The following is a 111,704-nucleotide window of genomic DNA, read 5'->3' on the forward strand; positions in this document are numbered from 1 at the left end:
CCGCCATCGCCTGGGCAAGGGTCGGTCCTGCGCCGCGGGACCGGGCGGCAAGGTCCTTGCCATCGATCATGCCGAAGAGGGCGCGCGAGCCGATATTGGCGCGCCCATAGAAGGCGCTTTCCTCGCCGCGCAGCATGATCACGCGCACGGGGGTCGTCAGCACCCGGCCGGAGCCGCGGAGACGGATCATGCAGAGGAGGCCGGCCACGATACCCGCGGCGCCGTCGTAATTGCCGCCCTGGGGGACGGAGTCGGCATGCGAGCCGATATAGTGGGCCGGGCCGGAGCCGTCGTCTTCCGGAGCGCGAACCACGAGGTTGCCGACCGGGTCGACGTCGATCAGGAAGCCGTGCGCCTCGGCGACAGCCGAAAAGACACCGAGGGCGGCATCTTCCTTGGGCGAATAGCACTCCCGCGTGATGCCGACACCGTCACCCGTCAGCCGCGTCAGTTCCGCAAACATGGCGTCGGTCAGGTCATGCTCGCTGGGGAAGGCCGTCCAGTCGATCGCGGTTTCGCTCGCGGCATTCATTGGGCCGCCTCCATCACGTCGTGGGTCAGGAGATCGGCGTTGAGCGCGCCATTCACTTCGGCGACGCTGTTGAAGCCCTTGCGGCGGCAGTATTCCATGAGGCCGGCGATGACCTCGTTCATGGCGCCGGGGCGGGTGAAGGTGGCGGTGCCGACCTGCACGGCGCGGGCGCCCGCCAGCAGATACTCCGCCGCGTCGCTCGCCGTCGCGATGCCGCCACACCCGATGACCGGGATGTCCACGGCGCGGGCGCACTGATAGGTCATGCGCAAGGTGATGGGCTTGACGGCCGGGCCCGAGAGCCCGCCCATGATGTTCCCCAGCGTGGGACGCATGGTCTCGATGTCGATCGTCATCGCGAGGATGGTGTTGGCGACGACCACGGCATCGGCTCCTGCCGCCTCGGCGGCCCGCGCCACCGCGGCGATGTCCCCGGTATTGGGGGTCAGCTTGGCCCAAAGCGGCAGGTGGGTGACCTTGCGCATGGCCGCAACGGCCTGCTCGGTCGTTCCGGGCCGCATGGCGAAGGCCTTGCCGTCCTCCTCGATGTTGGGACAGGAGATGTTGGCTTCGATGGCCGCAATGCCAGGCACATTGAGGCGCGCGGCGGCACGGGCGAAATCATCCACCGTGGGCGCCGAGATGGAGACGATCAAGGGGGCCGTGAAACCGCGATAGAAGGGCAGCGTCTCGTCCAGGAAATGGTCGATGCCCTTGGAGGGAATGCCAATGGAGTTGAGCATGCCGTTGCTCACTTCGGCGACGCGGGGCGTGGGATTGCCGCCGCGCAACTCGGCCGTAATGGTCTTGGTCACGAGGGCGCCCAGCCCATTGAGGTCGATGACCTTTGCCAGGCCCTCGGCGAAGGTCCCCGAGGCCGGCATGACCGGATTGGCAAGGCAAAGGCCCCGTCCGAGATCGACGCGGAGATCTACCATGAGGTCGCCTCCGCCAAGGGAAAGACCGGGCCGTCCCAGCAGACCCGCTTGGACACCGTCTCGCCATCGATGGTGAAGTTGCGAACGCAGCAATAGCACATGCCCAGGCCGCAGGCCATTTGCTGCTCCATGGCGACTTCGCCGAAGATGCCGAGCTCGGCCGAGAGCCGCTGCATCAGCAGCATCAGCCGGTTCGAACCGCAGGTGTAGAAGCCGTCTGCCCGTCCTTGCGCGTGAAGGTGGCGGAGAATGGCTTCCACATTGCCGAGATCGCTGGTGCCGTCGCTGTCGAGCACGGTTTCCACCTCGGCCCCGGCCGCGCGGAAGCGCTCGACGGACAGCACCTGTTCGGACGCACGCGCGCTGATCAAGGCCGTCACCGCCACGCCGCGTTGCTGCGCCAGTTCTGCCAGCGGCGCCAGGGTGGCAAGGCCGACGCCGCGGCCAAGCACCACGATGGATTTCGCGGTTTCAGGGAGACTGAACCCCATGCCGAGCGGCCCCAGGATGCGCGTCGTCTGCCCGGGGATGAGCGTGGCCAGTCCCCGCGTGCCAGCGCCCGCTACCTTATAGAGGAACTGGACGCGGCCCGCGGAGGGGTCTGCGGCGTAGGTGCTCATCGGTCGCCGGAAAAACGGCTTGTCCTCGCCGGTGGCCGGGCACTCGATGTTGAAGAACTGGCCCGCCGCGGCGTCAGCTGCGACTCCGGGAGCGTCGAGCTCGATGAGTTTGTATTCGGCGTTGACCCAGTCGTTCACGATGACCCGGGCGACGGTGTCAGCAACCTGGGCGGAAAATGGGTCGGCGGGCGGCGCAACGCCAAGCGTGTCGGCTTGTCTCATTTTTGAGACAATGACTCTGACCAATGCCGATGTCAACGCCCGTGGTTATCGGCCCGACGCCGCAGCGGTTCGCTGCAGGATGGCGCGGAGCACGTCGGCGCCCTCGGCGCCTTTCTTGGCGCGCGACCATTGAGAGTCCAGCGTTTCCTTGAAGTGCCGAACGGCTTCCGGGGCCGTGGTGACGATGGCGATGCCGGAGGAGATGTTGGGCTGATCGCCGAGGCGATAGGGCGACAGCGTCACCGCGGATTCCCTGTCACGCTCGTAAATCTGGAAGGTCTGGCTGGGCGGTTGCCCGTCGACAATGCCGATCTGGGTGCCGATGGGCTGGCGCTGCATAGTCTCGCACAGGCGCTCGATTTCAGCCCGAGCGGCGGCGCGGCGTTCCGCTTGCACCGCGGGCGGCAAGTCGAGGCGACCGACCATGCCGAGCAGGAGAAAGCGTTCGATGTCCTGGCTGCCGACGATCGAGACAACGGGAACACGGCGCTTTATGGCACTGCTGCGACGCTCTGTCAGGAGTTCGAGCACCGTGTCGATCGACGCCAAGGCCGTGCCGCGATCCTGTTCGGTTTCCGAAATCGCCTCCACGAGCATGAGCCGCAGGTAGCGCAGGTAGTCTTCGGACAAGAGCAAGGACGAAACGGGAGAAAAATTGCCCAGCAGGTGGTGCGAGCGCTCTTCAAGCTGGCGCATGCGCTCGAAAAACGAAAGGGCGTTGCTGTAGTACTCCACCCCCACCCCCAGCAGGGAGGGCAGGGAAACATCGAGAAACCGGGAAATCGACTCCAGAATCTGGATCTTGACGATTTCGCCCTTTTCCAGCCGGTAAACGGCGGCGCGGGAAATGCCCAGATGCGCGGCGATATCATCCGCGCTCAAGTTCCTGCCGATGCGATGAGCCCGCAGGCGCCGACCGATTTCCTCGAATTGGGCCGACATACTCTCCCTTTCCCCGTCGTCTCACTTTTGATATACACGCCGGTTTCCGGCGTCCAGTGCGCCTGACCAGGGGAGACTTCGGTGAACGATCTTAGTGAATGGCTGGAACAGCAGAACGGAGGCATCCGCACGTATACCGAGTTCCAGCGAAAAGCCTACGTGCTCGCTCGGGAGAACTCAGCCGATGCCGCCCTGCTTGCTCTTCTAGGCGGCGTAGCAGCACGTTTTGCAGCACGTTTCGAAGGAGAACCGCTTTCCGTAGATGACGCTGCCGAAGCCATCACGCAGTTCAAGCGCATACTGCACAAAGCCATCGCCGTTGCCGCTGGCAACGTGACCGAAAAGATGGACTTCGCGAACGACATCGCCACTTACGACTTGCTGGACGCCCGGTCGCAATAGTTGCGACTGCAAATCCATGGCGCTTACGACAGGGGTAGGCGCCGATAGTGACGGTGCCTCCTTCCACCTTGCCCCATTGCGGACAAGTGCAGTTATGGCGCGCCCCACCAGCCGATCATCACGCCACGGAAAGCGATGCGACGGCGGGAAGATCGGCGGTATCTGCGCCGTTCGCCTCGATCACCAGAGACGAACCGCTGATGGAATGCGGAGCAAGTCGTGGCGGCCGTGTGCATCTTCACCAGCAAACGATCTCCACGATTTTGGTCGCGCCCGACCAGACGGCACGTGCAGCCATTTCTCTGGGCAGATCGTCGCGCCGCTCACCGTGTTGGACGGACCATTGGCGTGTTGCTAAGGCGGCAGATGAGGCTGAAGCCCGGTCTGCCGCCCACCTGCTCTATGAGCGAACTGCCCAGCCCCCTGTTTCCTCTGCCGTGGGCACCCTGCCCTCCGGAGTCAGTTGATCAACCGTCTGGGGCAGGTTCGTGCTGAGACGTTGCAGCAGTTCGGTCCGCGATAGGCCGGTCTGTTCCTGGAGGTGCTCGATGACATCCTCGCCCAGTGCCGTCTCGAGCTGTGACGCGTCCACTGTGCGGTTGGGCCCGGACTCAACCCAGGACTGCGCCGCCTCGCCCTGGCCACTCTGCTTGAAGCGATCAACGAGGCCACCAAGGCCTTCGCTCAGCACATTGCCGTTGAACCCGCCACCGGCATTTGACGCCGCTGGCGATCCGCCAAACATGTCCCCCAAGCCTCCGAGGAGGCCACCCAGCCCTGACGAGCTGCCGCCCGCGCCGTTCGGGGCAGAGAGATCGCCGAGCATCTTGCCGATCTCGTCCCGGTGCTGAAAGCCCTTGACCGCCAAAAGTCCGAGCAGGGCTATGCCCGCCGAGCCCATATTCAATCCACGTGCCATTTCGTCGTCTCCTCTTGCGTTGGAGAACGTAAGCGAGGCTCGCCCGATTGGTTCCGACTGACCAGCCTGCGACCGGGCAGACTACCAGACGACGGGATGCGTCTGGCCGGTCTGGACGTTAACAAGACCCTCCGGTGCCAGCGGGCTGGGGGCGACCAGCACCCAGCGCCAGGGTGAGCAGGTGAGCGTCGCGAAGGCCAGCCGCTCGGGGAATCCCGGCGACCAGCGCGGCGAAAAGGTCGGCTCATACATCCACTCGATCTCGGCCGCCCTGGCATAGAGCGCCTGCATATCGGCATCGAGGTCCTCGGCCGACCGGCAGGACATGAGGCCGGCCACCTCATAGTGGACCGTGGCCACCACCTTCTTGTCCTGAACCAGCGCCCATCCACCACCGATCTCGCCCAAAGCATTGACCGCAATGGCCATGGCCTCGTCGGACGACCCCACGCACCAGATGTTGTGCTTGTCATGGCCCAGCGAGCAGGCGACCGCACAATCGGGCGTGCCGGGACCGGTGCCGACCCAGAACATCCGCGACACCGCTTTGCGGTTCGAGAATCGGTCGACAATGGCGAATTTGGTGATGTTCCGGCTCGTGTCGCGCTGCACCTGACCGTCCCGCACCGGCAGTTCGTAGGTCAGGAAATCGTCGGCCCAATGGAACGGCCGCAGGACGGCTGCGGTCATGGTTTCGCGCCCGGGTGCGGCGGGGATGGCAAAATCTTCGGCCGCGAGAGAGCCGCCAACATGCACGGTATCGGTGGCCCATTTGGGCCATGCGATGGCGGGCACCGGCCCGATATAGCGCGTGCCGTCCGAAACCTGCCGCCCATCGGCCCAGACTTCGGCGATTCGGAAGGCCTCGAGATCGGAGAGCAGCACCACATCGGCGAACCGGCCCGGTGCAATCGACCCGACCCACGGCGTCAGCCGCATGTGCCGCGCGGGATTGATGGTCACGCACTGAATGGCGATTTCAGGCTTGAGCCCCGCCTCGATGGCGGTGCGCACATTGTGGTCGGTCGCTCCCTTCTGCAGCGTTTCGCTGGCGCTGCGATCGTCGGTGGCAAAGGCGATCTGCGACCAGTCGTCCAGCCCGCGCTCCAGCAGACCCTTGAGCACGTCCGGCATGGAGTGGACGCGCAGCTCCATGAACAGCCCGTGGCGCAGCTTGTCCCAAAATTCTTCGGCGGTCCAAGCCTCGTGATCGGAAGCCATGCCGGCGGCGGCGAAAGCGTTGATCGTTGGCAGGTCGCGTATGCCGGCCGCATGGCCTTCAACGACGCCGCGTGCCGCAAAGGTCGCCTCGATCATGCCCCACAGGCGCTGATGCGACCCATTGCCGGCGTCCCAGACCGCCGGCCAGTCCATGACCTCGTCGAGGCCCGCCACCATGAGGCTGTCACCCATGAAGCGCTTCTGTTCATCATGGCCCAGCCAGCCGCCCCCGTGCTCATAGGCGGTGGGCGGAACAGCCGAGCCGGGCAGCGGAAATATCTTGAGCGGCGAACCGTTCTGGCGGGCCGTCATCCAGAAGTCGACCGTGCGGGCGCCGTTCACGTTGGAAAATTCGTGGCTGGCCTCGCAGGTCCAGGTATTGCCGCGCGGCAGCACCAGGGCCGCCTCCCACTCCGGCGTCAGGTGCGAGCTTTCAATGTGCTTGTGAACTTCGCCCAGGCCCGGCACTGCCCACAGATCTGGGCGATGCTCGCGCCTTGCGACCGTTCCGGGATAGCTTCCGGCCGGACCGACATAGGCGATCCGGTCGCCCTTGATGATGATCTCCTGATCGTCGAGCCAGGTCCGCGTCGCGACATCCAGCAGATGCCCGACCCGCAGCGCGGTGTCGGCAGCGGCCTTACCCATGGCGACCAATGTCAGGTGCTGGCGGAGGCGGACTTCGGACTGAGCATCGATCATGGCGGCTCCGGAAACAGCAGGTGGACGGTGCGGGAACTACGAGGCTTTACCCCTCCGGTGCAATACTATCTGCGGATAACCGAAGGTGGCATCCTCACGCCTAACGTTTCACCTTGCCCGGCAAGCGGCGAAAAAATAGGCTTGGCGCGAAGGCATTCCACCCACCGGTGTCGAGTGCCCGCATCGTGGAGGAAATTCGGCATGCAAAAAACTGTACTGCGCGGCGCGGCACTGGCCATCGCCGCCGGGCTCATGGCAAGCGCGTCGCCAGCCATGGCCCAGGGCAAGACCCTGACCATTTCCTGGTGGGGCTTCAATGGTGAGAAGCTGGAATCGATCCTGCTCGCTCCGTTCCGCGAACAATGCGGCTGCGAGATCGTGTTCGAGACCGGCAATAACGGCGAGCGCCTGAACAAGCTGCAGATCCGCAATGGCGGCGGCGTCGACGTGGCCTATTTCTCGGACAGCTACTCGCAGCAGGGGATCGAGCTGGGCCTGTTCCAGAAGTTCGATCGCTCCAAGGTGCCGAACATCGAAGGCATCTACGACCTCGCCCAGGACCCGCAGGGGGGCTACGGCCCGGCCTACACGATCGGCCGCGTCGGCATCGTCTATGATGAAAGCAAGGTGACGACTCCCATCACCTCCTGGAACGACCTGTGGCGCGAAGACCTGGCCTCGTCGCTGTCCTTGCCGGGCATCACCACCACGGCCGGACCGATGGTCGTGCTGAAGGCCGGCGAACACGCGGGCGTCGATGCCTATGCCGATCCTGATGCTGCGTTCGCCGCTCTCGAAGAGCTGCGTCCCAACGTCGTGAAGAACTACAACACCGGCTCGGAGATGATCAATCTGTTCTCCACCGGCGAAGTCAGCGCTGCCATTGCGCAGGACTTCACCCTGGCCCAGATCCAGGCGGCTGTGCCCACTGTCAAGTGGGCCGACCTCAAGGAAGGCTCGATCGCGACGCTCAACACGGTCAACATTCCCAAGGGTGCCGCGGAACCTGAACTGGCCTACCAGTTCATCAACTTCCTGCTCTCCCCCGAGATGCAGCAGAAGCTGGCCGAAGAGGGCGTGGATGCTCCGGTCAATACCTCGGTGGAATTGACGCCCGAACAGGCTTCCCTGTGGACCTATGGCGCCGATGTCATTGCCGGCCTGCAGCGCCTCGACTATGCCAAGCTCAATGCCGCCAAGACCGCCTGGGTCGATCGCTGGAACGAAATCTTCGGCATGTAATCGCCGTGCCGCGCGGAGGTCATCCTTCGCGCGGCTTTCCTTGACTGAAAGAAAGCCCAGGCGCCCATGAAACGCTTTGCCGGCTGGACCCTGGCTTCCCCCGCGACCCTGCTGATCCTGCTCGGCCTCGTCGCCCCGGTGGCCGCGACCATCTATGCCACCTTCGGGACCCCCGGCGGTCCGTTCGATACCTACCAGACATTCTTCGCCAGCAGCTTCCGCCGTACCGTGCTGATGCGCACCATCACCATCTCGCTGGCCGTCACGGCCATAGCGTTGGTGATTGGCTTCATCACCGCCTATGTGGTGTCGCGCGCCCCGGGTTGGCTCAAGTCCATCCTGATCATTGCCGCTGTGTTTCCGCTGCTGACCGGCGTGGTCGTGCGGTCCTTCGCCTGGCTCATCATCCTTGGCAAGAATGGCATTCTCAACAGCACACTGACACAGCTCGGCCTGATCGCCGAACCGCTGCAAATGCTCTATACGCCCGGCTCCGTGATCGTGGCCATGGTCTATCTCTTCGTGCCGTTGATGATCCTGACGCTGGTGGGCGTGCTCGAAGCGATCCCCGACGACCTGATTCAGGCTTCGGCGTCCCTCGGCGCGAGACCGAGCGCCACCTTCACCCAGGTCGTTCTCCCGCTTGCCGTACCCGGCCTCATTGTCGGCGCGGTTCTCGTCTTCACCGGCAGCTTCACCTCCTATGCCACGCCGCAACTGCTCGGCGGTGAACAGGTGATGATGATGGGAACGCTGATGTATCAGCAGGCCATGGTCACCTTCGACTGGGTCAGCGCCTCCACCATCGCCGCCGTCATGGTGGTGATCACCATCGCCATCGTGCTGGCCATGACCCGCGTCGCCCGCCGCCTCAACCCTATGGCCGTCTGATGCCCACCAAGCTCCATCCGGCCCTGATCGGCTTCACCGTCCTCGTCTTCATCTTTCTTGTGGGCCCGCTGATCATCGTGGTCGGCGCCGCAGTGAGCGACACCAGCTATCTCACTTTTCCGCCGCATGGCCTGTCGCTGCGCTGGTTCGAGAACATCTTCGCCATCGACGCCTTCCGCCGCACCATTCTCACCAGCCTGCAGGTGGCGGTTCTCGCCACCTTTGTGGCACTGCTGATCGGCATTCCGGCGTCCTACGCACTCAACCGCTATCGGATTCAATTGCCCGGCTGGCTCTCGACGCTGTTCGTGCTGCCGGTGCTGGTACCCGAGCTGGTGCTGGGCTTTTCCCTGCTCAAGAACGTCGCCTACCAGTTCAACGCGCCGATCTTTTTGTCTCTGGTCGTCGGACACACCATCCTCATCCTGCCCTATGTGATCCGCGTCATTTCGGCCTCGCTCGCCTCCTTCGATTTTTCGGTCGAAGAAGCGGCCATCAGCCTGGGGTCGCCACCGCTCAAGACGTTCTTCACGATCCTGTTGCCCAATGTCCGGTCTGGGGTGATCGCAGCGTTCATCCTGGCGTTCATCACCTCGATCAACGATGTTTCCATCTCGATCTTCCTCACCGGACCGGGGCTTTCAACCCTGCCCATCCAGCTGCTCGCGCATATGGAGCAGTTCTTCGATCCCACCGTGGCCTCGGTGTCGGTGCTGCTCATGGTGCTCACGGTTGCCGTGATGGCCATCGTCGAGCGCACGCTGGGCCTTACCTTCCTTGCCAAATAGAGGTCAGCCGTGACCAAGCCGCTTTCCATTCGCAACATCACCGCCCATTACGGCAGGACCCTTGTGCTCGAAGACCTGTCGCTTGAGGTCGCTGAGGGTGAACTGGTCTCGCTGCTCGGCGCCTCTGGCTGTGGCAAGACGACGACGCTTCGTCTTGTCGCCGGCTTCCTGCAGCCGACGTCCGGCGCCATCACGCTGGGTGGGCGCGACCTGACGCGCCTTCCCGCCCACCAGCGCGATATTGGCCTGGTGTTCCAGAACTATGCGCTATTTCCACACCTGTCGGTGGCCGACAATGTCGGCTTTGGCCTCAAGCAGCGCAATGTTACCGGCGATGCACGCACCAAACGTGTCAATGCCATGCTCGAGCGCGTGGGCCTCGATCATCTGGCCGACCGGTTGCCGGCTGCCCTTTCCGGTGGGCAGAAGCAGCGCGTGGCGCTGGCCCGGGCGCTCGTGATCGAGCCCCCCCTGCTGATGTTCGATGAGCCGCTGAGCAATCTCGACGCCAAATTGCGCGTCGACATGCGGGTGGAAATCCGCCAGCTCCAGCGCGCCAACGGGACAACCTCTGTTTATGTGACACATGACCAGGAGGAGGCGTTCTCCATCTCGGATCGTGTGGCCATCATGCACGCCGGGCGCATCATGCAGCTCGACACCCCGGAAAACCTCTACCAACGCCCGGCCAATGCCTTCGTGGCCCGCTTTGTCGGTTTCGAGAACCTGATCCCCATGAAAGTGGTGGCGCGCGACGGCGCCCTCGTGACGGCCGAAGCGGCTGGTGGAGTGCGGCTGAGCTTTGGGCTCGAGCAGTTCGGCGAGATACCCGACGACTTCGTGCTCGCCTGCCGGGCTGACGGTCTCACCGTCACGGACAATTTGGCGGTCGAAGGCATTCCGGCGACCTTGGGTCTGCGCACCTATCTTGGGCGCGCCTACCAGTACCAGTGTGACACCGCTGCAGGAGCGCTGGTTGCAAACGGTCCGCTCAGCCGCGTGCTGCAGCCGGGCAGCGCGGCGAAGCTGGTGCCGGTGCCCGAGCAATGCACCATTCTCAAGCCGGAATGACCACCCTCCTCACCAACGCGTTCGTCGTCACCATGGACGGCGACCTCACAGTACATGAACGCGGCTGGGTTCAGGTCGATGGCACGACACTCACCGCACTGGGCCCCGGCCCTGCCCCCGTCATTGCCGGTGCCGGTGCCGGTGCCGAGGTTATCGATTGCGGCGGCGATATCGTCATGCCGGGCATGGTCAATGCCCATTGTCACATGGCGATGTCGGTGTTCCGGGGGCTCGGTGAGGATGTGGACGACCGGCTTTACCGTTACATCCTGCCGCTCGAGCGAAAATTCGTATCGCCGGCGATGGTGCGGGCCGGGTCGGCGCTCTCGGCGCTGGAGATGATCGCCGGTGGCGTGACCACCGTGGCCGACATGTATTACTTCGAGACCGAAGTGGGCGACGTCTGCACAGAAGCAGGCCTTCGCGCGATCGTCGGTCAAACGCTGGCCGATTTCGATCCGCCCGACCACAAGGACTTCGACGAAGGCTTCGCCCGGGTCGAGGAACTGGTTGACCGTTATGCCGGTCATCCGCTCGTGACGCCCTCGATTGCGCCACACGCCCCCTATTCCACTGGTTTTGAAACCATGTCGCGGGTGGCCGAATGGTCCGCCGAGCATCCGGACGTGCCGGTGCAGATGCATCTGGCCGAATCCACCCTCGAGGTGAACTGGGCGCGCGATACGCACGGCAAGTCCACAATAGCGGTGACAGCCGAGGCGGGCTTGCTCAAACCGAACCTCATCTGCGCCCACTGCCTGCAACTGGACGACGCCGATATCCGCATGATGTCCGAGCATCAGGTTTGCGTCGTGACCAATCCGCGATCCAACGGCAAGGCGGGAAGAGGCATTTCGCCGGTCGAGAAGCTGCGCAACGCCGGTCTGCCCGTCGGGATCGGCAGCGACGGCGCCATGAGCGGCAATACGCTCGATCTCTTCAGCCAGCTTGCGCCCGTCTCGATGTTCGCCAAGCTATTGGGAGGATCGCGCAAGCCGTTGCCGGCGGTGGATGTGGTGCGGATGGCTAGCATCGAAGGGGCGCGGGCGCTCAGCCTCAATCTCAAAACGGGCTCGCTGGAAGCAGGCAAGCAGGCGGACCTGATCCGCGTCAGCCTCGCGGCACCGCGCATGCACCCGATGTACGACCCCTACTCCGCACTGGTGTTTGCCGCCCTGCCCTCGGATGTCACCGACACCATGGTGGCTGGTCGTTGGCTGATGCGGGACCGGAAGGTCCTGACGCTCGACGCGACCAAAACCATTGCCGACGCCAACCAGATCGCCCGCCAGTTCAAAACCGAAATGGCGCGGCTGGACACCATTGCCCCATGACCCAGCTTGATGCCGTGCTTGCCCACGCCGATGCCCAGCTCGACCAGAGCCTCGCGCGGCTGTTCGAATTGATCCGCATTCCCTCCATTTCGACCGAGCCGGAATACGCAGCCGACTGCCGGCGCGCGGCCGTATGGCTGCGCGATCAGTTGGCGGAGCTGGATTTTGATGCCAGCGTACGCGACACAGCCGGGCACCCTATGGTGGTGGGGCACGGACCGGCACAACCGGGTCCGCATGTGCTGTTCTATGGTCATTACGACGTGCAGCCCGTCGATCCGATCGCACTCTGGAAAACCCCACCGTTCGAGCCGTCGCTGGCGCCGCAACCCGATGGCGAGACCTATATTCTCGGGCGCGGGGCCTCGGACGACAAGGGCCAGCTCCTCACCTTCATCGAGGCCTGTCGCGCCTGGAAGGCAGTGACCGGATCGCTGCCGATCCGCGTTTCCATGTTGTTCGAGGGCGAGGAAGAAGCCGGATCCCCCTCGCTCGGGCCGTTCCTCGAGGCCAACGCCGAGGACCTCAAGGCCGATACCATTCTCGTTTGCGACACCGACATGTGGGATCGCGAAACCCCGGCCATCACCACCATGTGGCGCGGGTTCGTCTCGGAGGAGTTCGAGATCACCACGGCCGACCGGGATCTGCATTCGGGCATGTTCGGCAGCGCGGCCCGCAACGCAACCCAACTGCTCGGCACCATTATCGGCAAGCTGCGGGCGGAAGACGGGAGCGTCGCCATTCCCGGTTTCTACGACGGCGTCGAAGAGCTGTCGGAGGCCAATCGGCGCGAGTGGGAGCGGCTGCCATTCGACCCGGTCAAGTTCCTGGGCGATGTCGGCCTTTCCATTCCGGCCGGTGAGGCGGGGCGCAGCGTGCTTGAACAGGTGTGGGCGCGCCCGACGGCTGAGGTGCATGGCGTGTGGGGCGGGTATGCCGGCGATGGGTTCAAGACAGTCATTCCCGCCAAGGCCGGCGCCAAGATTTCCTTCCGCCTCGTGGCCGGACAGGATCCGCATCGCATCCGCCAGCTGTTCCGGTCCTTCGTCGAAAGCCTGATCCCCGGCGATTGCAGCGTCACTTTCAAGAGCTACGCCGCAGCGGCAGCGCGTAGCATGCCGCTCGACGGCGCTCTCCTCACCAAGGCGCGAGAGGCGCTCACCGCCGAGTGGAACCGTGAGACGGCACTGGCCGGCACCGGCGGCTCAATCCCGATCCTTGGAGAATTCAAGCAGCGGCTCGGCATGGATTCGCTGCTGATCGGCTTTGCCCGTTTCGACAACCGCATCCACAGCCCCAACGAGAAATACGACCTCTCCAGTTTTTCCAAGGGCATTCGCTCCTGGATTCGCATCCTCGACGCTTTTTCGGAGACTTGAGCCATGGCCATCATCCGCTTTTCCGTCGCGCCGCTCTGTCAGCAGATCACCCAACTGGCTGCAGTGGCCGGTGGCCGCGCCCCCGCCGACCTCGTGATCACCGGCGCCCGCGTGCTCTCCACCTACTCGGAGCGCATCAGCCCGGACAAGGAAATCTGGATTTCCGGCGGACGCATTGCTGCGGTCAAGCCAGCGGGCAGCCATAAGGCCGCACCGGCACCCAAGGCGGTCTATGATGCCAGGGGTGGCATTGTCGCGCCGGGCCTTGTCGATCCGCATATCCACATTGAAAGCTCGATGGTGACCGCCTGCGCCTATGCCGAGGCGGCGCTCCTCAACGGCACCACGACGATCTTCTGCGACAGCCACGAGATTGGCAACGTGATGGACGTGGCCGGGGTCGAGGCCATGCTGGAGGATGCGCGGCTGGCGCCACTCTCGATATTTCTCACCGTGCCCTCCACAGTGCCAGCCACCTCGCCCGAGCTCGAAACAGCGGGCGGCAACCTGACACCGGAGAAGATCGGCGCGCTGTTCGACAAATGGCCCGAAGCGGTAGCGCTGGGCGAGAAAATGGATTTCGTGCCCGTCGCCATGGGGGATCCGCGCAGCCACGCCATTATCGCCGAGGCGTTGAAGCGCGGTAGGCCGGTTTCGGGCCACATCTACGGGCGCGAATTCGTGGCGCCTTATGCGGCAGCAGGCGTCACCGACACGCACGAAGCGATCGACCGTGACATCAGCGACGATTTCGTCGACGCCGGCATCTGGGTGTTCCTGCGCGGTGGTAATCCGGCGACGCCCTGGAACTCGATCGTCGAGGCGATCAAGCCGATCACCGAGTTGGGCGCCAGCCACAAGCGCTTCTGCGTCTGCACCGACGACCGAGACGCCGACGACCTGCTGCAATTCGGTCTCGACTGGGTGGTGCGCGAGGCGATCCGCTGCGGCGTCAGCCCCGAGCAGGCCTGGTCGATGGGATCGCTGCATGGCGCAACGCGCTTCGGCATGGGGGACGAAATCGGTGGGCTCGGCGGCGGCCGGCGGGCCGACCTGGTGCTGCTCGATGATGCCCTCAAGCCGGTCAACACCTGGTATGGCGGCGAGCTAATGGTTGAGGGCGGCAAAATAACCGCGCTCCTCGATAAGACGCTGTCGGCACGCTACCGCTATCCCGACGCCGCCTATCACACCGTGCACCTGCCCAAGGGCCTGAAACTCACCCCCGAGCTTCCGACCGAAAAAGTCACCGCCAATGCCATCGGCATCGAGATGCCCGGTATCGTGTTGCCGCACCGCAAGATAGAGATCGCGCCGGCCAACGATTGGGCAACGGTGCTCGAGCGGGACAATCTCAGCTTCGTCACCGTTATCGAGCGTCACGGCAAATCCGAGGGCGGCATCGCCCACGGCTTGCTGCACGATTTCCGCATCCGCAACGGCGCTGTGGCGTCGAGCGTGGGCCATGACAGCCACAACATTATCATTGCCGGCACCAGCGAAGCAGACATGCAGTTGGCGCTCGACACCATAGAGGCGGCCAATGGCGGCGTCGCAGTGGTCGAGAATGGCAAAGTCCTTGCCTTCGTGGCACTGCCCATTGCCGGGCTGCTGTCGGACAAGCGCGTGCACGAGGTGGCGGCGGAGAACCAGGCGCTCAAGACGGCATGGGAGCAGGTGGGTTGTTCGATCCCCTATATGGGCTTCAACCTCATTCCCCTCTCGGTGATCCCGGAAATTCGCATCACTGACAAAGGATTGGTGAAGGTGCCCGAAATGGTGCTGGCGCCGCTTTATGAGTGACGCGGTCATCATCGATACCGATCCGGGGCTGGACGACGCCATCGCCATCCTTTTTGCCCTGGGGTGCGGGCGGTTCGACGTGCTGGGGCTGACCAGCGTTGCGGGCAATATCGGCATCGAGCAGACGACGGCCAATGCGGGGAGTCTGTTGCGGCTGATGGGCAGTTCTGTGCCGGTGGCGATCGGTGCGGCGCGGCCGTTGCGTCGCGAGAGCATCGATGAAGCGGCGATCCATGGCGACGACGGGCTGGGCGGGGTCGTTCTAAAGCCGAGCGATGCGCCGCCCCTACCCGATGCCGTGGCGTGGATGACCGAACAACTGACGTCGCGGCCGGCACACACCGTCGATGTGCTGGCACTGGGGCCACTCACCAACCTGGCGCGGCTCATCGAGACCCATCCCGAGGCAGCAGCCCGCATCGGGCGGGTGATCGCCATGGGTGGCGCCATCGATGAAAAGGGCAATGTCGGTCCGAATTCGGAATTCAACTTCGCCTCGGACCCCGAGGCCTTGCAGGTGGTGCTGGTGGCCCGGCTCGACCTGACGCTGATCCCGCTCGACGTGACCCGCAGGGTGCGCGCGGACGCGGCATATCTCGAAAGCCTTCGCGGCACGGCGCATGGCGAGGTGGCGGCAGCGTTGCTGCGGGCCTATTTCCACGATGGCCGCGAAAGCCGGCCGCTGCACGATCCGTGCGTCATGCTCTTTGCGCTGGCGCCCGATATTTTTGCTATCGAGCGCATGCGGCTGGCGGTGGACCTGGTGGACGACCCGGGTGCGATCCGCGTCACCCCTGACGGATGGCCAGCACAGGTGGCGATGGCGGTCGATACGGAACGCGCGCTGTCGCTGCTGCGCGGCGGTTTTATCTAAGCCAGTTCCTGCTCCACCAGCGTGGTCCAGAAACGGGCGCCGGTCAGGATGGCGGCGTCGTTGAAGTCGTAGCGCGAATTGTGGTGCAGGGCGCCGTCCACGGCCGGGCCGTTGCCAAGCCAGACATAGGCGCCCGGCACCTCCGCGCCGAAGAAGGCGAAGTCATCGCCGGCTGTCGAGGGCGGGAAATCGGTCACGACGGGCCGGCCGGTTACCGCTGCGGCGGCAGCCAGGGCGCGACGGGTAGCGTCGGGGTGGTTGACCACCGGCGGGATGCGGCGCTTGAACGTGTACGCGACGTCGATGCCGAAGCTCGCGGCGACGCCCCGCGCCAGCACCCCGATCTCGGTTTCGAGTTGGTTGCGCACTTCCGGGGTATAGGCCCGGGCGGTGCCGCCGACGCGGACGGTGTCGGGAATGACGTTGAGGGCTTCGAAATCACCACCGGCAAGGGCGCAGGCGCTGACCACCACCGGCTGCAGCGGGTCGACGCGGCGGGCCACGATGGTGTGGAGCATGGTGAGGAAATGCGCCGCGGCCGTCACGGCGTCGCGCCCCAGATGCGGCTTGGCGCCATGCGTGCCGATGCCGGTGAAGTTGACCGTCCAGCTGTCGGACGATGCCAGCTGCGGTCCGGCGACGACCGCCATCTCGTCGGTAGCAAGGCCCGGCATGTTGTGGAGGCCATAGACCGCGTCCACCGGGAAGCGGGCGAAGAAGCCGTCGTCGATGATCGCCTTGGCGCCACCCCTGCCCTCTTCGGCCGGCTGGAAGATAAAGTGCACGGTGCCGGAAAAATTGCGGGTGCGCGCCAAGTGACGGGCGGCAGCGAGCAGCATCACCGTGTGTCCGTCATGGCCGCAGGCATGCATGGCGCCGGCGACGGTCGATTTGTAGTCGCGGTCGGCCAACTCGGGCATGGCGAGCGCGTCCATATCGGCGCGCAGGGCAATGCGCCGCGTGCCATCGCCCACCTGCAGCGTGCCGACCACCCCTGTTTTCCCGAGCCCGCGATGCACGGCGATACCGGCCTCGTCGAGCAGTCGCGCAACAATCGCACTGGTGCGCACTTCTTCAAAGCCCAGCTCGGGATGGCGGTGCAGGTCATGCCGCAGCTCGATCATCGCATCGAGTTCGAGAGGGGTGTTGTCACCATGCAGCATCGGTCGCTAGGGTCTCCACGTTACCGTCAGGCCCTCTAGTAGCCGGGCCAGAGGAAGAGTCAAAGCTTGAGCCATCTCCCCCACGAATATTGGCAGGTGGTCGCACCGGCAGGAACGTATGGCGGTGGCGAGCGGTGGTCGCGCGGTTACCCGGCCACCTTGCCAGATGGTCGGGAAATCCTTTTGCCCATCCGGGTTCTGCCGGGCAGAGGCGACGAGGCTGTAGCGTCGCTGATCATCAACCAGGCAAGCTTCGCCGTCGAGGACGCGATCGCGTCCGCGATGGCCGACCATTGCCGGTCCTTTGCGCCCGACGTCATCGTCGGCGTGCCCACGCTGGGGCTTCCACTGGCCAATAATGTCGCTCGCCGGCTTGGCCACTCCCGCATGGTGCCCCTCGGCACCTCGCGCAAATTCTGGTACGAGGAAGAGCTCTCCGTTCCGCTGTCCTCGATCACCAGTCCGCAACACCAGAAGACGTTGTATCTCGATCCGCGCATGCTCCCCCTGCTCCGGGGGAAGCGCATTGTCGTAATCGACGATGTCATCAGCTCGGGCGCGTCGACGTCTGCCGTGCTGAAGCTGCTCGACCTTGCGGGCCTCGCTCCGGCGGCAATCGTGGTTGGCATGCTGCAGGGAGAACGGTGGCGCATGGTGCTGGCGTCCTGGGAAAGCCGCATCAGGTCGGCGCTCACGTCCCCAAGGCTCAGGATGACCGGTCGGGGGGAATGGACGCGCGACCCTTCGGGAAAAGGGCCGATTTCTCCGCCACCAAGCCAGGGTTCGGCAAGAAAAGCGACATCCTAGGTCCAGAGAGGCGGCTGGTGCGTGGCGCTCGGCCAGCGACAATGTCCCTCCGCGTCCTCGGAGCCCTGCACTCGGCGCGGCCAAGCGAGGCGGCGGCGACCAGCCCCGCAACGTCGTCGGAACGTCTGCTGGCAGACATCGTTACCTTTCCACAACGAACCGAGGAGACAGACGATGGACTGGAATCGCGTTGAAGGTAACTGGAAACAGATGACGGGGAAGGTCAAGGAACAGTGGGGCAAGCTCACCGACGACGACATCACCCAGATCAATGGCAACCGTGAGCAACTCGAAGGCAAGATCCAGGAGCGCTACGGGCGGGCCAAGGACGAGGTCCGGAAGGACGTCGACGATTGGTATGGTCGCCAGACCTGGTGATCCGCGACTGAACCCATGAAAGGGCCTGCCCGCAGCCGGTCCTTCTTTCGCCGGGTTACTTTGGATAGCTTGCCCAGCCGCTTTTAGGCGGCATAGCAATGGCGCCAGTCGTCGCCGACATCATGGGTGTAGGTGAAGCCGGCCTCGCAGCGGGCAAAGCGGGCGCCGCGCATTTTGTCGCCCCAGTCGGGATCGGGATAGCCATAGCGGCGGTCGCCGATCTCGGACTCGATGAGATGATAGTCCTCAATTGGGCGTTTGTACTTGGCATTCACAGCAACGCCTGCTCGTTCCTCCCCATGAAGCGGAAAGCGATATAGACGGCGCAGCCGCTGATCAGCAGCAAGATGGTGGACAGGGCCGCTGCCGTGCCGAAGTCCCCATCGAGGATCAGCAGGTAGATGCGCACCGGCATGGTCATGGTGCTGCCGACATAGAGCACCAGCGAGGACGACAGCTCGTTGATGGCGGTGACGAAGCTCAGCATGCCGCCGGCGATGATGCCCGGCACGATGAGCGGCACGGTGATGCGCAGGAACGCCTGGAAGGGGCTGTAGCCGAGCGAGACCGCGGCCTCTTCCATGCTGGGCGAAATCTGGCGCAGCGAGGAGGCGGTGGTGCGCACCGTGTAGGGCAGGCGGCGGATGAAGATGGAGAGAATGATGATCAGCGCCGTTCCCGTCAGCACAATCGGGCCGGTGTTGAAGGCGGCGATGAAGGCGATGCCGATGACGATGCCGGGCATAACGTAGGGCACCATGAAAGCGCCGTCGAGCAGGGCGGTATTGAAGTTGGTGCGCCGCGCCACGAGCACGCCGACCACCGTCCCGACCATCACGATCAGCACCACGGCCGCCACCGAGAAGGTGAGGGAATTGCGCACCACGTCGCCGAGGTTGAACAAGATCCGTTCGTAGCTCTGCAGCGCAAAGCCGTCCTGGAACACGGGGCCGCTGGTCTTGCGGAACGAATAGATCACCGAAATGATCACCGGCATCGCCCCGCACAGGCCGATGAAATAGACCGCCACATGCGCCAGCACATTGCGCCAGCCGCTGAGCTGCATCCGCACCGGCTTGTTGATCATGTTGCCGTGGTAGACGTTACGGCGCGACATGTAGCGCTGCAGCAGCACGAACACCATCGACACCAGGATCAGCACCACGCTGATCGTCGTGGCCATCGACAGGTTGGAGCCAATCTCGGCCGAGTAGAGAGTGAAGGCCTCCGTGGCCAGCACGTTGTACCCGCGGCCAAGCAGGCGCGGCGTGCCAAAATCGGCGATGGCGTGGATCAGCGCCAGGAGCCCCCCGGCGGTGAGCGCCGGAAAGACCATGGGGAAGGAAATCTTGAAGGTGCGCTGCCAGGGGGTCAGGCCCAACCCCTCGGCCGCCTCTTCAAGGGAGCGGTTGACGTTGCTGAGGGCCCCGGAGACCATAAGGTACACATAGGGGTAGAATTTGAGCGAGAAGACGATGAGGATGCCGCCCACGCCGTAGATCGGCGGCATGCTGATGCCGAGGTCGCGCAGGAAGCCGCGTACCACCCCGCCCGCGCCGAACAGCACGATCCATGAATAGGCGCCGATGAAGGGCGGCGACACCAGCGCCAGGATCGCCAGCAGCGAGACGAACTTGCCGCCGCGGATCACGAAGCGCGACACGCAGAAGGCCATGATCGAGCCGAGCAGCAACGCCCCCGCCAGGCCGCCGAAGCCCACCACCAGCGTGTTGACGAAGGCCTGGTGGAAGCGCGGCTCGCTGAGGAACTTGAGATAGTTGCCGAAGGTCAGGTTGCCGCTCTGGTCATAGAAGCTTGAAACCAGCACCGATCCGACCGGGATGAACAGCAGCACGAACAGCAGGACCCAGGTGAGGATCATCACCACGGTCCAGAAATTGAAGCGGGGCATGGCCGTCACCCTCCGATGCGGGCGCCATCGGCGCCGAAGGCCATGGGCGCGTCGCGCGGCACCAGCACGGAGACCGCCTCGCCGGCCTGGCGGGTCGCCGCCATGCCGGGATTGGCCACCTGCACCACGAGGCTGCCCACCGGCGTTTCCACCTGCACATGCGCTTCGCGCCCGAGATAGGTATACTTGGTGACCGTTCCGTTGAGCGCCGCGGCGCCTTCGTTCGGGCTCCCGGCGGCGGCGAGGACGAGTCGCTCGGGCCGGACGGCCCAACTTGCATCGGGCGGCGCGGAGAGCCCCAGCTGCCCCAGCAAGGCATCAAGCGCCGGCCCCGGCTGGAACGTGTTCAGCGTGCCCACGAACTCGGCCACGAACCGGGTCTGCGGATCGCCATAGATCTGCTGCGGCGTTCCCACCTGCTCGATGCGTCCGGAATTCATCACGCAGATGCGGTCCGAGATCGCCAGCGCCTCTTCCTGGTCGTGCGTCACGTAGATCGTGGCGATATCGATCTGCTGCTGCATGTCGCGGATCTCCTCGCGCAACTCGATGCGCAGCTTGGCATCGAGGTTGGAGAGGGGCTCGTCCATGAGCAGGAGGCGCGGATTGATGACCATGGCGCGCGCCAGGCCGATGCGCTGCTGCTGGCCACCCGACATGGCAGCGGGCAGGCGCTGCGCCATGTCGCCGAGGCGTACGGAGTCGAGGGCGGGAATGACGCGCGCCTTGATGTCGGCGGCAGAAACCTTGCGCGGCTTGAGGCCGAAGGCGACGTTGTCGAAGACGCTAAGATGGGGGAAGACGGCATAGTCCTGGAACACCATGCCGATATCGCGCTGGTGCGGCGGCACGGCGCGAAGGTTGGAGCCAGCGAGCGTGATCTCGCCCGAAGTCAGGTCATTGAAGCCGGCAATGGCGCGCAGCAGGGTGGTCTTGCCGCAACCGCTGGGGCCAAGCAGCGTGAAGAACTCGCCGCGCTCCACTGCGATGGACACGCCATTGAGGGCCATAAAGCTCTCGCCGAACTGCTTGGTGGCATTGTTGACCGTCAAGTAGCTCATTGGTGTCCTTCTCCCCTCGCCGTGTCGCCATAAGACACTGAGCAACTTTCGCATTGCAACAAATTTCCACCCGGTTCAGGATAAAATCGATCTACCAATGATCAAAAACGAACGGGAGGATTCCGATGAACATTCGCAAACGTACATTCCTGGGACTGACAGCGGCCGCGCTGATCGCTTCGACCAGCCTGGGCACCCTAGCGATCGCCCAGGAAGGCTCGGTGGTGATCTACACGGCGCACAAGTCGTCGATCGTGGATACGCTTCTGCCCATCTTCGAACAGGAGACGGGCCTCAAGGCGGAAGTGGTAAAGCTCGGTTCGGGCGATATCGCCAAGCGCGTGCAGGCCGAGGCGGGCGCTCCGGCCGCCGACGTCATCTGGTCGATCTCGGGCAGCCAACTGACCGAGCTCAAGGACCTTTTGGAACCCTACACGCCGCCCGAGTTCGATAAGATCGATCCGCAGTTCATCAAGGATCCCTCGTGGACGCCCTATACCGCGGTGGTCTACGTGCTGGCCGTCAACACCGACCTGCAGCCGCTCGACACCGCTCCCAAGACCTGGGCAGAACTCGCCGATCCGAAATGGTCCGGGCAGATCGCCAGTGCCCGTGCGGATGGCTCGGGCTCGGCGATGCAGCAGCTACAGACGGTCCTCACCGTGTTCGGTGACGAAGGCTGGGACAAATATGCCGAGATCGCCAAGAACTTCGTCTTCACCGATTCCTCGGGGGCCGTGCCGCGCTTCGTGGCCGATGGCGAGACGTCGATGGGCCTGACGCTGGAAGACAACGCCCTTGAATATGTCCAGGGCGGCGCACCGATTTCCATCGTTCACCTGACAGACGGTACGGCGGCCACGCCCGATGGCGTCGCCCTGGTCAAGGGTGGGCCGAACCCCGAAGGTGGCAAGGCCTTCATCGATTGGGCCATGTCCAAGTCCACGCAGGAAAAGCTGGCTATGGACATCGGCCGCCGTTCGGTGCGTGTCGACGTGGAAGGCCCGGCCGGAACGCCGAACCTGGCCGACCTGACCCTGGTCAACGTGAAGCCGCTCAGCGACTTCGGCGGTGCCGAAGAAGTGCTGGCCAAGTGGCGGACCGCCATCGGCGAATAATCCGCTTCTTCTGACTGAAAACGACCAAAGCAGGACCTCATGAGGCAGCTCGAAGCTTTCACGCTGGGTAAGAAATTTGGCCATCCGGAAGCCAATGAAGACAGCCTCGTGATCATGCCAAACCTCGGTTACGCCGTTATCGACGGCGTAACCGACCGCAACGGCACCCGCTATGGCGGCATGCTGTCGGGGCAGTTTGCCTCGCGCACCGTCAAGCGCGCGGTGGAAGAATTCCTCCTCGCCCAGGGCCAGCCGGACAGGCCGGAGCTGCAGTTCCAGGGCGGCGAGCACTTCGTCGACTACCTCGGCAAGGCCATCTACCAGGGCTATGTGCAGAACGATGCCGTGGCCGCAGTCGAAGCCGACTGGAAGCTGCGCGGCGGCTGCACGGTCATGGCCGCACTCTTGATCAACGATCGCCTCGAAGTGGTGGCCGTCGGCGACAGCGGCATTCGCATCAATGGCGCCGACACCCTGCAGGTGCTCAAGCCCCTCGATGACGTCACCGCTATCCTGCGGCGAGAGGCCTGGCATTATTTTTGCGCCCAGGGCCTGACGCCCGAAGAGTGCGATGCCCAGGCCATGGCCATGACATGGCAGGGGACCCGGAACCAGGTCGAGGGCACACCCACCGCCGATGGCGCCGTGATCGAAACGATCGAGGCGCGCGCCCTTAAGGCGTGCCGGGAGCATCTGCCGGACGTGCCGGAAGATGAAATCCTGCTGCTGGTCCAGCACGGCATCGCGCACGGACAGGGCAATTTCCAGAACGTCACCGACCCGGTACTCGGCTATGGCGGCATCGATGGCTTTGCCGTTCCCGCGCGCTATGTCGAAACGCGCAGCTACGCGCTGGGGGATATCGAGACGATCGAGCTATTCTCGGACGGTTACTTCAAGCTAGGCGACGGGTTCGGCGTCGCCGCCTGGGAGCGCGCCTTCGCCGAGGTGGAGGCGGAAGACATTCACAAGATCGGGCGCTACATGAGCACCAAGGGCACGACCGAGACACAGCTCACTGATGATCGCAGCTATCTCGGTGTGCGCCTGAAATGAGCGGCGGGGCCGCGCCGCACCTGCCGGTCGAGGCCGGCGCGCCGGAAAGCGGCCGGGTCAAGCACCGGCGGCGGGCGATACTGGAGGCGGTGCGGACCAACGGCGCGGCCTCCGTGGCCGAATTGGCGGCCCGCTTCGACGTCACCTACCAGACCATCCGGCGCGACCTGAGGACGCTCGAGACGCAGGGCCTGCTGCAGAAGGGATTTGGCGGCGCGTTCGCTTCCCCGGGCGTGGCGCATCACACCCACGGCGAACGCCACGGCGTCCAGTCTGGGGTCAAGCGGCAACTCGTAGCGGCGCTGGCCGAATTCCTGACGCCGGGCGCCACCGTCTTCGTCGGGCTGGGAACGACCTTCGACTCACTGCACGAAGTCCTGGCCGATCACCCCGGCGTATTGGTGGCAACGCCCAATCTCGAAGTTGCTCATTCCTGCGCGCTCAAGACGGAGGCGACCGTCTATGTCTACGGCGGCTATGTGCGCAACAAGGACTCTTCGATCCTGACGCTGGCCGACGAGAGCCGTCAGCGCTTCAAGTTCGACGTCGCCATCATCGGAGCCAGCGCGATCGACCGCCACGGCACGGTACAGGAATTCGATCCCATGGAAGTCGACCTGGTGCGCTCGATCCTGCCCCATACACGCCAGGTGATCCTGGTGGCGCATGACGAGAAGTTCGACCGGCGCGCTCCGCACGTCGTAGTGCAGATGTCCCACGTCGACGTTCTGATCACCAATGGCGACCCGGCCGAGCGCTTCGAAAACGCTTCGATCCTTGCCTCGACCCGGATAATCGCGCTCGACTAAGTGCTGATCGCAGTCTTGGCGTTGGTTTGAGATCTGAACTCCACCGTGCATAACGGTATCGACCAGGCGCGGCGGCAGCACCGAGCACGGCGTCTGTTACCAGTGCGCATCAGGGTAATCTCCAAGCGTGCAGGCTCCATCGTCCGCCGTCCGGGAGAGAGTGCACGGAGCTTCACGGCCACCTGCAGGCAACTTTACGGATTTGAACCTCTATGAGCGCGCGGGGAAGCTATGGGCTTCCCCGACCACCGCGATGGCAACCACCGTGCCGGCCGGGAGGGATGCCGGGCCGGGCACCGAAATGGTGAAAAGGCTCGCCGTTTCAAGGACCATCTCGTCCGTGGCGTCGGGCAGGTGCTCCACCACGGTGCGCCAGGTTGGCCCCTCGTAGCTGCGCGCCACGATCCGGCCGCGGCTGCCCTGCCCTTCGCCCGTGGCCGGGGTGATCCGCACCTGTTCGGGCCGCAGCATGATCGTGCGCGGACCCGACGGTCCCGTGGCACGAACGGGTCCCAAGAGCGTATGCGCGGTCCCGTCCTGGACCATGGCATTGAGGATGATCGCGTCGCCCAGGAACCGGGCGGTCTGGGCATTGACGGGCTTGAGATAGACTTCCTCGGGCGTACCGGCCTGAACCAGGCGGCCGTCCTGCATCACGGCGACGCGGTCGGCAAAGGACAGCGCTTCTTTCTGGTCATGCGTCACCAGCACCGTGGTGATGCCCGCTTCCCCCAGCACCGAGCTCACCATGTCGCGAATGGCATCGCGCAATCCGGTATCGAGGGCCGAAAACGGCTCATCGAGCAGCATGACCTTGGGCGAGCGGGCCATGGCGCGCGCCAGCGCCACCCGCTGCTGCTGTCCGCCCGAAAGCTCATGCGGACGCCTCATGCCGACATCGGGGGGCAGGCCCACGCGCTGCAGCAGTTCGGCCGCCTTGCCGCCCCTTGCCGATGGTGGGTCGATCATGCCGAAGCGCACATTGTCGGCCACCGACATATGCGGAAACAGCGCCCCTTCCTGCACCACATAGCCGATTTGGCGGCGGTGCGACGGCACTGGACCCTTGTCGTCTTCGAGCGCGATTTCGCCCAGCCGGATCGAGCCGGCATCGAGCGTCTCGAAGCCGGCAATGGCGCGCAGCAACGTGGTCTTGCCCGAGCCCGACGGCCCGACGATCGCGACGCGGCTGCCCGCGGCGATGGTGAGCGAGACGGCATCGAGCGCGATGGTCTTGCCATAGCGTTTGTGGGCAGCGGTGATGACGAGGTCGCTCATATCTGACCGATCTTGCGCGATTCAAAGCGCAGCAGCACGACGAGCGGCAGGGAGAGGACAATCATCAGTAAGGCGTACGGCGCCGCGGACGAGAAGTCGAGTTCGGCCGTATAGGCCCAAAAGCGCATGGCGAGCGTTCGCGTGCCATTGGGCGCCAGCATCAGCGTCGCCGTCAATTCGTTGGCGATGCCGAGCGCGACCATGGCCGTGCTGGCGGTGGCGCCGGGCATGGCTAGCCGCAGCGTGGTGCGCGCGATGGCAACCATGGGCCGCTTGCCCAGGCTCGAGGCTGCGCGTTCCAGTTCGGGCGGCGCCTGGGCGATGCTGGAGCGCAGGCCGACCACGGCGCGCGGCAGGAACATGAGCATATAGGCGATCACCAGCGTCGCCATGGTCTGGTAGAGCGAGGGTGCCAGACGTACCGTGATGGTGACCAGCGCCAGCGCCACGATCACCCCGGGCAAAGCGCCCACATAATAATGGGCCGCCTCGAGCAGGCGCTGCGAGCGGCTCGGCGCGCGCACGCTGAGCCAGGCGATGGGAAAAGCGGCTATGGTCGTGAGCAGCGCCGCGCCAAGGGCGAGGGCCGCTGTCTGCCCCAGCGCCGGCAATACGGCGTCGAGCCGCCAGATCGCAGCGCCGCCCAGCCACAGCCAGCGCGACAGCGTCCACAGCGGCACGCCCAGCGAAAAGAGGGTAAAGATGAGCACCAGGCCCATGGCACCCCATCGCAGAGGCCCAAGCGATTGTCTTTCGGCTCGTCGAATAGACCCTGAACCGATGCGGGCATAGCGCTCGTCGCCCCGCAACGCAGATTCGGCCCGGAGCAGGACAAGGCAGGCCACAACGAGAACGCCGCCGAGCAGGTTGGCCGCCGGGCCGTTATAGACGGACTGGAACTGATCGACGATCGCTGTCGCGAACGTGTCGAAACGGGTCAGCACGAAGAGCCCGTATTCGGCCAGGAGGTGCAGCGCCACCAGCAGCGCGCCCCCCCAGATCGCAATTCGCAACTGCGGCAGCACGATGCGAAAGAACACCACCATTGGCGGCTTGCCCAAAGCCGCTGCGGTTTCCTCGAGCGCCGGATCGAGCCGCCGCAAGCTCGCGGCCACCGGCAGGTACAAGAACGGCAGGTAGGCGAGAATGGACACCGCGACCGCGGCCCACAGGCCATGAAAACCTGGCGCGAAGGCACTCCAGGCATAGGAGTGGACGAAGGCGGGAACCGCCAGCGGGGCAACCATCAGCCACGACCAAAGGCCGCGCCCTGGCAGGTCGGTCCGCTCCACCAACCAGGCAAAGCTAACCGCAAGGCTTATGGCGAGGGGCAGCGTAATGGCCAGGAGCAGCACCGTATTGACGAGCAACTCGCCCACCTTGGGGCGGAACACGAGAGTCGCAACCTCAGCCCAGCCGCTGTCGAAGGCCACCCACGTGACAAACAGCAGCGGCACCGAACACAGGATCGCCACAGCAACAGCCAGCGCCGCAAGAGTTGCAAAACCCACCGGCGTGCGGCGCCTGCGCACGATCATCTCAGTTGCTGCCAATGCCAAGTAATCCAAGAAACGCCGCCCGAACCAGTCCGGGCGGCATCAGTGCCTCTTTAGAGCAAGCCGGCGGCAGTCATCAACTCCGCCGCCTTGCTATTGTCGAGTTGGGTCGGATCGATCGCGGGCGCTTCCAGGTCCTCCAGCGGCACCAGCGCCGCATTGGCCGCCTGGTCGACGCCGATGGCATACTCAAAGGAATCGTCGCGCAGCACGGTCTGGCCGCCCGCACCGGTCACGAACTTGAGGAACTGCAGCGCCTGTTCCTTGTGCTGGCTGGTCGCCAGCACGCCGCCGCCCGAAATGGAAATGAAAGCGCCAGGATCCTGGTTCTTGAAGTAATGGAGGGCAATCTTGTCACTGCTTTCCTTGGTGCCAGCTTGGTCGCCGAACCAGTAGTAGTGATAGATCAGCGCACCATCGACCTCGCCATTGTTGGCGGCTGCCATGGCGGCGCGGTTGCCGCGGAGCGAAACCACGTTCGCCTTCATGCCGTCGAGCCAAGTCTTGGTGGCCTCTTCCCCGTTAAGGGCGAGATAGGCTGCAACGATCGCCTGGAAGTCGGCGCCGCCCGGGGAAGCGGCCCAGCGGCCTTGCCATGCCGGATCGGCCAGCTCGGCCATGGTCTTGGGCAGCATGTCTTCGCTGAGCTTATCGGTATTGTAGGCAAAAACCGTCGCGCGGGCGGCGATACCGGTCCAGTGCCCGTTCTCCGGGCGAAACTGGGCCGGAACCTGCTCGAGGAGGTCTGCCGGCAGCGGTTCGAACAGTCCGGCATTGTCCACAAGCACCATGGCAGGCGAATTTTCGGTCAGGAACACGTCGGCGGGCGACATGGTCCCTTCCTGCACGATCTGGTTGCCCAGCTCGAGATCGCTTCCCTGGCGAACCACGACATCGATGCCGGTCTCGGCCTTGAACGCGTCGACCCAGGCCTGTGTCAGGGTTTCGTGCTGGGCGTTGTAGACGACAAGCTCGCCATCCTGGGCGAAGGCGGCCGACGACAGGGCTACGAAGGCCGCGCCGAGGGCAAGCATGCGCGCGAAGGGGGAGACGATGGACTTCATGGACGATCCTTCCGGGGGAGCTGATGTAGCAATCACGACACCGGGGACTTATTCAAATATGATTGTCCTTGTCAACTTAAGTTTGCCCGGCGGCCTGCTGCCGCAGCGCCTCCAGTTGCCCAAGCGGTGTGTAGGTCTCAGACCTCGGCAGACACGGTGGGGTTAGACGGCGCGGAAGCAGCCTGTCGCGCGAAAGCCGAGATACAGCACGGTGGTGAGCAGGGCGACGGCGACAGAAGCTGGAGTCTAGTTTGCGTGGAAGCTCTTCTTGATGTCGAGCGGGAAGCTCGAATGCTTCGCAGGAGGTAGTCCCACCTGAACTGCCGGCAGGCAAGTTGGCGCCAAACGTGCCTTCTCCCGCACGCTCAAGGAGAAGCTGCGGCACGCCGATCCCATCCTCTGGCGCAATTACCTCAGAAGCGTTGTGGGCAGGCTTATCGTGGGAGCAAGGCGGGTCGTTATCGTGGGCAGCAGCCACAGCCTCCACCGCTCAATCGCAGAGGACACTTTTTCAGCCAACAGTGTTCGCAGTTTACATAATGATACAGGAATGGCGCGCCCGAAGAGATTCGAACTCCTGACCCCCAGATTCGTAGTCTGGTGCTCTATCCAGCTGAGCTACGGGCGCGCAGGCCGACGAGACGGCCGCTTCGATTGACGACAGGACGATGTCTCTGTCTGAAGCGGGGCAACCCATACATGGCTGCTTTGGCCATTGCAAGCGGCACCGGAGGATTTTTCGGGGCCAGAAGGTCACGCCGTGGGTCGGTGCGGTAGCGCGACCTCGAACTGCGTCCCCTCCTCCGTCTCGACAAACCGCAGCATCCCCCCGTGGGCCTCCGTGATTTCCCGGGCAATGGCGAGCCCCAGTCCCGTGCCCCCCGCGCGCGCCGAGCCTTCAAACGCCTCAAACAGATGCGCCCTGGCCCGTGGCGGAAGCCCGGGGCCATTGTCGCTGACGGCCAGGATAAACGCATCATCGTCCTGCCGGGCGGTGGCCGTCACCTCCGCGCCGGGCCTGTTCGGCCGCGGGTCGCTTTCGAGTGCCTCGCGCGCATTCTTGAAGAGATTGACGAACACGCGGGCCATCTGGCCCGCGTCGACGTCGAGCACGATACCGTCCGGAACCTCATTGACGAAAACAACGGCCGGATGCCCGACGAGGCGGGCCTCGAAGGCCGCATCGTCCAACAGAGGCCTGATCTCCGTCGGGACGAACTGCGGCGGCGCCGCCGCCTCCCGGCCATAGTCGAGCACCGATTGGGCAAAGCCGATCGCCTTGTCGAGCGTCGTCACCAGCCGCGGCGCCAACCGTTGCACCTTCGGGTCGTCCAGCGTGGCCACCTGGTCGGAAAGAAGCTGCGCCGCCGTCAGGGTGTTGCGCAGGTCGTGGTTGATCTTGGCGACCGCCAGGCCCAGATCCGCCAGGTGCCGGCGCTGCCGCAACATCGAGGCGAGGTCGCGCTCCATGTCGGCGAGTTCGCGTTCCACGATGCCGATTTCGTCGCGGCGCTGCGAGGGTTGCAGGATCAGCGTGGCATTTTCCGGCGCCTTGCGAAACGCCAGCATGTTGTCCGCCAACCGTAACACCGGATCGATGAAGAGCCGGCTCGCCAGCATGTAGAGCGCAAAAGCGGTAATGGCCGCGATGCCCAGAGACACAAGGCCGATATTGCGCGAATATTCCAGCATCTCCTGGCGCAACGGCGCTTCGGGCATCAGGATTTCGATGAGGCTTTCGTCGAGATCCCCCTCCCCCACGATGCGCAGCGTTCGGCCGCGACCGGCGAACAGGGTGTCGATGGCGCCGGCGATCTGCGTCGCCAGATCCCGCTGCCGCATGTCGGCCGTTGTCACCCGTTCCGGCGTCACAGGCTCCGCCAGCTCGATCAGTTGGCTCTGCCCCTCCCGCCGGTAGACGATGGCGTCTGCGCCGGCCGAGGTGAGCAAGCGATCGGTCAGGCTCCGCGGTAGGGACATGACGTCCGGCACAGCATCGAGCACGCGCGCGGCGACCACCCCAACGCGAAGCCTGTCCTCAAGCCAGGTAGCGCGGAAATTGGCGAGCGATGGCAAATAGACCACGATTTCGACAAGGAAGATCACGCCGATAATGGTCGCGATCAGCTTGTTCGAAAGGCCGGAGAATCGACCGGGAATCGGGCTGCCAGGGTTGCTCATGGTGCTCCGATCATAAGGGAGGGCTCGTCCGGCCGTCAGCCCCTCGAGATCAGCGGGGCAGAAGACGACGCAAGGCCTGGCGACGCTGCGTCCAAGGAGATACGCGCTGACCGGCCGGATGGTTCTCCGCCATCTGTGAAATCAGTGCCGCGAGGCTGGGATAGGGCAAGCTTATCGCCGCCAACTGCTCGGTGGTCATCCTCGCCTGCATGGCGAGGCTCACAAGGGCGCCGAGTTCGGCTGCCATCGGCGCGACAATGCTGCCGCCCGTGATGCGATCGTGCGCATCGAGCATCAGCTTGGCGCTGCCCACAGTCTTGCCCATGGCCCGCGCCGCCTCGTTCTCCGCCAGGGTGGCGCGTAGCACTTTCGCATCGGCCCGCCCCCGACGCGCCAGCGGTTCGGCATGGCCGATCTGCACCAGCCCCGGTTCGGTCGGGACGATCATCGGAAGCGCGCCCGACGGCCGCCCGCGACCGGTGAGAACAGCCTCCACCACCTCGCGCCCATGCGCCAGCGCCAGGTTCCACTGCCTTTGCCCGGCCGCATACCCCACCGCACGCACCGCCCGGTTGGCAGTGCGTCCCAAAGGGCCCGTACTCAACAACCCATCTGCAGAAAGGCTAAGCTTGAGATGCTCGATCCCCAAACCTGCAACGTCCGGACGCCGCTCCGTCGCCAGCAGGACATGCGAGACATCCAGCGGCCGCGTCTGCCCTCCCTGTGTCGACAGGCGCACCCCGATGCCCTGGCTGCGCGGCTGGATTTCCTCGATCTGTCCCTCGCGCACGAGATCCAGCCCTTCGGCGGCCAGTGCATCGGCCAAAACGGAGACCGCTTCGGGATCGAACCCGGCCAGCAGCGCCCCCTGCGGCACCAGCGTCACCGCGCACCCCAGCCGCCGGTGGATTTGCGCCAGAGCCACCGCTTCAGCGCCGCCGCCAATGACCAGCAGATGGCTGAGCTTGCGACCATTCTCGACGATGGTGTCGGGCGTCAGAAAGTCGATCTCGGACAGACCCGGAATGGAGGGCGTCATGGGCTCGCCGCCCAGGGCAAGGATGATGCTGCGCGGCCGCAGCACGGCGTCCCCCACGGCTAGGGTCCGGCCTTCGGTGAACCGCGGTTCGCCGCGCATCACCTCGACGCCCTGCGCTCGCAGGTGCTCGACGCTCTCGAGAACGGCGCCCCCTTCGGCGACGGCAATGGCCCGCGCCGCGACCGACTTGTAGACGAGTTTTGGCTGTATGCTGGCCAGCCCCAGCGTCTCTCCCTCGCGCATGGCTTGGGCAAGGCCGGCGCTCGCCGCCAGTGCAGCAAGGCGACGATAGACTTCTGGCTGGTCGCCCGGCTCAGGCCGGCCCCGGTCGACGAGCGTGACGGAGACGTCGAAGCGGCGGGCGTGGCGTGCAAGCGCAACACCAAGTGCACCAGCACCGATGATACAGAGGTCGGGTCGTAGGGGATCTGCCATGGGTATCGAGGCCGGAGGAAAGGAGGTCTGTTATGAAGCGATCCCCCGGCATTGACAACCGCACAGCCCCCCGCAATCCCTGCTCCGCCGCGCGTTGACTTGGAGGGCACTTTTCCCTATAGACCCCACCAACCGACGCTGGTGCGGACCACCCGCCAGCTTAGCCATTCTTCTGCGAAAGCAGCAGCCAACAGAGGAACCGCGCGCCGCGCGGTTTAATGCCATGAAGCGTACCTATCAGCCGTCCAAGCTCGTGCGTGCCCGTCGCCACGGTTTCCGTGCCCGTATGGCCACCAAGGACGGTCGCGCGATTCTCAATCGCCGCCGCGCCCTTGGCCGCAAGAAGCTGTCGGCCTAAGGACCTTTGGCCGCATGACGGCCAGGGAGCATGGCAACAAGGGTGTGCGCCGTCTCAAGCGGCGCGCTCAGTTTTTGAGAGCCGCCCGGGGCAATCGCGCCGGGCGCTCTGCGTTTGGGTTGCAGGTCGTGCCGGCGGACGAGCCGGCACCGGGCGTCGGCTTCACGGTGACCAAGAAGATCGGCAATTCCCCCGAGCGCAACCGTATCAAGCGGCGCCTGCGGGCCGCTGCGGCAGCATGTGCGGATGACTTTCACGCCGGGCATGACTATGTCCTTCTGGCGCGGCGTGAGGCGCTGACCATGCCTTACGTCAAGCTCGTCGCCGACCTTGGCGGCCTCATCGAGCGTGTGCACAGGGATGGCACCGGCTCCAGACCCAATCGACCCGGCCTCGGCCCACGGAATGCCCGACCATGAAATCTGACAATCGCAATGTGATCATCGCCGTTGTGCTCAGCATGCTGGTGCTGTTCGGCTGGCAGTTCTTTGTTGCCGGTCCGCAGTTGCAGCGCGCGCAGCAGCAGGCCGAGATCGCGGCGCAACAGCAGGCCGAGCAGGACGCCAATCTCGCGACCCCGACCACGCCTGCGACAACGCCTGGGGCCGCTGCAACGCCTCCCGGCGCGCCCGGCCCGCAGACCTTCGAATCGCGCGACCAGGCCCTGGCGGCAACGCAGCGTGTCGCCATCAACACTGATGACCTCGAGGGCTCGATCAACCTCACCGGCGCGCGCATCGACGATCTGCGGCTCAAGCAGTATCGCGAGACCGTCGACCCATCCTCGCCGATCATCACCCTGCTCTCGCCGGCCGGCGCCCCCGATGCCTATTACGCAGAGGAGGGCTGGGTCCCCGTCGCCGGCAGTTCGATTGCCGTGCCCAACGCGCAGAGCCAGTGGACCGTCATCAGCGACAACGCCACGCTCAGCGTCGGCAACCCGGTCACCCTGAGCTGGGACAATGGCGCGGGCCTCGTCTTCAACCGCACCGTCTCGGTGGATGAGCACTACCTGTTCACCGTCAAGCAGATGATCCAGAACAACACCGGCGGCGACGTCGCGCTTTACCCCTATTCCCGCGTTGTCCGCCACGGTACGCCGCATGTGCAGAACTTCTTCATCCAGCATGAAGGCCCGCACGGCGTCCTGGGCTCGAACAACCTGATCTCCAAGAAGTACAGCGACCTCCAGAAGGAGCAGCAGCTGACCTTCGAGAATACCAGCGGCTGGCTCGGCTTTTCGGACAAGTACTGGGCGACGGCCGTCATGCCGCCGGCCGGCACGGGGATCAACGCCCGCTACAGCTGGAGCAACAATTCCGGCTACGACGAGTACCAGACGAGCTATGTGGAAACCGCGCCGGTGACCATTGCCGCTGGTGGCACGGCAGAACGCGAAAGCTACCTCTTTGCCGGTGCCAAGGAAGAGAACGTCATCGCCGCCTATGAGCAGCAATACGGCTTTGATCGGCTCGAACTGCTGATCGACTGGGGCTGGTTCCAGTTCCTGACCAAGCCCATGTATTACCTGCTGACCTTCCTCTACAGCATTCTGGGCAATTTCGGCCTCGCCGTGATGGCGGTGACCATCATTGTCAAGGCTATCTTCTTCCCGCTCGCCAGCCGCTCCTACGCCTCAATGGCCGCGATGCGCCGCGTGCAGCCGGAGATGAAGGCCATCCAGGAGCGCCTCAAGGACGACCGCGCCGCCCAGCAGCAGGCGATGATGGAGCTCTACAAGAAAGAGAAGATCAACCCGCTCTCGGGCTGCTGGCCGATCCTGATCCAGATCCCGGTTTTCTTCTCGCTCTACACCGTCATCTTCATCAGCCTCGACATGCGCCACGCGCCCTTCTTTGGCTGGATTCAGGATCTGGCGGCGCCCGATCCGACCAACATCTTCACCCTCTTCGGCCTAATTCCCTGGGATCCGACTCTCGTGCCGATCATCGGCGGCTACCTGCACCTGGGCGTCTGGCCAGTCATCATGGGCATCACCATGTGGGTGCAGATGAAACTCAACCCGCCGCCACCCGATCCGACCCAGGCGATGATCTTCAACTGGATGCCGATCATCTTCACCTTCATGCTGGGCACCTTCCCGGCGGGCCTCGTGATCTACTGGGCCTGGAACAACACCCTCTCGGTCACTCAGCAATGGGTCATCATGAAGCGCCACGGCGCCGAGGTGAACCTGCTCGGCAACATCCTCGACACCTTCCGGCGCAAGCCCAAGGCCGCCGACGGCAAGAACTGATCTTTTACGACCACACGTCAACGGGCCCGTCGCATCGCCGGCGGGCCCTCTTGTTAGGGGCCTTCGCATGACCACGCCCGACTATTCTCCCGACACCGTCGAACGCGGGCGCCTGTTGTTCGCGCGCCCCATCGTCTTCGTCAAAGGCTGCGTGCGCCTGGCCGACCTGCCCCCGATGGACCGGGTGGAGATCGCCTTTGCCGGACGCTCCAATGTGGGCAAGTCGAGCCTCATCAACGCGCTATGCGGGACTTCCGGCCTCGCCCGGACCTCGAACACTCCGGGCCGGACGCAGGAGCTCAATATCTTCCAGAGCCAGAGTGAAAACCTGCGTATCGTCGACATGCCCGGCTATGGCTACGCCAAGGCGCCCGAGCCCAAGGTGCGGGCGTGGACACAACTGATCCATCAGTACCTCACCGGCCGCGCCACGCTGCGCCGCGTCTATGTGCTGGTCGACAGCCGCCACGGCCCCAAGGACAACGACGTCTCGGTGATGAACGAGCTCGACCGCGCCGCCGTCAGCTACCAGATCGTGCTCACCAAGATCGATAAGCCCTCCGCCAAGGACCTCGAAAAGGCCGTCGCAGCGACCCGCTCGGCCATTGCCAAGCGTCCCGCCGCGCACCCCGACATCGTGCTCACCTCGAGCGAAAAGGGCGACGGTATCGGCCAGTTGCGCAGCGAGATTGCCCTGCTGCTTGAAAGCTAGGCCGTGTCCGCGAAAAACCGCACTATCGCCCGGCGCAGCGCCATGCTGTCGGACGGCGTCGCGAACGAGGCAATTGCCTCCTCGATCACCGTCTCCGGCGCATTGCCGCGCCGGAGATCGACGAGCGCCTTTGCGTAGGCGTCGTCGAATTCCGGATGCGGCTGGAAGCTCAGCGCCTTGCCTGTCTTGTAGAGCAGGCCCGCATAGGGCGCGAACGCGGAGGCCAGCACGACCTCTGCTTCCGGCGGCGGCAGCACGACCTGATCTTGGTGCGAACAGGCCACCGCGATCGTGTCGGGAAGCTCGGCCAGAAAATGCGGACGCGCCTCGACCCGGTAAAGATGCCGGCCCAGCCCCCAGCCGCGCCCTGATTTCTCCACCGTGCCGCCAAGCGCATCGGCCATGATCTGGTGCCCGAAGCAGATGCCCAACATCGGCGTCTCTGCCTCGTATGCTGCGCGAATGAACGTTCGCAGAGGATCGAGCCAGGCGTGGTCCTCGTAAACGCCGGCGGGGGAACCCGTGATGACGAGACCCTCGAGTGCCGCTGCATCGGGAAGTGCTACGCTCCTGACGTCGATTTCGGAGAACGAGAAGTCACCGCCTCCCGAGGCGAACATGTGCCGGAACATCTGCGGGTAGTTGGCGAACCGGGGCTGCAGGTGCTGCGGCACGTCGCCGGTCTGGAGGATGGTCAAATGCATGAAGGGCGGCTCGCTTGAATCCGCCCTTCAGATATCGCGGCCAAGGCCGCTGATCAACGCTGCAGCAATCAGTCCTTCTTGGACGGCTGCCCATGTTTCGCGTCGCCCGGAGCTTGGCCGAAATGCGTACCGCCGACCTGTCCGCCTGGGCTCATCTTGTCGATCTGGCGTTCTTCGGCGCTTTTCTTGTCGCTATTGGTCTTTGGGTCCTGTGCCATGTCGGCCTCCTTGGTTGTCAGGAGGCCAATGACCATGGAGCCGATCCGTTCCTGGCTTTCGCCTACGCGGTCTTGGGGGTGAATGTCAGCGAGACGCCGTTGATGCAGTAGCGCAGGCCGGTGGGCGGCGGGCCGTCCTCGAACACATGTCCCTGATGTCCGCCGCAGTTCGAGCAGTGGACCTCGGTTCGCGTCATGAACAGGGACGTATCGGTCTTGCTGCCGATGGCGCCGGGGATGAAATCATAAAAGCTCGGCCAGCCCGTGCCGCTTTCGAACTTGGTCGCCGCATCGAACAGCTTCTGTCCGCACCCCGCGCAGTCGAACGTGCCAGGCCGATGCTCGTCGAGCAGCGGCGAAGTGAATGCGCGCTCGGTTCCTTCATGGCGCAACACGTCATAACTTTGTGCGCTAAGCCTGGCCTTCCATTCGGCGTCGCTCAGCGTGAATGGAAAGCTTTCGGTGGCCGCAGAGGCTTCACCAGCCGGCCGCCACAGCGAGACAGCGGAAATTCCTGCCAGGGCCGATCCAGCAAGGAGGAAGTGACGACGCGAAATCTGCATGTTCGGTCTCCTGAAAGCCGGTGTCGCCCGAGCCGTGAGCATAGGCGACACCGCAGTTCCACCTGAGTATGGACCGGAGGGAGACGCCCCATAACTCAAGTCTTGGTGAGGCCCCGCTGGGCGGAGCGGGGCCTCTCTTTCCTGCGCTATTCGAGACAGCGCGGGAAAAGGTTACATCTTGGGGGTGAGAACCGCGTCGATGACGTGGATCACGCCATTGGACTGGATGACGTCGGCGATGGTGACGTTGGCAGTCGTGCCGTTTTCGTCGGTCACGGTCACCTTGCCATCCGCGGCCTTGAGCGTCAGCTTGCAGCCGCCGACGGTATCCACGACGTGCTCGCCGCCATCTGCCTCGACCATCGACACGATGTCGGTGGAGAGCGCCTTGGCCGGAATGACGTGGCAGGTCAGGATCTTGGTCAGCTGATCCTTGTTTTCGGGCATCAGCAGCGTGTCGACGGTGCCGGCCGGCAGGGCGTCAAAGGCGGCGTTGGTCGGCGCCAGGACCGTGAAGGGGCCCTCGCCCGAAAGCGTCTCCACAAGGCCGGCGGCCTTCACCGCGGCAACCAGGGTGGTGTGGTCGGCCGAGTTCACCGCGTTTTCGACGATGTTCTTGTCGGCATACATGGCAGCGCCGCCGACTTCCGGGTTCTCCTGGGCATAGACGGCAGCACCGGAGAGAGAACCGAACGCAAGAACGGTGGCGACGGAGAGGGCGCGAAGCGAGAGAGTCATGACAAGTTCCTTCCTGTTGAAATCTTCATCCCGCTATCGGGGACGTAGGCAGATACGCAGGGCTGGATTTTTTAGTTTCGCCAGTTTCAGCGAAAACCGCAGGACACACTCCACTTTCATGAGATTTGAAATTTGTTTTTCAAATCAATATGTTACCAAAAATATCGACGCGAGAACCGAAGTTCCCGCGTCAAAAATTTTGGGCTGATCCAATGATTGCAGGTTTGCGTAAGGCCGCGCCGCTTTAGCCGCGCAAGGCCGACCAGGAGGGGTCGGAAGCATAGGTTTCCGTCGAAATGGTCAGCACGTTGCGGCCCCAGATGTCGACGCTCATCAGTCGCGGTCCGTCATTGCCGCCCGGATCCTGGAAGAACATGATCACCCGGCCATTGGGCGCCCAGGTCGGCCCCTCTGCATGGAAGCTCGAATAGAGCAACCGCTCGCCCGAACCGTCCGGGTTCATGACCCCGATATGGAACTGCCCGCCCGACTGCCGCGTGAAGGCAACGAGATCCCCCTTGGGCGACCAGACCGGGGTCGAATAGCTTCCCTGCCCGAAGCTGATGCGTTGGGCGTTCCCGCCGGATGCCCCCATCATGTAGATTTGCGGCGACCCGCCGCGGTCGCTTTCGAACAGGATCCGGCTGCCATCCGGAGAATAGGATGGCGCGGTATCGATGGCCGCGCCCGACGTCAGTTGCACCGGTTGGCCGCCGCCTGTTCCGACGGCATAAAGATTGGTGGCGCCGGCCTGCTCCACCGAGAAGGCGACCGTGTTGCCATCGGGCGAAAAGCGTGGCGCGAAGGTCATGGAGCCCACATTGGCCAGACGCTGCTGCTGCCCTGTCGAGAGCTGCAACAGGTAAACCTGCGGATTGCCATCGGCAAAGTTCATGTAGGTGACGAGGTCGTTATTCGGCCCGAAGCGCGGCGTCAGCGCCATGTTGGAGCCATCCGTCAGGTACTGCACATTGGCGCCGTCCTGATCCATGATGGCCAGGCGGCGAGTGCGGTTGGCCTTCGGCCCGCTTTCCGCGACATAAATGACCCGGGTGTCGAAATAGCCCGTGCCGCCGGTCAGTTGTTCATAGATGGCGTCGGATACGATATGGGCGATGCGGCGCGCCGAATTGGGATCGGTGTTGTAGCTCTTGCCCACCACCTGCGCCGCCTGCTGCGTGTCCCACACGCGAACGGACGACGAGATTTGCCCGCCACGCTCCACGGCACCCATCACCAGGGCATCGACATTGGCGGTGCGCCAGATGTTGAAATCGGGCGTCGCATTGACGTCGCCCACCTGCACCGGCAGCGATGCCGGGTCGAGCGGCAGGAACAGGCCCGAGCGCTTGAGATTGTTGCGCACGATATCGGCAATCTCGCGCCCGAAGGTCGGATCGGACGATGCGAAATCGGGGATCGCGATCGGCAGCGGCTGGAAGTTGGCGCCTTCCACCACGATGCGCAGCTGCGCCATCGCCCAGGGAGAAGTTGCCAGAAGCGCGCTCCCGGCCAGGCCGAGCTTGAGCGCCGAACGCCGCGAAAGAAGTGTCATGGTCAATAGTCTCCGGTCTCGCCGTTTTGGCCGCTTCTTGGCCACCAAACAGGCAAATTCAAGGTCAGGGTCTCAGTTCCACTTCGATCTGCCGCCACTGATCGTAGCTGTCGGCAGATAACATCGTGTAGGGGCCGCACTGGACAACGGCCCGTTGTGCCGCGCGGGCAATGGCGCCGCCGGCCGGCGACGGGTCGGCCGCCACGATCTGCGGGGTGCCGCTCACCGTGCCGTCCGGATTCATGCTCATCGACAGCGTCACCGTCATGCCGCTGTTGTAGTCGCTCGGCAGCAGGTTCCAGCACGTCTTGATCTTGGCAACCAGGCCATCGATCGCGTTCTGGCTGAGCCGCGCTGACGTGCCGGTCGTGTCGCCCAGCGTCGGTGAGCCGCCCTGCCCCGTGGTCCCTCCGGTGCTCGGCGCGTTGTTGATGATCGAGGAGATCTCGTCGGCCAGATCGGTGTCGAGTTGCGTCGTCGCCTGCTGCTGGCGCTGCTGCTCCTGCTTCTTGGCGTCGGCGGCGCGCTGACGCTCCTCCTCCTGGCGCTTGCGTTCCTCTTCTTCGCGCTTTTTGCGCTCGGCTTCGGCCGTCGCATATTGTTCGCGCAATTGATTGAGATTGCTCGGGCGCGCAGCCGGCGTGGGCGCTGCCACCTGTGGCATTTCGGGCTCCGGTTCCGGCGTCGGCTCTGGCTCGGGCACGGGTTCAGGCTCCGGCGCGGGTTCAGGCTCCGGCTCGGGCTCAGGAGTCGGCTCGGGTGCCGGCGCAGGCTCGGGCACAACCTCCGGGGTAGGTGCCGGCTCCGGGCGCGATTGCGGCGAAGGAGCTTCGACCGGCTCGGGCTCGGGTTCAGGCTCCGGCGCGGATTCAGGCTCCGGGGTCGGTTCTGGGGCCGGCTCGGGTTCGGGTTCCGGCGTCGGCTCGGGCGTCACTTCAGGGGCCGGAGCCTGCTCGGTCACGGGCGCCGGCGTTGGCGTATCGGCCGCCGTGGGCGTCGGCTGGTCCTCTTGCGTATTTCCGGTCGGCTGCGCCAGTTCGGCCGGCTGGTCATCCTCGACGATGGACGGCGTTTCCGTCTCCACGACCTGGCTGTCTAGCGTGCCGCGCCTGATGTTGGAATATTCCTCGACCGGCACCAGGTCCACCGCGATGGACTGCACCGTAGGCTGCAACGGTTCGGTCGAGCCGAGCTTGAGCAGGCCGAGCGCGATCAGCACCACGTGGGCAGTAACGGAAACGGCAAGCCCGGTGCGCATGGCGCGGCCCTATTGTTCGCGCTCGGTGACGAGCCCGATCTTGGTGAAACCGGCGGCAGAGAGCATGCCCATGACGCGCATCACGGTGCCATAATTGGCCGTCGTGTCGCCGCGCAGATAGATGCGGTCTTCCGTGCCATTGGTCGCCCGGGCCGTGACGGTTTCGACCAGCGCGGCCTCCGTCACCTGGTCCTCGTCCACGAATATTTGCCCGTCGGGCGTCACCCCCACCGTGATCGGCTGGGTCTGGCTGGGCATGTCGGCTGCGGCAGATTTGGGTAGGTCGACCGGGACACCGGCCGTCATCATCGGCGCGGCGACCATGAAGATGATGAGCAACACCAGCATCACGTCCACCATGGGCGTAATGTTGATTTCGCTCATCACGGCGCGGCTCTTGCGGCGCTTTCGCCGCCCGCCACCGCCTCCGCCCGATGCCACGCCCATCCCCATGTCAGCGGCTCCGCGCTTCGAGCTGGCGGCTGAGAATGGTAGAGAACTCGTCGGCAAAGCCTTCCAGCCGCCCGATCATCTTGGCGGAATCGGTGGAGAGCTTGTTGTAGGCGATAACCGCTGGAATGGCGGCTACAAGGCCGATGGCCGTGGCGAAGAGCGCCTCGGCGATCGGGCCGGCCACGACGGCGAGGTTGGTCGACGAGGAAGCTGCAATATTGGTGAAGGCGTTCATGATGCCCCACACCGTGCCGAAAAGGCCGATGAACGGCGCCGCCGACCCCACGGTGGCAAGAAAGCTCAGGCGCTTTTCGAGATAGTCGCTCTCGCGCGAGATGGCGACGTCGAGCACCTTTTCTAGGCGCTGCTGCATGCCCATGAAGCTGGCCGCATTCTGCTCGTGGCTTCGCTTCCATTCCTTCATGGCCGCAACGAAGACGGCGCCCAGGCCCCCCGTCGCCTGCTGCGACTGCTGCTGGTAAAGCTCCTCAAGCGACTGCCCGGACCAGAAGACGCGCTCGAACCGGTTCATCTCCGCCTGTGTGCGGCGGTAGGCGATGGTCTTGTCGATGATGATCGCCCAGCACCAGACCGAGGCGGCCATCAGCCCGAGCATCACCGCCTTGACGACGATGTCGGCGGCCCAGAACAAGCCCCAGATGGACAGGTCGGCATGCGGAGCAGCAGCTCCCACAGCATCCATGGCTTCCATGAAAAAGATCCTTTCGGCCCGGCCCATATGGCTGGCCCCAGTCGCTGTGCGATGGGGGCCAAATCTGTCAAAATTAAGAGAAATGCCCGCATTTCCGGGCGTTCGGGTCCCGGATGCGGATCAAGACTCGCTTTGCTCTCCTTATGGTCACCAAAGGGTTAATAAAGAGACTCCGCCCACCCCTGCCGGCCCGGTCGCCCCAGCCTCAGGCTCGCTCCAGCAGGGCCCGCAGATGCGGCGGCAAGCGGGCCGCACCGCCCGCTGTCTTGATGGCGGCGACCGTCACGCTGGCACTGGTCAGCAGCGTCTCATCACGGTGAATTGTCTGGGCCAGAACCAGCCGCGCGCCGCCGGCCCGGTCCACCGTGGTGGAGACGGTCAGCAGGTCGTCGATATGAGCGGCAGCGATATAATCGATGCTCATCGAGCGAACGGCAAAGGCTAGACCGTCCTTGGCGAGCTCCGAATGATGCACGCCAAGATCACGCAGGAACTCGGTCCGGCCGCGCTCGAAGAACTTCAAATAGGCGGCATGATAGACATTGCCGGAAAAATCGGTGTCTTCGTAATAGATGCGGACAGCGATCTGGTGCGCGCTCATGCCGTTGGCCGCTCATCGTGAACCACGTGGCTGTGGCCGTCCGGAAGGGCGCGCAGGAAACCCGGCAGCCAGCGCGGCAGGAGGTTGATCTGCTCGAGCCCCTCCCCCTCGAGCGCGATCCAGTAGAACTGCAGATCATGTCCCTCGTCGCGCCGCTCGAGCCAGGGCGCGCGCCCGTTTGGCCCCTGGCCCGGCAGTTCGGCGTGATAGAAGAACCCGAGCTCGTGAAAGCTCTCGCCTTCGCGCTCGTAAAAGCTTTCCGATGTGCCGACCATGCCCCCCACCACGGCCGGCATCGCCAGTTCTTCCTCCAGCTCTCGCTCAAGGCTGAGCCGGCTCGGCTCCCCCAGTTCCACCCGGCCACCGGGCAGCATGACGTATTGGTCGTCGTCCTCGCGGCACACGAGCACATGGCCCTGCGCGATGATCACCGCGGCCACCCGGTAGTTGAAGCGGTTGCCGGAAATGGGAAAGCTCAGGACGTGGCGCTCAGGCATGGTGGCCTCCCAATTCCACAAGGACGATCTCGGACGGCGCGAAGACCCGCACCGGTAATCCCGAATACCCCACACCGCCGCCCACGATCAAATGCCGTCCCTCTTCGATGAAATGTCCATGCAGGTACCGCTGCCCGAACCGCGAGGGAACGATGGGGGCGTGTCCGAAGAGCTTTACCTGCCCGGCATGCAGATGGCCCGATAGGGTCAGCGCGACCGAGGCAGGAACGTCGGGGAAGATGTCGGGCTCATGCGCCAGGAGAAGCGTGGGTGCGCCGGGGGGAACGGCGGACAGCGTTGCAGCCAGATCGGCCATGGAGCGGCCATCGGGCCAATAGGCGGCCTGGTCGCCCAGCCCGGCCAGCCAGAAGCGGCCGTGCTCGGTCTCGACGGGCGCCGCGCGATTGATGTAGGTGGCAATGCCGGCTTCTTCCAAGGCGACCAGTGCTGGTGGTCGCGCCTGGGCCGTGCGCCGATGCCCCTCGAGCCGCGGATAGTCGTGATTGCCCAGAATGGCGTGCACGCCCAGTGGCGCCCGCAGTGCCCCCAGCACCGGTCCCCAGTCTTCTGCCCCCACGCTTCTGGAAAACCGCGGCCCCTCCTCATAATCACCGCCGAGGAGAATGATGTCGGGATTGAGCGCATTGGCCGCTGCAACCACCTCGCGCAGGACGTCGAGCCCGAAAAACGGCGTCGAGACATGAAGATCGCTAAGGAAGGCGATGCGCAGCGGCAGCTCGCGCGGCCAAGTCGGCAGCCGCGGCGCGTGCCGCGTGATGCGGACGTGCTCGGGATGGATATGAACCTGCAGGCCCAGCCGGTCGAGGCCGCGGGCCAGCCAGGACGGCCGCCGCGCCGGGGTGCGGTCAGTCGCCCCCATCGTCGCCGTCGAAGAGGTTGGCCTGCAACCCGACAAACCCTTGTGGCACGGACTTTCCGAGGTGCTGGAATGCGATTGCGGTGAGCAGCCGGCCGCGCGGCGTGCGCTGGATGAAGCCCTGTTGCAGCAGATAGGGTTCCACGATTTCCTCGATCGCATCGCGCGGTTCGCTCAGCGCGGCCGCGATGGTCTCGATGCCGACCGGGCCTCCGCCGTAGAAATCGGCGATGGTGGTGAGGTAGCGCCGGTCCAGCTGGTCAAGCCCGCGCGCGTCCACATCGAGCCGCAACAGCGCCTTGTCGGCCAACACGCTGTTGACCTCCTGCGCCCCGTCGACGGTGGCAAAATCGATGACGCGACGCAACAGGCGTCCGGCGATGCGTGGCGTGCCCCGCGAGCGCCGCGCGACTTCAAGCGCCCCATCGGGCGACATGGGCATGCCCAGGAGCCGCGCCCCCCGCGTCACGATCTGCACCAGCTCTTCGGGCGTATAGAAATTGAGCCGCACCGGTATGCCGAACCGGTCGCGTAGCGGCGTCGTGAGGAGCCCGGCCCGGGTCGTGGCGCCGACAAGCGTGAACTTGGCGAGGTCAATCCGCACCGACCGTGCGGCCGGTCCTTCGCCAATGATGAGATCGAGCTGGAAATCCTCCATCGCCGGATAAAGCACTTCCTCGATGGCCGGGTTGAGACGGTGGATTTCGTCGATGAAGAGCACATCGCGCTCTTCGAGATTGGTCAGCAGCGCCGCTAGGTCCCCCGCCTTGGCAATCACCGGACCGGACGTGGCGCGAAATCCCACGCCCAGTTCCTTGGCGATGATCTGCGCCAGCGTCGTCTTGCCCAGCCCCGGCGGCCCCACGAAGAGAACATGGTCTAGCGCGCTGCCTCGCTTCCTGGCTGCCTCGATGAAGACCTCGAGGTTGGCGCGCGCGGCTGCCTGGCCCACGAAATCGGTAAAGCCCGACGGGCGCAGCGAAACGTCGAGCGGATCGTCGCGCCCTTCATTGGCAGAGGTGAGAGAAGTCACGCGAGCAATTCCATTCCCGGGATGCGTTCAGCGGCCAGCTTGTCGAACGTCACGGTCTTGGCCGCCCCCGCCCCTTCGGCAACCGCAACGATGATACAGTCTGAGATATCGGCGCTCTTCCTGGCCGCCAGGGCGACTGCAGCGCGGATCAGGTCACCAGTCTCGACATAAACATTTGTGCTCTCGAACAGCCATTCGAGTGCGTCACGAACATCCGTGTTGGAAAGACCATATGTGCGCGTCAGCACCCAGACCAGCTCTGTGAGGACCACGGCGCTGACAAAGGCGGGGTCTGCATCCGATCTCGCCCGCATGAAGTCCACCGCGATCGCCCGCTGATCGGGATCATCGTCAACAAAGATTCGCGCCAGGATATTGGTGTCGATGCCAATCATTTATCGGCCGAAAGACCGCTGCACGCGCTCCACGATAGCGTCACCAATAGCCTCTTCCATTTCTTCCACCGTCGCGTGCCGGCCGTTGGGCGGAACCAAGGGGACGAAATCTTCAAGCCTCCGGGTCTTGGCTCGCACCGTCAGTTCCCCGTCCTCATAAGTCCAAGTCAGAGGGGTACCATCCTTTATGCCCATGACCTCACGGACCTGCTTGGGGATGGTCGTCTGCCCTTTGCTCGTTGCCTTAGAGCCTCCCACAACCTTTGCGCGCGTATTCATCGCCCAGCTCCCGTTCCTTACAGGGCAAAAATAGTAAGGAGCCACCCCCAGCACAAGGATTATTGGCTCAATTCCCGCAGCCCCAGCCGGATCAGTTTTTCCGTGGGCGTCGCATCGCCCTCACGCGCAACGACACGCGCGACGGCGGCGGAGGCCTGGGCGCTGGAATATCCCAGATTGGTTAATGCGGAAACCGCGTCGGCCACGTTGCCCGATGCCACGCCTTCACCCAGCGCCGATTGAAGGCCGAGCGTGCCGGCATCGACCGCGCCGATCGCCGGTACCTTGCCCTTGAGCTCGGTGACCACGCGGGTGGCGAGCTTGGGTCCGACCCCGTTGGCCCGGCCGATCATCGCTTTGTCCTGCAGGGCAACGGCGCTGGAGAGTTCGGCCAGCGACATGATCGAGAGAATCGCCAAAGCCACGCGCGATCCCACGCCCTGGACAGTGGTGAGCAGGTTGAACCAGCTTTTTTCGGCCTCGCTGGAAAAGCCGTAAAGACGGATCATATCTTCGCGCACGATGGTTTCGATGAACACGACCGTCGCTTCGCCCACCCGCGGGAGGGCCTGCAGCGTCCGGCCCGAACAGAACACTTCGTAGCAGACGCCACCGCAGTCGATCAGCACCCAATCGTCGCCAAAGCTGTCCACAATGCCTTTGAGCTTGCCGATCATGCCAGCGCCTTCGCCCGCATGGCGGCACCGCGATGATGGGCGTGACAGATGGCGATGGCCAGGGCGTCCGCGGCGTCGGCCCCCTTGATCGTGGCCGTGGGCAGCAGCGTCTTCACCATGAGCTGGATCTGGTTCTTGTCGGCATGACCGGTTCCGACGACGGACTTCTTGACCAGGTTGGCTGCATATTCGGAGACCGGCAAGCCGCGCAAGGCCGGCGTCACCAGGACCACGCCGCGCGCCTGCCCCAGGATCAGCGCCGAGCGCGGTCCGGCATTGACGAACGTTTCCTCCACCGCCACCTCATCGGGCGCCTGGTCGTCCAGGACCCCGGTAATGCCTTCCGACAGCGCTGCAAGCCGCTCGGCCAGGGAGCCCTCGAGCGGCGGTTTCACCGTCCCTCCGGCAACGAAGCGCAGGCGATTGTCCACAGCTTCGATGACGCCCCAGCCGCAGCGCCGCAGCCCGGGGTCGATGCCAATGATTCGTACAGGCTTTGTCATGCGCACCCTTGTATCAGCTTGCGCAAGACTACCAAGCCAGAAGTGAACAAAAAGGCAACACTGAAATCGTGATCGCCAAGCATCCAATTTTATCCAGCCCGCGAACTTCTCATTGAGGACCGTGGTTTAGGCTGAAGTCGGGAATGCGGGAGTGGACGGATGGGTTGGACCGATGATGCGAGGAACTGCGGAAGAGCAACCCGTCCCCGTCAGCATCCATGGCCACAGGGATTGATCTGCCCCGCGTCAGGTCGGCGCCAATGAGCGCCACCCGGAAAGCCAAACGGCTCCCGCGCCTCACCAGCGTCGGGCGTGTCACCGTGTTCGGCACCCTGGGCTGCGTGCTGATCGCAGTGCTGTTCAACCTTATCACGTTTAGCGACATGCCCGCCGAAGTCCGCTTCCGCGGCGTGATCTCCGGCATCGCGCTGCCGATCCTCTTATGCGTCCCGATGTTCTTTCACGTCAGCGTGCGGCTGCGGCAACTGGCGCAGACCAATCGCCGCCTCGATCTGCTGGCACGGACGGACAGCCTCACGGCCTGCCTCAACCGCGGCGCCTTCATCACCAGGGTGGAGGGGGTTCTCACCGGCGAGACCCGCCCCGAGCGCGGCGCACTGCTCATGGTGGACGCGGACAATTTCAAGTCCATCAACGACATCTATGGGCACAGCGTCGGCGACGACGCCCTCACGATCATCGCCCGCTCGATCAGGGCGGTGCTGCGCGCGGGAGACATGGTAGGGCGCATGGGCGGCGAGGAATTCGCCGTGTTCCTGCCCGGGCTCAACGAGACGCAGGCCGCACTGGTGGCCGAACGGGTCCGGCGCGCGGTCAACCTCGCCGTGTTCCAGCCCGACGGCAAGCAGCGGCCGCTCTCGGTCAGTGTCGGCGGCGTCTCCTACGAGCGCACCGCGAGCTTCCACGAGCTGTTCCGCATCGCCGATCAGCGGCTCTACAGCGCCAAGCAGGCGGGCCGAAATCGTTCGATACTGGTGAGCCTTGAAGACCACCCCTTCATCGACATGCCCATGGCGCCGGCCAATGCCGACACTGGTACCTACCCGATGACTGCAGTTGCGCCGAGCGCTCGCGCCGCTGCGGCCGGCGCCTGAGCAAGACCTGAAAAATCTGGCAGACGGGAGCCCGCTCCAGGGGCTCCTCCGCGATCAGTCCTCCAGCTTGGCGGCTTCCTCGTCACTCATGTCGAAATTGGAATAGACGTTCTGCACGTCGTCGTCTTCTTCCAGGATCGAAATGAGCTTGAGCAGGGTGGCGCCCTTTTCGGCATCGATCGGCGTCTCGTTCTGGGGGCGCCAGATCGCCTTCACCGATTCAGCCTCGCCCAGCACCTTTTCGAGCTCAGCCGAAACCTCTGCCATCGCCTCGAACGAGGTGTAGATGTAGTGCCCCTCATCGTCGCTCTCGACATCGTCGGCGCCGGCCTCGATGGCCGCTTCCATCACCTTGTCTTCCGACCCGGCCGAGGCCGGATAGGTGATCTCGCCCACGCGATCGAACATGAAGCCGACCGAGCCGGTTTCACCCAGGGCGCCACCGTTCTTTGAAAAGTAGGAGCGCACGTTCGACGCGGTGCGGTTGCGGTTGTCGGTCAGCGCTTCGACGATAATGGCGACGCCGCCCGGACCATAGCCCTCATAGCGGATCTCGTCGTAGTTCTCGCCATCATTGCCCGACGCCTTCTTGATGGCGCGGTCGATATTGTCCTTGGGCATGGACTGGGCGCGCGCATTGGCGACGGCAAGGCGCAGGCGCGCGTTGAAGGCCGGATCGGGCTGACCCATCTTCGCGGCCACGGTGATTTCGCGGGCCAGCTTGGAGAAGACCTTGGAGCGCGCCGCATCGGACTTGCCCTTGCGATGCATGATATTCTTGGCGTGTGAATGGCCGGCCATTCGGTACCTCGGCTGAAGAAGTCTGGATTTCGGCGCCGCTTATAGGGGCAGGATCGGCAAAAAGAAAGCTCCCGCCCGTAAGCGCCAATGCCGCCCCAAGCCGAAAGATCAGGCGAAGGCGGGAAGTGCCTGCGCCAGCACGCCTCCGATGCGCACCGGGGAGACGGTGCGCGCCAGCCCGCTGGCCGGGTCGGTTTCGACCGCAACGCCACACAGCGTCGCTTCGCCCTCGGCGGGGGTGAAGCGGCCATTGGGGATCCCGGTGAGGAAGCGGTTGAGCGGCTCCTCGGTGTCGGTGCCGATGATGCTGTCGAAATCGCCGCACATGCCGGCGTCGGCCATGAAGCCGGTGCCACCCTTGAGCACCCGGTGGTCGGCTGTCGGCAGGTGCGTGTGCGTTCCTACCACCAGCGTCGCCCGGCCATCGAGGAAATGTCCCATGGCCTGGATTTCCGACGTCGCCTCGGTGTGGAAATCGACGATCACCGCGTCCGCCTGTTCCCCGAGAGGGCAGGCCTCCACCGCCTTTTCCACCGGCCGGAACGGATCGTCGGCCGGTCCCATGAACACGCGGCCCAGCGCGTTGACCACGAGCACGCGGTGGCCGTTACGCCCCTCCACCATCATCGCGCCACGACCCGGCGTGCCGCCCGGCATGTTGATAGGCCGCAGCAGGGTGTTCTCGCGCTCGATATAGCTCAGCGCCTCGCGCTGGTCGAAGGCATGGTCGCCAAGCGTCACGATATCCGCCCCCGCGTCGCGGAGGCCCTTGAAATGGCTCTCGGTCAGGCCTCGCCCGTGGCTCGCATTTTCGCCGTTGATCACGACAAAGTCGAAGCCATGCTGGGCGATCAGCCCCGGCAGCCGTTCGCTCACGGCATCGCGGCCGGCGCGGCCCATCACGTCACCCAGAAAAAGCAGCCTCATGCGCGGGCCCTGAAGAAACGGACGCCACTTTCCGTGACGACGGCATCGAGCGGCATGTCGTGGTCCTCGCGCGGGATGTCGGGCAGTTCCTGTGCGTCGAACGCCAGCCCCACGAGCAGCGGCTTTCTGCTCAAGGCGGCCAAGGTCCTGTCATAGTAACCCCCACCATAGCCCAGCCGCGTTCCTTGGCCATCGAACCCCAGGAGCGGCACGAGGATGATGTCCGGCTCAGCGCGCGGCGCGGAGTCGGCGGGCGCCAGCGTGCCGAAACCGGCTTCATAGAGCGGCTGGTCCGCCTCCCAGACCCGCATGTCGAGTGGTGTCTCGTCGCCGGTGACAACCGGAAGAACGACCCTTTGTCCGCTGTCCATCAGCCGCACCAGGATCGGCTGACAATCGAGTTCATCGCGGATGCGCCAATAGGCGGCCACCACGTCGTCTGCGCCGAAGGCAATGGCATCGAAGAAATGGCGGGCGACCTGCTCGGCCGCATCGGCACGATACTGGGTCGAGAGCGCCCCACGCCGTGCATGGGCCTCGCGCCGCAGTTGCGCCTTGCTCTCCTCGAATGCAGTTTCGGCCATGCCACCTCGGCTGAAAATCTGTGCCGCCCTGGCCGTGGGAGCGTTCGATCCCGGGAACCTACTCACGTAGGTGGGCGCCGTATGTCCGAGCCCACGGGCCCGGTCAGGGACAGCTCCCTTAGGATCGATTAAGGCCCCGGGGATGTGAATGTCCACACGCGCCGGGCAGCCCGCCTGATATAGGCGCTTTGCCCCAGGCTGCAAAGCCTTCAACGCGCGTTCAACACATTGTTCCGCGCTGCACCAATTCGCGCAGATCGGCTATGTTGGCGCCGATGATGCTGCGCCTGCTTTTGATCCTGCTTCTGGCCACCGGCCCCCTGCCTGCGGCTCTGGCTGCCGACGGCAAGCCCGAGGCGCGGTATTGCCACGCCTTTTCGGGCAAGCAGGTGTGTATCGGCCAGGAGCGCTTTGTGGAGGATGTTTGCGGCGCCATAGACACCTATGCCGACCATTATGGCCTGCCCCCGGCCTACTTCGCGCGCCTGATCTGGCAAGAAAGCCGCTTCCAGCCCTTCGCCATCAGCCCTGCCGGCGCGCAGGGCATCGCCCAGTTTATGCCCGGAACGGCGCGGCTGCGGGCGCTGGACAATCCCTTCGATCCCGCCGAGGCGCTCGAACGCTCCGCCGATTATCTCAAGGCGCTCGAAACCCGCTTCGGCAATCTGGGCCTGGCCGCTGCGGCCTACAATGGCGGCGAGCAGCGCGTCAGCAACTACCTCGCCGGCAAGGGGGGGCTCGCCGGAGAAACCCGGGCCTATGTCTCCATCGTCACCGGCCGCTCGGTGGAAGGGTGGGTAGGCGAAGCAGTGGAAGAGGCCGATTTCTCGCTCGACCCAAAAAAGCCCTTCGCCCAGGCCTGCACCGACATGGCCAACGCCATCGCTGTGCCCCCGCTCGACCAGGAGGTCGCGCCCTGGCAGCCCTGGGGCGTCCTGATTGCGCAGAACTTTTCTCCCGAGATTGCCCGGACCAAGTTCGATCGGGCGAAGGCCGCACACGCCGATGTCTTTGCCGGCCACGCCATGCTGATGGTGACGGTGCTCGACCGGTCGATGGGCACGCGCCGCCGCCATTCGGCGCAGGTGGGGTTTCCTACACGCGCGGAGGCCAATCGCTTCTGCAATGCCCTGCTCGCCGATGGCGGCAACTGCATCGTGCAGCGCAATCGCAATTAACCGTTCCGGCTAGCGCAGCGGCGCAGCCTCATCGAGTGCACCCGCCACCCCCTCGATGGCCTTGGCTGCATCATCCAGTTTCCTGGCGAAGGACTGTTCGGTATGCTCGAGCTCGGCGGCAATTTCCTGCCCGGCCGACGTCAATTCCGATACCTGCTGCTCGAGCGCCTGGATGCGGCGCTCTGCCTCAGCCAGTTCATCGAGCACCGCGATGCCGGCCATCACGGTTAGGCGGTTGTCGCCGATTTCGCCGACAGCCCCCTTGAGGCCTTCCACCTGCGCATCAAACCGTTCGGCCAAACCAATCAGGTGCTTCTGCTGGCCCTCCTCGCAGGCCATGCGGTATTTCCGGCCGTTGATCTCGACATTGACTTCGGGCATCGGGGCTACTCCGCTTTCGAAAGAACCGCGCGGACGGTCTCCATGGCCTCGACCAGCCGGCGCGACACCTCGTGCGCGCTGTCGTCGAGCCGCTTGGCCCGCGCGGCGGTCTTGTCCAGTTCCGTGGCCAGACGCGCCCGCTCGTGGACGAGACGCTGCGTATCCACCTCGATCCGCTGTTGGCGCTGAACGCGGGCGTTCAACTCGCGCAGGCTCTGGTCGAGACGCGCCATGGCCCTGTCGAAACGCGCACTTGCCTGGGCGAGCTGGTCCTGGACTTCGGTATCACTCATGGCCGCTACTGCCCTCGACGCGCATTTACTCCGGCCCCGCCAACCTGCCCCACCAATCGTTACAATGCAACCGAAGACACCCGCTAACCCCCGGATTTCCGGCGCCCAACCGCACGGCTCGGCGCCGCCTCGACATTGACAGGGGGGACGAACCTGTTATGCCTCAACCGCCTTTGGGAGGAGGCCGTCGCGCCCCCGCCCCTGATTTTTCACGGTCCTTGAAATGGAGCGGTCAGCCCGATGACGAACACAGCCCAGCAGAACGATTTGGCCAACGCGATCCGGTCGCTCTCGATGGACGCCGTCGAGAAGGCCAACTCCGGCCATCCGGGCCTGCCGATGGGCTGCGCCGACATCGCCACCGTGCTCTTTACCAAGGTCATGAAGTTCGATCCGGCCAACCCGCACTGGCCCGACCGCGACCGCTTCATCCTCTCGGCCGGCCACGGCTCGATGCTGCTCTATTCCTCGCTCTACCTGCTCGGCTACGAGGACATGACCATCGACCAGGTCAAGAACTTCCGCCAGATCGGCTCGAAGACCGCGGGCCATCCCGAGTTCGGCCACGCCACCGGCATCGAGACCACAACCGGCCCGCTGGGCCAGGGCCTGGGCAATTCGGTCGGCTTTGCCGTCGCCGAAGCCAAGCTGGCAGCCGAGTTCGGCGCCGACCTCGTCGATCACCACACCTGGGTCCTGGCCGGTGACGGGTGCCTCATGGAAGGCATCTCGCAGGAAGCCATTGCGCTCGCCGGTCACCTGAAGCTCAACAAGCTCACCGTGATCTGGGACAACAACTCGATCACCATCGACGGCAAGGTCTCCAACGCCGATAGCACCGACCAGATCGCCCGCTTCAAGGCGGTGGGCTGGAACACCATCGAGATCGACGGCCACGACCAGGGCGAGATCGAAAAGGCGCTGCTGGCCTCCAAGTCGTCTGACCGGCCGACCCTGATCGCTGCCAAGACCACCATCGGCTTTGGCGCACCCAAGAAGGCCGGCACCGAGAAGGTGCACGGCGCCCCTCTCGGCGCCGAGGAACTCGCGGGCGCCAAGCAGGCGCTCGGCATCACCTACCCGGCCTTTGAAATCCCGGGGGAAATCCTCGAGAGCTGGCGAGCCGCCGGCAAGCGCTCGCAGAACCTGCGCGGCGAGTGGGAAGCCCGCCTCAACGCGTCCCCGAACAAGGACGAGTTCCTGCGCCGCACTTCCGGCGAGCTCCCGGCCGAGTTCGCCAAGGCAATGGCCGACTACAAGAAGAAGCTCGCCGAGGACAAGCCCAAGGTTGCGAGCCGCAAGGCCTCCCAGATGGCCCTTGAGGTCATCAACAAGGCGCTGCCCGAAACCCTCGCCGGTTCCGCTGACCTGACGCATTCCAACCTCACCAACACGCCCGAGACCCTGCCCTTCCAGGCCGACAACCGGCTGGGCCGCTACATGATGTACGGCATCCGCGAGCACGAGATGGCTGCGGCCATGAATGGCGTGGCGCTCCATGGCGGGCTCATCCCCTATGGCGGCACCTTCATGGTCTTTACCGACTATGCCCGTCCCTCGATCCGTCTGTCGGCCCTCATGGAACAGCGCGTCATCTACGTGATGACCCACGATTCCATTGGCCTGGGCGAAGACGGACCGACCCACCAGCCGGTCGAACATCTCTCGGCCCTGCGCGCCATTCCCAACCTCCTGGTCTTCCGCCCCGCCGACGCCATGGAAACAGCCGAGTGCTGGGAGCTGGCGCTGCAGTCGGAAAAGGCGCCCTCGATCCTCGCCCTTTCGCGCCAGAACCTGCCGGCCCTGCGCACCGAGTATTCTTCCGAGAACAAGTCGGCCAAGGGTGCCTACACCCTCGTCGGTCCGGCCGATGCGGATGCGGTGATTTTTGCCACCGGCTCGGAAGTCGCCATCGCCGTCGAGGCGCAGAAGCAGCTCACCGAACAGGGCATCAAGGCCCGCGTCGTGTCCGTGCCGTCCATGGAGCTCTTCGCCAAGCAGTCCGATGACTATCGCGCGCAAGTGCTGGGCTCGGCCAAGGCCCGCGTCGCGGTCGAAGCCGGCATCGAGATGAGCTGGAACAAGCTCCTGGGCGACAAGGGCCGCTTTGTCGGCATGCACTCCTTCGGCGCTTCCGGCCCGATCGACGCGCTCTATGCCCACTTCGGTATTACGGCTAAAGCCGTTGTTGAAGCCGTCACCGCCCAGTTGTAAGAGAGCCGCGCCTCCCTTCCCTTTCTCCCCCTCTAGGAGCGTTTAAACATGGCAGTTCGCGTCGCCATCAATGGTTTTGGCCGTATCGGTCGCAACATCCTGCGCGCCATCGTCGAATCCGGTCGCACCGACATCGAAGTGGTGGCGGTCAACGATCTCGGCCCGGTCGAAACCAACGCCCACCTGCTCCGCTATGACAGCGTGCACGGCAAGTTCCCGCACGAGGTCACCGTCGAGGGCGAGGTGATCAGGACCGCCGGCCAGACCTTCAAGGTCACCGCCGTCAAGAACCCGGCCGAGCTGCCGCACGGCGAAATGGGCGTCGATATCGTCCTCGAATGCACCGGCATCTTCACCTCCAAGGAAAAGGCCTCGGCCCATATCCAGGCCGGCGCCAAAAAGGTGATCGTCTCCGCTCCCGCCGAAGGCGCCGACAAGACCATCGTCTACGGCATCAACAACGCGCTCCTGGGCAAGGACGACGTCGTCATCTCCAATGGTTCGTGCACCACCAATTGCCTGGCCCCCATGGCCATGGTGATGAACGAGCTGGTCGGCATCGAAAAGGGAATGATGACCACCATCCATTCCTATACCGGTGACCAGCCCACGCTTGACACCATGCACAAGGACCTCTACCGCGCCCGCGCCGCGGCCCTGTCGCAGATTCCGACCTCGACCGGCGCGGCCAAGGCCATCGGCCTCGTCCTCCCCGAGCTCAAGGGCAAGCTCGACGGCGTCTCGATCCGCGTGCCGACCCCGAACGTGTCGCTGGTGGACCTAAAATTCCTCGCCAAGCGCAACACCACGGCCCAGGAAGTCAACGACGCACTGGTCGCTGCCGCCAACGGCAAGCTCAAGGGCGTCATGACCTTCACGAATGCCCCGCTCGTCTCCTCCGACCTCAACCACGATCCGCATTCGTGCACGATCCTGCTCGACCAGACCAAGGTCATGGACGGTAACTTCGTGAACATCATGGGTTGGTACGACAACGAGTGGGGTTTTTCCAACCGCATGGTCGACGTCACCGCCGCCTTCGCCAAGACCCTCTGAGCGGTCTGGCACGTCTCCTCTCAAGGGCGCCCTCCGGCGCCCTTTTGTTTTCGGCCCTCTTATTCCTCTCCCCGAGGGGATAGAAGGGTGAGGGGGAAGAGGGACGACCTTCTCATCTCGTTGAACCACCGCGACGTCTTTGGTCACCGTCACCACCGGGCTTGTCCCGGTGATCCATGGCTCGGCAAGATGGATTGCCGGAACAAGTCCGGCAATGACGGCAAACGTCGAATGGGAGGGATGAGGCCCTATTGGCGCGATCCCACGCCGCCTCCACCCACCCCGACGCCCCTCGTCCCCCCACGTCATTCCCGCCCGCACCACGTCATTCCCGCGCAAGCGGGAACCCCTGTTTCACGCTCCAGAACCACGGTAAAAAGGACCTCCGCTTTCGCGTCAAAACATCGCGTGCACGAGCCCAATGATCCTCAACCGATCCATCCGCTGGCGTGGCCTCGAGCCCGCCACCATCGAGCACTGCCACGTGGTCGCCAATGGCCGCGACACCCGTATCCGGGGCACCATCATCGGCCCGGACTTTGGCCTCTTCTACCGTCTCAAGCTCGACGAAAACGGCCACACCCGCACGGTCAAGCTCGAGCGCACCGACGGCCGGAGCCTAGAGCTCTTTTCCGATGGCGCCGGCAACTGGTCCGATGATCGTGCCGAGCCGCTCGCCGCCCTGCGCGGCGCCATCGACATCGACATCTGGCCCACCCCCCTGACCAATTCCCTGCCCCTCTGGCGCACGGCGTGGACCGACGGCCTGTCGCAACGCATTGCCGTGGCGTGGGTTGACGCCACCACGCTCGCCGTCAAGCGCGCCGAACAGGTCTATACGTGCCTTGATCCGGGTCACTTCCGCTTTCAGTCCGCCGATTTCGAACGGGTAATCGAGGTCGACGCGGACCGGCTGGTTGTGGACTACCCCGAGCTTTTCCAGCGCGAATGACGCACTCGGGCTCAGCTATCAGATCGTCGGGACATCCCCCACGATGCGCAGCGACTGCCCCTCATAGCCGCCGAGGCGGATGAACAATTCCCCGCTGTCCGGCAGGTCGCCATAGATGCGGCCATTGAGCATGTCGACCACCGGCCCCGTCTCGGCATGGTCGAGCACGACCGTTTCCTCCAGCGGATCGGGACCGAAGTTGAGAGCGGTCACCTGCAGCCCGCGGCCATCGGGCAGTTCGTGCACCATTACCATGAGCGCCGGGTTCTGCACGTCCGGCACCGCAACTTGCCGCGCCGCGAACAGCCCATAGGATTGGCGCACGGCCAAGAGATGCTTGAGCTGGCTCGCAAAAGAGTTGGGATCCTCCAGCTGCTGGTTGAGCGGCCCATAGAGCATCCTGGCCTTGGGCAGCGCGGCACTGGAATGGCTGGCGCCTGGATTGACGTCGACGAGGTCATAGGCGCCGCGCTCGATCCAGCGGGTGTCTCCCTCCGCCACCAGTTCCGCCACCTCGTCCATCTCGAGCGGCAGCGCACCCACCATATCCCACCCGGACAGCGCGAAGACCCCCGGCTGATAGGCATTATACATCACCAGCAGCAGATGAATGCGCTGGATCAGCTGCCTCTGCTCCGGACCGATCTCCCCGAGATTGCGAATGCCCAGCGCCGCCGTGATGACGCTGATGGTGGTGCAGGCCACGCCGTTGGCCACGAAGCGCTGGTTGTAGGGCGCGCTGTCTCCGGTCAGGCGTTGATACAGGATGTCGCGCAGGTGCTCGCGCAGCAGTGCGCCCGGCCAGGCCTGTCCCTCGAAGGTGAAGGTGTCGTTGGCGTGCTTGGTCCAGAAATGGACGAGTTCCAGCGTCAGCTCGTCATGGTTCTGCAGCGCGTGGATCAGTGACGCCGGGTCGATCTCGAACTCATGCATGATGTGGTGCATGAGCCGGAGGAATTCGGTCGTCCCGGTCAGCAGCGCATGGTGATAGCCGGGCCGGGTGATGAAGTCATAGCTGAGGTCGGCCCCGCCCTTGGACATGTCGGCAATGTCGTCGACCGTCAGGTTGAGTTCCTGGAAGGAAAAGCCACCCGCCTTGCGCACCATGCCGGCGATGAGCTGATTGCCCACCAGCGACAGCGGATGGCCCTCCGACCACGCCGTCTCGTCGTGCCGTACCTCGACGCCGAGAAAACCGTTGGCATCGAGCCGCAGCCCGCGCGCTCCGAGCACGTCGAGCGAATGAAGCGCATCGCCCACGATCATTTGCGGCGCCGCAAAGGAGGGGTCGAGCCAGTTGAGCGAGGGCTGCCCTTCCTTGAAGTAGTGCAGGTACACCCAGCGCCGGGCCACGCCGTCGACGCCTACGATCACGTCCGTGGCGCTCCAGTCGGTCTCCTTTACCCCCGGCTCGAAGAAGATCACGCGCCGCAACTGCCCGACGATGTGGCCCTTGCTCTTGAGCGCATCGACAGCGGCCGGGGATAGGTTGGCGGCCCGCCGTCCTTCCGGAATTTCGGGCAGCAGCTCCCAATCTTCCTCAGGGATTTCCACCATGTGGTAGAGCCCCGGATAATCGTCGTGGAACATCTCGGCGAGGCGGAAGTCGGCACCCTTGCCGGTATGGGCGGGGATGATGTCGTCGATGACGATGGCGTTGTATGCCGCCGCCATGCGGCTCATCGCCACGAATTCTTCCTGCGTCCCGAAGCTGGGGTCGATATCGAAACTGATGCGGTCAAAATTGCCGTCCACCGTCGGTGTCTTGACGCCGTCGCGGATGCCGCCCGCCTCCTTCATCGGCCCGGTGTGGACGCCCTGGACGCCGATGATGGAAAGGCACCGCCACAGCTCTGGATCGCCCAGCGTCGCCAGAACGCTCTCGCCCTCGCGCGTGACGATGGCCGCCGGGTAGGCAGTGAACCACACCGAGGCCAGCGCGGACGCCGCCCGCGGCCGGGCCTCGGCATAGGGATTGCGCCAGAAGCGCCCCTGCCCCGCATAGCGGCTGGCCAGTTTTCGCGCATTGGCAAGCATGGATTGGTTGAGGAGCCACTCGATGTACTGGGGATCGGGTCTATCCATGAGGTGCCTTGCGGGTTTCCTTGACGATGCGTGGACCATCAAAACGCGCGGCCCTGGTGTCCGAACGACTCAAGTGCGGCTCGCGTTGCGGCCAAGCGGCTGAACCAGCGCCCAGGCCTCTTTGTCGTTCTCCAACTCCTCAAGGGTGACGCGATATTTGCGTCGCCAGTTGGCATGCTCGGTGGAGGTGCCGGGAATATTCACCGGTTCGACATCCCGCGTCATGTCATCCAGTTGCGTCGCGACGAGCAGCGAGGGCGTGCGGGCAAGGTAACGGTGCGCCAATACGGCGAACCGTTCCGCAGACACGACTGCCGCCTCGGTCGGCGCCTCAAGGAGACCGGCGTGCACGAACGCCTCGAGAATGGACTGCCGCTCCCGTTCCCGCCGATCCTCCTGGCTCCTGGCTTCGTCCGCCGTTGCGTAAAGGCCGAGGCCTTCCTTGAGCGTCACATCCTCGCTCCTCCACCAGGCCATCAATGTCGGCAAGTCGTGGCTTCCCGTGTTGGCGAAGGCCAGCCTCGGATACGCCTCAGGCGGCTTGAAGCTGCCGCTCGAAAAATCCTGTTCGAAAAAGAGGACCCGATAGGACAGGATGTTGGCCGCCTCGAGCCGCTCGCGGAACCCGGCAGGCACGGTGCCGAGGTCTTCTCCGACCACGAGGCACCGTTGGCGCTGCGATTCCAGTGCGAGAACGCCGATCAGGTCGTCCAGCGGGAAACCGACATAGGCGCCTTCGGACGGGCTCAGCCCCTCCGGAATGAAGAACAGGCGTTTGAGGCCCATCACGTGGTCGATCCGCAGCCCTCCGGCGTGCTGCATGTTGGCCCGGATCAACTGCGCAAAGCTGCGGTACCCGTCCTGGGCAATGGCGACCGGGTCGAGGGGCGGCAGGCCCCAGTTCTGGCCGGCCGGATTGAAGATGTCGGGCGGCGCCCCCACCAGCGTTGCTTCCACGAAGGCATTCGGATCGGCCCAGGTTTCGGCGCCCGATGCATCGCACCCCACCGCAAGATCGCGATAAAGCCCGATAGCCATGCCGGCCCGCTGCGCCACCTTTGCAGCATGGCGCAACTGTTCGTCCGCAACGAACTGCAGCCAGTCCTGAAAGTCGATTTCGGGCTGATGCTCCTGCGCGAACGCGGCAAGCTCGGGAGACCCGATTGCCTGCAACGCCTCCGGCCAGTGGCGCCAATCCCCTCGCGAGGGGTCACCCTGACCCACCTCCTGCCGCACCACCTGGAACAGCGAAGCGCGCTTAAGGCTCTGCCCTTTCGTCGCGCGAAACGCCGCGAAGGCCTCCCGCCGCTCCGGCGCTGCATCATGGTGAAACGTGCGATGAAGAAGCCTCAGGGCGTCGAGCTTGAGCCCGGCCACCGCGGCATAGTCGACAAGGCGCGCCGCCCGGCACCCTTCAAGGCGGCTCTTGAACGCCGGCGCCTCCACCAGGGCCTGCGCCCTTGGGCAGTGGTTCCACTCCGGAACGGCGCGGACATCGATATAGAGCGGATTGAGAAAAAGCCGCGTCGCCGGAGAGTAGGGACTTGCCGCTTCCGGGCTGTCGAGGAACATCTGGTGCAGCGGATTGAGGCCGATAAAGCTGCAGCCCCGTCTCGCAGCCATTTCGACAAGGACGCGCAGGTCCGAGAAGTCACCGATCCCCCAGTTGGTGGCCGACCGAACGAGGTAAAGCTGTACCGCAATCCCCCAGTGCCCTTGCGCCGTATCGTGCGGCAGCCAGCACTGCCCCGGACTGACGATGAGATGCGCCTCCGCGCCCAGTTCCGGCAGCCGCAGGTGATGGTAGCCCAAAGGGAGGTCTCGCAGCGGCAGAACGAGGGTCCCCGCATGTGCTCCGTCCCCCGCCTCGGCCGAACATCGACCAGTTCGCGTCTCGCCGGTTTCGAGCGTCACCGCCCACTCGAGCGGCCTTGCCGGGGGAACGTTGCGCAGCGCAATACTGCAGACCCCATCCCTGGGAACGGCGACGATCGTTGGCGGCAGGACGCGCTCGGCATCCTCCTGGTCCAGCCGCTGCAGGACAACCGCGGCATCGGCTTCAGTCGCAACCGGAATATTCATGCTGCCCAGAAGGCGGGTGATCGTCTCGGGAGGAACGGCGAGCATCTCGCCATAGGCATTTTCGTAGCGTGTGGAGATGCCTGATCGCTGCGCGAGTTTCTCGAGCGCCGATCCCGCTCGATCTGGTTGAGTTGGCATCCCCGCTCCCGGCTGACCTGCGACACTCCATGCCCATTGGCAGGTCACGAAGGCTTTCCCGCAATCCTCCGGCGCCATGATCGGTTCCGCACCGTAACGCGCCATGCACTCTCGGCTGCTCCAGACCGTCTGCATTGACCCGCTGGCCGGAAAATGGAACCCAAAGCCCCACCTCAGGCATTGGAACCTTGAAGATCGGACAATCGGGGGACCGTATGCCACTGCAAGACACCAGCAGTAGAGCGGGACAGGAGCGCCTCGGAGCGGGCAGCGAGGCTGCTCCGGCGGGCCGCCGCAGGGACCAGGAAAGCGAACACACTCTGCGCCTTCTCGCGGCAAATCGCATCGCCATCGAAGGCATCATGCCCGAGATCGACGGCGGGCGTTTTCCGGCCAAGGCGGTGGTGGGCGATCCGGTCACCATCGAGGCCGATGTCTTCGGAGACGGGCACGAAACCATTGATGCGGCCGTTCTCCACCGCCCTGCCGGCAGCGAGGCGTGGCAGGAGACGCCGCTTGAATTCCTCGAGAACGACCGCTGGCGGGCGCGCGTCGTCTTCCCGGAAAACCGAATGTACCAGTTCACCATCATCGGATGGCGCGATCTGTTCGGGACCTGGCGGAAAGACACTGCCAAGAAGCACGCCGCTGGGGTCGATATTGCACTCGAACTGGAAGAAGGCCGGCGCATGCTGGTGGCGGCACAATCGTCCGATCGCGCCAGCGCCGCCGACAAGGCAGAACTAGCCGATGTACTCAGCGCCCTTGCCAGCCTGGAGAGCGGTCCCGAGCGGCTCGGTCTTTTGAGCTCCAATGCCGTCAAGGCGTTGATGGAGCGCGCGGCGGTCCGGACCAATCTCAGCCGCTATGAACGCACGCTGCAGATTTTCGTCGATCGCAAGATCGCGGCGGTCGGCGCCTGGTACTCGATGTTCCCGCGCTCCCAATCGGGCGATCCGGCGCGCCACGGCACGTTCAGCGACGTCATCGACCGCTTGCCTTACGTGCGCGACCTTGGCTTCGACGTGCTCTACTTCACGCCCATCCATCCGGTCGGCAGCACCAACAAGAAGGGCAGGAACAACTCGCTCATCTCCGAGCCCGGCGATCCTGGAAGTCCCTACGCCATCGGCTCAAGTGCCGGTGGTCACGAGGCGATCGAGCCCAAGCTGGGGACATTTGAGGATTTTGACAGGCTGGTGCGGGCAGCCGCCGACCACGGCCTGGAAATCGCCCTCGACTTTGCAATCCAATGCTCGCCCGACCATCCCTGGATCAAGCAGCATCCGGAGTGGTTCGACTGGCGGCCAGACGGCACCATCAAGTACGCGGAGAACCCGCCCAAGAAGTACGAGGACATCGTCAACGTCCACTTCTACCGCGATGCCCTGCCCAGCATCTGGTACGAACTGAGAGCCATCGTCTTTCTCTGGATCAGCCACGGCGTGAAGATTTTTCGCGTCGACAACCCGCATACCAAACCCTTTCCCTTTTGGGAGTGGTTGATCGGCGAGGTGCGCGCAGAGCATCCCGACGTTGTCTTCCTGTCCGAGGCCTTCACGCGCCCCAAGGTCATGAAGCGGCTGGCCAAGGTCGGCTTTGCCCAGAGCTATTCCTACTTCACCTGGCGCAATGCCAAGTGGGAGCTCGAGAAATACCTGACCGAGCTCACGCAGGAAGAATGCCGCCACTACATGCGGCCCAATTTCTTCACCACCACGCACGACATCAACCCGCGCTATCTGCAGAGCAGCGGCCGCGCCGGCTTCCAGACACGGCTCATTCTCGCCGCCACGCTGGCCGGCAGCTATGGCATCTACAACGGCTTTGAGATTTGCGAAGCCGTCCCCGTGCCCGGAAAGGAAGAATTCCTCAACTCGGAAAAGTACGAGATCCGGGCCTGGGACATGGACAAGCCCGACAATATCAAGTGGGACATCCAGTTCCTCAACCGCCTGCGGCACGAGCACAAGGCCCTGCAGCAGTTCACCAATCTCGATTTCTATAATGCCTGGAACGAAGACATCATGTGCTACGGCAAGTACTCGGACGACATGTCCGACTTCCTGCTGTTCCACGTCTGCCTCGATCCGCACAACCAGCACGGCGCTGACTTCGAGGTGCCACTCTGGCGGTTCGGCCTGCCCGACAACGCGTCCATCGAGGTGGAGGACATGGTCACGGGCCATCATTTCACCTGGCACGGCAAGTACCAGCACATCCATCTCGACCCCTACTACAAGCCTTATGCCATCTGGCGGCTGATCCCCCCGGGAGCGGCACGATGAGCCTCGCTGGCTCCACGAGGCGCGGGTCATGACCGATCCTCTTGCAGTGCTCAGCACCTCGGACGGCACCATTACCTCGGCCCTCAATGGGGATGGGGTGGATCAGCTCCAGGCCAGCACCCTGCCGCAGTTTCTGCCGCGCCAGCGCTGGTTCGGCGCCAAGGATCGCGCCATCACCTCGGTTCGCCTGCACCCGCTGGGCGAGCTTGAGGATGGCGTGCATGCCCTGATTGCCGCCGATGTGCGCCTGGGCGAGGAAACGCAACGCTATCTGCTCCCCCTTGCCGTGCAATGGAGCTCCGACGACAGCGAACCGGCCCCACCAACCTCTTTGCCCGCCCTCGCCAGGATCAAAGCAGGCGCGCGGAGCGGCACTCTGGTCGATAGTGCGCTCCACCCCGATCTTGCCAGGGCCTTGCTGGAGGGCATGCGCAACAACCGGCAGCTTCAAGCCCCAGACGGCAGCGTTGTCTTTGCGGGAACGGACCGGCTCCGCCAGCACGCCGACTTTCCAGCAGCCCGCCCCCTGGGCGCCGAGCAGAGCAACGTTTCCATCGCCTTTGGCAATGAGATCATCCTCAAGCTCTATCGGCGCCTGCGTCCGGGCGAGCAGCCGGATGTGGAAGTGGCGCGCTTTCTCACCGGCGCCGGCCAGTTCCGAAACGCCCCGGCCTTCCTGGGCGAGATCATGCTTCGCCCCGATCGAGGCGAGGCGACCACGCTGGCCGCCGCCTTCGCCTTCGTCCCCAATCAGGGCGACGCTTGGGCCTTTGTGACGACGGCTTTGACGCAAAGTCTTCTGGGCAGCAGCGACGACGATGGCGCCTGGATCGGCACTATCCTCGGCCAGCGCACTGCCGAGATGCACCAGTCCCTTGCCGTGAAGACCAGCGACCCTGATTTCCACGTGGAGGCCCTTGAGCGTGATGATGTCGCCGCCTGGGTCAAGGAAGCGGTGGAGGAGACTCACGACCTGCTCGATCGGCTGCAAGCGGGGCTTTCCGTCCTGTCCGCCTCCGCCCGCATTGTCGCCGAAGAGGTCCTGCGCGCGCGCGACCTCCTGGTGCAGCGCATTGAAGCAACGGCGGCCATGTCGCCATCCGGCGGCCGCTCTCGAATTCACGGCGACTACCACCTGGGCCAGGTGCTCATCACCAACCGCGACGTGATGATCATCGATTTTGAAGGCGAGCCCAAGCGCAGCCTCGCCGAGCGACGGGCAAAATCGTCTCCGCTCCGCGACGTCGCCGGCATGCTGCGCTCGTTCCACTATGCCGCCTGGACTGCGCTTGACCGCTACCGGCACGAACATGGGACAGTACCCGACGCGGTGAGGGCGCGGGTCATGGCTTGGCAGCAACGCGTGGCGGAGGAGTTCCTCGCCGCCTATCAAGTCCACGTCGCCGGGGCCTCCAGCTATCCCACCGATGCGGATTTCGCCAGGGCGCTCACCGATCTCTTCGTTCTGCAGAAGGCCATCTACGAAGTCGGTTATGAGCTGGCGAACCGGCCCGACTGGGTCGAAATTCCCCTAAGCGGCATCCGAGACCTATTGAACGAGGGCTAACGGCCCGAGAGCAGCAGTTAGGGGGAAATCTTCAATTCGGACGCCGGAATCTATGGCGGCTCGAATGTGGTCAATGGCGGCCATATCAACGCCGGGGATGTCGGCTGGCATAGCCGGCCGGCCTCGCTGCGCCTCACCCTGGCGCCTCTGCCGTCGTCATGCTCACCCCCAACCGCGTAGGCGACTAGGCAACAAGGGTGGACCGCCTCGTGCATCGCCGCCCGATCACACACAGGCACCGCTTCGAAACCCGAGTTTTTTCGTCGCCCCGCTTTCGCCCGTGGGGACACTCTGCTACCCACGCCGATACGGAAGAGCGGAGGCAGCGATGAGCACCACTTTCAAGACCCTTGATGAACTCGACCTGAAGGGCAAGCGGGTCCTGCTGCGCGCCGATCTCAACGTGCCGGTCGCGGAAGGCAAGGTGACCGACGCCACGCGCATCGAGCGGCTCGTGCCCACGATCCGCGAGGTCGTCAAGAAGGACGGCAAGGCCATCCTCCTCTCTCATTTCGGCCGCCCCAAGGGGAAGGTCGATCCAACCTTCTCCCTGGAACAAGTCTGCGAGGCGGTTGCCAACCTCACCCACCATCCCGTCGGGTTCGTCGCCACCGACTGGACAGATGTCAGCGATGCTGCAAAGGCCATCGAGGAAGCGCCTGCCGGCTCTGTCCTGGTGCTGGAAAACACACGCTTCCACCCGGGCGAAGAAGCCAACGACCAGGACCTTGCCCAGCGCATGGCTTCGCTCGGCGACGTTTACGTCAACGATGCCTTCTCGGCGGCTCACCGCGCTCACGCCTCCACCGAGGCGCTGGCCCATCTGCTGCCGGCCGCCGCGGGCCTTGCCATGCAGGCCGAACTCGAGGCGCTCGAGGCGGGCCTGGGCAAGCCCAAGAAGCCGGTGATCGCCATCGTCGGCGGCGCCAAGGTGTCGTCCAAGATCGACCTTCTCGAAAACCTCGTGAGCAAGGTCGACGCGCTCGTCATCGGCGGGGGCATGGCCAACACTTTCCTTTTTGCGCAGGGCTTTGGCGTCGGCAAATCGCTATGCGAGAAGGATCTTGCCGACACCGCGCGCCGCATAATGGACAAGGCCAGCAAGGCCAACTGCGCCATTCTCCTGCCGGTCGATGCGGTCGTGTCCTGGCACTTCAAGGCCAACTCTCCCAATCGGCTCTACGGCGTCGACAGCATCGACCCGGATGGCATGATCCTCGACGTTGGCCCCTCCTCGCTCGAGCGCATCCAGGGCGCCATCGACGATGCCAATACCGTCGTGTGGAACGGACCGCTCGGCGCATTCGAGATGGAGCCGTTCGACAAGGGCACCGTCGCCCTCGCCCAATACGTCGCCAAGCGCACCCATGACGGAAAGCTCACCTCGGTGGCCGGTGGCGGCGACACGGTGTCGGCGCTGGCCCATGCCGGGGTCAAGGACAAGTTCACCTACGTCTCCACCGCCGGCGGCGCGTTTCTCGAATGGATGGAAGGCAAGCCACTCCCCGGCGTCGAGGCGCTGAAGAAATAGGCTGCTCCGTTCCGGCCGAGCGCGGCTGATGTCTTCTGATTTGTGGCCACGACACGCTTGTGGCCACAATGAATGTTATGCTTGGGCTGGGTTGGAACTCATTCATCCGGTTCCTTCACAATCTACCATACAAGATCATCCTTTCGTCTCATAACCGGACGTCTAATCGAAAGGCCGGCAACGAAAGTCTAATGTCTCGGGCGACGTTCAACCGAGGTTCCGCCCCATGACCAAGTCGCTCAATGCCATTGCCCAGAAGCTGATGGAGCCCGGCAAGGGAATTCTGGCCGCCGATGAATCCGAAGGCACGATCGGCAAGCGCTTTGCCAAGATCAACCTACCCAACACGCTCGATCTGCGCCGGGATTATCGGGAGATGCTGTTCGGCGCCTCCGAAGCCATGCGCAACTACATCTCCGGTGTCATCCTCACCGAGGAGACACTGAAGCAGGAAGCCGCCGACGGCACCCCCTTCCGCGCCATTCTCGCCGATACCGATTGCGTTCCCGGCATCAAGGTCGACCGCGGCGCCTTCCCCATGCCGGGCGAAGGCGGCGAGAAGATCACCGAGGGCCTCGACGGCCTGCGCCAGCGCCTCGCGCATTACGCCGAGCTCGGCGCCGGTTTCGCCAAATGGCGGGCCGTCATCACCATCAACGACATCGCCCCCACCCGCAACAACATCCGCGCCAACGCCCATGCTCTGGCGCGCTACGCCATGCTCTGCCAGGAGGCCGGCATCGTCCCCATCGTGGAGCCCGAGGTGGTGGGCGATGGCGAGCCGGGCAACCACTCCATGGAGCGCTGCGCGCAGGTCACTGGCGACGTGCTCGAAAACGTCTTCAAGGAGCTTCGCCTTGCTGGCGTCGATCTGGCGGGCATGCTGCTCAAGCCCAACATGATCCTGCCCGGCATCAATTCGCGCGAACGCCCCGGCTTTGAAGACGTCGCCAGGCGAACCGTTGACGTGCTGCGCGAGCATGTCCCCGCCGCTGTTCCGGGCATCGCCTTCCTCTCGGGCGGGCAGACCGATGAGGAAGCGACGGCTCATCTCTCTGCCATGAACCGGATCCCCAACAAGCCCTGGCCCCTGACCTTTTCCTATGGCCGCGCCCTACAGAACGTCGCGCTGCGCACTTGGGCTGGCCGGCGCGAAAACTTCGCGGCAGCCCGCCAGGCGTTCGCGCACCGGGCGCACATGAACTCCCTTGCCGCGCTGGGCGAGTGGAGCAACGAACGCGACCGCGCTGCTGCCTGAGAACCTGACGTCCCAACGTCACGACTGGCGCGCCTCCGGGCGCGCCTTTTTCTGTTTGCCCGCCGTGATGGACACTTGCGGGAGTATTGCCTAATGGTGCCTCTCCGTCCCTTTATCGCCAAAATGCGCGCCTAGGGACGGTCCGCTCAGACCCTTGGGAACGTCATGGCCGCCCAGCTTTACCTCATCACTCCGCCTGATGCCGATCCGGCGCGCTTCGATCGCTTGCTGATGGCAGTGCTGACGGGGCCCGAGGTAGCCGCCATCCTCGTGCGCCGGGGCGAACGCGACGAGGAGGCCTATGCGAGGCTTGTTGACCGCGTCGTTCAGGTCGGTCAGGCAGCGGGGGCTGCGGTTCTGGTGGAAGACGACGTGGCCCTGGCGCGCCGCAGCCGTGCCGACGGGGTCCACATCACGGCTGGTGGCGTCACGGCGATCCGCGCGGCAACCGAAGCGCTCAAGCCCGACGGGATCGTCGGTGTCGGCAACATCCGCAGCCGGCACGACGCGATGAGCTTTGGCGAGCTTGACGTGGATTATCTGCTCTTCGGCGCCCTGGATGGTGCGACCCAGCCCGATGCAGAAGAGCTCTGCCGGTGGTGGGTGGAGACGTTCGAGGTTCCGGCCGTGCTATCCGTGCCGGGTGCCGATCCGGCGCGGCTGGCGTCAAGCGGCGCCGAGTTTGTCGCCTGCTCGGACACCGTCTGGAAATCCGCCGATCCAAGTGCGGCCCTCGCCGGTATCGAGCGTGCGCTCGGGGAGCCTGCATGATCGGCCGCCTTCGCGTCGCACTCCTCCTGGCGCCTCTGGTTGCTGCGCCGGCACTGGCGCAGGATGATACTGCCAAGGCGATCAGCTCCGAAATCTTCGACGCCGGCAAGCCCGTCGACTATGCCTTTGGAGCCTTCCAGCGCGGCTACTTTCTGACGGCGCTCGACCTGGCGCTGCCGCGCGCCGAGAAAGGCGATGCCGCAGCCCAGACGCTGATCGCCGAACTCTACGCCAAGGGGCTCGGCGTCGCGCAGAACGCGGAGCGCGCCGCCGGTTGGTATGAGTTGGCCGCCAAGAATGGTGACCGGCTCGCCATCTTCGAGTTGGGCATGCTCTACCAAGAGGGTGTCGGCGTCACCAAGGACCGCGAGCGGGCTGCAGAATTGTTCAAGCAGGCAGCGGAGAAGGGCTACATTCCGGCGAAATACAATCTCGCCTTGCTGCATGTGGAAGGCATCTACGCCGAGCCCAGTCTCACCGAGGCAGCGGCGCTGATGAAGGAGGCCGCCGAGGCCGAACTGCCCGAAGCGCAGTACGATTACGGCTCAATGCTGCTCGAGGGGGCAGGTGTGCCGCCCGACGAGAAGGAAGGCGCCCGCTACATTGGTCTCGCCGCCGAACAGGGTCTGGTTTCCGCTCAGATCGACTATGCCACACTGCTCTATCTCGGTCAGGGCACGGAGCGCGACCTCGAAGGCGCCGTCGCCTGGTATCGGCGAGCCGCCGAGGCAGGCAACCCGGTGGCGCAGAACCGCTACGCCAAGCTCCTTGCCGTCGGTGAAGGGGTCAAGCGCGACCTCGAAGAGGCGGCGATGTGGCGGGCGCTGGCGCGCCGGCAGGGGCTAACGGACCAGGCCCTCGACGAGCTTCTGGCCTCCATTCCTGCGGAAACACTGGCGCGCGCCGAAGAGCGCGCTCGCTTCTGGCCCTCTCCTCCGCCCGACAACGGCGTATCGGCTGCCGCACCCGAGACACAGGGGCCGGTGCTGCCCAAGCCAACCGATCCCCAAAATGCCCCAAGCAAGGTCGTCGATCCGGCAGCCGGAAACGATGACGCTGCGGCGCCGCCAGACCAACCCGTCGCAGCGGCGCCCGGCGAACAACCGGACCAACCAAAGACCCCGGCGCAAAGCCCTTGAACCCATGCCGGTTCTGAGGCAAAAAGCGCCCCACACATAAATCCTGCGGCAGGGCCCTGCCCCCTGGATCGGACCTGCGCCCGCTGCGCATGCGCCGGCCCGCCGTCGCCCATCAAACTAAGCGAGCACCCAATGGCGCGTTCCGCCCTCCTCAACGTCATGGTCAGCGCCGCTGTCAAAGCCGGCAAGTCGCTGGTGCGGGATTTCAACGAGGTCGAGAACCTGCAGGTCTCGCGCAAAGGCCCTGCCGACTTCGTCTCGAAGGCCGACCTGCGGGCCGAGCAGATTGTTTTCGACGAGTTGCGCAAGGCCCGTCCGACTTATGCCTTCCTGATGGAGGAAGGCGGCCAGGTCGCCGGCACCGACGGCCAGCACACCTGGATCGTCGACCCGCTCGATGGCACCACCAATTTCCTCCATTCCATCCCGCTCTTCGCCGTGGCCATCGCCCTGCAGCGCGGCGACGAGATCGTGGCGTCGGTCATCTACAACCCGGTGATGGACGAGATGTTCACGGCCGAAAAGGGCGGCGGCGCCTGGCTGGCTGACCGCAAGCGGCTGCGCGTTGCCGGCCGGCGGCACCTCTCGGATGCTGTTGTGTCCACGGGTATCAAGACGCAAGGCACGTCCAACGATGCCCTGCAGCTGCGCCAGCTGGCGTCCATCAATCCGGCCGTCGCCGGCATCCGTCGCGGTGGTTCGATCTCGATCGACATGGCCTGGCTCGCCGCCGGCCGCTTCGACGCGCTCTGGGAAGCAGGGCTGCAACCCTGGGACGTGGCGCCAGGGTTTCTCATGATCCGCGAAGCCGGTGGCCTCGTTACCGATTTCGCCGGTCAGCCGGGCTCGGTCTGGAATGGCCAGGTCGTTGCGGGCAACGAGACCTTGCAGGGCGCCCTGCTCAAGGAAATCAAGTCAATCAAGTAGGTCGGCGGCCGTTTTCGCTTGCCGCGCGGCCGCGCGTTAACCTTTTCCGTTGTCACGCCTTTCGCCCACCACTAGTCTCGGAGCGGTTGATTTGCGTATGAGGGCTAGGTCCGGCGACATGACTCAAGGTTACGATCCCTACCACCTCGGCAGTCCAGCCGTTTACCTGGTCAAGATCGTCATCTTCCTGGTGCTCGTGGCGCTGGTCGCGGCCATTCTGTTCTCCACCATCGTCACCTTCTTCTGGGCCAACCCCTTCATAAATTCGCTGATCTTCTTCACCCTCGCGATCGGCATCTTCCTCAGTTTCCGCCAGGTTGCGCGGCTCTTTCCCGAGGTGAAGTGGGTCAATTCCCTGCAGGACGGCAATATGACCACGGCGCGCCAGCCGGTTCTCCTGGCCCCCGTCGCCGGCATCCTGCGCGAGCGGATCGGGGAAGCGGTGATCACGCCCTCCTCCATGCGCTCCATCCTCGACAGCGTGGGCAACCGCCTCGACGAAGCGAAGGATACGTCCCGCTATCTCACCGGCCTTTTGGTGTTCCTGGGCCTCATGGGCACTTTTTACGGTTTGCTGCAAACGGTGACCTCGGTCGGCAGCGTCATCAACGCGCTGGACGTGACCTCCGGTGACAGCGCCACGCTCTTTACCAATCTCAAGGAAGGCCTTGTCGCGCCGCTGAGCGGCATGGGCACGGCGTTTTCGTCCTCCCTGTTCGGCCTTTCCGGCTCCCTGGTGCTGGGCTTTCTCGATCTCCAGACCAGCCAGGCGCAGAATGCCTTTTACACCGATCTCGAAGACTGGATGACTTCGATGACGGAACTCGACCACCCCGTCACCGCGATGCAGGCCAATTCCATGGGCGTGCCGAATGCGGAGATTCAGGCCGCCATCGAGCGCATGGGCGCCAGCATGCAGAACCAGAACTCTTCGCAAAACGCCATCAGGGCGATGGCGGAGCTGGCCCGCGGCATCGATGGCCTCGTCAAGCACATCCGCACCGAGCAGGACGATCTGCGGCGCTACATCACCGAGCAGGGTGAAACCAACAAGAAGCTGCGCGACCTGATCGAGGCGATGCTGCGCGAAGCCGACAACGAGCGGCGGGAATAACTGATGCCGGGGGCCCGTTCCCGCAGGCGCCAGGAGGCCAACTACTGGCCCGGCTTCGTCGATGCCCTGTCGAGCCTCCTGCTCGTCATCATCTTCATGCTCAGCCTCTTTATGCTGACCCAGTTTTTCCTTGGGCAGGAAATTCAGGGACGGGACACGGCGCTGGCGCGCCTCAACAGCCAGATCGCCGAACTGACAGAGATGCTCCAGCTCGAGCGCTCCAACTCCGATGACCTCACCTCACAACTGGCGTCGCTGACCGCTACCCTGGCCGGCGCGCAATCGGAGAACGATCGCCTCAGCGCCCAGCTCTCCGGCCTCGGCGGCAATATTGGCGAGCGCGACGCAGCACTTGCCGGGCTGCAGTCGGAATTGACCGACGCCCAAAAACTCTCCGATGAGGCCAACGCACAGGTCGCCCTGCTCAACCAGCAGTTGGCCGCGCTGCGCTCACAGATCGGCGCACTCGAGGCTGCACTGGAAGCGTCCGAGGCGCGTGACACCGAAAGCCGCAGCCAGATCGCCGATCTCGGCCGGCGCCTCAATGTCGCTCTTGCCCAGCGTGTGCAGGATCTCTCGCGCTATCGCTCCGACTTCTTCGGCCGGCTTCGGCAAATTCTCGAAGGCCGTGCCGACGTGCGCATCGTCGGCGATCGCTTCGTGTTCCAGTCCGAAGTTCTGTTCGATCCGGGATCGGCCGAAATCGACCCGGCGGGTACGCCCGAACTCGACGCATTGGCCGACGCCATCCTGCAACTGGAAGAAGAAATTCCGCCCGACATCAACTGGGTGCTGCGCATCGATGGTCATACCGATAAGCGCCCGATCTCCAACGCCCGTTTCCCCTCCAACTGGGAGTTGTCCGCCGCGCGCGCGATTTCCGTCGCGCAGTATCTGGTCTCCAAAGGGGTCGCGCCCGCACGCCTCGTGGCCGCCGGCTTCGGCGAATTTTCGCCACTCGATCCGGGCGAAAGCGACGAGGCCTATCGGCGCAACCGCCGCATCGAGTTCAAGCTCACCGAGGGCTGACCCCGGCGCAGCTTAACCTTAATGCCACCGGCAGGCCCAGTGTTGCGCCGTTACAACGGCGCGAAAAAGGCCGGATTCGCGCCACATTCGCGCCCGAATAGGCAAAGATTAACCACGTTGAGACACCCGCTTTTAAGATTAAGCGCGGTAAATGCGGTACCTAAGATTATCGCCTTTCTAGGAGCCTGTCGTGGTCATCCCCGCCCCAATTAATACTGCACTGCGTGCCGCGGCGATGCTGCTGTTCGTCGTGGTCATCGCAGCCTGTTCGCGTTCCCCCAATGACAATGTCGGCCTGACCGGCGTCGGCAATGTCGGCCCCGGTGGCGGCGCACCCGGCAGCCAGCAGGAGTTCCTGGTCACCGTAGGCGACCGCGTCTTCTTCGAGACCGACTCGTCGTCGCTGACCAACACTGCAATGGCCACGCTGGACAAGCAGGCCGCCTGGCTCAACCAGTACCAGAACTACCGCATCATGATCGAAGGCCATGCTGACGAGCGCGGTACGCGCGAATACAACATCGCCTTGGGCGCGCGCCGCGCCAACGTCGTGGTAAACTACCTCGTTTCCAAGGGCGTCAACCAGGCGCGCATCACCAGCCAGTCCTTCGGCAAGGAACGCCCGGTGGCAATCTGTAACGACATCTCCTGCTGGAGCCAGAACCGCCGCGCGGTGACGGTGGTCCAGTAGCCCTAACGGCCCCGGCAACGGGGCCAATCGGTCCAGTGAAAACTGGAGGCAAGAGCGCCCGGAGCCACCAATTGGCCCGGGCGCTTTCTTTTGACCAAATTTGGCCTTTATCCGAGGGCCCATAACACCCATCTTGGCACGCACGTCATTTGCGCTGGAGAGTTTGGCTTGACCCTGAGGAATCTTTCACAACTGGGCCGCGCGGCGCTTTGCGCGTTGGGCCTGGGGCTATGCGCCACTGCGGCGCAGGCCCAGACGATCTTGCCGCCGGCTGAGTTGGGCGGCCTGACCCTGACGAACGGCAACAATGGACGGCTGCAGGTGGCGCAGGCGGACCAGGCCCAGACCATGGTCCGCATCCAGCAGCTCGAGGAACAGATTCGCTCGCTCAACGGACAGATCGAGGGGCTGACGTTCCAACTCACCCAGTTGCAGGAACTCATCAACCGGATGCAGGAAGACAGCGAATTCCGCTTCCAGCAACTGGAAGGCGGTGCCGGGGGAAAAACTGATGCGGCAACCCAACCGGGCGGCGCGACGCAGCCCGAGGCGTTGCCGCAGAACCCTGCCCCCGATCAGACTGGCAACGCACCCGCGCCGCTGACCGACATCCCCGAACAGGGCGTGAAACCCCTGCCGGGCGAACTTGAGTTCGACCCCACCTTTGACGACGGCTCGGCGGGTGATGCGGATGGCGTAGGTGCCTCCTCGGACCCTCTCGTTGGCACAGGGTTGAGCGGTGGCGTCGACCTCATCACCGGCCGACCGCTCGACCTCAGCTACGATCCTACAGCCGACGCCAGTGGCAACCCCGATGCCGACGCGCAGTACAAGGCCGGCTACGAGGCGTTCGTCGCGGGAGATTATGCCTTCGCGGAAGAACAGTTAAGCCAGTTCCTCGAGCTCTACCCTGACAATCCGCAGGGACCGGACGCTGCCAACTGGCTCGGCGAATCCCTGATCGCGCAAGGCTCCTTCGATCAGGCAGCAGAGGTCCTCCTCAACGCCTTCCAGAAGCACCCGGACAGCAGCCGCGCTCCCGATTTGCTGCTCAAGCTCGGGGTGGCCCTCAACGGCGCAGGAGAAACCGAAACAGCCTGCCGCACCTTCGCAGAAGTCGATCAGCGCTACACAGATACGATCCCCGCCTTCAAGTCACGGCTGAGCGAGGAAAAGGCCCGCGCCGGATGCCCCTCGGCGTGACACCAGACCTGGGTGATCCGGCCACGCTCGATCACCTCTTCGCCCCCGCCCTTCAGGAAACCACCATCGGCCTCGCTGTGTCTGGTGGACCGGACAGCCTTGCCTTGATGCTGCTGGCGCACGCTTGGGCGGAGCGCAGGCCGGATGCCCCGCGGTTGATCGTCTATACACTCGATCACGGTCTGCGCCCTGAAGCGGCTGCTGAGGCAGCCATGGTGGAGCGCGAAGCGCGGGCACTTGGACTTGATGTGCGTTTGCTTATTTGGGAAGGCCCCAAGCCACACACCGGGCTGCAGGAAGCGGCGCGGCACGCGCGCTACCGGCTCATCGGAGAGGCCATGGCTGCGGATGGCGCCACCCTGCTCCTGACCGCCCACCACCGCTCGGACCAGGCCGAAACCGTATTGATGCGCCTCGCCCATGGGAGCGGCATCGAAGGTCTCAAGGGCATGAGCCCGATGAGCCTGGTGGAGGGCGTCCGGGTGTTCCGGCCGCTGCTTGACGTGGAGCCATCGGCGCTTGGGGCGCTGGTGGAGGCCGCAGGCCTCGACCCCGCACAGGACCCATCCAACACCGATAGAAGCTACGAGCGCGTTCGATGGCGCGAAAAACTACCGCTTCTGGCCGAGGACGGCCTCGACGGCGCGGCCTTGTCGCGCTTTGCGGCCCGCATGGCCGAAGCCGATGCTGCATTGGCAGAAATGGCCGACGCTGCCTTCGCCGAACTGGTGTCACTCGATGGCTTCGGAGCCGCGACGGTGGACCGAAAGGCGTTTGGCGCTCTCAGCCCGGCGCTGGGCCGACGCGTGCTGATGCGCATCCTCAACATCGTCGGAGGCAGGCAGAAGCCAAGGGCGCTCGGTCCGGTGGAGCGTCTCTACGACCAGATTGTCTCCGCCACTCTGCCGCGGGCTGCGACGCTTCTGGGGGCCATGGTCCGGTTGCGGGACGACAACCTCGTGGTCAGCCGGGAGCCCGGCAGAAACCTGCCTGCCGACCAGCCCTTGCCTCCTGGGGGCGGCTTGATCTGGGATCACCGGTTCCTGATCACCAACCTCTCCGATCACAACGATCTTGTCGCCGGCTCGACGGATTTCATGCCTCGCCATCGCCTGGAGAGCGTCCTCGGGTTCAAGGTGACAACGCCGGCCGAGGCCATTCGAACCGCTCCCATCGTGCGCGATGCCGAAGGTGGCCTTCTGTCGCTCGGCGGCTGGTCCTTTGACGAGAGGATCAAGGTTGAACTTCTCATCGACTAGCCCTGCCATGGACGCAGCAGCAGGCTAGATCTGATGCACAGCGCCTTTGGCGACCACGGGACCTGTGGGCTTGCCTTCCGGCGCGCCACCCTTGGGTTCAAGAGTGATGGCCAGCACCGACCCCTGTCCCCAGCCCTCTAGCACGCGCTCGCTGAGGACCACGCTGGAGCGCTCGTTGACCGGGATGACGCCCATGGAGATCGGCGCGGCGTCTCCCTGGATGGCCCAGAGCTCAAGGTCCTTGTCCGGCGTTTCACTCCCCGACAATGCGGTGAGCCTGACGGTCCCCTCGCCGTCATAGAGGGCGATGAAGCGCACATCGCTCCCCTCTTCCTCCAGCGCAGCGACGAGTTGTGTGGTGAGCGCTGAAACATCGGGGGCAGGTCGCGTGACGTTGAGGCCAACGGCGAGAACGGCAACCGCAAGTGCACCGGCCGCCAAGCCGCGCCAGAGCGCGAGGCTATCCCACCAGGTGGAGCGCGGCGCATCTGCGAACAGCCGCCGTTCCACTGCCGGGAGAATCCTTGCCGGAGGAACCTGCTCTGCGAACTGCGCATCGAGCGGAGACAGGCGGGCCAGCCAGAAATCGCGTTCCGCAGCCAGCGCGGGGTCGGACTCGATCAGCGCCGCCACCCGCGCGTGCTCCCGCGGACCGAGGAGCCCCAGCACATACTCGGCAACCAATGCCTCGCGCCCGCCTCGCTCCTCGCCGTCTGCCGTCTGGCTCATGCTGAAAGACACTCTCGCAGTTTGATGAGGCTCCGCCGAAGCCAGGTTCTCATCGTGTTGATCGGCACCGCATGGCGCTGCGCCAGTTCCTCATAGCTATATCCGTCGAGATAGGCGCCCCGCACAGCATCTGCACGGTCCGCCTCGAGAATGGAGAGGCAGTGTTCGATCCGCTCTCCGTCCTCGCTCGATTGCATCCGCCGCTCCGGATCGGGCGCCGCGTCGGGGATATCGGCTGCAACATCCAGATCGTCTGCCTGCGGTCGCCGCGCCCGAACAATGTCCAGGGCGTGGTTTCGCGCCACCGCAACGAGCCAGCTGATCGGGCTGGTATTTCCCGCGACGTAGCGATCGGCCCGCTGCCAGATCTTGATGTAGACTTCCTGTATCGCTTCCTCGGCTTCTGCCCTGTCCCTCAATATACGGAGGACCACGCCAAAGAGTTTCGCACTCGTGCGGCCATAGAGCGTGCGGAACGCCTGACGGTCACGGAGCGCGCAGCGAGCGATGAGATCGGCGATTTCAGCCGAAGGCGTCTGCGTGGACATGTTCGAATGGACCTCCAGGAACCGGCCAGCCAACGGCAACCAGACTGATACGGCGTCTCAGGGGAAAAGGATCACCGCTGCGCGTTTTTTGGCGCCGAAGCCGATTTCATCGGAACCCAAAATGCACTAGACCCTTTGCGCGATTGCACGCCTTGCCAAGGGAACCTGCTCATGACCGAACAAGCCTCCTCCGTCGACCGGTTCAGCCACGACGCTGGCATCCTGGCACAGGCCCTGCCTTACATGCAGCGCTACGAGGGCAAGACGGTCGTCGTCAAATATGGCGGCCATGCCATGGGGGACATCGAGCTCGGCCGCGCCTTCGCCCGCGACATCGCGCTTCTCAAGCAGTCCAAGGTCAATCCCATCGTCGTCCATGGCGGCGGGCCCCAGATTGCCTCGATGCTCAAGAACCTCGGCATCGAATCCAAGTTCGAAGGCGGCCTCCGAGTCACCGACCAGCGCACCATGGACGTCGTCGAGATGGTGCTGGCGGGGTCGATCAACAAGGAAATCGTGGCGCTGATCAATGCCGAGGGCGAATGGGCCATTGGGCTCTGCGGTAAGGACGGCAACATGGTCTTTGCCCGAAAAGCCGAGAAGCGGGTCAAGGACCCGGGCTCGAACATCGAGCGCCTTTTGGACCTCGGATTTGTGGGCGAACCCGTCGAAGTGGATCGCACCCTGCTCGATCTTCTCGCCCGCTCGGAGATGATCCCGGTCATTGCGCCAGTGGCTCCCGGCCGCGACGGCAACACCTACAACATCAATGCCGACACCTTCGCCGGCGCCATTGCAGGCTCGCTCGGCGCCAAGCGCCTCCTGTTCCTCACTGATGTTCCGGGGGTGCTGGATGCCCAGGGCAAGCTGATCTCCGAGCTCACCGTCCGCGATGCCAAGGCGCTCATCGCCGACGGCACGATCTCGGGCGGCATGATCCCCAAGGTCGAGACGTGCCTCGAAGCGCTGGAGAATGGGGTGGAGGGCGTGGTGATCCTCAACGGGAAGACGCCGCACGTGGTTCTGGTGGAGCTCTTTACCGAACACGGCGCCGGCACGCTGATCGTTCACTAGGACGAAATTGGTAAACAATTTCGTCCGGCAGCCGAGAGACGCAAAGCTCTCGCTTGGCTAACACTACTCGACCAGTAGACTAACCTCTAGTGTACCCCCGCAACGCCAGGGGAGGCAGCATGCCGGTCGAATTCTTTCTGTTTGCGGGAGTGGGGTTTCTGGCCCAGATCGTCGATGGCGCCTTGGGGATGGCCTATGGCGTGGTCAGTTCAACCGTCCTGCTCACCTTCGGCGTCACGCCTGCGGTAGCCTCGGCCAGCGTGCACGCCGCCGAGATGTTCACCACCGCGGCCTCGGCCATCAGCCACACCAGCCATCGCAATGTCGACTGGCGGCTGTTCTGGCGTCTGGCGCCGGCAGGGATACTGGGTGGAGTGCTCGGCACCTATGTCCTGACCAGCATCGATGGCGCCATGCTCCGCCCGTACGTGACCGCCTACCTCACGGTGATGGGCCTTTACATCCTCTATCGCGCATTCCGGGCCCGCCGCTCTGTCGTCGATCCGCACGCGGCAGTCGTCGCCCCACTCGGTCTGGTGGGAGGCTTCGTTGATGCCGCCGGCGGTGGCGGATGGGGCCCTGTGGTCACGACCAGCCTCATCGGGTCCGGCGCGGCGCCGCGGTTCGTGGTCGGCACGGTGAACACGGTTGAGTTCTTCATCACCACCGCCGTGTCGGCAGCCTTCCTTGTCGCCATCTTCTCCGGCCACTGGGCCGAGGCAGACGGCATCGGCGGCCACATCTGGTCCGTGGCCGGCCTTGTGGTGGGCGGCATCCTGGCGGCCCCTCTTGCCGGGTTCGTCGTCAAGAAAATACCAGGCCAGCGCCTGATGCTCATGGTCGGACTGCTGGTTATCGCCCTTGCCGGCTACCAGACTTGGCAGTTGCTGAAATAGAAAGGGCCGCCAGGAGGCGGCCCATATCATTCAAGCCTCGACAGGCACCGCGTGCACAGAACGTCCTTGCGGCTGGCTCCCCGACCCCTTGAACCGGAAGGCCAGGATCAGCACGATCGCGAACGAGATCACCTGATACCAAAGGGCAAGGGCCGTGGCATCGGCGAATGCGGCGTGCGGGCCGGCGCCGGCGGCAAAGTTGTTGCCGAGGTTGGTGAAAAAGATTTGGCCCACCAAAGCGACGCCGAGCGCGCCGCCCACCTGCTGGAATGCCTGAAGTGCACCCGAACCCGCGCCGGCGTCGCGATTGGGAACGCTGCGCAGGACCAGTTGGAACAGCGACGAAAAGCCCAGGCCCAGACCAATGCCGGCGATCAACAACGGCGGCAGGAACCACCAGTGGTCGATCGTGTCAGCCACGCCGGCAATGATGAAATGGAGCCAGCCGATGCCGAAGGTGAGCAGCCCCGCTGCGGCGACGAGACGGGAACGCAGATAATGCGCTCCGAAGCGGCCCGCGATGAAGGAGGCGATCAACACGCCTACCGAGAATGGTGTGTTGGTGAGGCCAGATTCCAGTGGTGTGAAGTTGAAGCCCGCCTGCAGCAGCAACGAAATCACCATGAACATGCCCGGAATGCCCGAAGCGAAAACGGTGACGACGAAGGCGCCGAACATGAAGTCCTTGCTGCGCAGCAGGTCATAGTTGAGCAGTTGCGGTTCCCCCGCCTGAGCGCGCCGGCGCTGCCACAGGTAGAACAGGCCGAGCATGACCAGCCCGAGCGCGATCAGCCCGAACGCCCAGAGCGGCCAGCCATAAGTGCGCCCCTCGACGATCGGGAACACCACGGCGACGATACCAAGGCCAAAAAGCGCGATGCCCACATAGTCGTTCTTGAGCTCGGCATGGCCGGGCAGGCGCGGGATCAGGAACCATCCGGCAACGACCGCCAGAATGCCGATGGGCACGTTGACAAGAAAGATTGGCTGCCAATCGAGCCCGAAGATGTGCGCGTCGATCAAGACCCCGCCCAGGATCGGCCCGCACACCGAGGCGAGACCCGCCGAAAGACCGAACAGGGAGAAGGCCTGCCCGCGTTCCTGCGGCGGAAAGGTCACGGTGGCGATGGCCAGCACCTGCGGCGTCATCATGGCGCCGGCAAACCCCTGCAGGACGCGCGCCGCGATGAGCATCTCGATGCTGGGGGAGAGACCGCACAATGCCGAAGCCGCGGTGAAAGCGCCGACCCCGAGCAGAAACATGCGGGTGCGCCCCACGATGTCGCCCAGCCGCCCGAAGGGCAGCAAGCCAAGGGCGAACGCCAGCACATAGGCGGCAACGACCCATTCGATCTGGCTATCCGAGGCGCCCAGGTTCTCGCGCATGGACGGCAACGCGACATTGACGATCGTCACGTCGATCAGATTCATGAAATTGGCGATCAGCAGGATGGCCAGAGCCACCCAGCGGCGCGGATCAGGTGGCCCGCCCTCACCAGTGTGTGGAGACATTTCAAACCTCTTCTTCTTGCGCGGGCGCGATAAAGGCCCGTTCGAGTTCTGCAAAAACCGAGACCATCTCTTCCCGGCTTGGCTGTGTGGTGCGCCAGCCGGCAATCGTGCCCAGAAAAATGTGGGCCGCCGCCTCTGGATCTATGGTCTGCCGCAACGTGCCATCGGCGACGCCGCGGGAGAAAATACCGGCGAGGATCGAGCGCCAGTGATTGGTCATCGGCCCAATGATTTGAGCGATGGCTGGGTCACGCCGCGCGCGCTCCACCAGTTCAGCCATGACGCTGAGGCGATCGGGCGCTTCGAGCATGGTCTCGACGATATCTTCGAACTCCATACGCAGCAGGGCCAGACCGGATCGCCCGTCGCGCGGTCGCTGCATCTCCTGTGCCCGAAATTCCTCCTTCAGGCTCTGCGCCACCAGGGCCACCAGCGCCTCCTTGCTCGGCACGTGGTAGTGCAACGTGGCGATGTTGATGCCGACGCGCGCCGCGATGTCGCGCGTGCGAAGCCCCTCGAGGCCCTTCTCGACAATCAGCCCGCGCGCCGCCTTGGCTATGGCCAAGCGGCGCTCGTCGCCGCTCTCGCGTCTTGAACAATCGATCTGCATGGCGCGCCTATACGCCCCTCACCCACGCTAATCAATCACTTGATTGAGACAAGCCAGCCATGCGCCTAGGGTTGAAATCAGACTAGGCGCTGACGTTGACATTTCCTGTCAGGAGCCGTTCATCGCGGCGCTGAGGAGCGCATCATGACCGACTACGTCCGCAAGATTCTGACATCGTCCGTCTACGACGTCGCCATTCAGACCCCGCTCGAGCCTATGCCGCGGCTGTCGGCACGTCTCGCGCGGCCGGTCCTACTCAAGCGTGAAGATCTGCAACCGGTCTTCTCCTTCAAAATCCGCGGTGCGCACAACCGGATGGCCCAGTTGAGTGCGGAAGAACGCGCCCGCGGCGTGATCTGCGCTTCGGCAGGCAATCACGCGCAGGGCGTTGCCCTCTCTGCCACCCGAATGGGCATACGGGCGGTCATCGTCATGCCCACGACGACCCCTGCCATCAAAGTCACCGCGGTCCAGGCCCTAGGGGGCGAAGTTGTCCTCTTCGGCGACGGGTTCGACGCTGCCCGCGCCCATGCTGCCATTCTGGCCGAGCGCCACGGCTATGTGTTCGTTCATCCCTTCGATGATCCCGACGTCATCGCGGGCCAGGGCACCGTCGGCCTCGAACTCATGCGACAGCACCCAGACAAAATCGGCGCCATCTACGTTCCCATTGGCGGCGGTGGGCTGGCCGCCGGCATCGCGGCCTTCGTCAAATTCCTTCGCCCCGACATTCGCGTCATCGGCGTCGAGCCGGAAGAAGCGGCCAGCATGCAGGCCGCAATTGCCGCAGGCGGTCCCGTGGCGCTCGATCAGGTGGGGCTGTTCGCCGACGGCGTCGCCGTTCGCCAGGTCGGCAACGAGACCTTCCGCATCTGCCGGGACCTGCTGGACGATATCGTCACCGTCTCCGCCGACGAAATCTGCGCCGCCATCAAGGATATTTTCGACGACATGCGCGCCATTGCCGAGCCCGCCGGCGCCCTCGCCCTTGCGGGGCTGCGGCGCGACGTCGAGCGCGGGGCCGCGCCCGACGGTCCCCTCATCGCCATCAACTCGGGCGCCAATGTCAATTTCGACCGTCTCCGTTACGTCGCCGAACGCGCCGAGATCGGCGAGCGAGCCGAGGCCCTGCTTGCCGTCACCATCCCGGAGCACCCTGGCAGCTATCGCGCCTTCATTCGCCTCCTCGGCAAGCGCGCGATCACGGAATTCAACTATCGCTATGCCCACGGCACGACAGCCAGCATCTTTGTCGGCATCAAGCTGACGGACGGTGACAGGGAAAAGGCCGACATCATCGACCTCCTCACCGCGCGCGGGCTGGCCGTGACGGACATGACCGACAACGAGGTCGCCAAGCTGCACGTCCGTCACATGGTGGGTGGCCGGGTCAACGATCTGCGCGATGAGCAGGTGTTCCGCTTCCAGTTTCCCGAGCGGCCCGGGGCCCTGCTGAAGTTTCTGGAAGGCCTCACCGACGCCTGGAACATCTCGCTGTTCCACTATCGTAACCACGGCGCCGACTATGGACGGGTGCTTGTGGGGATCCAGGTGCCGCCCGAAACGCAGGACGACCTTATCGAGCACCTCGAGACCATCGGTTTTCCCTGGTGGGACGAGACGGACAATCCTGCCTATCGGCAGTTTCTCGACCAACACCCCGCTAGCCGCATATAGACATTAGGGCGAAATATACTGCGTCTATTGATGGGACGCATTTTGGCCGTCAAACTCTTGATATTGGGCGTTTCCAAGGCAATCAAAGACGCAAGGCGTGGCGGCACGGTGCAAGGCCACCCGAAGAACCGAGGGACTATTGTTATGAAGAGGTCGATCAAGACCACAACCCTGATGCTGGCGACCGCGCTTGTCAGCCTGGGTGCCCTGCAACCGGCGTGGGCACTGGACGCCGAGGCGTTTCTTGACCGGGTCGAAGCAGTCTACGCCACCATGGGCTATGACTTCCAGTTCGGCCCCGCCACGCTCGAAGGCGACACCATCAAGGTCGACGGCGTCACCCTGACGATGGCCGGCGAGACCGAGCCGACCAAGCTCGAGACTGAACTCACCTTCTCCGGCGTTGCCGAAACCGAAGATGGCGGCTTCACGGCCCAAAGCCTTACCGTCCCCGACATCGATAGCCAGTTCGCCGACGATCCAGAGGGTCGGGTCAGTCTGGTCGACATGAAGGCCGAAGACATCTGGCTGCCCCCGGCCGATCAGGTCTCGCTCGAAACTGGCCTGCAAAGCGTCGCCAGCCTGTCCACCGGCAAGCTGTCGGTCACCCGCAAGGGCGAGGAAGTGATCCGCATCGACGGCATGCAACTGGCGTCCGATTTTTCCTATGACGACGCCGACGCGCTCGAAAGCATCGACACCACATTCTCCGTGTCGGGCATCTGGGCCGACCTTTCGACCGTAGAGGATGAGGACCCTGAATCGGGCGCCATGATCGAAGCCCTCGGCCTCACCACGATCTCGGGCGACATCAACGAGTCAATGTCCTGGTCGCTGGCGGACGGGCACATGGTCATCGACCAATTCCTGCTCGATTTCGCCGACATCGGCTCTCTCGACATCACGGCCGACCTTACCGGCTTCACCATGCCGGTGCTCGAAAAGCTCTATGCGCTGCAGGCGAGTGATGCCGATCCCACCAGCGAAGAAGCCCAGGCAAAACAGATGATGGCCGGCATGGAGATGCTCCAGTCGCTCAGCCTCACCAGCGCCGCCGTGCGCTACGACGATGCGGGCCTCGCCAACAAGCTGCTGGATTTCTACGCCGGCCAGTCCGGCGCTGATCGCGCCACCTTCGTGGCCGGCCTCAAGGCGATGGTACCGGAACTGGTCGGACAGGCCGGTGTGCAGCCTTTGACCGATCTCGTGGTGCCGCAGGTCAACGCGTTCCTCGATGATCCGCAGAGCTTTGAAGTCGCGGTGCAGCCACCCAGCCCCACATCGTTGCTGGTGCTGACTGCGGCTGCAGCCAATCCGGCGGGTCTGATCTCTGCACTGGGCCTCACCGTCTCCGCAAATGCCGCGGCCGAGTGAGGTATGGCTTCACCACCACTTTAGGTGAAGCTTTCACGATTTCATGCCATGCTGGGAAGATGAACGAACTCAGCATGGCCCTGCCCCGCAGTCTATCGCATGTGACCGAATGGGTGTTCGACCTCGACAACACCCTCTACCCGCGGGAATGTAACCTGTTCGCGCAGATCGACGTGCGCATCACAAACTACGTGATGGAACTGACTCAGCTCGATTTTGCTGCGGCGCGCGACCTCCAGAAGACCTATTACCGCGATTTCGGCACCACCCTGAACGGCCTGATGCACCGCCATCAGGTGGACGCGGATCACTTCCTCAACACGGTACACGCCATCGACTACGCGCCGGTGCTCCCGCATCCCGACCTCGTCGAGGCGATCCGTGCCCTGCCGGGGCGCAAGTTCATCCTGACCAATGGCGACACCGGACACGCCCGCAACGTCCTCAAGCGTCTCGGCGGCGACGACCTTTTCGAGCATGTGCACGACATCCGTGCCATGACCTTCGTGCCCAAGCCGCACCGCGAGGCCTATGACGGCTTCTTTCTGCGGCACGGCATCGATCCGCGCCAGGCCGTGATGTTCGATGATCTCGAGAAAAACCTGCTCGTCCCCCACGAGGTGGGGATGGTGACGGTGCAGGTCGTGGCCGGCGACGGCTTCGCCCACGCACAGGTGGATGCCTGGGAACTCGGCCGCGCCCGCGGTCCCCACGTCCACCATGTCACCAGCGATCTGGTCCGGTTCCTGCGCGAACTGCCCTGAGGTTACATGCTGTTGAGGTGCAGGATGTTGCCGTCCGGATCCTTGAACCACACCATGCGAAAATCTCCGGCCCGGTGGATGCCTTCGGCATAGTCCATGCCCTCATAGCGCTCGAAGGTCACGCCCTTGTCTCGCAAATCGGACACGATGGTTTCGAGCTGGTCGCCGACGCCCCAGACCACTGCATTGGCCTTGTTGGTGCCGGCATACTCCGACACGTAGACCACGAGCCTGGTCGCACCGGTGCGGAAGGTGACGACCTGCCCGCTGTCCTCCGTCACCTCGAGCCCGAGCACGTCGCGATAAAATGTCTTGGCCCGGTCGATATCCGAAACGGCGACGATGGCCGAACTGTCCTGATCGCGTAGCATTGGTTGCCTCCCCATGCTTGACAAGCAACGTCATTCGGGTCCGGGCGTTCCTGCAGCTGTTTACAATGCCACCTTCAGCGCGATAGACCAGCTTCTCCATCGGCAAGTGCCGATAAAGACAACGGGCGCAAGGCGCCAAATCCGAGGACATCGCAAATGGAATATCGTCGCTTGGGCAAATCCGGCCTCAAGGTCAGCGAACTTTCGCTCGGCAGTTGGGTCACCTTCTCCAAACAGGTCGATCAGAACGATGCCATCGACCTCATGCGCCACGCCTACGACGCGGGGGTCAATTTCTTCGACAACGCCGAAGGCTACGAGGCCGGGAAGTCGGAAAAGCTGATGGGCGAGGCACTGGCCAAGCTCGGCTGGAGCCGTGACAGCTATTCGGTTTCTTCCAAGGTCTTCTGGGGCGGTCAGAAGCCCACGCAGAAGGGCCTCAGCCGCAAGCACGTCACCGAGGCCTGCCACGCCGCCCTCAAGCGCCTCCAGGTCGATTATCTCGACCTCTACTTCTGTCACCGCCCGGACATCGACACCCCGATCGAGGAGACGGTGTGGGCCATGCACAACCTCGTCACCCAAGGCAAGGTACTCTATTGGGGCACCTCCGAGTGGAGCGCCCAGCAACTAACGGAGGCCTGGGGCTTTGCGCGCGCCAACCACCTCACACCGCCCACCATGGAGCAGCCGCAGTACAACCTCTTCACCCGCGAGAAGGTGGAGAAGGACTACCTGCCGCTCTACGACCTTCTTGGCCTGGGCACGACCATCTGGTCTCCGCTCGCCTCAGGCCTCCTGACGGGCAAATACAATGACGGCATTCCGGCCGACAGTCGCATGAACCTGCCCGGCTATGAGTGGCTCAAGGAGCAACTGCAAAGCGAGGACGGTCAGGCGCGGCTCGACAAGATCCGCCAACTGGCCAAGCTGGCGGACGAGGTGAGCCTCTCCATCACGCACCTCGCATTGCTCTGGTGCCTGCGCACACCGCACGTCTCCACCGTGATCCTCGGTGCGTCCAGGAAGAGCCAGCTCATCGACAACCTCGCCGCGCTGGACCACAAGAGCAAGCTGACCCCTGACGTCATCGAGAAAATCGAGACGATCATCGGCAACAAGCCCGCTGCGCCGCAGCGCTTCTAAGGCTGCCTGCCCTTCCCGCTGCGCTATCTCGATTAGAGGTGCGCAGCGGGGCCGGGGGATACACGGCGGCAGACGCTAATAATCCGTGCGTTTTCCCGGGCCGGCTTCGGCGCTACAAGAAACACCATGACCGATCTTCCCGGCCGGCGCCCGCCTCCCCACCCCGAACAAGCTCCGAGCTTTCGCGAGCGGCTGCAGAATATGCGCCATCTGGGGCGGCTGGTGGCTCAGATCTGGCGCACCAGCCGCTGGCTGACCGCAGCCAGCATTGGGCTGCGTCTCGTTGCCGCCCTTCAGCCGGTGGCAGCCCTCTACGTGGGTAAGCTGATCATTGACGAAGTGGTGCGCCTCACAAGCCTGCCGCCGCCTGGCCCCGGCTTTGGCGATTGGTGGGCCAGCGGCGCGCTGACCACCGTTGTCGAGCTTCTTGCCATCGAGCTCGTTCTGGTCCTCCTGACTGACGTTTTGACCCGTGCCACTGGCCTTGTGGACTCGGTGCTTTCCGAGCTGCATTCCAATACGGTCAGCGTCGAGCTCATGGGACACGCCGCCCGGCTCGACCTGATGCATTTTGAGTCCGCGGAATATCAGGATCGTCTTGAGCGTGCCCGGCGTCAGGCGGCCGGGCGGAACGCGCTATTGAGCCAGATGTTCGGCCAGGCGCAGGACATCCTCACCGTCATCACCCTTGCGGCGGGGCTTTTCGTCTATGCCCCGTGGCTAATCCTGCTTCTGCCGTTGAGCTTCGTTCCAGCGGTCTGGGGCGAAACCCGTTTCAACACCCTGGCCTACATGCTGAGCCGCTGGCGCACCCCGGAGCGGCGCGAACTCGAATATCTGCGGCACATCGGCGCCAGCGCCGAGACGGCGAAAGAAATAAAGCTCTTTGGCCTCGGGGACTTTCTCGTTGGGCGCTTCAAGCTGCTGGCCCACCAGATCTTTCTTGAGAATCGCCGTGTCGCGCTGATGCGGGCCGGCTGGGGTGCCCTTTTCTCAGCCATCGCCAGCCTCACCTATTACGGCGCCTACGGGTTCATCGTCTGGCGCACCATCATTGGAGACTTCTCCATTGGCGACCTCGCCTTTCTCTCGGGCTCGTTCCTCCGCCTCAATGGCCTTTTCCAGAAGATCCTGCTTGGCTTCACGCAGATCGCCGGCCAGTCGCTCTACCTCGACGACCTCTTCTCCTTCTTCGAGATCGAGCCCACCGTGCTCGCGCCGGCGCGGCCAAAGGCATTCCCGGCACCCCTGCGGCAGGGCATCGTGTTCGACAATGTGGGCTTCCGTTATCCCGAGGCCGATCAGTGGGTTGTGCGCAACCTGTCCTTCACCCTGCCTGCCGGAGAAACCCTGGCCCTGGTGGGGGAAAACGGCGCGGGCAAGACGACCATCGTCAAGCTGCTGACACGCCTCTACGACCCCAGCGAGGGCCGCATCACAGTCGACGGGATCGATCTCAAGGACATGGCACCAGCCGACATACACGCCCATGTCGGCGTCATCTTTCAGGATTTCATTCGCTATAGCTTCACCGCCCGCGACAATATCGGCGTCGGACGCATCGAGGCCCGCGAAGACCAATCGCGCATCGATACGGCGGCCGAGCAAAGCCTGGCCGACGGTGTCATCGCCTCCCTCCCCCAGGGCTACGAGCAGCAGTTGGGGCGCCTCTTCAAGCATGGCCGAGACCTATCGGGCGGCGAGTGGCAGAAAGTGGCCATTGCCCGTGCCTATATGCGGGACGCTGAACTGATCATTCTCGATGAACCCACGGCGGCCCTCGACGCCAAGGCGGAAGCCGAAGTGTTCTCCCGCTTCAAGGGGCTAGCGACGGGCAAGACCGCCGTCATCATCTCCCACCGCTTTTCCACCGTCCGCATGGCGGATCGCATTCTCGTGCTCGACAATGGCGCCATCCTTGAGGCCGGCAGCCACGAGGAATTGCTGGCCCTGGGCGGCCGCTATGCCGAACTGTTCGAACTGCAGGCGGCAGGCTACCGGTAAAGACCACAGCAAAATTGAGACTTGCCGTCGGTCAATATATCTGTATATCTCGATATATGGAACAATATGAAGTTATCAGCGCCCTCTCTGCCCTCGCCCAACCGACGCGACTGACCGCCTTTCGGCTGATCGTGCGCCACGGGCCGGACGGTCTGCCCGCAGGCGAGATCGCCCGGCAACTCGAGGTGCCACAGAACACCATGTCCACGCACCTTGCGCAGTTGGCGCGGTCCGGGCTGGTGCTCGCCGAACGGCAGGGCCGCACGGTAGCGTACCGGGCCGATATGGAGCGCATGCGCGGCGTCATCGAGTATCTGGTCAACGACTGCTGCGGTGGTCGGCCCGAGCTCTGCGATCCTCTCATAAACGACATTACGACGCACTGCTCGCCGGTGGAAAAGAGGGCGATGCGATGACTGTCTTCGAACGCTATCTCACCCTTTGGGTCGCTCTCTGCATCGTCGCAGGCATCGGGCTCGGACAGGTCTTCCCCTCCGCTTTTCGAACTCTGTCCTCACTGGAAGTGGCCCAGGTCAATCTGCCGGTCGCGGTGCTTATCTGGCTGATGATCATCCCGATGCTGCTGCGCATCGACTTCCGTTCGCTGGCGCGAGTAGGGCAGCACTGGCGCGGGATCAGCGTCACGCTTTTTATCAACTGGGCTATCAAGCCATTTTCCATGGCCTTGCTGGGTTGGATTTTCATCGGCTGGCTGTTTCGGCCCCTGCTGCCCGATAACCAGATCGATTCCTACATTGCTGGCCTCATTATTCTGGCCGCCGCGCCCTGCACGGCGATGGTCTTTGTCTGGTCCAACCTGACACGGGGCGACCCCGCCTTCACCCTAAGCCAGGTGGCCCTCAACGACGCGATCATGGTGATCGCCTTTGCGCCCATAGTGGCCCTGCTCCTGGGGCTTTCCGCCATCACCGTGCCGTGGAACACGCTGCTCCTTTCGGTCGGGCTCTACATTATCGTTCCGGCAGTTCTAGCGCAGCTTCTGCGCGTCTGGGTGCTCGCGGCCCGTGGAAGAGACCGGCTCGCTGCCATTCTCGGCCGACTGCAGCCCGTTTCCATCATCGCCCTTCTGGCCACGCTTGTGCTGCTGTTTGGGTTCCAGGGCGATCAGATCATCTCCCAGCCTATGGTGATCCTGCTCTTGGCCGTGCCCATCCTCATTCAGGTCTATTTCACCTCCGGATTGGCATACCTCCTCAACCGATGGAGCGGCGAGCAGCACTGTGTGGCGGCACCCTCGGCCCTTATCGGAGCATCAAATTTTTTCGAACTGGCTGTCGCGGCCGCGATTAGCCTCTTCGGCCTGCAATCAGGGGCAGCGCTGGCCACTGTCGTCGGCGTGCTGGTCGAGGTGCCGGTAATGCTCAGCGTGGTCTGGATAGTGAACAGGAGCAAGGGCTGGTACGAAGCAGGCGCGGCCCATAGAGCGAGGACATCGGCAGCATGAGCGTCACCATCTACCACAACCCTGACTGCGGCACGTCTCGCAACACCCTCGCCATGATCCGCGGCGCCGGCATCGAGCCTGAAGTCGTCCTCTATCTTGAGCAGCCGCCGAGCCGGGAGCGGCTGGTCCATCTGATCCAGCAGGCGGGGCTTACCGTCCGGGACGCCATCCGCATCAAGGACACCCCCTACAAGACCCTTGGCCTCGACGACCCCGCGCTTTCGGATGACGCGCTGATCGAGAGCATGCTGGCGCACCCCATCCTCATCACCCGCCCCTTCGTGGAAACGCCACACGGCGTACGGCTCTGTCGGCCATCCGAAGTGGTGCTGGAAATCTTGCCGGAGGCCCGCACCATTCCCTTCACCAAGGAGGATGGCGAAGTGGTGATCGACGCGACCGGGCAGCGGGTCTAGTAGGTCGCGCGCCCGCCGGACAGGTCGAAGACGCTGGCCGTCGTGAAGCTGTTCTCCCGGCTCACCAGCCACGCGACCATCGAAGCCGCCTCGTCCACCTCCAGAAAGCGCCCGCGCGGGATACGGGAGAGCATGTAGTCGATGAATTCGTCCGTCAGCGTGTCGAGTATGCGGGTCTTGGCTGTGGCGGGCGTGATGGCGTTGACGGCGATGTCATGTTTCGCGAGCTCTTTGCCCAGCGACTTCGTCATGCCGATCACACCGGCCTTCGCCGCCGCGTAGGCAGAGGCCGTCGGGTTGCCTTCCTTGCCGGCGATGGAGGCGATGTTGACGATGCGCCCGTAATTGCGCGCTTTCATGCCCGGCACCACCACACGGTTCACATAGAACGTGCCGTTGAGGTTGATGTCGATGACACGGCGCCATTCTTCCGGGTCGTAGTCATCGAGGAGGGCGTTATTGCCCGCGACACCGGCCGAATGCACGAGGATGGACACGGGCCCAAGCGCCGCCTCGGCCCCGGCAAGGGCGTGTTCGAGGCCCGCCAGATCGGTAACGTCTACCATTTGGGAATCGGGGCTACTGCCCAGGGCAGCAGCAGCCTTCTCCAGCGCCCCAGCCTCTCGATCCCAGAGACTGACGCGGGCTCCCGAGGCCAGCAGGCGCTGCGCGATTGCGAACCCCAGTCCCTGCGCCCCGCCTGTTACGACCGCAACCTGCCCGTCGAGATCGATTTTGTTCATTCTGCCCTCACCTGGTCCGCTGCATATCGTGCGGCCGCGAGCCCCGCTGCGCGTCCGGTGGCCCAGCACGCCGTCAGCAGATATCCCCCCGTCGGCGCCTCCCAGTCCAGCATTTCACCCGCGACGAACACCCCCGGCAAGCCGGCAAGCATGAAATTCGTCTCGACGCCACTCCATGAGACGCCTCCAGCTGAAGAAATCGCCTGCTCGATCGGTCGTGGCTTGGTGAGGGAAAGCGGCAAGGCCTTGAGACGCTCAGCAAGGCCCGCCGGATCAAGCGCACCGGGGTCCTCCACACACTCGCGCAAAAGGCCGAGCTTGACGGGATCCAACCCGGCCCCCTTGCGTAGCCGGTTGGAAAAGCTCGCCTTGGCAGGCTGTCGTGCGAGATCGCGCGCGAGCCGCTCGGCGCTGCGTCCCGGAACCAGATCGAGCACCAGCGCTGCTCTGCCGCTTGACTCCAACTCATCGCGCAGAGCAGCAGCGTGGGCGTAGACCAGGCTGCCTTCGACACCCCACTGGGTCACCACGAACTCGCCCGGAAGGATGCCCGCCGCACTTTTCGCGGTGACGGCCTTGACCGGCGCGCCCGCGAAACGATCTGCGAAGGTGGAACTCCAGGCAACCTCGAAGCCACAATTGGCGGGTCTGAACTGGTCTACGGGCACGCCCTTCTCGACCAGCCAGGGCACCCAACGTGCATCCGACCCAAGCCGCGGCCAGCTGGCGCCCCCCAGCGCCAGAACGACGGCATCCCCGCCCTCGGAAACCTGCCCTTCCGGTGTTTCGAACAGCAGGGCATCATCCTGCCAGCCGATCCACCGGTGGCGGGGCCTGAACACGACGCCGGACCTGCCCAGCCGCTGCAGCCAGGCGCGAAGAAGGGGCGAGGCTTTCATACTTGTTGGAAAAACGCGGCCGGATGACCCGACGAATGTCTCGATGCCGAGTTCCGTGCACCAGTCGCGCAGCGCCGCGGCGTTGAAGGCACCAAGCGCCGACGCCAGATGCGGTCGAGCCTGGCCATAGCGCCCCATGAACCGCTCTTGAGGCTCGTCATGCGTGATGTTGAGGCCCGATTTGCCGGCCATCAGCAGTTTGCGCGCCAGGCTCGGCATGGCATCGAAAACCGTGACCTCCGCCCCGGCGCTAGCCGCCGCTTCGGCTGCCATCAACCCAGCCGGTCCACCCCCGACGATGGCGATCCTAGGCTTTGACACGCACGCTCCTCGAGAAAGACCCTGCAGCCAAAAATGCTGCAGGGTCTTCTAGCGCAGTTCCCGCTCGTTTGGCAGGACTTAGCCGGTGGTGCCAGGTGCCTCATCCAGCACGGCCGCCAGAAATTCCCGCGTCCGATCCTCATTGGGATCGGTGAAGAGCTCTTCCGGCGTGCCTTCCTCACGAATGCGGCCGCGGTCGAAAAAGCAGACCCGGTCGGAAATTTCCTTGGCGAACCGCATCTCGTGCGTCACCAGCAGCATGGTCAAGTCATGTTCGTCGGCCAGCTTTCGGATGACGTTGAGCACCTCGCCCACGAGTTCCGGATCCAGCGCCGAGGTCGGCTCGTCGAACAAAAGAATGTTCGGCCGCATCGCCAAGGCCCTCGCAATGCCTACACGCTGCTTTTGCCCACCGGACAGTTGGCCCGGATATTTCTGGGCCTGATCCGCCAGTCCCACCAACTCGAGCAGTTCTTCTGCCCGCTGCCTGGCCTCCTTCTTGGACAGGCCCAGCACCTTCACCGGCGCCTCTGTGATGTTGCGCAGCACCGTCATGTGCGGAAACAGGTTGAACTGCTGGAACACCATGCCCAATTGCGTCCGCATCTTGCGCAAATGGGTTTCGCTGGCCGGCTTGAGCGTCCCGTCCGGCGCTTTTTCGTGCCAGAGCGGCTCGCCGTCGACGGTCACGACGCCGCCGTCGATGCCCTCCAGCGTCATCAGGATGCGCAACACCGTCGACTTCCCGGACCCGGAGGGACCGATGATGGAGACCTTCTCCCCCCGCTGCACCTCGAAGTCGAGCTTGTTGAGCACGGTCAGGTCGCCGAAGCGCTTGACCACCTTGTCGAACTTGATGATCGGATCGGTCATTTGAGAGGGATCCCTTCCTTGGGCAGCCAGGTGTCCACCAGGCGGACGCCCGCTGAAGCCACCAATGTGGTGATGAGATAGAGTGCCCCCACCAGCGAGAGCGGAATGAGATAATCGAAAGTGCGGTCGCCCACGATCTTGGCGACGTTGAGCATTTCGAGCACGGTCACCACCGAGAGCACCGGCACGTCCTTCATGATGGACACCAGATAATTGCCCATTGCCGGCACGATGCGCGGTATGGCCTGCGGCACGATGATGTGCGTGAACGTGCGCGCCGACGAGAGATTGAGCGCCCGCGCCGCCTCACGCTGGTCCGCTCCAATCGCCTGCAATCCGGCGCGATACACTTCGGCCGTATAGGCGCTGTACTGAATGCCGAGCGCCAGCGCGCCGGTCATGAAGGCGGGCAGCACGATGCCGTATTCGGGCAGGACGTAGTAAAGGAAGAAGAGCTGCACCAGCAGCGGCGTGTCGCGGATGAACTCGATGACCACGCTGACGGGCCAGGAAATGATGCGCGAAGGCGCGGCCTTGAGGACTGCCCAGACAAGGCCGAGCACCAGAGCCAGCGCAAAGCCCACGACGGTCGCCTGGAGCGTCACCAGAAGGCCGGTGAGCAGGATGGGCAGGATGGAAAGCGCGAACGCCAGTGGGCTCGAAAGGTCCCATTCAAATCCGAACAACATGATTTAGCTCCCCGCCATGCGCCAGCGGCTGACATAGGCCTCGAGCCCGCGCATGAGCGCGGTCAAAACAAGAGCCATGCCGAAATAGGCGACCAGCAGCATCGAATAGATGGTCGTGCTGTCCTGCGTGAAGTTGCGGATCTGCTCGGCGCGGAAGGTCAGATCCCCGAGACTGATCAGCGAGACGAGTGCGGTATCCTTGAGGTTCTGCACCGCCAGGTTGCCGAAGCTCGGCATCATTTCGGGGATCGCCTGCGGAATGGTTATGGTCCAGAGCGTCTGGCGCGAGGTGAAGTTGAGCGCCCGTGCGGCCTCGTGCTGGTCCTTGTGCACCGATTGGATGGCGCCCCGCACCACCTCGGCGCCATAGGCGCCGATGTTGAGGCCCAGCGCCAGCACCCCGGCCATGACGGGGGGCAGCCTGAGATCAATCCCCAAAGCCATGCCTGCCAGCGGCAGCGCGAAGTACAGCCAGAATAGCTGCACCAGCAGGGACGTTCCGCGGAACACCTCGATATAGGCGACCGAAACGGCCTTGATGGCCCAGTTGGACGACAGTTTGCCGATGCCAGAGGCAAAGGCCAGGATGGCGCCCAGAATGGTGGAATAGACGGTCAGTTGCACCGTCACCCACGCCCCTTCAGCCAAGGGGCCGAAATACTCAGTCCAATGCATGGCAAATGGCCTTCATGGTGAAAACGCGTCTCGGGCAGGCGCCGAAGCACCCGCCCAAGACAGCAGGATGGAGCGCGATGCCTACTCGGCTGCGCAAAGCTCTTCGGTGGTGTGGTGGCTCGAGCCATCGACGTCGGCCTGGGTAAAGCCGTAGCCGGTCAAAATGCTGGCCCACTCGTCCGTCTGCTTGAACTCGGCCAGTTGCTCATTGACCGCATCGCGCAGGGCTTCGTTGCCCTGGGCAAAGGTGAACCCGCCCCAGCTGCGCACTTCCTCGCCGTCGATGACCGGATCGACGAAGTCTTCAGCGAGTTCCACCTTGTCGCTCTGCTGGGCAAGACCGCTGGCCGTCAGGCCCGTGGCAGCGTAGGCGTCAGCCCGGCCGGTCGACACGGTCGAGATGGCGTCGGCATTGGCGGCGATCGTCACGATGTTGCTTTCAGGCACGCCGAGCGCCTGCATCATGTCGAGCTGGTCCGCACCGGCCATGATCGCCACCTTCATGTCGCCTTCGGCAAAGTCGCTATAGCCGTGGACATCCTTGGGATTGCCGGCCGCGACCAGCAGCCCCTCACCATAGGAAGAGTTCGGCTCGGAAAAGAGCACCTGCTTGCACCGGTCGGGCAGGATCGCCATTTCGGCGGCGACCATGTCGAAGCGGTCGGCCTGCAGGCCCGGGATCAGCGAAGAAAAGTTTGTGGTGACCCACTCGATGTTCTCGACGCCGAGCTTGTCCATGATCGCCTTGGCGACATCCGGGCCGGCACCCTTGGCTTCCCCGGTCGGGTCGACATAGCCGTAGGGGATCTCGTTGGCGACCGCGATGCGCACGGTGCCCGACTGTTTGATCTCCTCCAGCGTCGCAGCGCTGACGGCCGTCGAAGCGAGCGCCGCGGCGGCAATGGCGGACAGCGTCATGACGGCGGTTTTTCCGAATTTGGTCATGTGTGTTCTCCTAGGTTTCTCTCTTCGGGCATGGAACCGGCTGGAGCCCATCCAATCAGCCGGCTATTGGTCAGGCGGCCGCGATGAGCGAGGCCACCATCTGGTCTTCCACGAGCCCCTTATGAAGGGCCCGCACGGTCGTTTCGAAATCTTCGGGTTCCACCACGACCTGCAAGTCGATCTTGCGCATGAGGTCATGCACGCCGAGCGGCTGAATATGCGCCTCGGCAAGCATGGTCATGGCCTTGGCCAGGATCGGTGCTCCGCCCAGATTACGCCCAATCGCCGACACCAGAGCCACCTTGCGCAGGGACATCTCGGCCGCCGGGAATCGCGCCGAAAGGTCGGCTTCCACCCGCTTGATGGCCTGCATCGAGCCGCGCAGGAAATGCGTGATGGTATTGGCGTTGGAGGTCTTGGCGATGATCCAGACCTTGTGGCGCTTGAGCGCCTCGAGGATCTCGCTGTCGTACCCCTTCACCCCGACCATGTCCTGGTCGTAGAACTGGAAGGCGTAGACATTGCGCAGGCCGGTGACGATCTCCACCTGCGGGTCCTGACCGCCCAAATCCGAACGGATCAACGTTCCTTCATGGTCCGGCTCGAAAGCATTCTTGACCCGCAGCGGGATGCCGGCCTGGCGCAGGCTCTTGGCCGCCCGAGGGTGAATGGCTTCCATGCCCATATTGGAAAGCTGGTCGGCCACGTCGTAGTTGGTCTCGCCGATGACGCGCACGGCTTTTTCTCCCACAACCCGCGGATCGGCCGTCGAGAGATGAAACTCCTTGTGGATGATCGCCTCGCGCGCCTTCGTGACCACCGCCAGGCGCGACAGCGTCACTTCGCTGTAGCCGCGGTCATAAGTCCCCATCAGCACTTCGCTGCATTGGGCATAGCCCGTCACGATGGGCAGTTCCGAGCTCAGATCCACATCGGACAGTGCCCGTTCGAGCGCGGTGTCGAGGTCCATCTGCCCCGTTTCCCGCCATCCCGTCAGGTCCACAAGCCGCGATCGCACGCCGTGCAGATTGAGGAGGAGGCTGGTATTGAAGGCAGAATGCGCCTCCCCCAGCGACGCCAGCATTTCGCGCACGGTCAGCAGGTGCTGTTCGAGCTGGAAGTGCCCGAACGAACACAGGCGCTGCAGGTCGATGAGGCACGAACGCACGCCTTCGACCCGCTCCCGCGCGAAGCGGTTGGCGCTCTGGCGGGCGCTGTCGTCCGAAAAGATGCGCTCGTTATGGGCATACATCTTGTCGGCCACGGCCGTCAGTGCGTCGCCCCAGACCCAGCCGCTTTCGGCGCTGGCAAAGAGAGCATAGACTCCCGGCTCGCCGCTTTTCTTGTGCTCGAGCAGGTCATCGGTCATGCCCGCATAGGCAGACACGACGAAGATGCGGTTATAGAGATCCTCGCCCGTTCGCTTGCCGATGAGCACAGTGTCGAGCAATTCGGCGGTGCGGCTCATCGATGTGCCGCCGATTTTCTCGACGGTATGGCCGGCTTTCGTCGTCTTGGTCATCTGGTCTCCGGCCACCCCACAAGGGCGGCATCATTTTGTCCAAACTCGAAACTGTCGGCGGCCCCTACGCGAGCTTGCCGGTTTCGATGCTGATGGGAGCTTTCGGATCGCGCGAACTGAGGAAAGCCGGTCGCGGTGCCTTGGCCGCGAAGGGCGCGCCGACGCGATTGGACCAGGCGTTGTAAACGAAGAAGGCGTTCGAGCGCGGGTTGGGGGTGATGTTGCCGTTCGATCCATGGATCGTGTTGCAGTCGAACAGGATCACCGTGCCCGCCGCGCCGGCCGCATATTCGATGCCGTGCTTCCTCGACATTTCTGTGAGGCTCTCATGCGAGGGGACGCCGATTTCCTGCTTCTTGAGCGAGGTCTTGTGGTTGTCCTCGGGCGTCTCGCCCGCACAGGCGACGAACGTCTTGTGCGTCCCGGGCATCAGCATCAGCGGCCCATTAAGCGCGTCGTTGTCGGTGAGCAGGACGGAGGCCGAAATCGCCCGCATGCGCGGCATGCCGTCCTCGGCGTGCCAGGTCTCGAAGTCGGAATGCCAGTAGAATTCCTTGCCCGTAAACCCCGGCTTGTAGTTGAGCCGGGACTGATGGAGATAAACCTCGTCATCGAGTAGAAAACTGACAGCCCCCGCGATGCGGCTGTCACGCGCCAGCCGGTCGAACAGGGCGTTCTCTTCATCGAGCCGGAAAACGGTCCGAACCTCGTTGGAGCCGGGCTCGGTGATGACGTTCTGGGCAGAGAGCGTAGCCTCGCCGGACCGCATCCTGCTCGACTCGGTCTGCAGCGCCGCAATTTCGTTTGCGGAGAAGACGTTCTTGAGGACCAGAAAGCCATTCTTGTCGAAGCTTTCGGTCTGGGCGCGCGTCAGCGGCGCCTCCGGAGACCACTGGCCCCAGACGGTCGGGTCCTTGCGCTCGAGCCATTTTTCCTTGGCCAGGCGCGTGGGGTAGCCATCGTGATTGGCGGTATCGAATGCCGTGTTCGTCATGGTCATCGCCTTGAAGTATCGGAAATTGAAAAATCGGAGGCTCAGGCGTCTTCGAGCACCGGTGCGTAGGAGCCGTCCTCGCGGTGCACTTCCTGGCCGGTCACCGGCGGATTGAACGCGCAGGCGAGCACCAGCTCTGACTTGGCAGACAGGCGGTGCCGGTCATGCAGGTCGAGCGCGTACATTACCCCCGGCCTGATCTCGTGCACGGTGCCGTTGTCGAGTTCCTCGATCGAGCCCTCACCCGAGATGCAGTAGACGCTCTCGAAGTGGTGCTTGTAGTGGAACACGTGGGACGTCCCAGCCTGGATGCGGGTGATGTGGAAGCTGAAGCCCATCTTGTCGCTCGCCAGAAGCAGCCGGGTGCTGTCCCAGCCATCGGCCTTGACGAGCCGATCGGTCTGACGAGCGCTATCGAGTTCACGAACGATCATGGTTGGATATCCTTCTTATTCGGCAGCAGCGCGTTGCATCCCGAGAACTGCGTCGAATGCGTCCTCCAGGACGTCCAGCCCGGCCGCCAGTTGATTGTGGGAAATGGTGAGCGGAGCCAGGATCTTGACGACCTCATCGAAGCTGCCCGAGGTTTCGATGATGAGGCCCTTGGCAAAGCAGGCCTTGCAGATCTCGGCGGCCCTTTCGCCCGATCCGGCATCGACGCCGATCATCATGCCGCGACCCTTGACCTTGAGGTCGTGCTGTTCGGCGATGGCGGAGAGGCGTCCGGCGAGATAGCTCGCCTTGCTTTCCACCTCCTGGCGGAACGCGTGGTCCGCCCAGAATTTTTCCAGCGCCGCTGCCGCCGTGATGAAGGCGTGATTGTTGCCGCGGAAGGTGCCGTTGTGTTCGGCCGGCTTCCAGATGTCGTGTTCGGGCTTGAGCAGTGTCACCGCCAGGGGCAAGCCCATGCCGGAGAGCGACTTGGCCATGGTGACGATGTCGGGCGAAAGCCCCATGCCGTCGAACGAGAAGAACCCGCCCGTGCGGCCGCACCCGGCCTGGATGTCGTCGATGATGAACAGCGCGCCGTGCCTGCGGGCAATGGCCTCGATCTTCCTCAGCCACTCGGGCGAGGCCGCATTGAGGCCGCCCTCCCCCTGCACGGTCTCGAGGATGATGGCTGCCGGCTTGTCGACACCGCTCGATGGATCGGAAAGATCCCGCTCGAGCAGGTCAGCCGTGTCGATGTCCGGACCGTAGTAGCCATCATAGGCTGCGCGCGAGACACCCGTGAGCGGAGTTGACGCTCCACCGCGGTGCTTGCCGTTGCCTGTTGCAGCCAGCGCGCCAAGCGTCACACCGTGAAAACCATTGGTGAAGGCAATGACGTTGGTGCGGCCTGTCACCTTGCGCGCGAGCTTCAGGGCCGCTTCCACGGCATTGGCCCCGGTCGGACCAGTAAACTGCACGTGGTAGTTCATGTCTCGCGACTTGAGGATGTACCGCTCGAACGCCACGAGGAAGTTCTGCTTGGCGTCGGTGAACATGTCGAGCCCGTGCGCGATGCCGTCGCCCGAGACGTAGTCGATGAGCGCCGCCTTGAGATCGGGATCGTTGTGCCCGTAATTGAGCGTCGAGCAGCCAGCGAGGAAATCGGTATAGGCCTTGCCGTGAACGTCGTAGATGGTCGCCCCGACAGCGCGGTCAAAGACCCTGGGAAAGCTGCGCGAATAGGAGCGGACGCGGCTCTCCACGCGGTCAAACGTCGTCTTTGGCGTGATCGTGGTGGTCGTCATATCTCGTCTCCCGCAGGATTTGGGTAGAAAGTCAGGCGTCGCCGCTAAGGCGCGCGACGCGGTCGTGTCGGAATGGGCCGATCGAAACGGCGTATTCGGTCTCGTGCCGGCCGCCGAAATGGGCATCGCGCAGGAAGTGCTCGACCTGCTGGAGCTGCGCGTCGAGCCGGCGGGCGATGCCGGTGAACAGGCTCCAGGACGCTTCATTGTCATGCGTGATCGTGCAATCGACATGCGTGACCCCGGCACAGACCGGGCGGTGCAGCACGTTGCCAACCAGCCGCCTGGCAAGCCCCTGCCCCTTGGCAACTTCGGCCACGCAAACCTGCCAGACGAAGTAGGTCTGCGGCTGCTCGGGCGGAACGTAGCCCGACAGCCACCCCACGACCTCGTCGCCATGGATCGCGATGGCGCAGGTGCCGGCAAAGTGCGAGCACTGCAGCAGATTGCAGTAGAGCGAATTCTCGTCGAGTGACCCGCTCGCCCTCACCAGAGACCAGACGGCGTGACCGTCGGTCGCCTCTGGAGGACGGATTCGCGCTGGTTGCTTTTCAGCTGCCTGCCGCCGCAACGCGCCGGCATCGTGCAGCACCGAATTGCCGTACACCATGGGATCATTAGTTAGATGAAACGAACTACATGCGCAACCGTCAAGCCAGGCAGGTCGTTCCCATCAACATGGAAGTTTCGTTTTACCGCTGCATTTTCAGAAGGATAGGGCAGAACAATTCTTTCCAGGCAATTTGGATCTGCGAGCGACCTACCAAGGTGATCGAACTGATCATTAGCTTTGCCTAACTATAGCCCACTTTTTTGCCACCTTTCGTTTCCGTGCCGCCAACCGTAGTGTGAGGCACCATTGGCAGATGGGTGTATCGTGGAAGACCGCACAAAACTGGCCCTGACGGCCATGCGCAAAATCTTGAGCGCCACCGAACGCAACAGCCGGCAGCTGATGCACGAGACGGGGCTGACGCCCTCGCAACTGGTCTTCATGCAGATGCTGGACGGAGGCCGCGAAGAGACAGCGGGCCACATCGCCTCGCGCATGGGGATCACCCAGGCAACAACCACAGCGCTGCTTCAGAAGCTTGAAAGCGTCGGCATGATACAGCGCCGGCGCGGGGAGAAAGACCGGCGCCAGGTGTTTCTATCCCTGACCGAGAAAGGCACGAGCGTTCTTGAAATTGCACCGGACGGGCTACACGCCAAGTTTCAGGACCACTTTCTTGCCCTGCCCGATTGGGAGCAACACATGCTCATAGCGTCCCTCGAGCGCGTCGCTGCAATGCTCGAAACAGATGGGGAGCCTGCGGCGGCGGTGCTCGATGCCCGGGCCAGCCTTGCCGCCGAGCACTGACTGCTGCCACCCGGCCAAATCATGGTGAATTCAGCAACCTCTCCAACCGCCGCGCATTCGCACCACAAAGGCGGGTGATCGCGCCCGATAGCTGGAGAGAACAATGGCTCAAGTTACCTACACAGTCGTCGAGCACAACGGTGGCTTTGCCTATCGAGTCGGCGACGTCTTCTCGGAAACCTTTGCCACGCACAAGGCCGCCCACGAGGCGGCCGAGAGTGCAGCGCAGCGCCAACAGATGGCGGGCGAAGACGAACAGATCCTTTACCAGGATGCTGAGGGCAAGTGGCACGAAGAGTTTGCCCGCGCCGACAGTCACCCACAGGGAACCGTTCAGGACGACCTTCCTGAGGACGAAGAGCTGCGGGACAGGAATGGTGAAGCAGTAAGCGAGGACGAGGTGCCCAACCCCGACCGGATGCCTCTGCGCAACGACCTCCACCGGGATCGCTGACGGCGTGGCTGCGAGGAGAACCCAGTGGCTCAGGGCAAGAGCGGCGGGCTCAGCGGACGCTAGCCGTCCAGCGTCAGGCCATTTCGCTTTTCAGATAGGCCGGATCAAACCCCGACAGGGCGGCCAAGCCTGGAGGATTGGGCAAGCTTACGACCCTGTCCCGCCAGGTTGCCAGCCCCAGCTTGCGCAACGTCTGGACAGTCCGGTTGACGTGCACCGTAGAAAGACCAAGCGCTTCCCCCAGTTCCGACTGCGTCACCGGCAAATCGAAGGCCTGGCCGTCCCGGAGCAGTCCGGCCGACTGCATCCGGAAGTGCAGTTCGCACAGAAGATGGCCCACCCGTTGCAGGGCGTTGCGTCCGCCGAGGCTGAGAAGCAATTCCTGCGTCGCGTTCTGCTCTATCGCCGCGCAGCGCAAGACAGCCGCCATAAGGTCGGGATACTCCTCGACGATCGATGCGAAGCGGTCGACGTCAACCGCGCCGACAATAGAGGGCGAGAGCGCCATCACCCCCTGAGAGGCAGGGCTGCTGGATACAAAGCCGAAATCGCAAAGGTCCCCTGGCAGGACGAATGCCGTGATCTGGCGGCGTCCCGCCGGCAGGAATTTGTATCGGCACGCAAAGCCGCTGATCAGCACCTTGATGCTGGTTTCCCGGTTGCCATCGCGGATGATATGGTCGCGCGCAGGGATGGGCCTGCCGAGGCTCATGATCTCTGCTGCGGCCTCCTGAGCGGCTCGACTTAGAGAGACGACACTGCTGAGGCGCCGCAACCACACATCGCCGCCTGGCACTGAAACGGCAACATTGCTGTTCATTGGCGGGTCCCCGCCCGGGTGAACATTGTGCGGTATCGTTTTACGAGTGACGCGGCATGATGTGCCGTCTTGGGGGAACTGGTGCTGCGCAACGGCCGAAACCATGATTCTGGTGCTGTTGCTAAAACCTATCCACGGGCAAAAATTCCCGAATTCACATAGGTTAAATCGGGCGGTGTTCCCAGTCGCGGCGCGTTGGTTCTCAAGCGTCACTGGCGGCTGAAGCGGTTCCCCGTTCGGGCTTCCGGCCAATCCGAAAAGTAGTGAGAACAGATGACGGCTCCCGCATACGCTCGACATTCCATGGATGAGGATTTCGGCCCGCTTATCTTCCGCCGCCTTTGGTGCGGGCGAAAGCTGAAGCCCGAGGATGTGGAAGCCCTGTCGCACCTGCATTGGGTCCCGCAGTCGATTGCGGCAAAGTCCACTTTCAACCCAGGAACGAACTTGTGCATTCTTGCGTCCGGGCTGGCGGTGCGCCAACGCGCAGAGGGACCCGGCGTGCGCCAGATGACTGCAGTGGTATTGCCCGGCGACACTTGTTCCTACGAGTTCGTCACGGGTTCGGCCCCCACCACCGTTTTGCGCGCCCTGACAGACTGCAAGGCCATGCAGGCATCTCTGGAGGATGTCGTCAGTCTGGTGGAACAACGGCCGGCCATATTGCAGGCACTTCTCTCCCATCTGGCGGTAGACCACGCAGTAACCGAGGAACTGGTCACCTCGATCAGCACCCGTTCGGCGCTCGAGCGGACGGCGCATTTCCTGTGTGAGCTGGAATTTCGCCTGCGGCGGATGGGTCTGGCGAACAACGGCCAGTTCTCGTTGAGCATGACGCAGGCCGAAATCGGCGTCTATCTTGGCCTCTCGGCCGTGCACGTGAATCGGACACTGCAGGAATTGCGCAAGCGCGGCGCGCTCAGCACGCGGGGCAACCGGCTGACGCTGGATCTCGAACAGATGCGCTCCATCGCCGGGTTTGTACCCGACTATCTCACCGAAGCGACCGCCGATGCTCCACGGCGTTTTGACGCATGACGGCACAGATTGCGCGAACCATGCGCACCTGTGGCGTCTCCTCTGCAAAGCCCGTCCTGGAGGCTGTTGTCCGCGAAGAGGGGGAGAGCTGCCGGTCCTCGAGCGTTGGCGGCTGGCCGAGCGTCGACAGGTGCTCAATCAGCTCCTCGCGGCGAAACGGCTTGATCAGCCGGGGACTGCGCTTGTGGCGCTCGGGGAAGACATCTTCCCCATAGGCCGTAGCAAACACGATTGGTGTGCCGCGCCTCACAAGCTCGTCGGCAAGGCCGAACACGGTCTTGCCGTGGAGGTGCACGTCGAGGACTGCACCATCGACTCCTCGCCGGCCCAGAAGCTGTAGTGCATAAAAAGGCGTGGGAGCAGGGCCAAGCACCACGGCTCCCTCGCGCCGCAACTCCTGGCAGACCTCATCGGCGAGATAATAATCGTCTTCGACGACGAGGATGCGCTTTCCTTTTAGCTCCACGGACCTCTCCTCCTTAACGTTGATGAAACGCTATCTCAGGTCGTCAGTTGCTCACATTAACATATCTGAAAAATTCTTTCGCGATGTCAGATATTTAGCAAATATTAGAGGCTACCGCCTACGAGGACGAAAAGCAGAACGAAAGCAACTCGTCTGATCATCGCGCCCGTTGGCTCAAGCCCGCGCACGGCGTACTCCGCCGGCCCCGGTGCTCGATCCGTCAAGATATGGTCGAATTCGGGAAGCGCATCTGCATCAGCGGCATGTTTGCTCATGCGACCGTCTTTGTGGGTGCCGGCATTGTCAGGGCAACCACGTGGCCGTTCAGGTCGCGCACCGCCGCGCGGGGCGCCGCGTGGCCGCGCCCGGGATGCTCCCGCCTCTATTTCATCGAACACACCTACGCCGGCGACCCGACCAACTGGATCATACCGGACAAGGCTGCCACCGAGGCCAGGCTCCGCACATCCGGCTTTACCATCGCGGCCAACCCGCTTCCGGAGTTTACCTGCGTCATCGGGCTGAACGTCCTCACGCTGCCGGGCATTATGCCTGGCACACATCAAGCGTGATCAGTAGAGGGCGCCATGACAAACCCGATCCCAACCCAACAACCGCACGATCCGCACCCGTCGGACGAAGAACACGTCGACCGGGAACGCCACCCAGGCGGCGCTCATCCGCCCACGGACGATCTCGGCCCGAACCCGGCCATCCACGATGACGACGGCCTCAAGAAGCCGGACTACCGTCGGCCCGAGCCGTCGCCGGGCGCCTGAAATCCTTCGCCATGCCAAGGCTGGCTCACCTTTGCATCGACATGCAGACCATGTTCGCCTCGAGTACTCCTTGGGCCGCGCCGTGGATGGAGCGGGTGCTTCCGGCCGTGGATGCCTTGGCCCAGCGTTTTGCTGACGCCACGGTCTTTACCCGCTTCATACCGCCTCCGACGCCCGCGGATGCCCCCGGCAGTTGGCAGCGCTACTACGACCGATGGCCCAAGATGACTCGCAGCCAGTTGGCGCCGGAGCTCATCGACCTCGTTCCGCAATTGCGCCGCCACGTGCCGCCCGCACGAATCTTCGACAAGCCCACCTATTCCCCTTGGGTGGACGGGCGGCTGCACCACAGCTTTCAGGACGCGGGCATCAACACCCTCCTGATCAGCGGTGGCGAAACGGACATTTGCGTTTTGGCGGCAGTGCTCGGCGCCATTGATCTGGGCTACCACGTGGTGATCGTCGAAGACGCCGTGTTCGGTTCGGCCGACGAAACGCACGAAGCCATCCTCACCGTCTACCGCAGCCGGCTCGCCCAGCAACTGACGCTCTGTACCACTGCAGACGCGATCGATCACCCTGGTGAGCTTGTCTAGCCGCGGCCTGCATGAGGACTGAGTCGTCACTGCGGCGCCGGTAGACGGCCCGAGTGTGCGGAACAAGGGGCGTGAAACACGCAACGCGCTGACGAGAGGGTCCGCTCACACCTCGACGGTGACCTTCCGTGGCTGGCGAACGGACTCTGTCCCGTACGCTTGCTGGCTGGCCACGGCTGGACGCCCGAACGATGCGGCTACTGCAAAGCCAGCGAGGGGCTTGACCGCGGTTCGCCGCACTTCTATTTTATAAACGTAAAACAGAAGGCGCACATCATGACGTCGCGGTCACAGCAGAAGGCGCGGGAAGCCGATCCGCGCTTCCAGCGCAGCTATCAGGCCCTGATCGGCGCCATACTGGCACTGGTCGACCAGGAGCCGGTGGGGCAGATTTCCATCATCCGGGTGGTTGAGGCGGCCGGCGTTACGCGGCCGACGTTTTACCAGCATTTTCCTGACGTCGCGGCGGCGGCCCAGGCGGCGGCTCTCCGCCGGCTGGATGCCGCTTTCGTGCCATTGGATGCGAGGGACGCAGAGGCCAGCTCGACTGTCGCGGCGCTGCGGCAGCGGATCGAGGACCGGGCCCGTCCGGCGCTGCAGCACCTGGCGGCGCATCGAACATTCTATCTCCGGGTCATCGAGGGCGCCGCGACGGCCGCTTTTTTTGGCGAAGTGGTGCGGCTGGTGGCGGCGCATCTCCTGCCCGATACGTCGGAACTGATCGCCCGGCGCGGCAACGCCAGCCGACAGGACCTGACCGACATGCTGGCCGGCGGCACGATGTGGCTGGTGGTGCGGTGGCTGCGGGGCGAACTGGACGAGGATGCCGATGGCTTGGCGCAGCGGCTTGCGGGCATTTCGGTGGCCCTCGTCCAGCCTGACCTGCCGGCCGGCGGACAAGGGAGCGGATCATGAACGGGGTGGTAAATGGCCTGCTTCGTGGAGCGGGTGCGGGCGTGATCGCCTTGGGTGTCGCGGCCTGCCAGCCTTCAGCGCCACCGGCCGAACGGCAGCCGACGCTGGTGGAGGTTGAGACCGTCCAGACGACGGACTACGCAAAAAGCCAGGTGCTGACCGGGTCGGTCGAGGCGCGGTCGGAGACGCCGCAGGCGTTCCTGATCGGTGGCAAGCTGACGGAATTGCTGGTCGAGGTGGGCGACCACGTCGAGGAGGGGCAGGTGCTGGCGCGCCTGGCGCCAGCGGAGCAGCAGGCGGATGTGGAGGCGGCGACGGCGGCGCTGGAGGCCAGCCAGTCCCAGCTGGACCAGGCGCAGGCGACGCTGGACCGCCAGACGTCGCTGTTCGACCAGGGTCTGATCACGCGCGGCGCCTTCGAAGGATCGCAGACGGCATTGGAGACCGCCCGCAACGCCCGCGACAGCGCACAGGCGCAATTGGCGACGGCGCAGCAGGGGCTCGCCTATGCCACGCTTCGCGCCAGCGCCAGCGGCATCATCACGCACCGGCAGTTCGAGCCCGACGAGGTGGTGCAGGCCGGCGCACCGGTGGTGATGCTGGCAGAAGATGGGCCGCGCGACGCGGTGATCGAGGTGCAGGAGACGGCCATCGCCGGCCGCGACCGGTCGCTTGCGGTGGATGTGGCGCTGCTGTCCGATCCGTCTTCGGTTGTCGGAGGGCGGGTTCGCGAGGTGTCGCCGGTCCTTGATGCACAGACCGGGACCATCACGACCAAGATCGAACTGAGCGACACACCGGCTGGCTTCTCTTTGGGCGCGCCGGTGACCGTGACGCTTGCGGGGCAACCGCAGCCGCGCATCGTGTTGCCCTGGAGCGCCCTCTGGCTGCAGGACGGTTCACCCTCGGTCTGGATCGTGGGGGCCGACGACACAGTGTCCGTCGAACCCGTGACCGTCGACGCCTATGGCACGGGTGTCGTGGTGATCGCAGATGGATTGAGCGAGGGACAGGTGGTCGTCACCAAGGGCACCAAATTGCTGACCCCGGGCCAAACGGTCGAGCCGATGGAGAGTGCATCATGAGCGGGCGCCTGGTTTTCCTGCTGCCGCTGCTGATCCCCATGGTTGCGGCGTGCCAGTCCCCGCCGCCCGAGCCGCAGGTGGAGGCGCGGCCCGTGCTGAGCCTCGTGGTGGAGCCGCGCGCCATGGTGCGATCGAGCTTTGTGGGGGTGGTGACGCCGCAGGTATCGGTCGACCAAGCGTTTCGCGTGGGCGGCACCCTGGTGAGCCGCGCCGTGGACGTGGGCGACAGCGTTGCCGCCGGCGCCGTGATCGCCAGCCTCGAAACCACGACCCTCGACCTGGCGGTGGAAACGGCGCAGGCCAACCTGCTTTCGGCCGAGGCGCAGTATGCCAACGCAGCCGCTGCCGAGGGCCGGCTGCGCTCGCTGCAGGAAAGCGACGTGGTGGCGGTGTCGAACCTCGAGCAGGCGCAGCAGCAGACGGCAGCGGCCAGGGCCAGTGTGGTGCAGGCTCAGTCCCGCTTGCTGCAGGCAGAGGAGCGTCTGGGTTATGCTCGCTTGGCGGCGCCGTTCGATGGCGTGGTGACTGCGGTGGGCGCGGAGACCGGCGCGGTGGTTAGCCCCGGGCAGAAAATTCTGACGCTGGCGCAGACCGGCGCGCGGGATCTGGTGATCGACGTGCCCGAAGCGTTCGCGCAGCGGGTCCAGGTCGGCGCGCAGTTCATGGTGGTGCCCCAGCTTGATCCGGATATTCGGATCGAGGGCAAGCTCAGGGAAATCGCTCCCGAGGCCGACCCGGTTACCCGCAGCCTGCGGCTCAAGATTGGGTTGGTTGATCCGCCGGACCAGTTCTGGCTGGGAACGACCGCCTCCGCCTCGCTGGCGGATCCGGTCCGGGGCGAGTTGTGGGTGCCCCAGGGCGCGGTGCTGACGCGGGACGGCAAGACCAGCGTGTGGGTGGTGGATGAGAGTGCTGCCACGGTCACCGCGCGACCCGTCTCGGTTGGCGCGCCGGTCGATGGACAAGTGCCGGTGCTCTCCGGCCTCGCAGCCGGCGACCGGGTGGTGACTGCGGGGGTCAATGATCTGGAAAACGGCCAGGCAATTGCCGCCCAGATGGAGCGTGCGGGGAAATGAACAGGTTCAACCTCTCTGACTGGGCGCTCCGGCATCGGTCCCTGGTCTGGTATTTCATGGCGATTGCGCTGGTCGCGGGTGTGTTTTCCTACCTGCATCTGGGGCGCGAGGAAGATCCGGCCTTTACCATCCGCACCATGGTGATCGCGGCGCAGTGGCCCGGCGCCAATGCGGAAGAAGTGGCGACGCAGGTCACGGAGCGCATCGAGCGCGAACTGCAGGACCTGCCCAGCCTCGATTACACGCGCTCGGTGACGACGGCCGGCAAGACCATGGTCTATGTCAACCTGCTCAACGAGACGCCTGCGGCCACGGTGCGGTCGGTGTGGCTCGAAGTGCGGGCGATGATTTCCGACATTCGCGTGAGTTTTCCGCAGGGCGTGCAGGGGCCGTTCTTCAACGACCGGTTCGGCGATGTCTACGGCAACATCTATGCGTTTACCGCGGACGGACTGACGCAGCGGCAGTTGCGGGACTATGTGGAAGATGCGCGGTCCAAGATCCTGACGCTGGACGCAGCGGGGAGCGTCAACCTGCTGGGCGCCCAGGACGAAGTGGTGCGGCTCGAGTTCTCCACGCGGCGGCTGGCGGCGCTGGGCATCAGCGCGGAGCAGGTTATCGCGACCTTGCAGGACCAGAACGCGGTTTCTTCGTCGGGGGTCATCCAGGCGGGGCCGGAACGGGTCGCGGTGCGAGTGGGCGGCCAGTTCACGTCCGACGACAGCCTCAAGCAGATCAACCTGCGCATAGGCGAGCGCTTCTTCCGGCTGGTGGACGTCGCCACCATCACGCGTGGCTTCGCCGATCCGCCGAGTGCCCTGTTTCGCTACAATGGCCAGCCGGCCATCGGGCTGGCCATCGGCATGCGGGCGGGCGGCAACCTCCTCGAGTTCGGCGAGGCGCTGGACAAGGAAGTCGAGCAGATCGTCGCGGAACTTCCCGTGGGCGTCGACGTGCACCTGGTGTCCGATCAGCCGCGGGTGGTCGAGGAGGCCGTCAACGGCTTCACCAAGGCGCTGTTCGAGGCCATTGCCATCGTGCTGGTGGTCAGCTTTGTCAGCCTGGGCCTACGGGCAGGGCTGGTCGTGGCGCTGTCCATTCCGCTGGTGCTGGCGATCACCTTTCTCGCCATGTCCTATCTCGGGATATCGTTGCAGCGCGTGTCGCTCGGGGCGCTGATCATTGCCCTGGGCCTTCTGGTGGACGATGCCATGATCGCCGTCGAGATGATGGTGTCACGGCTCGAGGCCGGCGACACGCTGCGCAAGGCAGCGACTGCTGTCTACACCTCGACGGCCTTTCCCATGTTGACGGGGACGTTGGTGACGGTGGCCGGGTTCATACCGATCGGGCTGAACTCATCGCAGGCCGGCGAATTCACCTTCACCCTTTTCGTCGTGCTGGCGATTTCGCTGCTGGTGTCGTGGGTGGTGGCCGTTCTCTTCACGCCGCTGATCGGCGTGTCCATCCTGCCCAAGCAGCTCAAGCATAAGGGCCACGGCAAGGGCAGAGCGATGAGCGCGTTTTCCGGCCTCATCGAATGGGGCATGCGGCTGCGCTGGCTGACCATTGCAGTGACGGTGGGCATTTTCGCCCTCTCGATCTTCGGCCTCACCTTCGTGCAGCAGCAGTTCTTCCCCTCGTCAGACCGGCCCGAGCTGATCGTCGAATGGCGCTTGCCGGACAACAGCTCGATCGCCGAGACGACGGCGCAGATCGCCAAGTTCGAAGCGGAGGCGTTGGCCAGCAATGACGGCGTCGACCACTGGTCGAGCTATGTGGGGGAAGGAGCGCCCCGCTTCGTGCTGGCGCTCGACGTTCCAGCCCCCATGCCCTCCATTGGGCAGACGGTCATCGTCACCAAAGGGCTCGATGAGCGGGACAAGGTCAAGGCGCAACTTGAAGAGTATCTGCGGAAGACATTCCCCGGCACGGATGCCTTCATCAAGACGCTGTCGCTTGGGCCGCCTGTCGGGCGGCCGATCCAGTATCGCATCAGCGGGCCGGACATCCAGGCGCTGCGCAGCCATGCGCAGGATCTGGCGGCAGCCATCGCGGTCAATCCGCAGCTTGGCGGCGTACGCTACGACTGGATGGAAGCCGGCCGCGTGGTGGAGGTCGATGTGCTGCAGGACAAGGCGCGGCAACTCGGCATCACCAACAGCGACATCACCTCGGCGCTCAATGGGGTGACCTCCGGCCAGACCATCACGCAGATCCGCGACAGCATCTACCTCGTCAACGTTCTGGGGCGTGCCGAAGACGCCGAGCGTGGCTCGATCGAAACGCTGCAAAACCTGCAGTTGTCTACAGGAGACGGCCGAGCCATCCCACTCGCGGCGGTGGCAACCTTCCGCTATACTCAGGAGCAGCCCGTGGTGGTCCGGCGCGATCGTGTGCCGACGCTGACGGTGAGTGCGGCAGTGCTGGGCGATGTCCAGCCGGCAACGGTGGCGGCCGCGCTCAAGCCGGTGGTCGACGCGTTCGAAAAGACCCTGCCGGCGGGCTATTCCATCGCCGTGGGCGGCACGGTGGAGAGCAGCGCGCAATCAACAGCGCCGATCGTTGCGGTGGTGCCGTTGATGCTGTTCGTCATGGCCACCGTGCTGATGCTGCAGCTGCAGAGCTTTTCGCGGCTGTTCCTGGTGGTGGCGGTTGCACCGCTGGCGCTGATCGGCGTCGTGGCGGCGCTGGTGCCGTTCGGCAAGCCGCTGGGGTTCGTCGCCATCCTGGGCGTACTGGCGCTGGTCGGTATCCTGATCCGCAACTCGGTGATCCTGATCGTCCAGATCGAACATCTGCGCAGCAAGGGAATGGCCCCGTGGCGGGCGGTGGTCGAGGCCACCGAACATCGCATCCGGCCGATCCTGCTCACCGCACTGGCGGCGAGCCTGGGGCTTGTTCCCATTGCTACGGAAGTTTTCTGGGAGCCGATGGCCTACGCGATGATCGGCGGCATCCTCGTTGGCACCTTGCTGACGCTGATCGTGCTGCCGGCGCTCTACGTCACCTGGTTCCGCATCCGCCCGGACACGCCGGGCGTGACAATCGAGGAGAAAGCGGCGACGAGTTGAATGCTGCTCAAAAGGCTGGAGCCTTCGGCGGCATTGCGTTCGCGGCAACTCGGTCCACCGCCCGCCGACCCTGACTACAGCCTTTCGAAGGCTGGACGCCCGCACGGTCGGCGCCAAAGCTACCGGGCCTCAAAAAAGCGCGCCACAAAGCCACTGGTGGTGTAAGCCTCTTCGGAACAAGCGTCATTGCAACGAGGGGGCTCGACGTGCTGACCGTGGACGATGTTCTGGAGCGTGCAGGAGCAGGGCGTTTTCAGCGGCGCCTGCTCGGGATCTTCGGGCTGGTGTGGGCTGCCGACGCCATGCAGGTATTGGCCGTCGGGTTCACGAGCGTCTCGATCGCTTCGACGTTCGGGATATCCGTGCCCGAGGCGCTGCAAATTGGAACACTGTTCTTCTTGGGCATGCTGATCGGTGCGGCTCTCTTCGGCCGGCTGGCCGACCGGTTCGGCCGGCGCCGGGTGCTTCTGGTCACGGTCATCTGTGACGCGATCTTCGGGCTGCTTTCGGTGTTCGCGCCAAACCTTTGGGTGCTCTTCCTGTTGCGTTTCCTGACCGGCATGGCCGTTGGCGGAACGCTCCCGGTGGACTACGCCATGATGGCCGAGTTCCTGCCGGCCAGAAACCGTGGCCGCTGGCTGGTCATCCTGGAAGGGTTTTGGGCGGTAGGGACAGTCGCCGTCGCTCTCGCGGCCTGGGCCGCCAGCATCTATCTGACATCGGACGCATGGCGCTGGATTTTTGCGGCCACCGCCCTTCCGGCGCTGATCGGAATCTTCTTGCGGTTTTGGGTGCCTGAATCCCCGCTTCACCTGCAACGCACGGGCGAGCATGCCGAGTTGCGCCGCACGCTCAACCGGGTACTTCAGGTCAACGGCAAGCCTCAATTGGGCGACGGTGAATCAATCTCGCCCCCTGTCACGACCCGAGCTGGAAGCCTCTTTTCCCCATCGCTGCGCCGACGGACGCTTGCGATTCTGTGCGTCTGGTTCCTGGTCTCGGTTTCATACTATGGCGTTTTCACCTGGCTGCCGGGCCGGCTCGCCGAACAGGGTTTTGGCTATGTGCGCGGTTATGGCTTCCTGGTCCTGGTGGCCTTTGCACAACTGCCCGGCTATGCCCTTGCCGCCTATGGCGTCGAGGCCATCGGCCGCAAGCCAACCCTGATCGGTTTCCTGCTTCTGAGCGCCGCTGGCTGCGCCTTGTTCATCGTCGCCACAGACGTCCTGCTGATCGGTGGCGCCATTTTGCTCATGAGCTTTGCGCTGCTGGGGACCTGGGGCGCCCTTTACGCCTTCACGCCCGAGCTATTTCCCACTGCGCTGCGCGGCACCGGCATGGGTGC

General features: G+C 64.2%; 113 protein-coding genes, 1 tRNA gene and 1 other RNA gene (2 of these 115 only partly in view). 57 read left to right on the plus strand and 58 right to left on the minus strand.

All coding sequences use genetic code 11. The features are described from left to right. The 4 genes in view from IC608_RS15265 to IC608_RS15280 are tightly spaced (at most 45 nt apart) and all read right to left on the minus strand, a layout consistent with a single transcriptional unit that may run on beyond the window. Window positions 1-532, minus strand: the beginning of a protein-coding gene (locus IC608_RS15265; protein WP_191777291.1) for a hydantoinase/carbamoylase family amidase. Its footprint begins 758 nt before the window's first position; 532 of the gene's 1,290 nt are visible here — the first part of the coding sequence; the start codon lies at window positions 530-532; the stop codon falls past the left edge of the window. Continuing rightward, window positions 529-1,470 (minus strand): dihydroorotate dehydrogenase, encoded by a 942-nt coding sequence (locus tag IC608_RS15270; RefSeq protein WP_191777301.1) that lies wholly within the window; start codon window positions 1,468-1,470, stop codon window positions 529-531. The genes IC608_RS15265 and IC608_RS15270 overlap by 4 nt, the downstream gene beginning before the upstream one ends. Beyond that, entirely contained in the window at window positions 1,464-2,312 is an 849-nt protein-coding gene (locus IC608_RS15275) for a dihydroorotate dehydrogenase electron transfer subunit (RefSeq protein ID WP_191777303.1), read from the minus strand. The genes IC608_RS15270 and IC608_RS15275 overlap by 7 nt, the downstream gene beginning before the upstream one ends. A gap of 45 nt (window positions 2,313-2,357) precedes the next feature. Further along, window positions 2,358-3,254 carry a helix-turn-helix domain-containing protein gene (locus IC608_RS15280; RefSeq protein ID WP_191777305.1) on the minus strand — a complete coding sequence of 299 codons (897 nt, stop codon included), beginning with the start codon at window positions 3,252-3,254 and terminating at the stop codon, window positions 2,358-2,360. A gap of 81 nt (window positions 3,255-3,335) precedes the next feature. Here IC608_RS15280 and IC608_RS15285 point away from each other — a divergent pair, with 81 nt between their 5' ends. Next, window positions 3,336-3,656: a hypothetical protein gene (locus IC608_RS15285; protein WP_191777307.1), complete on the plus strand. Its 321-nt coding sequence runs from the start codon at window positions 3,336-3,338 to the stop codon at window positions 3,654-3,656. 400 nt (window positions 3,657-4,056) lie between these two features. Here IC608_RS15285 and IC608_RS15290 read toward each other — a convergent pair whose 3' ends face one another. Both IC608_RS15290 and IC608_RS15295 read right to left on the minus strand, forming a co-directional pair. Then, entirely contained in the window at window positions 4,057-4,575 is a 519-nt protein-coding gene (locus tag IC608_RS15290) for a YidB family protein (RefSeq protein ID WP_191777309.1), read from the minus strand. Between the two features lie 81 nt (window positions 4,576-4,656). Next, a complete protein-coding gene (locus tag IC608_RS15295) occupies window positions 4,657-6,498 on the minus strand; it encodes an adenine deaminase (RefSeq protein WP_191777311.1) in 1,842 nt (613 codons plus the stop codon). A 201-nt stretch (window positions 6,499-6,699) separates the two neighbouring features. Here IC608_RS15295 and IC608_RS15300 point away from each other — a divergent pair, with 201 nt between their 5' ends. The 8 genes from IC608_RS15300 (at window position 6,700) to IC608_RS15335 (ending at window position 15,883) form a co-directional block, all read left to right on the plus strand. Then, entirely contained in the window at window positions 6,700-7,740 is a 1,041-nt protein-coding gene (locus IC608_RS15300) for an ABC transporter substrate-binding protein (RefSeq protein WP_191777313.1), read from the plus strand. Between the two features lie 66 nt (window positions 7,741-7,806). Then, window positions 7,807-8,631: an ABC transporter permease gene (locus IC608_RS15305; protein WP_191777315.1), complete on the plus strand. Its 825-nt coding sequence runs from the start codon at window positions 7,807-7,809 to the stop codon at window positions 8,629-8,631. Then, window positions 8,631-9,419, plus strand: a complete 789-nt coding sequence (locus IC608_RS15310) for an ABC transporter permease (protein WP_191777317.1) — start codon at window positions 8,631-8,633, stop codon at window positions 9,417-9,419. The genes IC608_RS15305 and IC608_RS15310 overlap by 1 nt, the downstream gene beginning before the upstream one ends. 9 nt (window positions 9,420-9,428) lie before the next feature. After that, complete coding sequence (locus IC608_RS15315) at window positions 9,429-10,490, plus strand: ATP-binding cassette domain-containing protein (protein WP_191777319.1); 1,062 nt, start codon at window positions 9,429-9,431, stop codon at window positions 10,488-10,490. Then, the gene (locus tag IC608_RS15320) at window positions 10,487-11,824 is read left to right on the plus strand and encodes an amidohydrolase family protein (RefSeq protein ID WP_191777321.1); all 1,338 of its coding nucleotides are present in this window, start codon (window positions 10,487-10,489) and stop codon (window positions 11,822-11,824) included. Before IC608_RS15315 ends, IC608_RS15320 begins: the two co-directional genes overlap by 4 nt. Further along, on the plus strand, window positions 11,821-13,206 hold the full coding sequence (locus tag IC608_RS15325) for a M20/M25/M40 family metallo-hydrolase (RefSeq protein ID WP_191777323.1): 1,386 nt from the start codon (window positions 11,821-11,823) through the stop codon (window positions 13,204-13,206). Before IC608_RS15320 ends, IC608_RS15325 begins: the two co-directional genes overlap by 4 nt. A gap of 3 nt (window positions 13,207-13,209) precedes the next feature. Beyond that, window positions 13,210-15,009 (plus strand): adenine deaminase, encoded by a 1,800-nt coding sequence (locus tag IC608_RS15330; RefSeq protein ID WP_191777331.1) that lies wholly within the window; start codon window positions 13,210-13,212, stop codon window positions 15,007-15,009. Then, window positions 15,002-15,883 (plus strand): nucleoside hydrolase, encoded by an 882-nt coding sequence (locus IC608_RS15335; protein ID WP_191777333.1) that lies wholly within the window; start codon window positions 15,002-15,004, stop codon window positions 15,881-15,883. Before IC608_RS15330 ends, IC608_RS15335 begins: the two co-directional genes overlap by 8 nt. On the opposite strand, the gene IC608_RS15340 is transcribed toward IC608_RS15335, so the two are convergent. Then, window positions 15,880-17,046, minus strand: a complete 1,167-nt coding sequence (locus IC608_RS15340; protein WP_191777335.1) for a M20 aminoacylase family protein — start codon at window positions 17,044-17,046, stop codon at window positions 15,880-15,882. The genes IC608_RS15335 and IC608_RS15340 overlap by 4 nt on opposite strands. Window positions 17,047-17,112: 66 nt before the next feature. Here IC608_RS15340 and IC608_RS15345 point away from each other — a divergent pair, with 66 nt between their 5' ends. After that, a complete protein-coding gene (locus tag IC608_RS15345) occupies window positions 17,113-17,853 on the plus strand; it encodes a phosphoribosyltransferase (RefSeq protein WP_191777337.1) in 741 nt (246 codons plus the stop codon). Between the two features lie 174 nt (window positions 17,854-18,027). Beyond that, a complete protein-coding gene (locus tag IC608_RS15350) occupies window positions 18,028-18,231 on the plus strand; it encodes a CsbD family protein (RefSeq protein ID WP_191777339.1) in 204 nt (67 codons plus the stop codon). Between the two features lie 83 nt (window positions 18,232-18,314). Here IC608_RS15350 and IC608_RS15355 read toward each other — a convergent pair whose 3' ends face one another. The 3 genes from IC608_RS15355 to IC608_RS15365 are packed head-to-tail and all read right to left on the minus strand — an operon-like array spanning window position 18,315 to window position 21,204. After that, window positions 18,315-18,506: a plasmid pRiA4b ORF-3 family protein gene (locus tag IC608_RS15355; protein WP_191777341.1), complete on the minus strand. Its 192-nt coding sequence runs from the start codon at window positions 18,504-18,506 to the stop codon at window positions 18,315-18,317. Further along, on the minus strand, window positions 18,503-20,143 hold the full coding sequence (locus IC608_RS15360; protein WP_210316378.1) for an ABC transporter permease: 1,641 nt from the start codon (window positions 20,141-20,143) through the stop codon (window positions 18,503-18,505). The genes IC608_RS15355 and IC608_RS15360 overlap by 4 nt, the downstream gene beginning before the upstream one ends. Before the next feature lie 5 nt (window positions 20,144-20,148). Further along, entirely contained in the window at window positions 20,149-21,204 is a 1,056-nt protein-coding gene (locus IC608_RS15365) for an ABC transporter ATP-binding protein (protein WP_191777345.1), read from the minus strand. Between the two features lie 125 nt (window positions 21,205-21,329). On the opposite strand from IC608_RS15365, the gene IC608_RS15370 reads away from it, so the two are divergent. From IC608_RS15370 to IC608_RS15380, 3 genes are read left to right on the plus strand one after another with little or no spacing between them, the layout of a single operon-like run. Next, on the plus strand, window positions 21,330-22,322 hold the full coding sequence (locus IC608_RS15370; RefSeq protein ID WP_191777347.1) for an extracellular solute-binding protein: 993 nt from the start codon (window positions 21,330-21,332) through the stop codon (window positions 22,320-22,322). Between the two features lie 39 nt (window positions 22,323-22,361). After that, window positions 22,362-23,378, plus strand: coding sequence for a protein phosphatase 2C domain-containing protein (locus IC608_RS15375; RefSeq protein ID WP_191777349.1), 1,017 nt, complete (start codon window positions 22,362-22,364; stop codon window positions 23,376-23,378). Further along, window positions 23,375-24,187, plus strand: coding sequence for a DeoR/GlpR family DNA-binding transcription regulator (locus tag IC608_RS15380; protein WP_191777351.1), 813 nt, complete (start codon window positions 23,375-23,377; stop codon window positions 24,185-24,187). Before IC608_RS15375 ends, IC608_RS15380 begins: the two co-directional genes overlap by 4 nt. Window positions 24,188-24,397: 210 nt before the next feature. Here the strand turns inward: IC608_RS15380 and IC608_RS15385 are convergent, their stop codons facing one another. The 6 genes from IC608_RS15385 to IC608_RS15410 all read right to left on the minus strand — a co-directional run bounded on the left by IC608_RS15385 (window position 24,398) and on the right by IC608_RS15410 (window position 31,740). Next, window positions 24,398-25,465: an ABC transporter ATP-binding protein gene (locus IC608_RS15385; protein ID WP_191777353.1), complete on the minus strand. Its 1,068-nt coding sequence runs from the start codon at window positions 25,463-25,465 to the stop codon at window positions 24,398-24,400. Continuing rightward, window positions 25,462-27,003: an ABC transporter permease gene (locus tag IC608_RS15390; protein WP_191777665.1), complete on the minus strand. Its 1,542-nt coding sequence runs from the start codon at window positions 27,001-27,003 to the stop codon at window positions 25,462-25,464. Before IC608_RS15390 ends, IC608_RS15385 begins: the two co-directional genes overlap by 4 nt. A gap of 71 nt (window positions 27,004-27,074) precedes the next feature. Then, the gene (locus IC608_RS15395; RefSeq protein WP_191777355.1) at window positions 27,075-28,085 is read right to left on the minus strand and encodes an iron ABC transporter substrate-binding protein; all 1,011 of its coding nucleotides are present in this window, start codon (window positions 28,083-28,085) and stop codon (window positions 27,075-27,077) included. A gap of 551 nt (window positions 28,086-28,636) precedes the next feature. Continuing rightward, a tRNA-Arg gene (locus IC608_RS15400) sits at window positions 28,637-28,713 on the minus strand. Between the two features lie 125 nt (window positions 28,714-28,838). Continuing rightward, complete coding sequence (locus IC608_RS15405) at window positions 28,839-30,266, minus strand: sensor histidine kinase (RefSeq protein ID WP_191777357.1); 1,428 nt, start codon at window positions 30,264-30,266, stop codon at window positions 28,839-28,841. A 49-nt stretch (window positions 30,267-30,315) separates the two neighbouring features. Beyond that, window positions 30,316-31,740, minus strand: a complete 1,425-nt coding sequence (locus tag IC608_RS15410; protein ID WP_191777359.1) for an FAD-dependent oxidoreductase — start codon at window positions 31,738-31,740, stop codon at window positions 30,316-30,318. Between the two features lie 223 nt (window positions 31,741-31,963). Between IC608_RS15410 and rpmH the strand changes: the two genes are divergently transcribed. The 4 genes from rpmH (at window position 31,964) to yihA (ending at window position 35,067) form a co-directional block, all read left to right on the plus strand. Further along, complete coding sequence (gene rpmH, locus IC608_RS15415) at window positions 31,964-32,098, plus strand: 50S ribosomal protein L34 (RefSeq protein ID WP_046105410.1); 135 nt, start codon at window positions 31,964-31,966, stop codon at window positions 32,096-32,098. A gap of 14 nt (window positions 32,099-32,112) precedes the next feature. Next, on the plus strand, window positions 32,113-32,517 hold the full coding sequence (gene rnpA, locus IC608_RS15420; RefSeq protein ID WP_191777361.1) for a ribonuclease P protein component: 405 nt from the start codon (window positions 32,113-32,115) through the stop codon (window positions 32,515-32,517). Beyond that, on the plus strand, window positions 32,514-34,355 hold the full coding sequence (gene yidC, locus IC608_RS15425; protein ID WP_191777363.1) for a membrane protein insertase YidC: 1,842 nt from the start codon (window positions 32,514-32,516) through the stop codon (window positions 34,353-34,355). The genes rnpA and yidC overlap by 4 nt, the downstream gene beginning before the upstream one ends. Before the next feature lie 67 nt (window positions 34,356-34,422). Continuing rightward, window positions 34,423-35,067, plus strand: coding sequence for a ribosome biogenesis GTP-binding protein YihA/YsxC (yihA, locus tag IC608_RS15430; protein ID WP_191777365.1), 645 nt, complete (start codon window positions 34,423-34,425; stop codon window positions 35,065-35,067). Here the strand turns inward: yihA and IC608_RS15435 are convergent. The 16 genes from IC608_RS15435 to ruvC all read right to left on the minus strand — a co-directional run bounded on the left by IC608_RS15435 (window position 35,064) and on the right by ruvC (window position 46,130). Continuing rightward, window positions 35,064-35,771, minus strand: a complete 708-nt coding sequence (locus IC608_RS15435; protein ID WP_191777367.1) for a type 1 glutamine amidotransferase — start codon at window positions 35,769-35,771, stop codon at window positions 35,064-35,066. The genes yihA and IC608_RS15435 overlap by 4 nt on opposite strands. 68 nt (window positions 35,772-35,839) lie before the next feature. Beyond that, the gene (locus IC608_RS15440) at window positions 35,840-35,989 is read right to left on the minus strand and encodes a hypothetical protein (protein ID WP_191777370.1); all 150 of its coding nucleotides are present in this window, start codon (window positions 35,987-35,989) and stop codon (window positions 35,840-35,842) included. Between the two features lie 62 nt (window positions 35,990-36,051). After that, the gene (msrB, locus tag IC608_RS15445; RefSeq protein ID WP_191777372.1) at window positions 36,052-36,552 is read right to left on the minus strand and encodes a peptide-methionine (R)-S-oxide reductase MsrB; all 501 of its coding nucleotides are present in this window, start codon (window positions 36,550-36,552) and stop codon (window positions 36,052-36,054) included. Between the two features lie 171 nt (window positions 36,553-36,723). Next, a complete protein-coding gene (locus tag IC608_RS15450; RefSeq protein ID WP_191777374.1) occupies window positions 36,724-37,290 on the minus strand; it encodes a fasciclin domain-containing protein in 567 nt (188 codons plus the stop codon). Window positions 37,291-37,534: 244 nt separating this feature from the next. After that, a complete protein-coding gene (gene tolB, locus IC608_RS15455; protein ID WP_191777376.1) occupies window positions 37,535-38,845 on the minus strand; it encodes a Tol-Pal system beta propeller repeat protein TolB in 1,311 nt (436 codons plus the stop codon). A 64-nt stretch (window positions 38,846-38,909) separates the two neighbouring features. Further along, window positions 38,910-40,103 (minus strand): hypothetical protein, encoded by a 1,194-nt coding sequence (locus tag IC608_RS15460; protein ID WP_191777378.1) that lies wholly within the window; start codon window positions 40,101-40,103, stop codon window positions 38,910-38,912. Between the two features lie 9 nt (window positions 40,104-40,112). Continuing rightward, window positions 40,113-40,556, minus strand: a complete 444-nt coding sequence (gene tolR / locus IC608_RS15465; RefSeq protein ID WP_191777379.1) for a protein TolR — start codon at window positions 40,554-40,556, stop codon at window positions 40,113-40,115. Between the two features lies 1 nt (window position 40,557). Beyond that, complete coding sequence (gene tolQ, locus IC608_RS15470; RefSeq protein WP_191777667.1) at window positions 40,558-41,259, minus strand: protein TolQ; 702 nt, start codon at window positions 41,257-41,259, stop codon at window positions 40,558-40,560. A gap of 214 nt (window positions 41,260-41,473) precedes the next feature. Then, entirely contained in the window at window positions 41,474-41,869 is a 396-nt protein-coding gene (ybgC, locus tag IC608_RS15475) for a tol-pal system-associated acyl-CoA thioesterase (protein ID WP_191777381.1), read from the minus strand. Continuing rightward, on the minus strand, window positions 41,866-42,366 hold the full coding sequence (locus IC608_RS15480; protein ID WP_191777383.1) for an NUDIX domain-containing protein: 501 nt from the start codon (window positions 42,364-42,366) through the stop codon (window positions 41,866-41,868). The genes ybgC and IC608_RS15480 overlap by 4 nt, the downstream gene beginning before the upstream one ends. Next, window positions 42,359-43,246, minus strand: coding sequence for a metallophosphoesterase (locus IC608_RS15485; RefSeq protein WP_191777385.1), 888 nt, complete (start codon window positions 43,244-43,246; stop codon window positions 42,359-42,361). Before IC608_RS15485 ends, IC608_RS15480 begins: the two co-directional genes overlap by 8 nt. Then, on the minus strand, window positions 43,233-44,276 hold the full coding sequence (gene ruvB / locus IC608_RS15490; protein ID WP_191777387.1) for a Holliday junction branch migration DNA helicase RuvB: 1,044 nt from the start codon (window positions 44,274-44,276) through the stop codon (window positions 43,233-43,235). Before ruvB ends, IC608_RS15485 begins: the two co-directional genes overlap by 14 nt. Next, window positions 44,273-44,671, minus strand: coding sequence for a type II toxin-antitoxin system VapC family toxin (locus tag IC608_RS15495; RefSeq protein ID WP_191777389.1), 399 nt, complete (start codon window positions 44,669-44,671; stop codon window positions 44,273-44,275). Before IC608_RS15495 ends, ruvB begins: the two co-directional genes overlap by 4 nt. After that, on the minus strand, window positions 44,672-44,950 hold the full coding sequence (locus tag IC608_RS15500; RefSeq protein ID WP_191777391.1) for an AbrB/MazE/SpoVT family DNA-binding domain-containing protein: 279 nt from the start codon (window positions 44,948-44,950) through the stop codon (window positions 44,672-44,674). It abuts the gene before it with no gap. Between the two features lie 59 nt (window positions 44,951-45,009). After that, entirely contained in the window at window positions 45,010-45,627 is a 618-nt protein-coding gene (gene ruvA, locus IC608_RS15505; RefSeq protein WP_191777393.1) for a Holliday junction branch migration protein RuvA, read from the minus strand. Then, window positions 45,624-46,130 (minus strand): crossover junction endodeoxyribonuclease RuvC, encoded by a 507-nt coding sequence (gene ruvC / locus IC608_RS15510; RefSeq protein WP_191777395.1) that lies wholly within the window; start codon window positions 46,128-46,130, stop codon window positions 45,624-45,626. Before ruvC ends, ruvA begins: the two co-directional genes overlap by 4 nt. 260 nt (window positions 46,131-46,390) lie before the next feature. Between ruvC and IC608_RS15515 the strand changes: the two genes are divergently transcribed. Next, the gene (locus tag IC608_RS15515; protein ID WP_191777397.1) at window positions 46,391-47,245 is read left to right on the plus strand and encodes a GGDEF domain-containing protein; all 855 of its coding nucleotides are present in this window, start codon (window positions 46,391-46,393) and stop codon (window positions 47,243-47,245) included. Between the two features lie 54 nt (window positions 47,246-47,299). Here IC608_RS15515 and IC608_RS15520 read toward each other — a convergent pair whose 3' ends face one another. The 4 genes from IC608_RS15520 to ssrS form a co-directional block, all read right to left on the minus strand. After that, entirely contained in the window at window positions 47,300-48,046 is a 747-nt protein-coding gene (locus IC608_RS15520) for a YebC/PmpR family DNA-binding transcriptional regulator (RefSeq protein WP_191777398.1), read from the minus strand. Window positions 48,047-48,154: 108 nt separating this feature from the next. After that, a complete protein-coding gene (locus IC608_RS15525) occupies window positions 48,155-48,973 on the minus strand; it encodes a TIGR00282 family metallophosphoesterase (RefSeq protein ID WP_191777399.1) in 819 nt (272 codons plus the stop codon). Continuing rightward, complete coding sequence (locus IC608_RS15530) at window positions 48,970-49,557, minus strand: 5-formyltetrahydrofolate cyclo-ligase (protein ID WP_191777401.1); 588 nt, start codon at window positions 49,555-49,557, stop codon at window positions 48,970-48,972. Before IC608_RS15530 ends, IC608_RS15525 begins: the two co-directional genes overlap by 4 nt. A 16-nt stretch (window positions 49,558-49,573) precedes the next feature. Further along, window positions 49,574-49,732, minus strand: a non-coding RNA gene (ssrS, locus tag IC608_RS15535) — 6S RNA. A 103-nt stretch (window positions 49,733-49,835) separates the two neighbouring features. On the opposite strand from ssrS, the gene IC608_RS15540 reads away from it, so the two are divergent. Beyond that, complete coding sequence (locus IC608_RS15540) at window positions 49,836-50,735, plus strand: lytic transglycosylase domain-containing protein (protein WP_191777404.1); 900 nt, start codon at window positions 49,836-49,838, stop codon at window positions 50,733-50,735. A 9-nt stretch (window positions 50,736-50,744) separates the two neighbouring features. Here IC608_RS15540 and IC608_RS18360 read toward each other — a convergent pair whose 3' ends face one another. Beyond that, complete coding sequence (locus IC608_RS18360) at window positions 50,745-51,116, minus strand: cell division protein ZapA (RefSeq protein ID WP_191777406.1); 372 nt, start codon at window positions 51,114-51,116, stop codon at window positions 50,745-50,747. A 5-nt stretch (window positions 51,117-51,121) separates the two neighbouring features. Then, window positions 51,122-51,409 (minus strand): DUF4164 family protein, encoded by a 288-nt coding sequence (locus IC608_RS15550; RefSeq protein ID WP_191777408.1) that lies wholly within the window; start codon window positions 51,407-51,409, stop codon window positions 51,122-51,124. Between the two features lie 240 nt (window positions 51,410-51,649). Here IC608_RS15550 and tkt point away from each other — a divergent pair, with 240 nt between their 5' ends. The 3 genes from tkt (at window position 51,650) to IC608_RS15565 (ending at window position 55,631) form a co-directional block, all read left to right on the plus strand. After that, the gene (gene tkt / locus IC608_RS15555; RefSeq protein WP_191777410.1) at window positions 51,650-53,623 is read left to right on the plus strand and encodes a transketolase; all 1,974 of its coding nucleotides are present in this window, start codon (window positions 51,650-51,652) and stop codon (window positions 53,621-53,623) included. A gap of 48 nt (window positions 53,624-53,671) precedes the next feature. Then, the gene (gap, locus tag IC608_RS15560) at window positions 53,672-54,679 is read left to right on the plus strand and encodes a type I glyceraldehyde-3-phosphate dehydrogenase (RefSeq protein WP_191777421.1); all 1,008 of its coding nucleotides are present in this window, start codon (window positions 53,672-53,674) and stop codon (window positions 54,677-54,679) included. 421 nt (window positions 54,680-55,100) lie between these two features. After that, on the plus strand, window positions 55,101-55,631 hold the full coding sequence (locus IC608_RS15565; protein ID WP_191777423.1) for a putative glycolipid-binding domain-containing protein: 531 nt from the start codon (window positions 55,101-55,103) through the stop codon (window positions 55,629-55,631). Window positions 55,632-55,649: 18 nt separating this feature from the next. Here IC608_RS15565 and treS read toward each other — a convergent pair whose 3' ends face one another. Both treS and malQ read right to left on the minus strand, forming a co-directional pair. Beyond that, window positions 55,650-57,716, minus strand: coding sequence for a maltose alpha-D-glucosyltransferase (gene treS / locus IC608_RS15570; protein ID WP_191777425.1), 2,067 nt, complete (start codon window positions 57,714-57,716; stop codon window positions 55,650-55,652). Window positions 57,717-57,785: 69 nt separating this feature from the next. Then, entirely contained in the window at window positions 57,786-59,936 is a 2,151-nt protein-coding gene (malQ, locus tag IC608_RS15575; RefSeq protein WP_191777427.1) for a 4-alpha-glucanotransferase, read from the minus strand. A gap of 362 nt (window positions 59,937-60,298) precedes the next feature. Between malQ and IC608_RS15580 the strand changes: the two genes are divergently transcribed. From IC608_RS15580 to tilS, 13 genes are all read left to right on the plus strand, one after another. After that, window positions 60,299-62,224 (plus strand): alpha-1,4-glucan--maltose-1-phosphate maltosyltransferase, encoded by a 1,926-nt coding sequence (locus IC608_RS15580; protein WP_428056061.1) that lies wholly within the window; start codon window positions 60,299-60,301, stop codon window positions 62,222-62,224. A 28-nt stretch (window positions 62,225-62,252) separates the two neighbouring features. Continuing rightward, window positions 62,253-63,791 carry a putative maltokinase gene (locus tag IC608_RS15585; protein WP_191777431.1) on the plus strand — a complete coding sequence of 513 codons (1,539 nt, stop codon included), beginning with the start codon at window positions 62,253-62,255 and terminating at the stop codon, window positions 63,789-63,791. 27 nt (window positions 63,792-63,818) lie between these two features. Continuing rightward, window positions 63,819-63,971 (plus strand): hypothetical protein, encoded by a 153-nt coding sequence (locus IC608_RS18520; RefSeq protein ID WP_345890915.1) that lies wholly within the window; start codon window positions 63,819-63,821, stop codon window positions 63,969-63,971. A gap of 148 nt (window positions 63,972-64,119) precedes the next feature. Next, a complete protein-coding gene (locus IC608_RS15590; protein ID WP_191777433.1) occupies window positions 64,120-65,322 on the plus strand; it encodes a phosphoglycerate kinase in 1,203 nt (400 codons plus the stop codon). A gap of 226 nt (window positions 65,323-65,548) precedes the next feature. Beyond that, window positions 65,549-66,580, plus strand: a complete 1,032-nt coding sequence (locus tag IC608_RS15595) for a class I fructose-bisphosphate aldolase (RefSeq protein WP_191777435.1) — start codon at window positions 65,549-65,551, stop codon at window positions 66,578-66,580. Window positions 66,581-66,745: 165 nt separating this feature from the next. Then, a complete protein-coding gene (locus IC608_RS15600; protein ID WP_191777437.1) occupies window positions 66,746-67,351 on the plus strand; it encodes a thiamine phosphate synthase in 606 nt (201 codons plus the stop codon). Next, window positions 67,348-68,490, plus strand: a complete 1,143-nt coding sequence (locus tag IC608_RS15605; RefSeq protein ID WP_191777439.1) for a tetratricopeptide repeat protein — start codon at window positions 67,348-67,350, stop codon at window positions 68,488-68,490. The genes IC608_RS15600 and IC608_RS15605 overlap by 4 nt, the downstream gene beginning before the upstream one ends. Window positions 68,491-68,622: 132 nt before the next feature. Beyond that, window positions 68,623-69,417 (plus strand): inositol monophosphatase family protein, encoded by a 795-nt coding sequence (locus tag IC608_RS15610; protein ID WP_191777441.1) that lies wholly within the window; start codon window positions 68,623-68,625, stop codon window positions 69,415-69,417. Between the two features lie 118 nt (window positions 69,418-69,535). Then, the gene (locus IC608_RS15615) at window positions 69,536-70,531 is read left to right on the plus strand and encodes a flagellar motor protein MotA (RefSeq protein ID WP_191777443.1); all 996 of its coding nucleotides are present in this window, start codon (window positions 69,536-69,538) and stop codon (window positions 70,529-70,531) included. Window positions 70,532-70,534: 3 nt separating this feature from the next. Further along, window positions 70,535-71,560, plus strand: coding sequence for a peptidoglycan -binding protein (locus IC608_RS15620; RefSeq protein WP_191777445.1), 1,026 nt, complete (start codon window positions 70,535-70,537; stop codon window positions 71,558-71,560). 235 nt (window positions 71,561-71,795) lie between these two features. Further along, a complete protein-coding gene (pal, locus tag IC608_RS15625) occupies window positions 71,796-72,251 on the plus strand; it encodes a peptidoglycan-associated lipoprotein Pal (protein ID WP_191777669.1) in 456 nt (151 codons plus the stop codon). A 168-nt stretch (window positions 72,252-72,419) separates the two neighbouring features. Beyond that, a complete protein-coding gene (gene ybgF, locus IC608_RS15630; protein WP_191777447.1) occupies window positions 72,420-73,454 on the plus strand; it encodes a tol-pal system protein YbgF in 1,035 nt (344 codons plus the stop codon). Next, the gene (tilS, locus tag IC608_RS15635; protein WP_191777454.1) at window positions 73,451-74,713 is read left to right on the plus strand and encodes a tRNA lysidine(34) synthetase TilS; all 1,263 of its coding nucleotides are present in this window, start codon (window positions 73,451-73,453) and stop codon (window positions 74,711-74,713) included. Before ybgF ends, tilS begins: the two co-directional genes overlap by 4 nt. Before the next feature lie 24 nt (window positions 74,714-74,737). Here tilS and IC608_RS15640 read toward each other — a convergent pair whose 3' ends face one another. Then, entirely contained in the window at window positions 74,738-75,442 is a 705-nt protein-coding gene (locus IC608_RS15640; protein WP_191777456.1) for an anti-sigma factor, read from the minus strand. Then, window positions 75,439-75,990, minus strand: coding sequence for a sigma-70 family RNA polymerase sigma factor (locus IC608_RS15645; protein ID WP_191777458.1), 552 nt, complete (start codon window positions 75,988-75,990; stop codon window positions 75,439-75,441). The genes IC608_RS15640 and IC608_RS15645 overlap by 4 nt, the downstream gene beginning before the upstream one ends. 171 nt (window positions 75,991-76,161) lie before the next feature. On the opposite strand from IC608_RS15645, the gene argB reads away from it, so the two are divergent. Then, on the plus strand, window positions 76,162-77,064 hold the full coding sequence (gene argB, locus IC608_RS15650) for an acetylglutamate kinase (protein ID WP_191777460.1): 903 nt from the start codon (window positions 76,162-76,164) through the stop codon (window positions 77,062-77,064). 119 nt (window positions 77,065-77,183) lie between these two features. After that, complete coding sequence (locus IC608_RS15655; RefSeq protein WP_191777462.1) at window positions 77,184-77,960, plus strand: sulfite exporter TauE/SafE family protein; 777 nt, start codon at window positions 77,184-77,186, stop codon at window positions 77,958-77,960. 30 nt (window positions 77,961-77,990) lie between these two features. On the opposite strand, the gene IC608_RS15660 is transcribed toward IC608_RS15655, so the two are convergent. Both IC608_RS15660 and IC608_RS15665 read right to left on the minus strand, forming a co-directional pair. Continuing rightward, the gene (locus IC608_RS15660; RefSeq protein ID WP_191777464.1) at window positions 77,991-79,472 is read right to left on the minus strand and encodes a DHA2 family efflux MFS transporter permease subunit; all 1,482 of its coding nucleotides are present in this window, start codon (window positions 79,470-79,472) and stop codon (window positions 77,991-77,993) included. 1 nt (window position 79,473) lies between these two features. Next, a complete protein-coding gene (locus IC608_RS15665; protein WP_210316379.1) occupies window positions 79,474-80,037 on the minus strand; it encodes a TetR/AcrR family transcriptional regulator in 564 nt (187 codons plus the stop codon). Between the two features lie 186 nt (window positions 80,038-80,223). On the opposite strand from IC608_RS15665, the gene ilvA reads away from it, so the two are divergent. The 3 genes from ilvA to IC608_RS15680 all read left to right on the plus strand — a co-directional run bounded on the left by ilvA (window position 80,224) and on the right by IC608_RS15680 (window position 83,897). Beyond that, entirely contained in the window at window positions 80,224-81,759 is a 1,536-nt protein-coding gene (gene ilvA, locus IC608_RS15670; protein WP_345890916.1) for a threonine ammonia-lyase, biosynthetic, read from the plus strand. Window positions 81,760-81,903: 144 nt separating this feature from the next. Next, window positions 81,904-83,133, plus strand: a complete 1,230-nt coding sequence (locus tag IC608_RS15675) for a hypothetical protein (RefSeq protein ID WP_191777470.1) — start codon at window positions 81,904-81,906, stop codon at window positions 83,131-83,133. Window positions 83,134-83,207: 74 nt separating this feature from the next. Next, on the plus strand, window positions 83,208-83,897 hold the full coding sequence (locus tag IC608_RS15680; protein ID WP_191777472.1) for a pyrimidine 5'-nucleotidase: 690 nt from the start codon (window positions 83,208-83,210) through the stop codon (window positions 83,895-83,897). Window positions 83,898-83,899: 2 nt separating this feature from the next. Here the strand turns inward: IC608_RS15680 and IC608_RS15685 are convergent, their stop codons facing one another. Further along, window positions 83,900-84,268, minus strand: coding sequence for a VOC family protein (locus tag IC608_RS15685; RefSeq protein ID WP_191777474.1), 369 nt, complete (start codon window positions 84,266-84,268; stop codon window positions 83,900-83,902). Between the two features lie 156 nt (window positions 84,269-84,424). Here IC608_RS15685 and IC608_RS15690 point away from each other — a divergent pair, with 156 nt between their 5' ends. From IC608_RS15690 to arsC, 5 genes are all read left to right on the plus strand, one after another. Next, complete coding sequence (locus IC608_RS15690; protein ID WP_191777476.1) at window positions 84,425-85,414, plus strand: potassium channel beta subunit family protein; 990 nt, start codon at window positions 84,425-84,427, stop codon at window positions 85,412-85,414. 126 nt (window positions 85,415-85,540) lie between these two features. Beyond that, entirely contained in the window at window positions 85,541-87,418 is a 1,878-nt protein-coding gene (locus IC608_RS15695) for an ABC transporter ATP-binding protein (protein WP_210316380.1), read from the plus strand. Between the two features lie 56 nt (window positions 87,419-87,474). Continuing rightward, on the plus strand, window positions 87,475-87,834 hold the full coding sequence (locus tag IC608_RS15700; protein WP_191777478.1) for an ArsR/SmtB family transcription factor: 360 nt from the start codon (window positions 87,475-87,477) through the stop codon (window positions 87,832-87,834). Next, window positions 87,831-88,883, plus strand: coding sequence for an ACR3 family arsenite efflux transporter (arsB, locus tag IC608_RS15705; RefSeq protein ID WP_191777480.1), 1,053 nt, complete (start codon window positions 87,831-87,833; stop codon window positions 88,881-88,883). Before IC608_RS15700 ends, arsB begins: the two co-directional genes overlap by 4 nt. Continuing rightward, entirely contained in the window at window positions 88,880-89,299 is a 420-nt protein-coding gene (gene arsC, locus IC608_RS15710) for an arsenate reductase (glutaredoxin) (protein ID WP_191777481.1), read from the plus strand. Before arsB ends, arsC begins: the two co-directional genes overlap by 4 nt. On the opposite strand, the gene IC608_RS15715 is transcribed toward arsC, so the two are convergent. The 11 genes from IC608_RS15715 to ectA form a co-directional block, all read right to left on the minus strand. Further along, entirely contained in the window at window positions 89,296-90,042 is a 747-nt protein-coding gene (locus IC608_RS15715) for an SDR family NAD(P)-dependent oxidoreductase (RefSeq protein ID WP_191777483.1), read from the minus strand. The two genes, arsC and IC608_RS15715, sit on opposite strands and share 4 nt — an antisense overlap. Next, window positions 90,039-91,262 carry a TIGR03862 family flavoprotein gene (locus IC608_RS15720; protein ID WP_191777485.1) on the minus strand — a complete coding sequence of 408 codons (1,224 nt, stop codon included), beginning with the start codon at window positions 91,260-91,262 and terminating at the stop codon, window positions 90,039-90,041. The genes IC608_RS15715 and IC608_RS15720 overlap by 4 nt, the downstream gene beginning before the upstream one ends. Before the next feature lie 78 nt (window positions 91,263-91,340). After that, window positions 91,341-92,135, minus strand: coding sequence for an ectoine/hydroxyectoine ABC transporter ATP-binding protein EhuA (ehuA, locus tag IC608_RS15725; RefSeq protein WP_210316381.1), 795 nt, complete (start codon window positions 92,133-92,135; stop codon window positions 91,341-91,343). Beyond that, window positions 92,132-92,824: an ectoine/hydroxyectoine ABC transporter permease subunit EhuD gene (gene ehuD / locus IC608_RS15730; protein WP_191777487.1), complete on the minus strand. Its 693-nt coding sequence runs from the start codon at window positions 92,822-92,824 to the stop codon at window positions 92,132-92,134. The genes ehuA and ehuD overlap by 4 nt, the downstream gene beginning before the upstream one ends. A gap of 3 nt (window positions 92,825-92,827) precedes the next feature. Beyond that, window positions 92,828-93,499, minus strand: a complete 672-nt coding sequence (gene ehuC / locus IC608_RS15735) for an ectoine/hydroxyectoine ABC transporter permease subunit EhuC (protein WP_191777489.1) — start codon at window positions 93,497-93,499, stop codon at window positions 92,828-92,830. A gap of 81 nt (window positions 93,500-93,580) precedes the next feature. Next, the gene (ehuB, locus tag IC608_RS15740; protein ID WP_191777491.1) at window positions 93,581-94,444 is read right to left on the minus strand and encodes an ectoine/hydroxyectoine ABC transporter substrate-binding protein EhuB; all 864 of its coding nucleotides are present in this window, start codon (window positions 94,442-94,444) and stop codon (window positions 93,581-93,583) included. Window positions 94,445-94,514: 70 nt separating this feature from the next. Further along, window positions 94,515-95,966, minus strand: a complete 1,452-nt coding sequence (locus IC608_RS15745) for an aspartate kinase (RefSeq protein ID WP_191777493.1) — start codon at window positions 95,964-95,966, stop codon at window positions 94,515-94,517. A gap of 64 nt (window positions 95,967-96,030) precedes the next feature. Beyond that, complete coding sequence (gene thpD / locus IC608_RS15750) at window positions 96,031-96,960, minus strand: ectoine hydroxylase (protein ID WP_191777495.1); 930 nt, start codon at window positions 96,958-96,960, stop codon at window positions 96,031-96,033. 41 nt (window positions 96,961-97,001) lie between these two features. Then, window positions 97,002-97,394 carry an ectoine synthase gene (locus IC608_RS15755; RefSeq protein WP_191777497.1) on the minus strand — a complete coding sequence of 131 codons (393 nt, stop codon included), beginning with the start codon at window positions 97,392-97,394 and terminating at the stop codon, window positions 97,002-97,004. 15 nt (window positions 97,395-97,409) lie between these two features. Next, on the minus strand, window positions 97,410-98,696 hold the full coding sequence (gene ectB / locus IC608_RS15760) for a diaminobutyrate--2-oxoglutarate transaminase (RefSeq protein ID WP_191777499.1): 1,287 nt from the start codon (window positions 98,694-98,696) through the stop codon (window positions 97,410-97,412). Between the two features lie 31 nt (window positions 98,697-98,727). Beyond that, window positions 98,728-99,306 (minus strand): diaminobutyrate acetyltransferase, encoded by a 579-nt coding sequence (gene ectA / locus IC608_RS15765; protein ID WP_191777501.1) that lies wholly within the window; start codon window positions 99,304-99,306, stop codon window positions 98,728-98,730. A 249-nt stretch (window positions 99,307-99,555) separates the two neighbouring features. Between ectA and IC608_RS15770 the strand changes: the two genes are divergently transcribed. Both IC608_RS15770 and IC608_RS18645 read left to right on the plus strand, forming a co-directional pair. Further along, complete coding sequence (locus IC608_RS15770) at window positions 99,556-100,056, plus strand: MarR family winged helix-turn-helix transcriptional regulator (protein ID WP_191777503.1); 501 nt, start codon at window positions 99,556-99,558, stop codon at window positions 100,054-100,056. 103 nt (window positions 100,057-100,159) lie between these two features. Next, the gene (locus IC608_RS18645; RefSeq protein WP_428055993.1) at window positions 100,160-100,510 is read left to right on the plus strand and encodes a DUF2188 domain-containing protein; all 351 of its coding nucleotides are present in this window, start codon (window positions 100,160-100,162) and stop codon (window positions 100,508-100,510) included. 73 nt (window positions 100,511-100,583) lie between these two features. On the opposite strand, the gene IC608_RS15780 is transcribed toward IC608_RS18645, so the two are convergent. Continuing rightward, window positions 100,584-101,330, minus strand: coding sequence for a Crp/Fnr family transcriptional regulator (locus IC608_RS15780; protein WP_191777505.1), 747 nt, complete (start codon window positions 101,328-101,330; stop codon window positions 100,584-100,586). Between the two features lie 303 nt (window positions 101,331-101,633). Here IC608_RS15780 and IC608_RS15785 point away from each other — a divergent pair, with 303 nt between their 5' ends. Beyond that, window positions 101,634-102,368 carry a Crp/Fnr family transcriptional regulator gene (locus IC608_RS15785; RefSeq protein WP_191777507.1) on the plus strand — a complete coding sequence of 245 codons (735 nt, stop codon included), beginning with the start codon at window positions 101,634-101,636 and terminating at the stop codon, window positions 102,366-102,368. Here the strand turns inward: IC608_RS15785 and IC608_RS15790 are convergent. After that, complete coding sequence (locus IC608_RS15790) at window positions 102,325-102,834, minus strand: response regulator (protein WP_191777509.1); 510 nt, start codon at window positions 102,832-102,834, stop codon at window positions 102,325-102,327. The two genes, IC608_RS15785 and IC608_RS15790, sit on opposite strands and share 44 nt — an antisense overlap. A gap of 227 nt (window positions 102,835-103,061) precedes the next feature. Between IC608_RS15790 and IC608_RS15795 the strand changes: the two genes are divergently transcribed. The 8 genes from IC608_RS15795 to IC608_RS15830 form a co-directional block, all read left to right on the plus strand. Beyond that, a complete protein-coding gene (locus IC608_RS15795) occupies window positions 103,062-103,406 on the plus strand; it encodes a hypothetical protein (RefSeq protein ID WP_191777511.1) in 345 nt (114 codons plus the stop codon). A 15-nt stretch (window positions 103,407-103,421) separates the two neighbouring features. Then, a complete protein-coding gene (locus tag IC608_RS15800) occupies window positions 103,422-103,613 on the plus strand; it encodes a hypothetical protein (protein ID WP_191777513.1) in 192 nt (63 codons plus the stop codon). A gap of 11 nt (window positions 103,614-103,624) precedes the next feature. Beyond that, a complete protein-coding gene (locus IC608_RS15805; protein ID WP_191777515.1) occupies window positions 103,625-104,209 on the plus strand; it encodes a cysteine hydrolase family protein in 585 nt (194 codons plus the stop codon). Between the two features lie 276 nt (window positions 104,210-104,485). After that, window positions 104,486-105,124 (plus strand): TetR/AcrR family transcriptional regulator, encoded by a 639-nt coding sequence (locus IC608_RS15810; protein WP_191777517.1) that lies wholly within the window; start codon window positions 104,486-104,488, stop codon window positions 105,122-105,124. Further along, a complete protein-coding gene (locus tag IC608_RS15815; protein ID WP_191777518.1) occupies window positions 105,121-106,209 on the plus strand; it encodes an efflux RND transporter periplasmic adaptor subunit in 1,089 nt (362 codons plus the stop codon). Before IC608_RS15810 ends, IC608_RS15815 begins: the two co-directional genes overlap by 4 nt. After that, window positions 106,206-107,285 (plus strand): efflux RND transporter periplasmic adaptor subunit, encoded by a 1,080-nt coding sequence (locus tag IC608_RS15820; RefSeq protein WP_191777520.1) that lies wholly within the window; start codon window positions 106,206-106,208, stop codon window positions 107,283-107,285. The genes IC608_RS15815 and IC608_RS15820 overlap by 4 nt, the downstream gene beginning before the upstream one ends. Further along, window positions 107,282-110,359, plus strand: coding sequence for an efflux RND transporter permease subunit (locus tag IC608_RS15825; RefSeq protein ID WP_191777523.1), 3,078 nt, complete (start codon window positions 107,282-107,284; stop codon window positions 110,357-110,359). The genes IC608_RS15820 and IC608_RS15825 overlap by 4 nt, the downstream gene beginning before the upstream one ends. Window positions 110,360-110,565: 206 nt before the next feature. Continuing rightward, window positions 110,566-111,704, plus strand: the 5' portion of a protein-coding gene (locus IC608_RS15830; protein ID WP_345890912.1) for an MFS transporter. Its footprint extends 169 nt past the window's final position; the window shows 1,139 of its 1,308 coding nt (coding positions 1-1,139); its start codon is at window positions 110,566-110,568; its stop codon lies off the right edge, out of view.

It is taken from the genome of Devosia oryzisoli (genome assembly GCF_014837245.1).
Lineage (GTDB): Bacteria > Pseudomonadota > Alphaproteobacteria > Rhizobiales > Devosiaceae > Devosia > Devosia oryzisoli.

Excerpts from the sequence above, each read along its gene's own strand:
- IC608_RS15270 (WP_191777301.1), bottom strand. The coding sequence starts at position 1,470 with ATGGTAGATCTCCGCGTCGATCTCGGACGGGGCCTTTGCCTTGCCAAT.
- IC608_RS15275 (WP_191777303.1), bottom strand. The coding sequence starts at position 2,312 with ATGAGACAAGCCGACACGCTTGGCGTTGCGCCGCCCGCCGACCCATTT.
- IC608_RS15280 (WP_191777305.1), bottom strand. The coding sequence starts at position 3,254 with ATGTCGGCCCAATTCGAGGAAATCGGTCGGCGCCTGCGGGCTCATCGC.
- IC608_RS15290 (WP_191777309.1), bottom strand. The coding sequence starts at position 4,575 with ATGGCACGTGGATTGAATATGGGCTCGGCGGGCATAGCCCTGCTCGGA.
- IC608_RS15295 (WP_191777311.1), bottom strand. The coding sequence starts at position 6,498 with ATGATCGATGCTCAGTCCGAAGTCCGCCTCCGCCAGCACCTGACATTG.
- IC608_RS15300 (WP_191777313.1), top strand. The coding sequence starts at position 6,700 with ATGCAAAAAACTGTACTGCGCGGCGCGGCACTGGCCATCGCCGCCGGG.
- IC608_RS15305 (WP_191777315.1), top strand. The coding sequence starts at position 7,807 with ATGAAACGCTTTGCCGGCTGGACCCTGGCTTCCCCCGCGACCCTGCTG.
- IC608_RS15310 (WP_191777317.1), top strand. The coding sequence starts at position 8,631 with ATGCCCACCAAGCTCCATCCGGCCCTGATCGGCTTCACCGTCCTCGTC.
- IC608_RS15320 (WP_191777321.1), top strand. The coding sequence starts at position 10,487 with ATGACCACCCTCCTCACCAACGCGTTCGTCGTCACCATGGACGGCGAC.
- IC608_RS15325 (WP_191777323.1), top strand. The coding sequence starts at position 11,821 with ATGACCCAGCTTGATGCCGTGCTTGCCCACGCCGATGCCCAGCTCGAC.
- IC608_RS15330 (WP_191777331.1), top strand. The coding sequence starts at position 13,210 with ATGGCCATCATCCGCTTTTCCGTCGCGCCGCTCTGTCAGCAGATCACC.
- IC608_RS15335 (WP_191777333.1), top strand. The coding sequence starts at position 15,002 with ATGAGTGACGCGGTCATCATCGATACCGATCCGGGGCTGGACGACGCC.
- IC608_RS15340 (WP_191777335.1), bottom strand. The coding sequence starts at position 17,046 with ATGCTGCATGGTGACAACACCCCTCTCGAACTCGATGCGATGATCGAG.
- IC608_RS15350 (WP_191777339.1), top strand. The coding sequence starts at position 18,028 with ATGGACTGGAATCGCGTTGAAGGTAACTGGAAACAGATGACGGGGAAG.
- IC608_RS15360 (WP_210316378.1), bottom strand. The coding sequence starts at position 20,143 with ATGCCCCGCTTCAATTTCTGGACCGTGGTGATGATCCTCACCTGGGTC.
- IC608_RS15365 (WP_191777345.1), bottom strand. The coding sequence starts at position 21,204 with ATGAGCTACTTGACGGTCAACAATGCCACCAAGCAGTTCGGCGAGAGC.
- IC608_RS15370 (WP_191777347.1), top strand. The coding sequence starts at position 21,330 with ATGAACATTCGCAAACGTACATTCCTGGGACTGACAGCGGCCGCGCTG.
- IC608_RS15375 (WP_191777349.1), top strand. The coding sequence starts at position 22,362 with ATGAGGCAGCTCGAAGCTTTCACGCTGGGTAAGAAATTTGGCCATCCG.
- IC608_RS15380 (WP_191777351.1), top strand. The coding sequence starts at position 23,375 with ATGAGCGGCGGGGCCGCGCCGCACCTGCCGGTCGAGGCCGGCGCGCCG.
- IC608_RS15385 (WP_191777353.1), bottom strand. The coding sequence starts at position 25,465 with ATGAGCGACCTCGTCATCACCGCTGCCCACAAACGCTATGGCAAGACC.
- IC608_RS15390 (WP_191777665.1), bottom strand. The coding sequence starts at position 27,003 with ATGATCGTGCGCAGGCGCCGCACGCCGGTGGGTTTTGCAACTCTTGCG.
- IC608_RS15395 (WP_191777355.1), bottom strand. The coding sequence starts at position 28,085 with ATGAAGTCCATCGTCTCCCCCTTCGCGCGCATGCTTGCCCTCGGCGCG.
- IC608_RS15405 (WP_191777357.1), bottom strand. The coding sequence starts at position 30,266 with ATGAGCAACCCTGGCAGCCCGATTCCCGGTCGATTCTCCGGCCTTTCG.
- IC608_RS15410 (WP_191777359.1), bottom strand. The coding sequence starts at position 31,740 with ATGGCAGATCCCCTACGACCCGACCTCTGTATCATCGGTGCTGGTGCA.
- rpmH (WP_046105410.1), top strand. The coding sequence starts at position 31,964 with ATGAAGCGTACCTATCAGCCGTCCAAGCTCGTGCGTGCCCGTCGCCAC.
- rnpA (WP_191777361.1), top strand. The coding sequence starts at position 32,113 with ATGACGGCCAGGGAGCATGGCAACAAGGGTGTGCGCCGTCTCAAGCGG.
- yidC (WP_191777363.1), top strand. The coding sequence starts at position 32,514 with ATGAAATCTGACAATCGCAATGTGATCATCGCCGTTGTGCTCAGCATG.
- yihA (WP_191777365.1), top strand. The coding sequence starts at position 34,423 with ATGACCACGCCCGACTATTCTCCCGACACCGTCGAACGCGGGCGCCTG.
- IC608_RS15435 (WP_191777367.1), bottom strand. The coding sequence starts at position 35,771 with ATGCATTTGACCATCCTCCAGACCGGCGACGTGCCGCAGCACCTGCAG.
- IC608_RS15440 (WP_191777370.1), bottom strand. The coding sequence starts at position 35,989 with ATGGCACAGGACCCAAAGACCAATAGCGACAAGAAAAGCGCCGAAGAA.
- msrB (WP_191777372.1), bottom strand. The coding sequence starts at position 36,552 with ATGCAGATTTCGCGTCGTCACTTCCTCCTTGCTGGATCGGCCCTGGCA.
- IC608_RS15450 (WP_191777374.1), bottom strand. The coding sequence starts at position 37,290 with ATGACTCTCTCGCTTCGCGCCCTCTCCGTCGCCACCGTTCTTGCGTTC.
- tolB (WP_191777376.1), bottom strand. The coding sequence starts at position 38,845 with ATGACACTTCTTTCGCGGCGTTCGGCGCTCAAGCTCGGCCTGGCCGGG.
- IC608_RS15460 (WP_191777378.1), bottom strand. The coding sequence starts at position 40,103 with ATGCGCACCGGGCTTGCCGTTTCCGTTACTGCCCACGTGGTGCTGATC.
- tolR (WP_191777379.1), bottom strand. The coding sequence starts at position 40,556 with ATGGGGATGGGCGTGGCATCGGGCGGAGGCGGTGGCGGGCGGCGAAAG.
- tolQ (WP_191777667.1), bottom strand. The coding sequence starts at position 41,259 with ATGGATGCTGTGGGAGCTGCTGCTCCGCATGCCGACCTGTCCATCTGG.
- ybgC (WP_191777381.1), bottom strand. The coding sequence starts at position 41,869 with ATGAGCGCGCACCAGATCGCTGTCCGCATCTATTACGAAGACACCGAT.
- IC608_RS15480 (WP_191777383.1), bottom strand. The coding sequence starts at position 42,366 with ATGCCTGAGCGCCACGTCCTGAGCTTTCCCATTTCCGGCAACCGCTTC.
- IC608_RS15485 (WP_191777385.1), bottom strand. The coding sequence starts at position 43,246 with ATGGGGGCGACTGACCGCACCCCGGCGCGGCGGCCGTCCTGGCTGGCC.
- IC608_RS15495 (WP_191777389.1), bottom strand. The coding sequence starts at position 44,671 with ATGATTGGCATCGACACCAATATCCTGGCGCGAATCTTTGTTGACGAT.
- IC608_RS15500 (WP_191777391.1), bottom strand. The coding sequence starts at position 44,950 with ATGAATACGCGCGCAAAGGTTGTGGGAGGCTCTAAGGCAACGAGCAAA.
- ruvA (WP_191777393.1), bottom strand. The coding sequence starts at position 45,627 with ATGATCGGCAAGCTCAAAGGCATTGTGGACAGCTTTGGCGACGATTGG.
- ruvC (WP_191777395.1), bottom strand. The coding sequence starts at position 46,130 with ATGACAAAGCCTGTACGAATCATTGGCATCGACCCCGGGCTGCGGCGC.
- IC608_RS15515 (WP_191777397.1), top strand. The coding sequence starts at position 46,391 with ATGAGCGCCACCCGGAAAGCCAAACGGCTCCCGCGCCTCACCAGCGTC.
- IC608_RS15520 (WP_191777398.1), bottom strand. The coding sequence starts at position 48,046 with ATGGCCGGCCATTCACACGCCAAGAATATCATGCATCGCAAGGGCAAG.
- IC608_RS15525 (WP_191777399.1), bottom strand. The coding sequence starts at position 48,973 with ATGAGGCTGCTTTTTCTGGGTGACGTGATGGGCCGCGCCGGCCGCGAT.
- IC608_RS15530 (WP_191777401.1), bottom strand. The coding sequence starts at position 49,557 with ATGGCCGAAACTGCATTCGAGGAGAGCAAGGCGCAACTGCGGCGCGAG.
- IC608_RS15540 (WP_191777404.1), top strand. The coding sequence starts at position 49,836 with ATGCTGCGCCTGCTTTTGATCCTGCTTCTGGCCACCGGCCCCCTGCCT.
- IC608_RS18360 (WP_191777406.1), bottom strand. The coding sequence starts at position 51,116 with ATGCCCGAAGTCAATGTCGAGATCAACGGCCGGAAATACCGCATGGCC.
- IC608_RS15550 (WP_191777408.1), bottom strand. The coding sequence starts at position 51,409 with ATGAGTGATACCGAAGTCCAGGACCAGCTCGCCCAGGCAAGTGCGCGT.
- tkt (WP_191777410.1), top strand. The coding sequence starts at position 51,650 with ATGACGAACACAGCCCAGCAGAACGATTTGGCCAACGCGATCCGGTCG.
- gap (WP_191777421.1), top strand. The coding sequence starts at position 53,672 with ATGGCAGTTCGCGTCGCCATCAATGGTTTTGGCCGTATCGGTCGCAAC.
- IC608_RS15565 (WP_191777423.1), top strand. The coding sequence starts at position 55,101 with ATGATCCTCAACCGATCCATCCGCTGGCGTGGCCTCGAGCCCGCCACC.
- treS (WP_191777425.1), bottom strand. The coding sequence starts at position 57,716 with ATGGATAGACCCGATCCCCAGTACATCGAGTGGCTCCTCAACCAATCC.
- malQ (WP_191777427.1), bottom strand. The coding sequence starts at position 59,936 with ATGCCAACTCAACCAGATCGAGCGGGATCGGCGCTCGAGAAACTCGCG.
- IC608_RS15580 (WP_428056061.1), top strand. The coding sequence starts at position 60,299 with ATGCCCGAGATCGACGGCGGGCGTTTTCCGGCCAAGGCGGTGGTGGGC.
- IC608_RS15585 (WP_191777431.1), top strand. The coding sequence starts at position 62,253 with ATGACCGATCCTCTTGCAGTGCTCAGCACCTCGGACGGCACCATTACC.
- IC608_RS15590 (WP_191777433.1), top strand. The coding sequence starts at position 64,120 with ATGAGCACCACTTTCAAGACCCTTGATGAACTCGACCTGAAGGGCAAG.
- IC608_RS15595 (WP_191777435.1), top strand. The coding sequence starts at position 65,549 with ATGACCAAGTCGCTCAATGCCATTGCCCAGAAGCTGATGGAGCCCGGC.
- IC608_RS15600 (WP_191777437.1), top strand. The coding sequence starts at position 66,746 with ATGGCCGCCCAGCTTTACCTCATCACTCCGCCTGATGCCGATCCGGCG.
- IC608_RS15605 (WP_191777439.1), top strand. The coding sequence starts at position 67,348 with ATGATCGGCCGCCTTCGCGTCGCACTCCTCCTGGCGCCTCTGGTTGCT.
- IC608_RS15610 (WP_191777441.1), top strand. The coding sequence starts at position 68,623 with ATGGCGCGTTCCGCCCTCCTCAACGTCATGGTCAGCGCCGCTGTCAAA.
- IC608_RS15615 (WP_191777443.1), top strand. The coding sequence starts at position 69,536 with ATGACTCAAGGTTACGATCCCTACCACCTCGGCAGTCCAGCCGTTTAC.
- IC608_RS15620 (WP_191777445.1), top strand. The coding sequence starts at position 70,535 with ATGCCGGGGGCCCGTTCCCGCAGGCGCCAGGAGGCCAACTACTGGCCC.
- pal (WP_191777669.1), top strand. The coding sequence starts at position 71,796 with ATGCTGCTGTTCGTCGTGGTCATCGCAGCCTGTTCGCGTTCCCCCAAT.
- IC608_RS15640 (WP_191777456.1), bottom strand. The coding sequence starts at position 75,442 with ATGAGCCAGACGGCAGACGGCGAGGAGCGAGGCGGGCGCGAGGCATTG.
- IC608_RS15645 (WP_191777458.1), bottom strand. The coding sequence starts at position 75,990 with ATGTCCACGCAGACGCCTTCGGCTGAAATCGCCGATCTCATCGCTCGC.
- argB (WP_191777460.1), top strand. The coding sequence starts at position 76,162 with ATGACCGAACAAGCCTCCTCCGTCGACCGGTTCAGCCACGACGCTGGC.
- IC608_RS15655 (WP_191777462.1), top strand. The coding sequence starts at position 77,184 with ATGCCGGTCGAATTCTTTCTGTTTGCGGGAGTGGGGTTTCTGGCCCAG.
- IC608_RS15660 (WP_191777464.1), bottom strand. The coding sequence starts at position 79,472 with ATGTCTCCACACACTGGTGAGGGCGGGCCACCTGATCCGCGCCGCTGG.
- IC608_RS15675 (WP_191777470.1), top strand. The coding sequence starts at position 81,904 with ATGAAGAGGTCGATCAAGACCACAACCCTGATGCTGGCGACCGCGCTT.
- IC608_RS15680 (WP_191777472.1), top strand. The coding sequence starts at position 83,208 with ATGGCCCTGCCCCGCAGTCTATCGCATGTGACCGAATGGGTGTTCGAC.
- IC608_RS15685 (WP_191777474.1), bottom strand. The coding sequence starts at position 84,268 with ATGCTACGCGATCAGGACAGTTCGGCCATCGTCGCCGTTTCGGATATC.
- IC608_RS15690 (WP_191777476.1), top strand. The coding sequence starts at position 84,425 with ATGGAATATCGTCGCTTGGGCAAATCCGGCCTCAAGGTCAGCGAACTT.
- IC608_RS15695 (WP_210316380.1), top strand. The coding sequence starts at position 85,541 with ATGACCGATCTTCCCGGCCGGCGCCCGCCTCCCCACCCCGAACAAGCT.
- IC608_RS15700 (WP_191777478.1), top strand. The coding sequence starts at position 87,475 with ATGGAACAATATGAAGTTATCAGCGCCCTCTCTGCCCTCGCCCAACCG.
- arsB (WP_191777480.1), top strand. The coding sequence starts at position 87,831 with ATGACTGTCTTCGAACGCTATCTCACCCTTTGGGTCGCTCTCTGCATC.
- arsC (WP_191777481.1), top strand. The coding sequence starts at position 88,880 with ATGAGCGTCACCATCTACCACAACCCTGACTGCGGCACGTCTCGCAAC.
- IC608_RS15715 (WP_191777483.1), bottom strand. The coding sequence starts at position 90,042 with ATGAACAAAATCGATCTCGACGGGCAGGTTGCGGTCGTAACAGGCGGG.
- ehuA (WP_210316381.1), bottom strand. The coding sequence starts at position 92,135 with ATGACCGATCCGATCATCAAGTTCGACAAGGTGGTCAAGCGCTTCGGC.
- ehuD (WP_191777487.1), bottom strand. The coding sequence starts at position 92,824 with ATGTTGTTCGGATTTGAATGGGACCTTTCGAGCCCACTGGCGTTCGCG.
- ehuC (WP_191777489.1), bottom strand. The coding sequence starts at position 93,499 with ATGCATTGGACTGAGTATTTCGGCCCCTTGGCTGAAGGGGCGTGGGTG.
- ehuB (WP_191777491.1), bottom strand. The coding sequence starts at position 94,444 with ATGACCAAATTCGGAAAAACCGCCGTCATGACGCTGTCCGCCATTGCC.
- IC608_RS15745 (WP_191777493.1), bottom strand. The coding sequence starts at position 95,966 with ATGACCAAGACGACGAAAGCCGGCCATACCGTCGAGAAAATCGGCGGC.
- thpD (WP_191777495.1), bottom strand. The coding sequence starts at position 96,960 with ATGACGAACACGGCATTCGATACCGCCAATCACGATGGCTACCCCACG.
- IC608_RS15755 (WP_191777497.1), bottom strand. The coding sequence starts at position 97,394 with ATGATCGTTCGTGAACTCGATAGCGCTCGTCAGACCGATCGGCTCGTC.
- ectB (WP_191777499.1), bottom strand. The coding sequence starts at position 98,696 with ATGACGACCACCACGATCACGCCAAAGACGACGTTTGACCGCGTGGAG.
- ectA (WP_191777501.1), bottom strand. The coding sequence starts at position 99,306 with ATGGTGTACGGCAATTCGGTGCTGCACGATGCCGGCGCGTTGCGGCGG.
- IC608_RS18645 (WP_428055993.1), top strand. The coding sequence starts at position 100,160 with ATGGCTCAAGTTACCTACACAGTCGTCGAGCACAACGGTGGCTTTGCC.
- IC608_RS15780 (WP_191777505.1), bottom strand. The coding sequence starts at position 101,330 with ATGAACAGCAATGTTGCCGTTTCAGTGCCAGGCGGCGATGTGTGGTTG.
- IC608_RS15785 (WP_191777507.1), top strand. The coding sequence starts at position 101,634 with ATGGATGAGGATTTCGGCCCGCTTATCTTCCGCCGCCTTTGGTGCGGG.
- IC608_RS15795 (WP_191777511.1), top strand. The coding sequence starts at position 103,062 with ATGGTCGAATTCGGGAAGCGCATCTGCATCAGCGGCATGTTTGCTCAT.
- IC608_RS15800 (WP_191777513.1), top strand. The coding sequence starts at position 103,422 with ATGACAAACCCGATCCCAACCCAACAACCGCACGATCCGCACCCGTCG.
- IC608_RS15805 (WP_191777515.1), top strand. The coding sequence starts at position 103,625 with ATGCCAAGGCTGGCTCACCTTTGCATCGACATGCAGACCATGTTCGCC.
- IC608_RS15810 (WP_191777517.1), top strand. The coding sequence starts at position 104,486 with ATGACGTCGCGGTCACAGCAGAAGGCGCGGGAAGCCGATCCGCGCTTC.
- IC608_RS15815 (WP_191777518.1), top strand. The coding sequence starts at position 105,121 with ATGAACGGGGTGGTAAATGGCCTGCTTCGTGGAGCGGGTGCGGGCGTG.
- IC608_RS15820 (WP_191777520.1), top strand. The coding sequence starts at position 106,206 with ATGAGCGGGCGCCTGGTTTTCCTGCTGCCGCTGCTGATCCCCATGGTT.
- IC608_RS15825 (WP_191777523.1), top strand. The coding sequence starts at position 107,282 with ATGAACAGGTTCAACCTCTCTGACTGGGCGCTCCGGCATCGGTCCCTG.